This window comes from Pseudomonas sp. LBUM1647 (assembly GCF_059716175.1).
In genome coordinates, this window is record NZ_CP166809.1 from 2,748,854 (window position 1) to 2,864,196 (window position 115,343).

The 115,343-nt window shown below is 58.1% G+C and carries 103 protein-coding genes and 2 pseudogenes (2 of these 105 running past the window's edge); 46 read left to right on the forward strand and 59 right to left on the reverse strand.

Features of this window, described 5'->3' with window-relative positions; translation table 11 throughout:
- The 6 genes from lipA to ACA059_RS12525 form a co-directional block, all read right to left on the reverse strand.
- A protein-coding gene (gene lipA, locus ACA059_RS12500; RefSeq protein WP_497634037.1) for a lipoyl synthase crosses the window boundary here: on the reverse strand, positions 1–272 show its beginning. Its footprint begins 745 nt before the window's first position; 272 of the gene's 1,017 nt are visible here — the first part of the coding sequence; it begins with the start codon at positions 270–272; its stop codon lies beyond the left edge, outside the window.
- A gap of 156 nt (positions 273–428) precedes the next feature.
- On the reverse strand, positions 429–1,685 hold the full coding sequence (gene glyA / locus ACA059_RS12505) for a serine hydroxymethyltransferase (RefSeq protein WP_497634038.1): 1,257 nt from the start codon (positions 1,683–1,685) through the stop codon (positions 429–431).
- Positions 1,686–1,846: 161 nt separating this feature from the next.
- Positions 1,847–4,702: an aminomethyl-transferring glycine dehydrogenase gene (gcvP, locus tag ACA059_RS12510; RefSeq protein ID WP_497634039.1), complete on the reverse strand. Its 2,856-nt coding sequence runs from the start codon at positions 4,700–4,702 to the stop codon at positions 1,847–1,849.
- A 10-nt stretch (positions 4,703–4,712) separates the two neighbouring features.
- A complete protein-coding gene (gene gcvH, locus ACA059_RS12515) occupies positions 4,713–5,090 on the reverse strand; it encodes a glycine cleavage system protein GcvH (RefSeq protein ID WP_497634040.1) in 378 nt (125 codons plus the stop codon).
- 427 nt (positions 5,091–5,517) lie between these two features.
- Positions 5,518–7,026, reverse strand: a complete 1,509-nt coding sequence (gene gcsR, locus ACA059_RS12520) for a transcriptional regulator GcsR (protein WP_497634041.1) — start codon at positions 7,024–7,026, stop codon at positions 5,518–5,520.
- A 56-nt stretch (positions 7,027–7,082) separates the two neighbouring features.
- Positions 7,083–7,997 (reverse strand): LysR family transcriptional regulator, encoded by a 915-nt coding sequence (locus ACA059_RS12525; RefSeq protein WP_140894367.1) that lies wholly within the window; start codon positions 7,995–7,997, stop codon positions 7,083–7,085.
- A gap of 151 nt (positions 7,998–8,148) precedes the next feature.
- Here ACA059_RS12525 and speB point away from each other — a divergent pair, with 151 nt between their 5' ends.
- From speB to betA, 4 genes are all read left to right on the forward strand, one after another.
- Complete coding sequence (gene speB / locus ACA059_RS12530; RefSeq protein WP_497634664.1) at positions 8,149–9,153, forward strand: agmatinase; 1,005 nt, start codon at positions 8,149–8,151, stop codon at positions 9,151–9,153.
- 27 nt (positions 9,154–9,180) lie between these two features.
- On the forward strand, positions 9,181–10,689 hold the full coding sequence (locus tag ACA059_RS12535; RefSeq protein ID WP_008146745.1) for an aldehyde dehydrogenase family protein: 1,509 nt from the start codon (positions 9,181–9,183) through the stop codon (positions 10,687–10,689).
- A 110-nt stretch (positions 10,690–10,799) separates the two neighbouring features.
- Positions 10,800–12,368 (forward strand): purine-cytosine permease family protein, encoded by a 1,569-nt coding sequence (locus tag ACA059_RS12540; RefSeq protein ID WP_497634042.1) that lies wholly within the window; start codon positions 10,800–10,802, stop codon positions 12,366–12,368.
- Positions 12,369–12,370: 2 nt separating this feature from the next.
- Positions 12,371–14,059 (forward strand): choline dehydrogenase, encoded by a 1,689-nt coding sequence (betA, locus tag ACA059_RS12545; protein WP_497634043.1) that lies wholly within the window; start codon positions 12,371–12,373, stop codon positions 14,057–14,059.
- Positions 14,060–14,235: 176 nt separating this feature from the next.
- Here the strand turns inward: betA and ACA059_RS12550 are convergent, their stop codons facing one another.
- Both ACA059_RS12550 and potE read right to left on the reverse strand, forming a co-directional pair.
- Complete coding sequence (locus ACA059_RS12550) at positions 14,236–16,521, reverse strand: Orn/Lys/Arg family decarboxylase (RefSeq protein WP_497634044.1); 2,286 nt, start codon at positions 16,519–16,521, stop codon at positions 14,236–14,238.
- A 2-nt stretch (positions 16,522–16,523) separates the two neighbouring features.
- Positions 16,524–17,927, reverse strand: a complete 1,404-nt coding sequence (gene potE / locus ACA059_RS12555; RefSeq protein WP_497634045.1) for a putrescine-ornithine antiporter — start codon at positions 17,925–17,927, stop codon at positions 16,524–16,526.
- Positions 17,928–18,111: 184 nt separating this feature from the next.
- Here potE and ACA059_RS12560 point away from each other — a divergent pair, with 184 nt between their 5' ends.
- Positions 18,112–18,441: a hypothetical protein gene (locus ACA059_RS12560; RefSeq protein ID WP_497634665.1), complete on the forward strand. Its 330-nt coding sequence runs from the start codon at positions 18,112–18,114 to the stop codon at positions 18,439–18,441.
- A 101-nt stretch (positions 18,442–18,542) separates the two neighbouring features.
- Here the strand turns inward: ACA059_RS12560 and ACA059_RS12565 are convergent, their stop codons facing one another.
- Positions 18,543–19,259, reverse strand: a complete 717-nt coding sequence (locus tag ACA059_RS12565) for a glycosyltransferase family 25 protein (RefSeq protein ID WP_497634046.1) — start codon at positions 19,257–19,259, stop codon at positions 18,543–18,545.
- A gap of 525 nt (positions 19,260–19,784) precedes the next feature.
- On the opposite strand from ACA059_RS12565, the gene ACA059_RS12570 reads away from it, so the two are divergent.
- On the forward strand, positions 19,785–20,438 hold the full coding sequence (locus ACA059_RS12570; RefSeq protein ID WP_497634047.1) for a peroxiredoxin: 654 nt from the start codon (positions 19,785–19,787) through the stop codon (positions 20,436–20,438).
- Positions 20,439–20,441: 3 nt separating this feature from the next.
- On the opposite strand, the pseudogene ACA059_RS12575 reads toward ACA059_RS12570, so the two are convergent.
- Positions 20,442–20,710 (reverse strand): annotated as a pseudogene (locus tag ACA059_RS12575) (cytochrome C); the annotation flags it as partial.
- A gap of 279 nt (positions 20,711–20,989) precedes the next feature.
- On the opposite strand from ACA059_RS12575, the gene ACA059_RS12580 reads away from it, so the two are divergent.
- The 5 genes from ACA059_RS12580 to ACA059_RS12600 all read left to right on the forward strand — a co-directional run bounded on the left by ACA059_RS12580 (position 20,990) and on the right by ACA059_RS12600 (position 26,028).
- The gene (locus ACA059_RS12580) at positions 20,990–21,487 is read left to right on the forward strand and encodes a hypothetical protein (RefSeq protein ID WP_497634048.1); all 498 of its coding nucleotides are present in this window, start codon (positions 20,990–20,992) and stop codon (positions 21,485–21,487) included.
- A gap of 458 nt (positions 21,488–21,945) precedes the next feature.
- Positions 21,946–22,503 carry a polysaccharide biosynthesis/export family protein gene (locus tag ACA059_RS12585; protein WP_140681200.1) on the forward strand — a complete coding sequence of 186 codons (558 nt, stop codon included), beginning with the start codon at positions 21,946–21,948 and terminating at the stop codon, positions 22,501–22,503.
- 86 nt (positions 22,504–22,589) lie between these two features.
- Complete coding sequence (locus ACA059_RS12590; protein ID WP_497634666.1) at positions 22,590–23,645, forward strand: hypothetical protein; 1,056 nt, start codon at positions 22,590–22,592, stop codon at positions 23,643–23,645.
- 20 nt (positions 23,646–23,665) lie between these two features.
- Complete coding sequence (locus tag ACA059_RS12595; protein WP_497634049.1) at positions 23,666–25,228, forward strand: GumC family protein; 1,563 nt, start codon at positions 23,666–23,668, stop codon at positions 25,226–25,228.
- A gap of 68 nt (positions 25,229–25,296) precedes the next feature.
- Entirely contained in the window at positions 25,297–26,028 is a 732-nt protein-coding gene (locus ACA059_RS12600) for a CpsD/CapB family tyrosine-protein kinase (protein WP_497634667.1), read from the forward strand.
- A gap of 44 nt (positions 26,029–26,072) precedes the next feature.
- Here the strand turns inward: ACA059_RS12600 and galE are convergent, their stop codons facing one another.
- The gene (galE, locus tag ACA059_RS12605) at positions 26,073–27,050 is read right to left on the reverse strand and encodes a UDP-glucose 4-epimerase GalE (RefSeq protein ID WP_497634050.1); all 978 of its coding nucleotides are present in this window, start codon (positions 27,048–27,050) and stop codon (positions 26,073–26,075) included.
- Between the two features lie 255 nt (positions 27,051–27,305).
- Here galE and ACA059_RS12610 point away from each other — a divergent pair, with 255 nt between their 5' ends.
- Positions 27,306–28,952: a phosphoethanolamine transferase gene (locus ACA059_RS12610; protein WP_497634051.1), complete on the forward strand. Its 1,647-nt coding sequence runs from the start codon at positions 27,306–27,308 to the stop codon at positions 28,950–28,952.
- 64 nt (positions 28,953–29,016) lie between these two features.
- Here ACA059_RS12610 and ACA059_RS12615 read toward each other — a convergent pair whose 3' ends face one another.
- Positions 29,017–31,635 (reverse strand): glycoside hydrolase 5 family protein, encoded by a 2,619-nt coding sequence (locus ACA059_RS12615; protein WP_497634052.1) that lies wholly within the window; start codon positions 31,633–31,635, stop codon positions 29,017–29,019.
- Positions 31,636–31,640: 5 nt separating this feature from the next.
- Complete coding sequence (locus tag ACA059_RS12620; protein ID WP_497634053.1) at positions 31,641–33,164, reverse strand: O-antigen ligase family protein; 1,524 nt, start codon at positions 33,162–33,164, stop codon at positions 31,641–31,643.
- A 95-nt stretch (positions 33,165–33,259) separates the two neighbouring features.
- Here ACA059_RS12620 and ACA059_RS12625 point away from each other — a divergent pair, with 95 nt between their 5' ends.
- The 12 genes from ACA059_RS12625 to ACA059_RS12680 all read left to right on the forward strand — a co-directional run bounded on the left by ACA059_RS12625 (position 33,260) and on the right by ACA059_RS12680 (position 45,040).
- A complete protein-coding gene (locus ACA059_RS12625) occupies positions 33,260–34,636 on the forward strand; it encodes an oligosaccharide flippase family protein (protein ID WP_497634054.1) in 1,377 nt (458 codons plus the stop codon).
- A gap of 135 nt (positions 34,637–34,771) precedes the next feature.
- On the forward strand, positions 34,772–34,966 hold the full coding sequence (locus ACA059_RS12630; protein ID WP_497634055.1) for a hypothetical protein: 195 nt from the start codon (positions 34,772–34,774) through the stop codon (positions 34,964–34,966).
- Positions 34,963–36,432: an FAD-dependent oxidoreductase gene (locus ACA059_RS12635; protein WP_497634056.1), complete on the forward strand. Its 1,470-nt coding sequence runs from the start codon at positions 34,963–34,965 to the stop codon at positions 36,430–36,432. Before ACA059_RS12630 ends, ACA059_RS12635 begins: the two co-directional genes overlap by 4 nt.
- Positions 36,433–36,567: 135 nt before the next feature.
- On the forward strand, positions 36,568–37,185 hold the full coding sequence (locus tag ACA059_RS12640; RefSeq protein WP_497272859.1) for an acyltransferase: 618 nt from the start codon (positions 36,568–36,570) through the stop codon (positions 37,183–37,185).
- Complete coding sequence (locus ACA059_RS12645) at positions 37,178–38,134, forward strand: glycosyltransferase family 2 protein (RefSeq protein ID WP_497634057.1); 957 nt, start codon at positions 37,178–37,180, stop codon at positions 38,132–38,134. The genes ACA059_RS12640 and ACA059_RS12645 overlap by 8 nt, the downstream gene beginning before the upstream one ends.
- Positions 38,135–38,142: 8 nt before the next feature.
- Positions 38,143–38,667 carry a serine O-acetyltransferase gene (locus tag ACA059_RS12650; RefSeq protein ID WP_497634058.1) on the forward strand — a complete coding sequence of 175 codons (525 nt, stop codon included), beginning with the start codon at positions 38,143–38,145 and terminating at the stop codon, positions 38,665–38,667.
- A gap of 43 nt (positions 38,668–38,710) precedes the next feature.
- Entirely contained in the window at positions 38,711–39,688 is a 978-nt protein-coding gene (locus ACA059_RS12655) for a glycosyltransferase family 2 protein (RefSeq protein ID WP_497634059.1), read from the forward strand.
- A gap of 7 nt (positions 39,689–39,695) precedes the next feature.
- Positions 39,696–40,631, forward strand: a complete 936-nt coding sequence (locus tag ACA059_RS12660) for a DUF535 family protein (RefSeq protein ID WP_497634060.1) — start codon at positions 39,696–39,698, stop codon at positions 40,629–40,631.
- 75 nt (positions 40,632–40,706) lie between these two features.
- The gene (locus ACA059_RS12665; protein ID WP_497634061.1) at positions 40,707–41,909 is read left to right on the forward strand and encodes a glycosyltransferase; all 1,203 of its coding nucleotides are present in this window, start codon (positions 40,707–40,709) and stop codon (positions 41,907–41,909) included.
- Complete coding sequence (locus tag ACA059_RS12670) at positions 41,906–43,093, forward strand: glycosyltransferase family 2 protein (RefSeq protein ID WP_497634062.1); 1,188 nt, start codon at positions 41,906–41,908, stop codon at positions 43,091–43,093. Before ACA059_RS12665 ends, ACA059_RS12670 begins: the two co-directional genes overlap by 4 nt.
- A complete protein-coding gene (locus tag ACA059_RS12675; protein WP_497634063.1) occupies positions 43,093–43,848 on the forward strand; it encodes a WecB/TagA/CpsF family glycosyltransferase in 756 nt (251 codons plus the stop codon). Before ACA059_RS12670 ends, ACA059_RS12675 begins: the two co-directional genes overlap by 1 nt.
- 49 nt (positions 43,849–43,897) lie before the next feature.
- Positions 43,898–45,040 (forward strand): hypothetical protein, encoded by a 1,143-nt coding sequence (locus ACA059_RS12680; RefSeq protein ID WP_497634064.1) that lies wholly within the window; start codon positions 43,898–43,900, stop codon positions 45,038–45,040.
- Between the two features lie 87 nt (positions 45,041–45,127).
- On the opposite strand, the gene ACA059_RS12685 is transcribed toward ACA059_RS12680, so the two are convergent.
- The 6 genes from ACA059_RS12685 to ACA059_RS12710 form a co-directional block, all read right to left on the reverse strand.
- Positions 45,128–46,552: an undecaprenyl-phosphate glucose phosphotransferase gene (locus tag ACA059_RS12685; RefSeq protein WP_497634065.1), complete on the reverse strand. Its 1,425-nt coding sequence runs from the start codon at positions 46,550–46,552 to the stop codon at positions 45,128–45,130.
- A gap of 429 nt (positions 46,553–46,981) precedes the next feature.
- Positions 46,982–48,166: an acetyl-CoA C-acyltransferase family protein gene (locus tag ACA059_RS12690; RefSeq protein ID WP_497634066.1), complete on the reverse strand. Its 1,185-nt coding sequence runs from the start codon at positions 48,164–48,166 to the stop codon at positions 46,982–46,984.
- Positions 48,167–48,849: 683 nt separating this feature from the next.
- Positions 48,850–50,256, reverse strand: a complete 1,407-nt coding sequence (locus tag ACA059_RS12695) for a heavy metal sensor histidine kinase (RefSeq protein WP_497634067.1) — start codon at positions 50,254–50,256, stop codon at positions 48,850–48,852.
- Entirely contained in the window at positions 50,253–50,924 is a 672-nt protein-coding gene (locus ACA059_RS12700; protein WP_497634068.1) for a heavy metal response regulator transcription factor, read from the reverse strand. The genes ACA059_RS12695 and ACA059_RS12700 overlap by 4 nt, the downstream gene beginning before the upstream one ends.
- Positions 50,925–51,031: 107 nt before the next feature.
- A complete protein-coding gene (locus ACA059_RS12705; protein WP_497634069.1) occupies positions 51,032–51,289 on the reverse strand; it encodes a DUF2790 domain-containing protein in 258 nt (85 codons plus the stop codon).
- 129 nt (positions 51,290–51,418) lie between these two features.
- Positions 51,419–52,189, reverse strand: a complete 771-nt coding sequence (locus ACA059_RS12710) for an alpha/beta hydrolase (RefSeq protein WP_497634070.1) — start codon at positions 52,187–52,189, stop codon at positions 51,419–51,421.
- A 217-nt stretch (positions 52,190–52,406) separates the two neighbouring features.
- On the opposite strand from ACA059_RS12710, the gene ACA059_RS12715 reads away from it, so the two are divergent.
- Entirely contained in the window at positions 52,407–52,628 is a 222-nt protein-coding gene (locus ACA059_RS12715) for a hypothetical protein (RefSeq protein WP_140681231.1), read from the forward strand.
- A gap of 17 nt (positions 52,629–52,645) precedes the next feature.
- On the opposite strand, the gene ACA059_RS12720 is transcribed toward ACA059_RS12715, so the two are convergent.
- Positions 52,646–53,548 (reverse strand): LysR substrate-binding domain-containing protein, encoded by a 903-nt coding sequence (locus ACA059_RS12720; RefSeq protein WP_497634071.1) that lies wholly within the window; start codon positions 53,546–53,548, stop codon positions 52,646–52,648.
- Between the two features lie 148 nt (positions 53,549–53,696).
- Here ACA059_RS12720 and ACA059_RS12725 point away from each other — a divergent pair, with 148 nt between their 5' ends.
- Positions 53,697–54,998, forward strand: a complete 1,302-nt coding sequence (locus tag ACA059_RS12725; protein WP_497634072.1) for an NAD(P)/FAD-dependent oxidoreductase — start codon at positions 53,697–53,699, stop codon at positions 54,996–54,998.
- 54 nt (positions 54,999–55,052) lie between these two features.
- Positions 55,053–56,141: a polyamine ABC transporter substrate-binding protein gene (locus tag ACA059_RS12730; RefSeq protein WP_497634073.1), complete on the forward strand. Its 1,089-nt coding sequence runs from the start codon at positions 55,053–55,055 to the stop codon at positions 56,139–56,141.
- A 3-nt stretch (positions 56,142–56,144) separates the two neighbouring features.
- Here ACA059_RS12730 and ACA059_RS12735 read toward each other — a convergent pair whose 3' ends face one another.
- From ACA059_RS12735 to chrA, 3 genes are all read right to left on the reverse strand, one after another.
- A complete protein-coding gene (locus ACA059_RS12735; protein ID WP_497634074.1) occupies positions 56,145–56,657 on the reverse strand; it encodes a DUF6644 family protein in 513 nt (170 codons plus the stop codon).
- Complete coding sequence (locus ACA059_RS12740; protein WP_497634075.1) at positions 56,657–57,007, reverse strand: DUF6152 family protein; 351 nt, start codon at positions 57,005–57,007, stop codon at positions 56,657–56,659. The genes ACA059_RS12735 and ACA059_RS12740 overlap by 1 nt, the downstream gene beginning before the upstream one ends.
- Positions 57,008–57,175: 168 nt before the next feature.
- Complete coding sequence (gene chrA / locus ACA059_RS12745) at positions 57,176–58,384, reverse strand: chromate efflux transporter (protein WP_497634077.1); 1,209 nt, start codon at positions 58,382–58,384, stop codon at positions 57,176–57,178.
- A 185-nt stretch (positions 58,385–58,569) separates the two neighbouring features.
- On the opposite strand from chrA, the gene ACA059_RS12750 reads away from it, so the two are divergent.
- Genes ACA059_RS12750 through ACA059_RS12760 form a run of 3 tightly spaced genes read left to right on the forward strand, consistent with a single transcriptional unit; the run spans position 58,570 to position 61,565 of the window.
- Positions 58,570–59,541 (forward strand): tripartite tricarboxylate transporter substrate binding protein, encoded by a 972-nt coding sequence (locus tag ACA059_RS12750; protein WP_497634078.1) that lies wholly within the window; start codon positions 58,570–58,572, stop codon positions 59,539–59,541.
- Positions 59,538–60,032 (forward strand): tripartite tricarboxylate transporter TctB family protein, encoded by a 495-nt coding sequence (locus ACA059_RS12755; protein WP_497634080.1) that lies wholly within the window; start codon positions 59,538–59,540, stop codon positions 60,030–60,032. Before ACA059_RS12750 ends, ACA059_RS12755 begins: the two co-directional genes overlap by 4 nt.
- 24 nt (positions 60,033–60,056) lie before the next feature.
- A complete protein-coding gene (locus ACA059_RS12760; protein ID WP_497634081.1) occupies positions 60,057–61,565 on the forward strand; it encodes a tripartite tricarboxylate transporter permease in 1,509 nt (502 codons plus the stop codon).
- A gap of 759 nt (positions 61,566–62,324) precedes the next feature.
- On the opposite strand, the gene ACA059_RS12765 is transcribed toward ACA059_RS12760, so the two are convergent.
- The 3 genes from ACA059_RS12765 to ACA059_RS12775 all read right to left on the reverse strand — a co-directional run bounded on the left by ACA059_RS12765 (position 62,325) and on the right by ACA059_RS12775 (position 64,025).
- Complete coding sequence (locus tag ACA059_RS12765; protein WP_497634082.1) at positions 62,325–62,744, reverse strand: organic hydroperoxide resistance protein; 420 nt, start codon at positions 62,742–62,744, stop codon at positions 62,325–62,327.
- A gap of 293 nt (positions 62,745–63,037) precedes the next feature.
- A complete protein-coding gene (msrA, locus tag ACA059_RS12770; protein ID WP_497634083.1) occupies positions 63,038–63,544 on the reverse strand; it encodes a peptide-methionine (S)-S-oxide reductase MsrA in 507 nt (168 codons plus the stop codon).
- Positions 63,545–63,623: 79 nt separating this feature from the next.
- Entirely contained in the window at positions 63,624–64,025 is a 402-nt protein-coding gene (locus ACA059_RS12775; protein ID WP_497634084.1) for a GFA family protein, read from the reverse strand.
- A 137-nt stretch (positions 64,026–64,162) separates the two neighbouring features.
- Between ACA059_RS12775 and ACA059_RS12780 the strand changes: the two genes are divergently transcribed.
- The gene (locus ACA059_RS12780; protein WP_497634085.1) at positions 64,163–64,723 is read left to right on the forward strand and encodes a nucleotidyltransferase family protein; all 561 of its coding nucleotides are present in this window, start codon (positions 64,163–64,165) and stop codon (positions 64,721–64,723) included.
- A gap of 111 nt (positions 64,724–64,834) precedes the next feature.
- Here the strand turns inward: ACA059_RS12780 and ACA059_RS12785 are convergent, their stop codons facing one another.
- A complete protein-coding gene (locus ACA059_RS12785; RefSeq protein ID WP_497634087.1) occupies positions 64,835–65,266 on the reverse strand; it encodes a nuclear transport factor 2 family protein in 432 nt (143 codons plus the stop codon).
- A gap of 148 nt (positions 65,267–65,414) precedes the next feature.
- Between ACA059_RS12785 and ACA059_RS12790 the strand changes: the two genes are divergently transcribed.
- From ACA059_RS12790 to ACA059_RS12815, 6 genes and pseudogenes are all read left to right on the forward strand, one after another.
- Positions 65,415–66,182, forward strand: coding sequence for a DUF72 domain-containing protein (locus tag ACA059_RS12790; protein ID WP_497634668.1), 768 nt, complete (start codon positions 65,415–65,417; stop codon positions 66,180–66,182).
- Between the two features lie 132 nt (positions 66,183–66,314).
- The gene (locus tag ACA059_RS12795) at positions 66,315–66,947 is read left to right on the forward strand and encodes a CDP-alcohol phosphatidyltransferase family protein (RefSeq protein WP_497634089.1); all 633 of its coding nucleotides are present in this window, start codon (positions 66,315–66,317) and stop codon (positions 66,945–66,947) included.
- Positions 66,934–67,533, forward strand: coding sequence for a lysophospholipid acyltransferase family protein (locus tag ACA059_RS12800; protein ID WP_497634090.1), 600 nt, complete (start codon positions 66,934–66,936; stop codon positions 67,531–67,533). Before ACA059_RS12795 ends, ACA059_RS12800 begins: the two co-directional genes overlap by 14 nt.
- On the forward strand, positions 67,530–68,477 hold the full coding sequence (locus tag ACA059_RS12805; protein WP_056745391.1) for a phosphatidate cytidylyltransferase: 948 nt from the start codon (positions 67,530–67,532) through the stop codon (positions 68,475–68,477). The genes ACA059_RS12800 and ACA059_RS12805 overlap by 4 nt, the downstream gene beginning before the upstream one ends.
- Positions 68,478–68,642: 165 nt before the next feature.
- Positions 68,643–69,398, forward strand: a pseudogene (locus ACA059_RS12810) (MCP four helix bundle domain-containing protein); the annotation flags it as partial.
- A gap of 132 nt (positions 69,399–69,530) precedes the next feature.
- Positions 69,531–70,256: a methyl-accepting chemotaxis protein gene (locus tag ACA059_RS12815; protein ID WP_497634669.1), complete on the forward strand. Its 726-nt coding sequence runs from the start codon at positions 69,531–69,533 to the stop codon at positions 70,254–70,256.
- A gap of 105 nt (positions 70,257–70,361) precedes the next feature.
- Here ACA059_RS12815 and ilvD read toward each other — a convergent pair whose 3' ends face one another.
- Positions 70,362–72,044 carry a dihydroxy-acid dehydratase gene (gene ilvD / locus ACA059_RS12820; protein WP_497634092.1) on the reverse strand — a complete coding sequence of 561 codons (1,683 nt, stop codon included), beginning with the start codon at positions 72,042–72,044 and terminating at the stop codon, positions 70,362–70,364.
- A 384-nt stretch (positions 72,045–72,428) separates the two neighbouring features.
- On the opposite strand from ilvD, the gene mqo reads away from it, so the two are divergent.
- Positions 72,429–74,072, forward strand: coding sequence for a malate dehydrogenase (quinone) (gene mqo, locus ACA059_RS12825; protein WP_497634094.1), 1,644 nt, complete (start codon positions 72,429–72,431; stop codon positions 74,070–74,072).
- 123 nt (positions 74,073–74,195) lie between these two features.
- Here mqo and ACA059_RS12830 read toward each other — a convergent pair whose 3' ends face one another.
- Positions 74,196–74,471, reverse strand: coding sequence for a hypothetical protein (locus ACA059_RS12830; protein ID WP_497634095.1), 276 nt, complete (start codon positions 74,469–74,471; stop codon positions 74,196–74,198).
- Positions 74,472–74,671: 200 nt separating this feature from the next.
- Between ACA059_RS12830 and ACA059_RS12835 the strand changes: the two genes are divergently transcribed.
- Entirely contained in the window at positions 74,672–75,037 is a 366-nt protein-coding gene (locus ACA059_RS12835) for an avidin-fold protein (RefSeq protein ID WP_283180662.1), read from the forward strand.
- 187 nt (positions 75,038–75,224) lie between these two features.
- On the opposite strand, the gene ACA059_RS12840 is transcribed toward ACA059_RS12835, so the two are convergent.
- The 7 genes from ACA059_RS12840 to ACA059_RS12870 form a co-directional block, all read right to left on the reverse strand.
- Positions 75,225–75,848 (reverse strand): hypothetical protein, encoded by a 624-nt coding sequence (locus ACA059_RS12840; protein ID WP_140681273.1) that lies wholly within the window; start codon positions 75,846–75,848, stop codon positions 75,225–75,227.
- A 116-nt stretch (positions 75,849–75,964) separates the two neighbouring features.
- A complete protein-coding gene (gene dapF / locus ACA059_RS12845) occupies positions 75,965–76,783 on the reverse strand; it encodes a diaminopimelate epimerase (protein ID WP_497634097.1) in 819 nt (272 codons plus the stop codon).
- A gap of 272 nt (positions 76,784–77,055) precedes the next feature.
- Positions 77,056–78,075 (reverse strand): AbrB family transcriptional regulator, encoded by a 1,020-nt coding sequence (locus ACA059_RS12850; protein WP_497634099.1) that lies wholly within the window; start codon positions 78,073–78,075, stop codon positions 77,056–77,058.
- Positions 78,076–78,227: 152 nt separating this feature from the next.
- Positions 78,228–80,483 carry a catalase/peroxidase HPI gene (katG, locus tag ACA059_RS12855; protein ID WP_497634101.1) on the reverse strand — a complete coding sequence of 752 codons (2,256 nt, stop codon included), beginning with the start codon at positions 80,481–80,483 and terminating at the stop codon, positions 78,228–78,230.
- A 379-nt stretch (positions 80,484–80,862) separates the two neighbouring features.
- Positions 80,863–82,899 carry an LTA synthase family protein gene (locus ACA059_RS12860; protein ID WP_497634102.1) on the reverse strand — a complete coding sequence of 679 codons (2,037 nt, stop codon included), beginning with the start codon at positions 82,897–82,899 and terminating at the stop codon, positions 80,863–80,865.
- A 32-nt stretch (positions 82,900–82,931) separates the two neighbouring features.
- The gene (locus ACA059_RS12865) at positions 82,932–83,546 is read right to left on the reverse strand and encodes a hypothetical protein (RefSeq protein ID WP_497634104.1); all 615 of its coding nucleotides are present in this window, start codon (positions 83,544–83,546) and stop codon (positions 82,932–82,934) included.
- On the reverse strand, positions 83,543–84,841 hold the full coding sequence (locus ACA059_RS12870; protein ID WP_497634105.1) for a sialidase family protein: 1,299 nt from the start codon (positions 84,839–84,841) through the stop codon (positions 83,543–83,545). Before ACA059_RS12870 ends, ACA059_RS12865 begins: the two co-directional genes overlap by 4 nt.
- A gap of 313 nt (positions 84,842–85,154) precedes the next feature.
- Here ACA059_RS12870 and ACA059_RS12875 point away from each other — a divergent pair, with 313 nt between their 5' ends.
- Both ACA059_RS12875 and ACA059_RS12880 read left to right on the forward strand, forming a co-directional pair.
- On the forward strand, positions 85,155–85,661 hold the full coding sequence (locus ACA059_RS12875; RefSeq protein WP_497634107.1) for a GNAT family N-acetyltransferase: 507 nt from the start codon (positions 85,155–85,157) through the stop codon (positions 85,659–85,661).
- Positions 85,652–86,053, forward strand: a complete 402-nt coding sequence (locus tag ACA059_RS12880; protein WP_497634108.1) for an NUDIX hydrolase — start codon at positions 85,652–85,654, stop codon at positions 86,051–86,053. The genes ACA059_RS12875 and ACA059_RS12880 overlap by 10 nt, the downstream gene beginning before the upstream one ends.
- 45 nt (positions 86,054–86,098) lie before the next feature.
- On the opposite strand, the gene ACA059_RS12885 is transcribed toward ACA059_RS12880, so the two are convergent.
- From ACA059_RS12885 to ACA059_RS12990, 22 genes are all read right to left on the reverse strand, one after another.
- Positions 86,099–87,328, reverse strand: coding sequence for a putative porin (locus ACA059_RS12885; protein ID WP_497634110.1), 1,230 nt, complete (start codon positions 87,326–87,328; stop codon positions 86,099–86,101).
- Between the two features lie 1,215 nt (positions 87,329–88,543).
- Positions 88,544–89,503 (reverse strand): PDR/VanB family oxidoreductase, encoded by a 960-nt coding sequence (locus tag ACA059_RS12890; protein WP_497634111.1) that lies wholly within the window; start codon positions 89,501–89,503, stop codon positions 88,544–88,546.
- Positions 89,504–89,506: 3 nt separating this feature from the next.
- On the reverse strand, positions 89,507–89,944 hold the full coding sequence (locus tag ACA059_RS12895) for a Rid family hydrolase (protein WP_497634112.1): 438 nt from the start codon (positions 89,942–89,944) through the stop codon (positions 89,507–89,509).
- A complete protein-coding gene (locus ACA059_RS12900) occupies positions 89,941–90,975 on the reverse strand; it encodes a Rieske 2Fe-2S domain-containing protein (protein ID WP_123368845.1) in 1,035 nt (344 codons plus the stop codon). Before ACA059_RS12900 ends, ACA059_RS12895 begins: the two co-directional genes overlap by 4 nt.
- 21 nt (positions 90,976–90,996) lie before the next feature.
- Entirely contained in the window at positions 90,997–91,224 is a 228-nt protein-coding gene (locus ACA059_RS12905; RefSeq protein ID WP_140681286.1) for a recombinase-like helix-turn-helix domain-containing protein, read from the reverse strand.
- Between the two features lies 1 nt (position 91,225).
- Positions 91,226–91,543, reverse strand: a complete 318-nt coding sequence (locus ACA059_RS12910; RefSeq protein WP_497634115.1) for a hypothetical protein — start codon at positions 91,541–91,543, stop codon at positions 91,226–91,228.
- Positions 91,544–91,557: 14 nt separating this feature from the next.
- A complete protein-coding gene (locus tag ACA059_RS12915; RefSeq protein ID WP_497634116.1) occupies positions 91,558–92,700 on the reverse strand; it encodes an FAD-dependent monooxygenase in 1,143 nt (380 codons plus the stop codon).
- A gap of 13 nt (positions 92,701–92,713) precedes the next feature.
- Positions 92,714–93,679, reverse strand: a complete 966-nt coding sequence (locus ACA059_RS12920; protein ID WP_497634118.1) for a VOC family protein — start codon at positions 93,677–93,679, stop codon at positions 92,714–92,716.
- The gene (locus tag ACA059_RS12925; protein ID WP_497634119.1) at positions 93,676–95,172 is read right to left on the reverse strand and encodes an aldehyde dehydrogenase; all 1,497 of its coding nucleotides are present in this window, start codon (positions 95,170–95,172) and stop codon (positions 93,676–93,678) included. Before ACA059_RS12925 ends, ACA059_RS12920 begins: the two co-directional genes overlap by 4 nt.
- Before the next feature lie 10 nt (positions 95,173–95,182).
- Complete coding sequence (locus ACA059_RS12930) at positions 95,183–95,986, reverse strand: aspartate dehydrogenase (RefSeq protein ID WP_123368849.1); 804 nt, start codon at positions 95,984–95,986, stop codon at positions 95,183–95,185.
- Between the two features lie 10 nt (positions 95,987–95,996).
- Entirely contained in the window at positions 95,997–97,679 is a 1,683-nt protein-coding gene (locus ACA059_RS12935; RefSeq protein ID WP_497634121.1) for a thiamine pyrophosphate-binding protein, read from the reverse strand.
- Positions 97,672–98,469: an SDR family oxidoreductase gene (locus ACA059_RS12940; protein ID WP_497634123.1), complete on the reverse strand. Its 798-nt coding sequence runs from the start codon at positions 98,467–98,469 to the stop codon at positions 97,672–97,674. The genes ACA059_RS12935 and ACA059_RS12940 overlap by 8 nt, the downstream gene beginning before the upstream one ends.
- Before the next feature lies 1 nt (position 98,470).
- Complete coding sequence (locus ACA059_RS12945) at positions 98,471–99,307, reverse strand: IclR family transcriptional regulator (protein WP_080932644.1); 837 nt, start codon at positions 99,305–99,307, stop codon at positions 98,471–98,473.
- Positions 99,304–100,188, reverse strand: a complete 885-nt coding sequence (locus ACA059_RS12950; RefSeq protein WP_497634125.1) for an alpha/beta fold hydrolase — start codon at positions 100,186–100,188, stop codon at positions 99,304–99,306. The genes ACA059_RS12945 and ACA059_RS12950 overlap by 4 nt, the downstream gene beginning before the upstream one ends.
- A 4-nt stretch (positions 100,189–100,192) precedes the next feature.
- Positions 100,193–100,732, reverse strand: coding sequence for a cupin domain-containing protein (locus ACA059_RS12955; protein ID WP_497634126.1), 540 nt, complete (start codon positions 100,730–100,732; stop codon positions 100,193–100,195).
- Between the two features lie 13 nt (positions 100,733–100,745).
- Complete coding sequence (locus tag ACA059_RS12960) at positions 100,746–101,513, reverse strand: SDR family oxidoreductase (protein ID WP_497634127.1); 768 nt, start codon at positions 101,511–101,513, stop codon at positions 100,746–100,748.
- Positions 101,510–102,286 carry an ABC transporter permease gene (locus ACA059_RS12965; RefSeq protein WP_027923579.1) on the reverse strand — a complete coding sequence of 259 codons (777 nt, stop codon included), beginning with the start codon at positions 102,284–102,286 and terminating at the stop codon, positions 101,510–101,512. Before ACA059_RS12965 ends, ACA059_RS12960 begins: the two co-directional genes overlap by 4 nt.
- A gap of 28 nt (positions 102,287–102,314) precedes the next feature.
- Positions 102,315–103,316 (reverse strand): ABC transporter substrate-binding protein, encoded by a 1,002-nt coding sequence (locus ACA059_RS12970; protein WP_497634128.1) that lies wholly within the window; start codon positions 103,314–103,316, stop codon positions 102,315–102,317.
- A 39-nt stretch (positions 103,317–103,355) separates the two neighbouring features.
- Complete coding sequence (locus ACA059_RS12975; RefSeq protein WP_497634671.1) at positions 103,356–104,192, reverse strand: ABC transporter ATP-binding protein; 837 nt, start codon at positions 104,190–104,192, stop codon at positions 103,356–103,358.
- A gap of 436 nt (positions 104,193–104,628) precedes the next feature.
- Positions 104,629–105,423: a methylmalonyl-CoA decarboxylase gene (gene scpB, locus ACA059_RS12980; protein WP_497634129.1), complete on the reverse strand. Its 795-nt coding sequence runs from the start codon at positions 105,421–105,423 to the stop codon at positions 104,629–104,631.
- On the reverse strand, positions 105,420–106,646 hold the full coding sequence (locus tag ACA059_RS12985; RefSeq protein WP_497634131.1) for a CaiB/BaiF CoA transferase family protein: 1,227 nt from the start codon (positions 106,644–106,646) through the stop codon (positions 105,420–105,422). Before ACA059_RS12985 ends, scpB begins: the two co-directional genes overlap by 4 nt.
- Before the next feature lie 30 nt (positions 106,647–106,676).
- Positions 106,677–107,969, reverse strand: coding sequence for an MFS transporter (locus ACA059_RS12990; protein WP_497634132.1), 1,293 nt, complete (start codon positions 107,967–107,969; stop codon positions 106,677–106,679).
- A 199-nt stretch (positions 107,970–108,168) separates the two neighbouring features.
- Between ACA059_RS12990 and ACA059_RS12995 the strand changes: the two genes are divergently transcribed.
- The 5 genes from ACA059_RS12995 (at position 108,169) to ACA059_RS13015 (ending at position 114,012) form a co-directional block, all read left to right on the forward strand.
- On the forward strand, positions 108,169–109,086 hold the full coding sequence (locus ACA059_RS12995) for a LysR substrate-binding domain-containing protein (RefSeq protein WP_497634134.1): 918 nt from the start codon (positions 108,169–108,171) through the stop codon (positions 109,084–109,086).
- Between the two features lie 97 nt (positions 109,087–109,183).
- Positions 109,184–109,837: a DUF2238 domain-containing protein gene (locus ACA059_RS13000; protein WP_497634135.1), complete on the forward strand. Its 654-nt coding sequence runs from the start codon at positions 109,184–109,186 to the stop codon at positions 109,835–109,837.
- A 163-nt stretch (positions 109,838–110,000) separates the two neighbouring features.
- Positions 110,001–111,338, forward strand: a complete 1,338-nt coding sequence (locus ACA059_RS13005; protein WP_497634136.1) for an MFS transporter — start codon at positions 110,001–110,003, stop codon at positions 111,336–111,338.
- 25 nt (positions 111,339–111,363) lie between these two features.
- Positions 111,364–112,626 carry a gallate dioxygenase gene (locus ACA059_RS13010; protein ID WP_497634137.1) on the forward strand — a complete coding sequence of 421 codons (1,263 nt, stop codon included), beginning with the start codon at positions 111,364–111,366 and terminating at the stop codon, positions 112,624–112,626.
- A gap of 138 nt (positions 112,627–112,764) precedes the next feature.
- Entirely contained in the window at positions 112,765–114,012 is a 1,248-nt protein-coding gene (locus ACA059_RS13015; protein WP_497634138.1) for an OprD family porin, read from the forward strand.
- 184 nt (positions 114,013–114,196) lie between these two features.
- Here the strand turns inward: ACA059_RS13015 and ACA059_RS13020 are convergent, their stop codons facing one another.
- Positions 114,197–115,343: the 3' portion of a LysR family transcriptional regulator gene (locus tag ACA059_RS13020; RefSeq protein WP_497634672.1), read on the reverse strand. 62 nt of this gene lie beyond the right edge of the window; only the last 1,147 of its 1,209 coding nucleotides appear in the window; the start codon falls outside the window, past its right edge; the stop codon is at positions 114,197–114,199.

Below are 115,343 nucleotides of genomic sequence, written 5' to 3' on the forward strand. Positions count from 1 at the left end.
GTCGCCGTGCCACCGGAAAAACACTCGCCGAGGTTCGGGCAGGAGGCTTCTTCACAGACGCTGTGCAGCTTGTGTTTGCGCAGCAGCTGTTTGATCCGGTCGACCTCGGGGGAGATCGGAATGCGGATGCGAATCCAGTCGGGTTTGCGTGGGAACTCATCGGTCGGGATGATCTTGACCGGAATTCGCGCGACCTTTTCTGCACCGCGCAGTTTGATGCCGACTTGTATTTTTACCGGGCTTCTACCGGCTGACTCCACAATTATGCTCATGTGTATTTTTCTTTTGTTCTAGTGGTGGAGGCGAGATCGCATCGGAACCTGTGGGAGCGAGCCTGCTCGCGAAGGTGGAGTGTCAGTCGACATCAATGTTGAATGAGCAACCGCATTCGCGAGCAGGCTCGCTCCCACAGGGATAGTGCCGAGCAATCAGTCGCGGTAGACAGGGAAATCAGAGCACATCGCAGCGGCCTGCGTGGCGACTTGAGCCTCGACATCGGCATCGCCGAGGTGATCGAGAATGTCGCAGATCCAGCCCGCCAGCTCGATGCTCTGGGCTTCCTTGAAACCACGGCTGGTGATCGCCGGCGTGCCGATGCGCAGGCCGGAGGTCACGAACGGCGATTGTGGGTCGTTCGGCACAGCGTTCTTGTTCACGGTGATACCGGCACGGCCGAGGGCGGCGTCGGCGTCTTTGCCGGTCAGGCCCTGACGAATCAGGCTGACCAGGAACAGGTGGTTGTCGGTACCGCCCGACACGACGTCGTAGCCTCGATCAATGAAGACTTTAGCCATCGCCTGGGCGTTGCGGATCACTTGCGCCTGATAGGTCTTGAAGGCTGGCTCCAACGCTTCTTTGAAGCACACAGCCTTGGCCGCGATGACATGCATCAACGGACCACCCTGACCGCCGGGGAACACCGCTGAATTGAGTTTTTTCTCCAGTTCTGGATTGGCCTTGGCCAGGATCAGGCCGCCGCGCGGGCCGCGCAGGGTCTTGTGGGTCGTGGTGGTGACGACATCGGCAAAGGGAATCGGGTTCGGGTACAAACCGGTCGCTACCAGCCCCGCAACGTGGGCCATATCGACAAACAGATAAGCACCGACCTTGTCGGCAATCGCCCGGAAGCGTGGGAAGTCCAGGGTCTTCGAATAGGCGGAGAAGCCGGCGATGATCATCTTCGGCTGGTGCTCGACGGCCAGGCGCTCGACTTCGTCGTAATCGATCAGCCCGGTCGCGGTGTCGATGCCGTACTGAACGGCGTTATACAACTTGCCGGAAAAACTGACTTTGGCGCCGTGTGTCAGGTGTCCGCCGTGGGCCAGGCTCATGCCCAACACGGTGTCGCCGGCTTGCAGCAACGCCAGATAGACCGCTGCGTTGGCCTGGCTGCCGGAGTGCGGCTGGACGTTGGCGTAATCGGCGCCGAACAGCTGTTTGGCGCGGTCGATGGCCAATTGTTCGACTACGTCGACGTGTTCGCAGCCGCCGTAATAGCGCTTGCCCGGATAGCCTTCGGCGTACTTGTTGGTCAGGCCACTGCCTTGCGCTTCCATCACCCGTTGGCTGGTGTAGTTTTCCGAAGCGATCAGCTCGATGTGGTGCTCTTGACGTGCGTCTTCGGCGTTCATCGCCGCCAGCAGTTCGTCGTCGTAGCCTTTGATCTGGTCGTGCTTGCTGAACATGGTGGAGTCCTCTTTTTGTTCTCTGGATGAGCTGCCGTATTTCTGTAGGAGCTGTCGAGTGCAACGAGGCTGCGATCTTTTGATTTTTAGAATCCAAGATCAAAAGATCGTCCGAGCGCGGCCCGAACCTTCGGCAGCTCCTACAGGGTTATGAGGTGTTTTTAGGCGTCCTGGTAGTCAGCAATCGACGGGCAGGCACAGATCAGGTTGCGGTCGCCAAACACGTTGTCGACCCGACCGACGGGCGGCCAGTATTTCGCGTCGATCAAGGTTTCGAGTGGATACACCGCTTGCTCACGGCTGTACGGATGCGTCCACTCGCCGACGATTTCCGCCGCGGTGTGCGGGGCGTTTTTCAGCGGGTTGTCGTCCTTGTCCAGGGTGCCGTTTTCCACCGCGCGGATTTCTTCGCGGATGCGGATCATGGCGTCGCAGAAGCGGTCCAGTTCTTCCTTGGATTCGCTTTCGGTCGGCTCGATCATCAGCGTGCCGGCGACCGGGAACGACATGGTCGGGGCGTGGAAGCCGAAGTCGATCAGGCGCTTGGCGACGTCATCGACGCTGATGCCGCTGCTGTCTTTCAGCGGACGCAGGTCGAGGATGCATTCGTGCGCCACCAGGCCGTTGCTGCCGGTGTAGAGCACTGGGTAATGCTCTTCGAGGCGACGGGAGATGTAGTTGGCATTCAGGATCGCCAGTTGCGAAGCCCGTTTCAGACCGGCGCCGCCCATCATCCGAATGTACATCCAGGTGATCGGCAAAATGCTTGCGCTGCCGAACGGTGCCGCGCAGACCGCGCCTTCTTTACGCTCCATGGTGCCGTGACCCGGCAGGAACGGGGTCAGGTGCGACTTGACGCCAATCGGGCCGACGCCCGGGCCGCCACCGCCGTGGGGGATGCAGAAGGTTTTGTGCAGGTTCAGGTGCGACACGTCGCCGCCGAACTTGCCCGGGGCGCAGAGGCCGACCATCGCGTTCATGTTGGCGCCATCGATGTACACCTGGCCGCCATGGTCATGAATGATGCCGCAGATTTCGCGGATGCCTTCTTCAAACACGCCGTGGGTCGACGGGTAGGTGATCATCAGCGCGGCGAGGTGTTCGCGGTGCTCGATGGCCTTGGCGCGCAGGTCTTCGATGTCGACGTTGCCACGGGCATCGCACGCGGTCACGACCACACGCATGCCAGCCATGTTGGCAGTGGCCGGGTTGGTGCCGTGGGCGGACGAGGGGATCAGGCAGATGTCGCGACGGTCTTCGCCACGGCTCTGGTGATAGGCGCGGATCGCCAGCAGGCCGGCGTACTCACCCTGGGAACCGGCGTTTGGTTGCAGCGAGATCGCGTCGTACCCGGTGGCGGCGCAGAGCATCGCTTCCAGCTCGTCGGTCAGTTGCTGATAACCGGCGCTTTGCTCGGCCGGGGCGAACGGGTGCAGGGCACCGAATTCAGCCCAGGTCACCGGGATCATTTCGCTGGCAGCGTTGAGTTTCATGGTGCACGAACCCAGCGGGATCATGGTGCGATCCAGGGCCAGGTCCTTGTCGGCGAGCTTGCGCAGGTAGCGCATCAGCTCGGTTTCCGAGTGGTAACGGTTGAACACCGGGTGGCTGAGGATTGGCGACTGACGAACCAGGGCTGCCGGGATGGTGCTTTGAACGGAGGCGGCGAGGGCGGCGAAGTCTGGCAGCGCTTTGCCATCGGCCAGCAGGGCCCACAGCGTTTCGACGTCAGCTTGCGAAGTGGTTTCGTCGAGGGACAGGCCCAGACGTTCAGCATCGATCACGCGCAGGTTGATCTGCTGCGCACGCGCCTTGTCGTGCAGCTTGGCGGTGTTGGCGCCGGTCTTGATCGTCAGCGTGTCGAAGAAGCTTGCTTGCTCGACGCTCAGGCCCAGTGCATTCAGGCCTTTGGCCAGAATAGCGGTCAGGTGATGAATGCGGTTGGCGATCTGGGTCAGGCCTTTCGGGCCGTGGTACACGGCGTACATGCTGGCGATGTTGGCCAACAGCACTTGGGCGGTGCAGATGTTGCTGGTGGCCTTCTCGCGGCGGATATGTTGCTCGCGGGTCTGCATCGCCAGGCGTAGGGCCGGCTTGCCGAAACGGTCCACCGAGACACCGACCAGACGGCCCGGCATGTCGCGCTTGAACGCATCTTTCGTCGAGAAGTAAGCCGCGTGCGGGCCACCGAAGCCCAGCGGCACGCCGAAGCGTTGCGCGCTGCCGATGGCCACGTCAGCACCGAACTCGCCCGGTGGAGTCAGCACGGTCAGGGCCAGCAGATCAGCAGCCACCGCCACCAGGGCGTTGGCGGCGTGGAAGCGCTCGGTCAGTTCGCGGTAATCGAACACATCACCGTTGCTCGCCGGGTATTGCAGCAGGGCGCCGAAGAATGGCGTCACGTCAGTCAGTTCACGCTCATCGCCGACCACCACGTCGATGCCCAACGGCTCGGCCCGGGTGCGCAGCACGTCGAGGGTTTGCGGGTGGCAATGCACGGAAGCGAAGAACGCGTGGCTGCCCTTGTTCTTGCTCAGGCGTTTGCAGAAGGTCATGGCTTCGGCGGCGGCGGTGGCTTCATCGAGCAAGGAAGCGTTGGCGATCGGCAGGCCGGTGAGGTCGCTGATCAGGGTCTGGAAGTTCAGCAGCGCTTCGAGACGGCCCTGGGAGATTTCCGGTTGGTACGGGGTGTACGCGGTGTACCAGGCCGGGTTTTCCAGCAGGTTGCGCAGGATCGGCGACGGCGTGTGGGTGCCGTAGTAGCCCTGGCCGATGAAGGTCTTGAACAGCTGGTTTTTGCCGGCGATGGACTTGATCAAGGCCAGGGCATCGGCTTCACTCAGGCCGTCTTCGAGGCCGAGGACGCTGGTGCCCTTGATGCTGTCGGGGATGACGCTGGCGCTCAGGGCTTCCAGCGAGTCGAAGCCGAGGCTGTTGAGCATGGCTTGCTCGTCGCCGGTACGCGGGCCGATGTGGCGGGCGATGAATTCGTTGCGGGTGTCGAGGAGGGTGGTCATACGGAAATCCTCAAGCGTCGGCGTTGGTCAGGCGCTCGTAAGCGGTCTGGTCGAGCAGGGCGTCCATTGCACGCGTGTCGCTGGGGCGCATACGGAAGAACCAGCCCTCACCCAGTGCGTCTTCGTTGATCAATTCGGGAGAGCTTTCCAGCGTCGAATTCACCTCGACCACTTCGCCGTCCAGTGGCATGTACACGCTGCTGGCGGCTTTCACCGACTCCAGCACCGCCACTTCATCGCCAGCTCCGAAGGTGCGCAATTCAGGCACCTGAACGAAGACCACGTCGCCCAGCGCTTGCTGGGCATAAGCGGTGATCCCCACAGTGATCAGGCCATCGCTCTCAAGACGCAGCCATTCGTGATCGACGGTAAAACGCAATTCGCTCATATCAACTCCTCATTGTTCAGACTCATCCACTGCTGGTGGCGGATGGCGATGGACAGGCTCGTGTCGGGCAACGAGCGTGGCTTGAGGGTTGATAGCAAGGGTGGTGCCAATGTTAGTTATCAGTGTTAAATCAGTTAGTTAGGTTGGTTTTGATTAAATTGATGCGTTGCATCCGTATTGAAATCAATACAGGTATTCATGGGGGAGGGTGTGAAGCCCGGGCCAGACAGGTCGAGAGGGTTTTGTCTTGAATTCAATACACTGTATTGATTTGCAGACAAGTGAATGGCTCAACCTGTGGAGCTGCCGAAGGCTGCGATTTTTTGATTTTGATCTCGATCTTGATGTTTTCGATATCAACGCCGCTGAAGATCAAGATCAAAAGATCGCAGCCTTCGGCAGCTCCTACAGGGGATCGCGCGGGGGCTTACGGTTTTTTGGGAATGCCGTATTTGCGCAGGCGGATAGCGATGGCACTGTGCGAGGTTTGCAGGCGAGCGGCGAGTAAACGGCTGGAGGGATAGCTGCTGTAGAGCTGTTCCAGCAGGTTCTTTTCAAACCCTTCGACGGCATCCTCCAGGCTGCCGACCTCGCCGTCGTTTTTGCGCTCGACGGCGGTGCGGGCAATGTCGAGGTCGTCGATGTCCACCAACGGGTTTTCGCAAATAGCGGCGGCGCGAAAAATCACGTTTTGCAGTTGCCGCACATTGCCCGGCCAGCGGTTACCGAGCAGCGCCGGATAGGTCCCGGGCGCCAGTCGACAGACCGGACGCTGGATCTGCGCGCACGCCTGCTGCATGAAGTGGTTGGCCATCAACAGGATGTCGTGGCCCCGTTCGCGTAACGGTGGTACTTGCAGATTAAGCACATTCAGGCGGTAAAACAGATCCTCGCGAAAACTGCCTTCGCTGACCATTTTTTCCAGATCACGGTGAGTCGCGCTGAGGACCCGCACGTTGACCCTGACCTCACGATCGCCACCCACCCGACGGAAGCAGCCATCGCTTAAAAAGCGCAGCAATTTGGCCTGCAAGTAGGGCGACATTTCGCCGACTTCGTCGAGGAACACCGTGCCCTGGTCGGCCAGTTCCAGCAGGCCGAGTTTGCCGCCGCGCTGGGCACCGGTGAAGGCGCCCGCGGCGTAGCCGAACAGCTCGCTTTCGGCGAGGCTCTCCGGCAGTGCCGCGCAGTTCAGCGCCAGGAAGGGCGAGTCATGTCGTGCGCTGATCGCGTGGCAGGCACGCGCCACCAACTCTTTGCCGGTGCCGGTTTCGCCCTGAATCAGCAGCGGTGCATCGAGCGTTGCAACGCGCTGGGCGCGGGCCTTGAGGGTCCGAATCGCCGGGGACTCGCCGAGCAGCGCGTCGAAACCTTCGGCATGGTCGTGATGCAGCGCCGACAGGCGTTCACCGATGCGGTTCGGTTGGTACAGGGTCAGCAGGGCGCCGGCATCGGTGATCGGCATGGCGTCCAGAAGCAGGGTCTGGCCACCGAGGCTGACCTCATGCATGGGCAGGCGGTAACCGTGTTCGATCAACGTCTGTTGCAAAGAGGGATCATCGAAGAGCGCCGTCAACGGCTCACCGGCCGGTTCACGGCCACAGAGTGCGATCAGCGCCGGATTGGCCAGCAGCACATGACCGCGCTCATCCACCGCCAACACCGGGTCGGTGCTGGCCGCCAGCAAGGCATCGAGTTGCAAGCGTCGGCGCTGCCCCGGGAGGATGTCGACCATCGTCACGGCTTGTACGCCGCGCACCCCAAGAAAAGCCTCGTGCAACTCTTCCAGCACATCGGCGCCGAGGGTCGGGGCATCGATGTAAACGTTGGGCGGCACCATCTCGACGGCATCCAGATTGAAACGGCGCCCACCGAGCAGGGCCAGCACTTCCTGGGTGATGCCGACGCGGTCGATGAAGGTGACGTGGATGCGCATAGGTGGCCTGCAAGGGTTGCGAACAGAATGAGTATGACCGGCACCAGCAGTGTCTGTCAGGTGGTGCCGGTGGTGCGTGAACAGGCGGCCAGATCTTCAAGAAAGGCCTGAAGGATCGGCGGCGGGGCAGTGCCGCGTCGGGTGATCACGTCGAACGGCGACATCAGTTGCAAGCTGGTGGGCGCCAGTTGGTGCATCTCGCCGGTCTTGATCCACTGGGCTGCGAAGTGCATCGGCAGAAAGCCCAGATAGGCGCCGGAGATCAGCAGAATCGCCAGCGCTTCGATGTTGTCCACCGTGGCCGCAGCCTTGCTGACGCCCAAGTGTTCCAGGTCGTATTGCTGCATGTAACCCCTGACGACAATCCGGCTCGCGGCAATCTCTTCGAGCAGTTCGTCGCCCTCGGCCTTGCTGCCATACAGCGGATGCCGCCGCCCGCAATACAACCCCAGTGCTTCCTGATACAGCGGCGAGTGCAACAGCCCCGGAACGTAGATCGGAAAGTGCCCGATGGCCAGGTGCAGTCGGCCGTCGAGCACGCGTTCTTCCAGTTCGGCGGGGGTGCCGACGTACACGTTCAGATGGACGTCGTGCCCCCTCGACACGAAGCGTTGGGTGGTGCGCGGCAGTGGAGAATCGGGATCGGTAATGGTGGTGTCGATGATCCCCAGATTGAGCTTGCCGCTGATGTGCTGCTTGAGCACGTCGGCGTCCATGCAGAAGTTTTCCACCGCCGAGAGCAGACGCTGAGTGGCTTCGTGGATCGCCACGCCTTGCTCGGTCAGACGAAAGCCGCTGCGCCCGCGTTGACAGAGCTTGACCCCCAGCCGGGTTTCCAGATGGGTCATCTGTTCGCTGATGGTTGACTGGCCGGCGTTCAACGCCGCCTGCGCGGCGGAAAAGCCCCCGCACCTGACAATCGTGGCAAACACCCTGAGCAGTTTCAGATCGACATCGTGCAGCTGGATCACCTTGAACCTCCCGCGTGTGGATGCATCGGTAATGCCGATATGAGTATCTGATGTTTAGCATTTTTTCCACGAAAACCTGCACCCATAGTCATTCCAACGGCGGTCGCCTTCCAAGTCCGCCAGCTGATAACAAGAATTGGAGATGCCTGAAATGTCGAACAACGGTTATGAATCCGGTCGCCTGAACCTGCCATTCGTGGGTCACTGCACCTTTGGCAAATCCCCGGTGTGCACCGATTGGGATGCATTGGATGCGGACGTGGCGGTCCTCGGCGTGCCCAACGACATGGGTACCCAGTGGCGTTCCGGTGCACGCTTCGGACCACGTGGCATTCGTGAGGCATCGACCCTGTTTTCCTTCGGCCATGCCGGCGCCTATGACCACGAAGATGACGTCATGTACCTGACCGCATCGGACGTGCGCATGGTCGATGTGGGTGACGCCGATATCGTGCACACCGACATGGTCACCAGTAACGAGAACACCGAATACGCCGTGCGCAAGATTCTGGATGCCGGTGTCATGCCGGTTGTACTCGGTGGCGATCACTCGGTCCACGCACCGGTGATCAAGGCGTTCGAGGGCCGCGGCCCGATCCATATCATCCACTTCGATGCACACCTGGACTTCGTCGACGAGCGTCATGGCGTTCGCTACGGCCATGGCAACCCGCTGCGCCGCGCGTCCGAAATGAACCACATCGTCGGCATGACCCAGATGGGTATCCGCAACGTGTCGTCGTCCAATCGTGATGACTACGAAGCAGCCCACGCGGCCGGCTCGAAGATCCTTTCGGTCCGCGATGTGCGCCGCCTCGGCGTCGAAGGTGTGCTGGCGTTGATCCCGCAGAACATCAACTACTACATCACCATCGACATCGACGGTTTCGACCCGTCCATCGCCCCTGGCACCGGCACCCCAAGTCACGGCGGCTTTCTTTATTACGAAGTGCTGGAAATCATCCAGGCCCTGGCCAAACGCAGCCAAGGCAACATCGTTGGCATGGATCTGGTGGAGGTTGCACCGGTCTATGACCCTTCCGGCATGACCTCGATTCTGGCGGCGCAACTGCTGCTCAACAGCATCGGTTTCATCTTCCATGAGCGGGCTAAAGCTCGGCAAGTCACGAGCGAAACCACCACGGCCACGGCGTGATCTGACCGCCGCACAGAGGGAATAAAAATGGACACGATCGTTAAGCAGTATCTCCAGAAATTTGGTGTATCCGAAGCCACCCAGACCTTCCTCAGCAAGGTGCAGAAGATGTTCATCGGTGGCGCCTTTGTCGAGGCCAGCGACGGGCAGACGTCCGATGTTATTGAACCGTCGACCGAGGGCCTGATCACGCGTATTCCGATGGGCACTACCGAGGATCTGGACCGCGCGGTGCAAGCAGCCCGGGCACAGTTTGACGGTGGCGCCTGGCGTCAGGCCAAACCGGCGGAACGCGAACGGCTGATGCAACGCCTGGCGGACCTGATTGAAAGCAACGCCGCCGAACTGGCGGAAATCGAATCGATCGACATGGGCAAGTCAGTCGCCTTCGCGCGGGATGTCGATATCCAGGGCACGGTCGATACGCTGCGTTATTTCGCCGGTTGGGCGACGAAGCTGCATGGCCGAACCGTTGAACCGTCGCTGCCGGGCAATTACCTGGCTTATACCCGCAAGGAAGCGGTAGGTGTGGTCGGCGCCATCGTGCCCTGGAACTTCCCGCTGCAAACCATGGCCTGGAAGCTCGGCGCCGCCCTGGCAACCGGTTGCACCGTGGTGGTCAAACCCGCCGAACTGACCTCGTTGTCGGCCTTGCGCTTTGCCGAACTGGTGCAGGAAGCCGGCATCCCGGACGGGGTGATCAATATCGTGACCGGACGCGGCAGCGTGGTCGGTGCGGCCATGGCCACGCACCCCGGAATCGACAAACTCACCTTTACCGGCTCGACCCCGGTCGGCCGTACCGTAGGCCGCGCCGCGCTGGACGAAATGAAGCGACTAACCCTCGAACTCGGAGGAAAATCACCGGTAATCGTATTGGCCGATGCCGACGTGCCAGCCGCCGCCCAGGCCATCGCCAACGGCGTGTTTTTCAACTCGGGTCAGGTATGCGATGCCGGTACGCGGGCCTATATTCATCGCAGCGTCTACGACGAATTCCTGCGCGAACTGATCGCCTACACCCGCACGCTGAAAATCGCACCGGGTCTGGATCCAGACTGCTTCATCAGCCCGTTGGTCTCGGCGTTGCAGAAGGAGCGAGTGACCGACTACATCGAAACCGGCAAGCAAGAAGGTGCCGAACTGGTCTACGGCGGTCAGCCTGTCGAAGGCCCCGGTTTCTTCGTCGAGCCGACCATTTTTGCCCATTGCCGCAACGACATGCGCATCGTCCAGGAAGAGATTTTTGGGCCGGTGTTGGTCACCGCGCCGTTCGACGATGAAGAAGAGGCCTTGGCCCTGGCCAATGACTCGCCTTACGGCCTGGCGGCGGCACTGTATTCCAATGACCTTGGAAAGGTGCACAGCCTGATCCCGCGGTTGAAAGCGGGTTCGGTCTACGTCAACGCCCACGGCACCCTCGACCCGTCGATGCCGTTCGGTGGCTACAAGCAGTCCGGATTCGGCAAGGACCTGGGCGCAGAGCAGCTCGATTATCTGCTTGAGACCAAGGCGGTCTGGATCACACTTCCCTGAGTCAAGGCTGACTCAAACCCTGTGGGAGCGAGCCTGCTCGCTCCCACAGGGGCGTTCACCCAAAAGAATGCAGTTATCTCGTCATGATCTTCCAACAATAAGAGACCATCATGAACACTAACGCCAAGTCAGCCCCGAGCGTGTCGGTCCTGGACGACAAACCCGTCGTCGAAAGCCATTCGATTGACTTCATCCCGGAGAGCGAGCGCACCGACAAACTGTCGAGCCAGGGCCCGTTCTGGTTCCTCGGCAATTTCACCTTCTTTACCATGACCATCGGTTTCGTCGGCCCGAGCGTCGGCCTGACCGCGCTCTGGACCACACTGGCCGGCACGCTGGGCATCATGTTCGGCACGTTGTTCATGGCCTTTCACGGCTCGCAAGGCCCGCACCTTGGCTTGCCGCAGATGATCCAGTCGCGTGCGCAGTTCGGCTATCGCGGTGTGATCCTGGTGCTGCTGGCGACGCTGTTTGTGTTTGCCGGTTTCAACATCGTCAACCTGGTGTTGATGATGCAGGGGCTGCACACGCTATTCGGCTTCAACCCCGCAGTGATCGCGGTGGCAGTGACGATACCGGCGGCGGTGTTGGCGATCCTCGGGCATGACTGGATGCACCGCAGTTTCAAATGGGCGTTGTACCTGTCGCTTCCGCTTTACGGCCTGGTGACGTTGGCCGTGCTGATGGGCTGGGTTCCTGATGCAGTTGCGCCGGCACTTGCGGCCGGTGAAGTGGCCCCGCCGCCATTGGGCTTCAACTGGACCGGTTTCATCGCTCAGTTCGCGGCAGCGGCGAGTTACAACATCGCTTACGCCCCGTATGTGTCCGACTATTCGCGTTACCTGCCGAAGAACACCTCCAGCGGCAAACTGATCGCGGTGGTGTTCCTGGGTGCCTCGTTGTCCGGAGCATGGATGATCTCTGTCGGTGGCTGGTTGGCCGATCACCTGCATTCCACGGACGTGCTGGTGGCCCTTGGGCAAGTGGGCAACACGGTGTCGCCGCTGATGGGGACCGTGGTAGTGGTCGTCACGATCCTGGCGTTCCTGCCGGTCATCGCCATGAACATCTACAGCGCGAAGTTGACGACGCTGACCTGCGTCGACTCGATCAAACACATTGAGCCGACCCGCAAGGCGCGCATTCTGGCGATTGGTTTTGTGATCCTGCTGCAACTGGGCGTGGCCCTGAGCATTCAGAGTTCGGGCAAAGGACTGTCAGTGTTGGGCATCTACCTGGTGGTGATGCTGTACTTCCTGGTGCCCTGGACCTCGGTCAACCTGACCGACTACTTCTTCGTCCGCAAGGGTCGCTACGCCATCCCGCACTTCTTCATGCCCCACGGCAACATCTACGGCAGCTGGGGCCTGCGCGGCATTGCGGCGTATGCCATCGGCTTCATTTCGATGATTCCGTTCTTCTACATCTACGATGGCGTTGAACAGCGTGAAGTGTATGTCGGCCCGCTCGCCAAAGCGCTCGGCAGCATCGATATCGCCTGGCTCGTCGGGCTGATCGTGTCAGGGCTGGTCTACTACTGGTTCAGCCGCTCGATCGACCTCAAGCGCGAAGAAGCCGTCATCCAGCACATCGAAAAAACATCCCCGCAATACACCACCGGCGACAAGTTGACCCTGCCTTCGTTGCACGGTTTTAACGAATCGACGGTCCGGAGATAATCATGGCTACGCAAAAATACGACTACATCATCATCGGTGCCGGCTCGGCAGGTTGTGTGTTGGCCAACCGCTTGAGCGAAGACCCGGCCACCTCGGTCCTGGTGCTGGAATTCGGCGGCAGCGATCGCAGTGTGGTGATCCAGATGCCGAGTGCCTTCTCGATCCCGATGAACACCAAGAAGTACAACTGGCGCTACGAGACCGAGCCGGAGCCTTTTCTTAACGGACGTCGCATTCACTGCCCAAGGGGCAAGGTGCTGGGTGGCTCATCGTCGATCAATGGCCTGGTGTACATCCGTGGCCACGCTTATGACTTTGACGAGTGGGAGTCCCTCGGTGCAGAGGGTTGGGGCTATCGCAATTGCCTGCCTTACTTCAAACGGGCCGAGCATTACGAGGAGGGCGGTGACGGCTATCGCGGCGGCACCGGCCCGTTGCACACCACCAATGGCAATCACATGAAAAACCCGTTGTACGGGGCCTGGGTCGAGGCTGGCGCAGAAGCGGGCTACATCAAGACCGAAGACTGCAACGGCTACATGCAGGAAGGTTTCGGCGCGATGCACATGACGGTGAAAAACGGCGTGCGCTGCTCCACGGCTAACGCTTACCTGCGCCCGGCGATGGGACGTCCGAACCTGACCGTGGTCACCCATGCAATGACCCGTCAGATCATCCTTGAAGGCAAGCGAGCCGTCGGCGTCATGTATGACCACGAAGGCCAGACTCATCAGGTTTATTGCAACCGGGAAGTGCTTGTATCGTCCGGGCCCATCGGCTCTCCACACTTGTTGCAACGCTCCGGTATCGGCCCGGCCGAGGTCCTGCGCAAAGCCGGGATAGGCGTCCGTCATGACCTGCCGGGAGTAGGGGAGAACCTGCAGGATCACGCCGAGGTGTACATCCAGTTCGGCTGCAAGGAGCCGGTGACGCTGAACTGCAAAATGGATCCTTTGAGCAAGCTGTTGATCGGCCTGCGCTGGCTGTTGTTCAAGGACGGGCTCGGCGCCACCAACCATTTCGAGGCCGGTGGTTTCATCCGCTCAGACAAGGGCCTGCGCTGGCCGGACATTCAGTTCCACTTTCTGCCCGCGGCCATGCGTTATGACGGCAATAAACCGATCAAGGGCCACGGCTTCATGGTGCTCACCGGGCCGAACAAACCGAAGAGTCGCGGTTATGTTCGGGTGCGTTCCGCTGACCCTTACGAACATCCGCAGATTCAATTCAACTATCTGCAACGCGAAGAGGACCGCGAAGGTTTCCGCCGCTGCATCCGCCTGACTCGCGAGATCATCGGCCAACCGGCGATGGACCGCTTCCGCGACGGCGAGATCGCGCCCGGGCCACAGGTGAACACCGACGAAGAAATCGACGCCTTCGTGCGTGAAAACCTCGAAAGCACCTACCATCCCTGCGGCTCGTGCCGCATGGGCGAGGACGAGATGGCCGTGGTTGACTCCGAGCTGCGTGTGCGGGGCATCGCGGGTTTGCGGGTGATTGACTCGTCGGTGTTCCCGACCGAGCCAAATGGCAACCTCAACGCGCCGACCATCATGCTGGCCGAGCGGGCCTCCGATCTGGTTCGTGGGCGCACCATGCTGCCGGCGTCCGATGCGCCCGTCGGGCTTGTTCAGGATTGGGAAACCAGCCAGCGATCATCGTTGCCGGGACGCAATGTCAGGGTTTAAACCCGACTCTGTGGGAGCGAGCTTGCTCGCGATAGCGGCAGGTCAGTCAGCATTGATGTTGAATGTTGCGCCGCCATCGCGAGCAAGCTCGCTCCCACAGGTTTTGCGCCTTAACTGACCAGTATTAGCCCTCAAGGCGCCCGTTTTTTTACTTCGCAGTACGTACAGGCGCTAGCTCATTTCAACACCAGCAAGCTATAAACTCCGCCCTCGCTTTCGATCCCATGGGTGTCATGGGTGAAACCCGGGAAGGATTTGTCGAAGGCTTCCAGCGCCTTGAGATAGGCCAGCAACGGCCCGTCCGCAGGTCCGGCGTTTTCACCCGGCATCAACAGTGGAATGCCGGGTGGGTAGGGCACGATCCCGGTTGCGGCGATGCGTCCAGCGGCTTCTTCGAGTGTCACCCGTTCGATGTCGTTTCTGACCAGTTTTTCGTAGGCCTCCACCGGGCTGAATTCGGCTTTCGGCAGTGTGCCGAACGCCTGGGCCATGTTGGCGGTGGTTTTGTGTTTCTTCATGGCGGCAAAGATTTCGTCGGCCAGATCCTTGAGGCCCATGCCGGCGTAACGAGTCTGGTTGGCGGCCAGCAGATCCGGCAGGCACAGTTCCAGTTCGACGTTGTCGTCATAGTCGCGTTTGAAGTCGAGCAGGGCATTGAGCAAGGTGCCCCATTTGCCTTTGGTGATGCCGATGGAGAACAGGAACAGGATGGTGAAGTCGGTGGTTTTCTCGACCACGATGCCCTGACGTCCCAGGTAGGCCGTGAGCACACAGGCCGGGATGCCCGAGTCGAGCAGGTTGCCGTCGTCGCCCATGCCGGGGCTGAGCACCGAGACCTTGATCGGGTCGAGCATGCAGTAGCCTTCTTCGATGTCACCGAAGCCGTGCCATACCGCGTTGGGATGCAGTACCCAGCAGTTCGGCTCGGTTTTCAAAAGCACCGGGTCGACTTCATGGAACGGCACGGTGGCGGCGCCAACCTGCACGGTAGGCGGCTGCCAGCAGGTAAAGAACCAGTCATCCTTGCTCAGCATCTCGTTGTGCATGCGCGAGACGACCTGGCGGAAACTGATGGCTTCTTCGATCGATTCGGTGGTGAGGATTTGCCCGCTGGGCGCTTCCATCATTGCCGAGCTGACGTCGCAGGAAGCCATGATCGCGTAGTTCGGCGAAGTCGAGGCATGCATCATGTACGACTCGTTGAAGCGCCCGTGTTCGATTGGGTTGCGGCCGTTACGCACGTGAATCATCGAGGCCTGGGACAGGGCGGCCAGCAACTTGTGGGTCGACTGGGTGGCGAACACAGTCGGCTTCGAGTCGTCGTGATCGTCCGGGCTGCCGTGCATGGCGTGGCGCTCGCGGTACAGCGGGTTGAAACGCGCATAACCGTACCAGGCTTCATCGAAATGCAGGCGATCGACGCTTTGCCCCAGCAACTCTTCGACGCGGGTGACGTTGTAGGTCAGGCCGTCGTAGGTGGAGTTGGTGATGATCGCGTGGACAGGTGTCGGATCGATGCCATGCTTGACTAGCGGGTTGCTGGCGATAGCGGCTTTCACGCCTTCGGCGCTCAGGGTTTGCGGCAGGATCGGGCCGATGATGCCGTAGCGGTTACGGGTCGGCACCAGATAGGTCGGAATGGCGCCGGACAGGGTCATCGCATGCTCGGCGGACTTGTGGCAGTTGCGGTCACACAGGGCGATCTGATTGCGCGTGACGCTGGCCATGAGGATGACGCGGTTGGACATCGACGAGCCGTTGGTGACGTAGTAGGTGCGGTGGGCGCCGAACACCTTGGCGGCGTAGCGCTCGCCCTGGCCGATGGGGCCGCTGTGATCGAGCAGCGAGCCGAGTTCACCGACCGAAATCGACAGGTCCGAACGCAGCAGGTTCTCGCCAAAAAACTCGTAGAAGGCGCGCCCCGCGGTGCTCTTCAAAAACGCTGTGCCGCCGGCATGTCCAGGGGTGTGCCACGAGTATTCATAAGTCCGGGCAAACTTCACCAGCGCACCGAACATGGGAGGGAGTGCGGCTTGGCGATAACGTTCGATGGCCGCCAGGATGCGTCCACTGAGGAAGCGACTGGTGTCCTCGGGCAACCAGATGAAGTCGTCGGCGTGCTGCATGACCACCAGCGGAATGCTCGACGCGGTGCTGCGGTCGCTAATCAAGAAAACCGGCACCCGGGTATTGCGCTCACGCAGGCTGACCAGCAGTTGGATGCATTCCTCGTGGCCTTCGCTTTTGTCCATTTCCCAGCTGAGCAGCACGCATTGAATGGCCGGGTCCGAACGCAGGATCGACGTGGCGTCGCTCAAGGTTTCCGACGCCAGCACGTGAACGGCGCGTTCTTCTACATCATTGACCAGCTGAGTCAGGGCGCGACCGAAGACGGTGCGCTTGTCTGGCGGGCTACTGACCAACAGCGTCAGCATCCCCAACGTGTGTCTATATTCCGTCATGATTAAACCTCCAGGGTGACTTTATTCAAGCTATTCACCGGCACCGGCTCGCCAGTGAGGTGCTGTGCGCTGACGGTCTGCGTCGGTACGCTGTTGTTGTACGCTTCGAGTGCAATCAGGCGGTTGTTGACGAAACCGAACAGCGTGTAGCCGAAGATGGTCGCCACGCCGCCGAGCATCAGAGCTTGCTCGCCCGAACTGTAGAGCGCCAGGTAGCTGTAGGCCGCCGCCACCCAGGCAATGATGTTGGTGGCCAAGGCCTTGCCCGCCGGTACGTTGGACACTTTCTGCATGGTCATCAGTGCGGCCATGGACAGGATGTACGGCACCAGGTTGGTGACCACCGCGAGGTTGACGAGGGTGTCGAACTGCTTGCTCAGGTCCGGGCTGATGGTGAGCAGAGCCAGCACCGTCTGCGCGGCGAGCAGTACCAGCATGCCGACAATCGGCGTTCCGGCCTTGTTGGCCTTGGCGAAGATCGACAGGAAGTACCCGGTGTCCGCCGAGCTTTTGTACACCTGGGCAATGGTGAATTGCCAACCCAGCAACGAGCCAACGCAGGCGAGCACCATCGCTGCCATCACAATATCGCCGACCAGCGGGGTGAACATTTTGGCAAAGACCAGCCCGAACGGCGCGGTGGAGGAGGCCAGTTCCGGGTTATCGACAATGCCGGCGATGACGTTGGTGGAGACGATGTAGATCACCGCCGCGCCGAGGGTGCCGCCGAGTACCGCAATCGGTACGTTCTTCTCTGGATTTTCCACCGCGTCGGTGTTGGCGCACGCCGACTCCAGACCGAGGAAGGCCCACAAGGTGATCGCCACCGATGCACCTGCAGCGTCGAACCAGCCCATGTTGTGCGGGTTCCAGCCGGCGGCGTAGACACTGCTGTCGAACCAGAACCAGCCAATGGTGGACACCAGCACCACCGGCGCAATCACACCCCAGACAGTGACCGCACCGATCCGCCCGGTAATCCGCGCGCCACCGAAGTTGGCGAAAGTGGTGATCCACAACAGAGCGATGGTCGCCAGACCCACTTGCAGTGAATCCAGTTCAACATGGAACAGCTCCTGGATGTAGCCGACCGCCGTAATACTGATCGCCACGTTGGCAATCAACAGCGAGAGGCCATAGGTATAGTTTGTGATGTAGTTGCCCGCTTTGCCGAAGGTGTATTCGGCATAGCCGCCCATGCCCCCGGTCTTTCGGCTGAGCATCCCGCAGCGCGCAAAGGCATAGGCCAGCGCCAGGGAGCCGGTGGCCGTGATCAGCCAGGAAAGGATGGAAATACCGCCGACTTCGGCAAGCTTTGTGGGGAGTAGCACAATGCCTGAGCCCAACATGTTGACGGCCGTCAACATCGTCAGTTGCCCAACCGTCATTTTTTTTGCGACTGACATTCCGTTGCCTCACTGGGTTGCATTGAGAAGGGTTAGCTATAGCAAAGGATTGAAATGCCGCAAGAAATGTCCGTAAGACACAGAGAAAACAAGCTATAGCGCATTTAAGGCATTTTGCTGGCCCCGAAGTCTGAAGATTTTGACCAAAATCAATTTATTTTCAGTTAGTTGGGATCGAATGCAAATGCGGAATGTGATGGTTGCGCTGATTTCGTTATGCCTGGCGAGCGTTGCTGCTTCTGTCCAGGCCAAAGAACTGGCATCGAATGATCGTTACCTTTGCAGCTGGGGCGCAGGTACCGCGGCGAGGGCCCAGGAACTCAAGCTGTCCGGGGTTTCACTGTATGCAGCGCGGCAAAAGTTACATACCTACAAGTTCAGTAAGCCGTGGATGCACATGATGGCGATGGGCATTACCGAGCAGACCTATGACAGTAATTCGCGGATGAAGCCCGCAGCCCTGCGCGAGAGCTTTTATGAGGAGTGCGTCCGGTACAAGTTGGCGCGCAAATGAGGAGGGCGGTCCGCCACAATCACCCGGACACGGCTCCTGCGCCGTGCCGGGTTGGTTACGTCAGACATTGAGTACTTCAGACCTTCCCTAAAGAGAGAGGACTATCGAGTTCTTCTCAGGTTTTTTGCCTTTAACCTCCTGAGCATACCCATTACCGGCCGCAGGAGAGGCACCCTGTCAAAGATGGAAAGCTCATGCAGGTCCGTCCGCGAGGGCCTTTGATAGCCACAATTCCAGGTGAAATAGTAAGCCGAAACTTCTTTATTTTTATGAATAAGCGTATTGAGAGCAGCGTCATAATGCATCGGACCTCCGTCAGGATGTCCCGGTGGCCGCTCCAGAACCTGGAATAAAAAATCCCTCAATTTCCCAAAGCATTTCCCGTTTACAGCATAGAAATGGGCCAAATGTATTGGCCGGTCGACTGCTTTCCAAGCGGGCAAGTTTGAATTTTCTTCAAACGGATGCCCAAAATAGACGATGTCCCACTCCATACCTTCCAGAGACTCGATCGCCTCTCTCCCATATTGAGAAATATGTCTGGAAAACTGTATGTCGTCCTCCATGATCAAGATATTTTTCAAATTCAGGCGCATTGCCTCTTCCAGCACCCCCAGATGACTCAAAAAGCAGCCTCTGACCCCGACGCTCGGGAAGCCATTTCCCTCACTGGGCGTAACAGCCTCAAAAAAGCCTATTTTTTCATCATCAATGTGAAAGCCATTGCGAGTGAATTCTTCGACTGTTTCTAAACGGCGATCCTTTCTTGACGAGATATTGATGATTCTTACTCGATCAAAATACTCGATCACATTCATCTGTCAGGTCCTTAGCGCAGACAATCAGGGCAGTTGTATTGGGGAACCCGCAGAATTCGGAAAAAATCGTACGCAAGCACTGCCGACAGGAGGCAATCCCTTACGTCTTCTGGGTTGTGTCCGATTGAAGTACACCTCATCAACCAGGCGTCCGGCGGTTCACTCGCGCAGCGTCAGAGTTGGGCCACTTTCTGTATTTCCTGACGGCTCGGCGTCAACTTCCATGACCTCAACCTGACAGGCTGAATGCTTGGCGATTTTGTCCGTTTTCTCTATCGACCCCGGATTGCAGTATAGGCAGCATTTCCGGATGAAGTTTTAGTCTCGTAAATCGGCGTGCAGCCCGTTCGGGAAGACACGCCAGATAGGTGCTCAGTGAATGGGCACCGGGCGTAAATCCCCGATAGGTCCGGGCATTTACCGCTGACGCCAGCCCTTCGGCGGGGTGCAAAGCGAAGTCTTCAAGGTCTCCTATACTGGATCGTTCCGAGAGTTTCCCTACCCTTCACAGCGAGGAGAACGCACATGACCATTCGTATTGGCGACGAAGCACCGGATTTCACCGCCGAAACCACCGAAGGCACGCTCCATTTCCACGAATGGATTGGCGACAAGTGGGCCATCCTGTTCTCACATCCGAAGGACTTCACCCCGGTCTGCACCACTGAGCTCGGTTATATGGCCGGGCTCAAGCCGGAGTTCGACAAACGCAACACCAAGATTGTCGGCCTCAGCGTCGACCCGGTCGGTAACCATCAGACCTGGGCCAAAGACATCGAAGAAACCCAGGGCCATGCGGTCAACTACCCTATGATCGGCGACGACAATCTGGTGGTGGCCAAGCTCTACGACATGATTCACCCGAACGCCAGTGGCGGCGCTCGTACTGCCGTGGACAACGCCACGGTGCGTTCAGTATTCATTGTCGGCCCGGATAAAAAGATCAAGGCGATGCTGGTCTACCCGATGAGTGCCGGGCGCAATTTCGATGAAGTGTTACGGCTGCTCGATGCTATCCAGTTAAACGCTAAACACACGGTTGCCACGCCGGTGAACTGGCGTCCGGGTGAGGACGTGATCATTCCTACGTCGGTATCCGACGACGACGCAAGGAAGAAGTACCCGGATGGCTTCAAGACGGTGAAACCTTATTTGCGTACGGTGGCGCAACCGAAGTAATGGTCAGTCATTCATCCTGTCTTCAATCGCGATGCCTTTTACGCGCATTGCATTGATCTGCTCGGTGCGGGTGCCAGGGAGGTTGAGCATGGTTCCCTGGCGCAGCGTCTAGACTTCTACAGTGTTCCAGGGCTGAGAATGCACGGGGAGCCTTTACCTGCCATGCCGTCTTCATGCGTCAAAAACTCTCGGCCGCCGGGTACTTTCAGAAAGTTGCCGACAAACCCGCCTTTACAGGCGTCGTCAGTGGTCGAGCCCATGCCATTGCCAAGGCGCTTCGTTGCCCGGTGCAGGGCGCTACGCCGGGCCTTTGGCGAGCGTCCAGATACGGGCGAATGCCCACGGATGAAGCTATTTCAGATGGATAGAATTCACTGGGCTGACGTGCTCGCCGTGTCGTTATTTTGACGCCATCCACCGTGGATTGTTATTTAAATTTATTATGGTGACGAGCTATTGACGTAATGGCGATGTGCTTATAGGCTCAATTCAGCCGATAACGATTCCTTCACCCGACAAAAGAATAACCCCCTACGCAAGGAGGCGGTGTTATGCGCTCGACACTTGTCATGAAATTCGTGTTGTTTTCTGTGATGCTGAATGGTGCTGCCGTTGCTGGCGCTCAGGCGACAAGTTTGGCCAATGAAATTAGTCGCATAAGCAACACATGCGAGGAGTTAGGACCTCAACTTTGCAGGGCTCTCGAAGAGCACGCGGGTGACGCGCTGATTACTTTTGGAAAGAGCCTTGACTTGCCTTCGATGATCGCCGATTTTTACTTCGATAATGTGCCTTCCGGTAAATCCGGCAGCGTCACTCGTAACATTGGCTTGGGCGCAGGTGTATCCGTCAACTCTTCTTCGGGTGACGGATTAATGGCGGCGGTTGACAATAAGCAGTTCAAGATTGATTCGTCTGTCCAGGATAAAAGTCTGGTTGGGGCATCTGATATCAATCAACCGAATGCGGTTCCGCTTTCTGCGGCAGCATGGTTATTTTCTTCCGCGTTGTTTGGTTTTATTGTGGTTGCCAACCGACGGAAGATATAGGGGTTGTTAACGTTTTTGGCAATAATGGTTATTTAGACAGTCACTCTGGTGCCTGGGTAGATACACAGCTTTATTTGTTGTTTTTGCGGATGATGTCTGTCTTGCAATGATACTTGGTTGGTAATTGTGGATGTCAGTTAGTTGCGCTGGCAAACGTAGTCATAGTCAGGTTGACAGTGTCGCAGTTGAGCCGATTCAAGCGGACACGGTGTAGTTAATATTGGCGCGAAATACATCGGAGGTGGTTTGCTTGCTCCAACCTTTTGTTAAATAACACTATTTTGCTGTTTTGCACTAACGTTCCGGTTTCGGGTGTGTTGCATTGGCGGAATTGACCGCCCAGAAGCTCAAGGTGATTGCTGTTTAGTAGTTTCTTTGGCGTGAAATAGGCTAGAGTGATTTGACTAGGTTTTTTTGTTCTAAACTCCTTGCATGGCTACTTAGACGGAGGGATCCCGATGTTCCGTTCATTGATACCTGTGCTCTGCGCGCTGGCTGTTTGGCCCAGCATTTCCAGTGCCGTCGAAAATGACCCGACTTACCGGCTGAGTCCGGGAGATAACCTTTCTGTTTCCGTGTGGGGCGAAGACAAGCTCAAACAGGATGTACGCGTACTCCCCGATGGCAGCATTACCTTCCCGCTGGCAGGGCAAGTCAATGTTGCGGGGCTTGATGCCACCGCTGTTGCGAAGCAAATCGCTGCCAAGCTTGAGGCTTTCATACCTGATCCGCAGGTGAGCGTTGTCGTCACCGGCACCGAAGGTAATCTCGTCTACGTTCAGGGCAAAGTGCTGAAGCCTGGCACCGTGCATATGTCAGGCCAAACGTCAGTGCTGCAGGTAATAAGCATGGCGGGTGGGCTCGACAAATTCGCCGATAAGGACGACATTAAGGTCGTGCGACTCAATGGGGCTAGACAAGAGATCCTGCGCGTCAACTACAGCAAGTTGATGTCGGGGGATGACATGTCCACCAATTTTCTACTTAAAGCCGGCGATACGCTGGTCGTGCCTTAGCCTTGCGCGAGGCACTAGGGATTATCTTGCTTGAATTTCGAACGACCGGGATTGCGACGGCAATCCTGGCTTTGTCGTGTTCGGACATGGCCTATGCTGCTACTTGGCAATCAGCTATAGCAGTGCCTTCGACGGTCGAGTACGACAGCAATCCACTGCTGCTCACGAGTGATGAGAAGGGGGTGACCCGTACCATCATCGCCCCCGATTACAGCCTCGTGGGTACTTCCGGACGGGATGAGTTCCAGTTCGGTCTCGGGTTAAATATCGTGCGTTCGTCGGATACGTCCATCGTTTCGGACCGTGAAGATCCCAGATTAAGGTTTGGGTGGCAGCGCGAGACCGAAACGGGTGCTTTTGGACTCACGGCGAGATATGAAGAAAACTCGACGCTTTCCACGGTGGTTCAGGAAACCGGCGTAGTTGCCTCTGATGGCACGCAAAAGATGTATTTGGTGGGCGGCAACTGGAGCACTGCTCTCAGCGAGCGAAGTACCCTGGTTAACGAGACTGACTACACTCATGTCACTTACGATGTCGATACACTGACCGACTATGACGAGCTGGCGACCCGCTTCAGCTGGAACTATGCATGGAGTGAGCAGGTCGAGTTGTTCACCCGCCTTGGCGTGAGGCGCTATGAGCCGGCGGAGGGGTCTGCGGTGGCTTCCTCAAACAGCTACACCCCCACGGTCGGCTTGAATGTCCAATTCTCCGAGCGGCTCAAGGGGACGGCCTACGCGGGTCTCAACCAAGTATCCGGCACAGGTAGCGGCCCCAAAGGCCAGGGCGGTTTAATGTTGCAATATGCCGGTGAGCGTATTGATACCAGCATCGACGCCAGTCGTAGCACTCTCGCCAGCGGGGACGGTGGTTTCGTCGAGGTTGATGCCCTGAGGGGTTCATGGAGCTATGCCGTCGATGAGACCCGGCGCACCGGTTTCGATGCCTCCTGGCAAGACGCCAAAGGCCGGACGCCTAATACCCTGCAAAATTACAGTGCCTGGTTTAGCCAAGAACTCTCGCCTTTTTGGATTGCACGCCTATCCTACACATACAAACAACGCCAGCAAGATGGCTTGCCGGATGCCACTGCAAACGTCGTCGGGCTGACGCTGACTTATAGTTATCCCGGTCTCTGACATTCAGCTGTGTGAGAAATATGGCCTCTGAATACGAAATGTCGTTCAACGACTACCTAGCTATCATCAAGCACCACGCCCTGCTGTTGATCCTGAGTTTCGTGGTCATACTCGGCGTGTGCATAGCGGTAGCGATCTCTCTCCCGCCGACCTTTGAGTCATCCGGCACGATTCTGGTGGAGTCTCAGCAGATTTCGCCAGACCTGGTGGCGGCCAACAACAATACCTTTGCCGATGAGCGCATCGAAGTCATTCGCCAGCGCGTGATGACCCGTGAGCATCTGGAAGGGATCATCAACAAATACAATCTTTTTGCTTCGCAAAGTCGGCAACTGAGCGTTAGCGAGAAGATCGAAGAAATGCGCAATGCGATTGTGGTCTCCCTTGTCAGTGCTGCCGTCAAGGGGCGCGGAGAGGTGACGATTGCTTTCCGTCTTTCCTTTGAACACCGGCAGCCAGAGATTGCGAACAAAGTTGCCAATGAGCTGGTGACGCTGTTTCTGGATGAAAACATCAAGCAGCGCACCGAGCGCGCCAGTGAAACGACAGAGTTCCTGACGCAGGAGGCGGACAAACTCAGGGTGGAACTGGAAACCCTGGAGAACCGGTTGGCGGACTTCAAGCAGGCACACAGCAACGCGCTGCCCGAGCATCAAGAGCTGCGCATGAATATGTTGACGCGCGCCGAAACCGAGCTTAAAGAGGTCGACCGTGACTACAAAACTGCCCGTGAGGAGTTGCGCTTCAATGAGCTGGAGCTTTCCGCCGCGAATGCCGGACTAGCGACCAAGCCTGGAGCACCCGGTGCGGCAGTTGATAAACCACAGGATCTGGCTAGCCTCAAGGCGGAGTACATCCGGTTGCAGTCGCTGTATACGCTAGCCCACCCCGACGTGCGTGCCGTCAAACGCAAAATTGCTGCACTTGAGGCTGGCAAAGGTGCTAATGGTGCAGCGGCTTCGGTCAATCTGGACGTTGCCAAGGCTCAGGCGCGGATCTCCGCAGCAGAAGCACGTATCAAGTCGCTGGCCGATCAAAAGCAGCAAATACTCGGAAAAATAGCCGAATACGAGGCACAAATTATTGAGACGCCGCAAGTCGAGCGCGGCTTGGTCACGGTGATGCGTGACCATGATAACGCTCGTAAAAAATATGAGGAGATTCGCACGAAGGAAATGAGTGCGAAAATTTCCGAAAGCCTGGAGCAGGAAAATAAAGCCGAGCGTTTTGTTCTTCTGGAGTCACCGCTGATGCCCGAAAAGCCGGTACGGCCGAACCGTAAAAAAGTGGTTGCCATGGGTTTCTTGCTTGCCCCGGTGGGTGCTGGCGCACTGGTGATGCTCCTCGAGATGATGAGTCAGCGTGTGCGCGGTGCCCAGGCCTTGGCCAGCTTACTGGGTAGACGCGTATTGGTTTCCATTCCCTACATTCATACCAAGGCTGAACTGGCACGCCGCAGGAAGTGGCGAATGCTATTGATCGTCTGTGGAGTCGTGACAATCGCGATCTTTCTGGTGCTCCTGCACTTCCTCTACATGCCTCTGGATCTTCTGATGTTTAAAGCTCTGGGCCGGTTTGCATAAGGAATATAGCCATGGAAATGTTCAATCCCGATACCGAAAAAGCCGAGCAACAGACCTCGTCAAAAGCCATGACGCCGACCGCGCAGTCCACAGGTCTGAATGCACTCAGTTATGTGCAAACCAAGGTTGTACCTTTGCGACCAGATCACCTTGAGCGCAACCGCATTGTGGCTTACAACAAAAATTCGAATATGGGCGGGGCATTCGATCTACTGCGTACACAAGTGCTAAAAATCATGGAAGAAAATGGCTGGCGCACGCTCGCCATCACCTCGCCGACTCCAGAGGCAGGCAAGACGGTGTTGGCAATAAACCTGGCGATGAGTATCGCGCATCACACGACCAAGACGGCGTTACTGGTGGACTTCGACTTGCGTCGTCCGAAGGTGGGTCAGTATCTGGGTCTGCCGATGGATAAATCGCTCAATGAATTGTTGGCAGATGAAGCTGAACTGCAAGAAGTACTGGTCAATCCGACCTTGCCGCGCTTTGTGGTCCTGCCGACGCGTGAGCCGATTCCTCTTTCCACCGAGGTGCTGTCATCGCCTGCAGTGAGTCATTTGATTGCTGATCTGCGCGAGCGCTACAACTCACGCATCGTGATTTTCGACTTGCCGCCGTTGTTGAGTTCGGATGATGTGATTAACGTCCTGCCCAGGTTCGACTGCGTCCTGCTCGTTGTCGCTAATGGATTGAACAGCAAGAAAGAGATCGAGGAAAGCCTGCATCATCTTGGGACAGCCAATCTGATTGGCACGGTGTTGAACAAAGCCGAGCCCGAAAACCGCTCTTACTACTAGAGCATCACCCGCAGGAGGTCGGCGCTATTGGCTAGCGCCGACGGTCAGTGCCAAGGGTACTTCTGCTCCCAGCTCCAGGCGTGCGCCACTATCTGTTCAAGTGAGCCAAATTGCGGTTGCCAGCCAAGTAATGTGTTGGCCCTGCAGGGATCGGCCACAAGGCGTGGTGGATCGCCCGCGCGACGTGGCGCTTCGCTGATAGAGATAGCCTGGCCGGTCACGTAGCGCGCGGTATCTATCACTTGCTGTACTGAGAAACCTTGACCGTTACCGAGGTTGAACGCCGTGCTTGCACCCCCTGCCAGCAGATAATCCACGGCAAGTGCATGAGCTGCAACGAGATCGACAACGTGGACGTAGTCGCGAATGCAAGTGCCGTCAGGTGTGTCGTAATCACGGCCATAGACGGTGATGGTTGCGCGCCGTCCGGAGGCTGCTTGCAGGATCAGGGGCAGCAGGTGGGTTTCCGGTTCATGGCGTTCACCTAACTGTCCTTCAGGGTCTGCTCCGGCGGCGTTGAAGTAGCGTAGGCAGACCGATTTCAGCCCGTATGCGCGGTCGAAATCTTCAAGCATCTGCTCAACCATCCACTTGCTGCGTCCATAAGGGTTGATCGCGGCCTTGGGATGCTCCTCGTCGATGGGTACATACACCGGGTCACCGTAGACGGCGGCGGTCGAGGAAAAAATGAAGTTTTTAACCCCCGCGCGAACCATGGCTTGTAGCAGGGTCAGGGTGGCGGCCAAATTGTTTTGGTAATACTTGGCAGGTTCAGTCACGGATTCACCCACCTGTATAAAGGAGGCGAAATGGAACACGGCGTCAAAGTGATGTGAGGCAAACAGGACGTCCAGGGCTTGCGCGTCGGCTATGTCCAGTTCGACCAGTTTTCCGCCCGCCAAGGCGCTGCGATGGCCTGTGGAAAAGTTGTCTGCCACCACCACTTCGTGACCTGCACGCAGTAGCTGTTTAACCATGTGCGAGCCGATATAACCCGCGCCACCCACCACCAAAAATTTCATCCTGATCTCCGATTTCCTGGGCACTATCGCTGTGCAAGCTACTGCCAGCCGAACTTGATTGTATAACGGCCATCAAGGCAGGTCGCGGGCAGCTTCTGCTTTTGCTCCCGAATGCCAAGGGTGAACAGTGTCAAGCCTTGCGACTCGCTACGTTTGGAACGCCAAGGAGAGAATGTTTCGAACATGATACAGAGCGCGCCAATTGGAGCTACCCTCTGAGGAGGCATATGGGTAACCTATGAGAATAATTATCAAATGAAAAACTCTGCCAAAACTATCGATTACTCATTAAAAATATTTAAAGCAGAATGGCCAAATTTAGTATTGTGGTCATTTCTGCTATCACCGTTGATTGTGAGGACGCTAACAAACAATCAATACTCTAAAATTGATTTATTGGTCGTTTACACCCTTGGCATGTCGGTGTTGTGGCTTTTGGCAATTCGATTTATTTCATCCAATCAATTCAAGGTTCACATTATTCTGCTGCCGTTCTATTTGGTAGCAGCTATTGATCTTTTTTTGGTTTTGAATTTCCACTCGAGATTAACAGCTGCCTATATATTTATTGGCATGACAAACTATCAGGAGGCAAGCGAGTTTCTGCCGACCTATTGGCAGCCCATCAGTATCGTTTTGGTGATTTTCATATTGTGCTATGGGGTTGGATTAATAGGCCTGCACAAGCGCGAATTGTATAAAAACAAAAGTATTTTTGTTTTGATGGTTAGCGCCTTGCTAGTGGGTTATGGGGCGTATTTTTATAAAACCGTCAAACTTAATTCTTTCGGGAAATCTGCAGTCATGGATCTCCTTGCAAAAGATCAAAGCACGCCAGTAGGTTATTTGTCGCAAATTGCCCTGACTGCAAATTTGTACTTGGGGACGGAGGAACTTATCAAGCGCCGTCGGGAAACTGATGTAAAAATAACCAGCCTGTCGAATCAATCAAATATAGAAACTATTGTTTTTGTGATCGGTGAGTCATCACGGCCGCAGAACTGGTCCCTCTACGGTTATAACAAGGAAACAACCCCGAATCTCGGTAAGCAGGCGGGGCTTTTCAAGTTTAATCAGATCTGCACGACAGCCCCATATACCTCGTTTGCGGTTCCTTCAATGCTGAGCCTTGAGCCTATATCGGATTGGGACGCCATTGCGTCAACAAAATCATTGGTGAGTATATATCGCGCAGCCGGGTACATGACCTATTGGTTGTCTGTACAGGAGGTAGATAGTTTTGGCGGAATAATTCCACAAATAGCCGCAGAGGCACAATACCGTCAATATTTTGAGAGAAGCTATGATGGAGCGTTGATTTCAGAATATGAAAAAATACTGAATAAAAGCGATACAGAAAAGAAAGCCATATTCATTCATGTCAAGGGTAGTCATTTCGAGTATGCACGCCGATACCCGGAAAATTTCGATAAATTCAAGCCGTCAACAGACAGCTTCAAAGACAAAATTACCGCGGAATATGACAATAGTATTTTGTATACGGACTGGCTGTTGAGCACAATTATTGATCAATTGAAGTCCAGCAAAAAACCATCTGTATTGTTTTATTCATCGGATCATGGCGAGAACATGATGGATGACAGTCGAGGGCTCTTGGGTCATGGCATTGGCAATAAATATGATCTCCCGGTTTCGGCATTTATCTGGGCATCCGATAATGTTTCAAGCTCGCAATCGCTCAAGCTTTTAAAGTTGAAGGAAAGAGAGAGTCAGAAAATCAGCGTCTCCTCCTTGCCACATACGCTTTTAAATATCACAGGGGTTTTCACGAACAAGTATAAAAGTTCGGATGATTTATTAAGCGATGATTTTGTATCGTCGAAATGTCCACATCTGCTCGGCGCAGGCTATGTTCCAACGTTTGATTTTGACGCCCTTTAAATAGCCCTCGCGAAACAACGCCGCAAGGCGTTGTTCCATCAGGTTGAGGTCGGCTGAACGTCGCCTAAGGTTGTGCTTGCGTGACGTCTTTTTTCAAAAACAACCAGTTCGACGCCTGCAAGCCGTCGAACTTGATGGTATAGCGGCCATCAAGGTAGGTCGCGGGCAGCTTCTTCATTTGCCTCAGAATGCCGTGGGTGAACAGTGTCAAGCCTTGCGGTGCCTGGATGGTTAGCGTGCCCTCGAGGGGCTCAACGTAAAAAGGTATTTTGTCGCCGTCCTGGGGGACGGCACGGGTGCCTAACGAAATCAGTAAATCCTGCGATCGGCCCAAAGGCGCGTCGTCCAGACTTTGCACCACCACACTGGCGTTGGCGGTCTTCACTTGAACCTTAATGTTGCCAAGGCTGATCGACTCGTCGCCGATCCAGCCGGTAGCGGCCTGGGTACGCGGTGTATTGATGGTGTAGACGCCTTGTTTCCAGTTGCGCTTTAACTCACCCGTGTCGGTCGTGGACTCGATGGCATTGGCGTCCAGTAGCGACTGGTCAGGGTCATGAAATTCCTGTGCATTGCTTGGGATAACGCTCTGTTGCAACCAAGGCAACTCTGGCGTTTGTGGCATCGCGATTTCCAGCTTGCCTTTCTCCATGGCTGTGCGCAGTAGAGCAGAGTTGGCCGGTGTGATCATTTGGTTGAACAGGGTGGCTGACGTCGGCGCGAAGACGTAGGTCGTTGTTGCTTCGCGAACGTCTGCACGGCGATAAAGCAAGGCGGCGGCGGGCAGGGTGGCCAGCATTGCAGGGTCGTTATAGGCGTGCCAGTTGTTGGCACTCATTCCTACGCCCCCCATTGGCTCCTGGCTGTAGGCATATTGCATCAGTGCATCCCAGCCTTGGTGGCTGGCGGTGCCAGCGATATAGAGTGGCAGCGAGTGACGGTCTGGTATCGGGAAGGGCTCATTGTTCCACTCGGTGACGGTCAAGGGTTTGCCGATGACCTGGCCGGCGGCAATCCAATTCACTATGCCGTCGCTATAGAGCGGGTTTTTCTCGACCTGTCCCGAGCCACCGTAGCTATGGACGTCTATTACGTCGCCGGAAGTAAGTGCCGGGAGGGAGTTCAGGCCATTGCGGCCCCAGCTACTGGTCGTGGCGATGGGGACCTTCACGCCTATTCCACGCAGGTGTTGAATCATGTCGATGTTGAAACGTCGCTCCAGATCGTTAAGGAACATCTTGGAGGGGCCTGGCTCCCAGGAGCGCCAGGTCTGGTCTGCAGACAGATTGTGCTGTTTGGCAAAAGCCTCGGCCTCCGCCATGTAGACGCGGTTGTGCTTCGGCAAATTCTTGTCTGGCAGCAGGGCGTTGCCAAAGTGGTTGGTGACGTCGTTTTCGTTGGTAATCAGTACGGCGGCAATCGCCGGGTCGTCTTTGTAAGCGAGGCCGGTATAGCTGTTTACATGGGTCAGGTAGGCTTCGGCAAAGCGCTTCATGGCTTGCTGAATGGTGAGGTTTACATAGGAATAGCCCTTGAGATAGGTGAAATTCTGTTCTTCTTTGGGCAATTCATCGAAGCCATAAATGTTGTCCTTTTCAGTAAAGACTCGCTGGACGTGCAGATCGAGCCACACATAAATGCCTTCGTCTTTCAGGCATTTGATCCACCAGTCGATTTTTTTCAGCGATTCCGGGCTCAGTTGCTGGGTGCTGCGCGTGACCCTGCCGTCGCCAAAGATGTTCGGGAAGACCCATGGCGAGTCATGGTGGTGCAGTCGTACAAGATTGAAGCCCAGTGCCGACAGGCGTTTGGCCTGGAGCTTGATTGCATCGTCTGAGGTTTGGAACAACGCGTAGGCCGAAAGGTTGGTGCCCCAGAAACGCGCCGTAGTGTTGTCGGCAAACTGCAATTGCTCGCCGGAGGCTTTGACGAAGCCGCGCTTGCCTGCAGGTTTTTCCTGAGCGTTGAGAAAGGACAGGTCGACCGGCGAGGTTTTCCAGTCGAGCTTGTCAGTCGGCCAGCTCTTTGGGTCCGACAAGCCGAAGCGCTCGGTAACGGTTGGGCCGACCGCCACATCGCCAGAAACGCTCAAGGTCGCTGTGAAATCCAGGCGGCCAGGTTTGATCGTGTTCTTGTAGAAAAAAGCACGCACCTCGGATTTACTGCCCGGTTCCAAGTACACACTCGCCAGTGCGGGCTCGAAGCGCATTTCGATGCGTCGCCCTTGCGCGTTGCCCCAGGTCCAGCCGCGGTTGTCGGGCAGCAACGTGGGCTCGCCCATTTCTCCAGCGAAAAGAGCGGGGTCGAATTCGAAGACCATGCCCCCCCCTGAAATGCCCGACTTGCCGCTGTGCGCATCCACGGCAAAATTCCAGGTCAGCTTTTGCTCGTCTTGTTTCTGAATCTGCGCAGCCAAGTCGAAATCCAGTGCTTTGTTTTTGCCTGCAAGGGAGTATCGATAAGGGGTGTTTACCTTGAATTCGGTCTGCAAATACGTCCAGTCCCAGTTGCGCCCAAAGAACGAGAATGTCGTAGCAAATGCCGGGCTGCCGCCACGCTCCAGCATTGGCAGGCCGTTGCGCTCATCCACACTGACGACCCAGTCCGACGCCCAGGTACGAAACGGCCAAATAGCAAAAACCAGCAGGAGCAGTATCAGGGGGCGGCGAGACAATTGGATCATGGGTTCTACCTGAGTTGGAGATGGGCACTCGCCGAGACGGCCGTCGAAGTGTGCTTGAGCCTGCGTGCCATCTGAGCGTAGGCCACGCACAGTCCAGCCACCGACCAATACACCACGGGGATGACGGTGATACTGCTAACGGTAACGATGGTGATCAGGATCCCGGCCAGTGTCGCCAGAAGTGCACGTCCGAGTCGGCGCGCCTCATCGTCTTCTTTGGGGAACGAACGCATCCCCTTGCGGATGCCCAGCAGAACACTGGCGAAAAAAACCACGAAAAGCGTCAAACCAATCAAACCGAACGACAGCGCTATGCCGATATAGGTGTTCACGATATCGATAATCCCCTGGCCCTGGATCATGGACTGCATTTCCGGGGTGCTGCGGAAATTGAAAGAACCCAGCCAAGGGTTGCGCTGGATAACGATCACGGCGTTATCAATCAAGCGCTGCCGGTAGGTGATATTTTCGACTTCCACCGTGCCGATAAACGGTAGCAGATCAATCACCTTTTGCCCGCCCGGCACGATGGCCAGCAAGGGCAGGGCGAGCGCCCCGGCGGCGGCCAGCAGCATCAGGCGTTTGATCGCTTTACGGCCAGTGCCGATGAACACGACGATCATGACGGCTGCACCGATCCAGGGGCCACGCGACAGCGGTGCGTACAAACCACCGGCGAGCAACAGTGCGCCGAGGCTGCGCTGCAATTTGCTGCGTACATCCTCCTGCAAGTACAGGTAAAAGCCGATGGCCACGCTGATGACGAAGCCCAGCGCAATGGCCTGGCCGGTAGTGGCGCTGGCGCGTAATGAGCCACCACGACTCAAGTAGCCGGGATCCCATTGCATGCCCATGGCGTAGACAACCGCGCTGTACAGCTGCCAGTGCTTGGCATATTCGAAGAGACCTATAAGCGACAGCACCATGGCGGCGAGTACAAAACCGAACAGAGCGTCCTTGAAGTCGCTGAGGTTCTTCAGCGCCCGGCTGGCAACGTAGTAAGGCAAAAAAACTTCGATGAACAAGTAGAGCATTTGGCGCAAGGTGTCGGTAACCGTGGTTTCGCGCAGGAAAAGCAGACTCGTCAGCAGGAGGTAGGCGGCTAACAGTTTGTCAGGCCAGGTGCGCCCGAAAGGGACCGTGTCGGCGCGCTTGCGCAGAACCAAAAAAGCCGGAAGCAACACACACAATGCCAGCACACGAATATGGTTAAGGGCAAAAAAATAGTTGACCAGGCCGAAGCCCGGAATCTCCGCCGTGGCCGGCGGGATGAGAAACAGCAGAAGGAAAAATAGCGCCACGGGATTGCGTTCGCGATTTCGTGCGAAGGTCAAAACGATCGCGGCAATGCCCGCGTACACCCAGAAGCTGTGCGACACAAATGCCAGAAGCGTCAAAACGAACCACAGATTGCGCCGACGAGTGAAATTTCGGTCGGGAATCAGGTCTGCTGCTGGTCGACGTGCCATGGCAAATACGATGCCAGTAAGGACCAGAATGACGATTAACGCTCGGAAGTGCTCAGGCATGGATGATTGGACTTATTGATTGATGAGCGACGGCTAGTGGAATGGCCAAACGCGACTATAGTTCCTTTTGAGCCATTGAGTCCGGGGATGATGCTATGTCGTTAGTTGATTTGTCGCCAACGTTGGGCCTTCGTAAGCGAGCGATCTCTGCTGGGGCATGGAATCTCGGGGCGCTGGTTACGTCTCAAGCCTTTCGCTTGGGCGGCAACCTGATAATGGCCCGTCTGCTGATGCCGGAGATGTTCGGCATCATGATGATCGCCATCACCGTTTCTCTGGTTCTGCACATGCTTTCCGATGTCGGCTTGCGCCAGAACATCATCCAGAGCCCGCGTGGCGACGATCCGGTGTTTCTCAATACCATCTGGACCGTGCAGATCGTGCGCGGCTTTATCCTTTTTGCTTCGACACTTCTCCTTGCGGCCCTCGCCTGGTATGCACAGACCATTAATCTGTGGTCGCCCAATTCCACCTACGGCGCACCCGAGTTGCCGCTGGTGTTGGCCGTGACCGGTTTCTCGGCAATCATCGTTGGTTTTCAGTCGACCAAAATCGACCTGGCAGTGCGCTCTTTCCAGCAAAAGAAAGTGGTACTCACCGAGTTTGCATCCCAGATCGTCGGGCTGTTGATCATGCTGGGCGTCGGTTACTACACCAGGTCCATCTGGTCGCTGGTGATTGCAGGTCTGGTCCAATCGATGGTCAGCACGCTGCTGGGGCATTTCTGGTTTGAGGGCCCTTCTAACCGTCTACAGTGGGAGCGTTCTGCGCTCGATGAATTAGTCGGCTTCGGCCGTTGGATACTGTTGTCGTCGGCAGTGGGCGTATTGGCCATGTACGGTGATCGTGTCTGGTTCGGCGGCAGCATGACAGCCGGCGAACTGGGCGTTTACTCCATTGCCGTGCTGATTTTGGGAGCTGTTCAGCTTGCGTTGCAGAAGGTAGTCGGGGCCGTGGCCTTGCCGGCCTTCAGTGAGGCCTCAAGAACCAATGACACCGTACGGCTCCACGCTTTGTATTACCGCTTGAAGTTGATGCTCGATCTTGCCTGCCTGTTTCTCTGCGGACTGTTCCTGACCGGCAGTCCACTGCTCATCAGCATCTTGTACGATGAGCGTTACGCTCAGGCCGGCAACATGATGGCCATTCTTTCACTCTCTTTTTTCACAATGCGCTACATGCTGGCGAATCAGGTCTGGATTGCCTTGGGACACACCAAGTACCAGGCCATGGATAACATTATTCGCGTGGTCTCGTTGTGGGTGCTGCTGCCTCTGCTGTTGGCGATTGGCGGGGTCAAATATGCGATTTGGGGCGCTGCCCTGTACACGTTTCCTACGCTTATCCTGGTTTTTTACGTCAATTGTCGTCTGGGGATGTTCAGTCTCAAGCGTGAATTGGTGGTGCTGCCTATGCTGGCGGTGGGGGCATTGTGTGGGGAGTTATTGACGGATTTTGTTAAATGGCTTTGATCTATTTCTCGTGATGTTTCCAAAGCTGTGGCACAGCGTCGCCATTGAGGTATTGATGGCCGTCGCCAAAAAAATGTGGCCTTGATGTGTAGTTGAAATTTCCAACGTTATCTCGGTGTCGTGGAGCTTTGAATCATGAGAGAAACTGATTTGAATACCTCTGTGATGGGGCGCAGAAGCTTCCTCCAGGCTTCTGCTCTATTGAGTCTTGGGGGACTCATGTTCGGATTTTCCAAAGCGGTTGCCCGGCCTTCTGCTGCTAAATCCGAGTTTGTTGTGATCAACGGATGGGTGCTGCCTGCCCAGCATTTTCGGCAAACACACGCATGATCAAAGACTACCAATCGCAGAAAGAACTCCGCGACCACTATGACGTCTGCATCATAGGTGGGGGGCCAGCCGGCATTACCCTGGCCTTGCGTTTAGCCGGTAATGGTCGGCGTGTGGTGCTTGTCGAGGGCGGCGGGCACGAGTATTCGTCGGCCTCGCAGAACCTCTACACGGTCTCATCGTCAGGCCTCGAGATGTACGCTCATGAAACACGCCTGCGTTATCTTGGCGGGACCTCCAATCACTGGGCCGGGCGATGCCGTCCATTCGAAAAGTCGGACTTTACCGTGGGCCCTCCAGTGCCCGTGCCGGGTTGGCCCATCGCGTTTTCCGAGATCGAGCGCAATCTGTCGGCGGCCATGGATATTGTCGATCTTCCGCCGCACTCCGGATTCAAGGCTATCAATGCGACTTTGGACGGCACCGACTTTGACGCCGATCGTTTCCTGTTAAGCCCACCGACGCGATTTGCACAAAAATATGCCAGGGAACTGAATGAGACCGAGGGGCTGGATGTCTTCATCCATTGCAATTGCGTCGATATTGAGTTCGACAGCAAGACCGGCCGCATAGCAACGATAGTCGTCTCGGACTACGAGTTGCATCGAGAGCGAGTCAAGGCAGAACAATTCATCCTGGCGACAGGCGCGATCGAGAATGCCCGGCACCTGCTCAACAGCGAGTCCCTGGCAGCTGGCGGTATCGTAAGCAAGGATGGTTTCGTCGGTAGATGCTTCATGGAGCACCTGAACGTCGAAATGGGAACCTTCATCCTGAACGACGGGCAGGGTACCGATGCTCGGCAGGAGTACTTCACGACCGATGCGTTCGTGATGGAGCACAAGTCAGGTAAAGGAAACGTGACGGCCACGCTTGTAGCTGAAGTGAAATCCTATGGGCGAATGGCTGCCATCAAGAGCTTTTTCGAGAACCTCGTTTGCGAAGTGGGTGCGGAGCGCAAGGTTGAATTTATTGCCAAGTTCGATTGCCCTGGAGATGGGGTACTCGGCACGCTGATCGAGCAGTTTCCCAACCCTGATAGCCGAATCTCATTGCTCGACGAGCGAGATGCGTTGGGGATGAGGAAGGCAAATGTTCATTGGGAACTGACCCCGGCAGACAGAAATACCGTCAAGTCCATAGGGCTCGAAGTGGCAAAGTGTTTTGCCGAGACAGGGTTGGGCTTTGTCAAGTTGGAAGAATACGTTTATGACGTCGATTTGCCACTGAAGCTCAATCCCCATGCTCATCATATGGGGACCACACGCATGGCGACGTCGCCTGAGTTTGGCGTTGTCGACGAGAACTGCAAAGTGTTCGGTGTCGAGAATCTATACGTTGCGGGCAGCAGTGTTTTCGCTACAGGCGGTGCCTGTAACCCCACGATGCCTCTTTTGCAAATTGTTCTAAGGCTGGCGGAACATCTTAACCATCAGATGGGGCCCGGGGTGGGCCGATACTCATGAAAGGGGGAGCATGTGTGGATTATTTGAGTGTTGGATTTTAGGGAAGCGTCTACTCTTAGGGTAGTGGTAATGAAGAATCAGGGTGTATCTAACCTTGGCACAGGTGTCTATCGCTAAATTATTGAGGCTGACAGGATGATTGGTCTACTGAAACGTACGATTGCTTATATTGCAAAAACAACGGGGTATGGGACTCCGCTCTATAAAAAATTCTGTAAACCGGACGGGTATGAATGGGCTAAACATATGGTTCGGTGGGGGGGGCTGCACTCCATCGGTCAAGGCGTATGGATCAATCCTGCTGCCAACATACCTGACCCTTCACTAGTACGACTCGGAAATAATGTAGGTTTATCTTGTTGCACGCTGTTCGGCCACGATGGAGTAGTCGGCATGCTCGAGGTGGTCTTTGATAGAAAACTTGATTCTGTCGGTCCTGTCGACATTCTTGATAATTGTTTTATCGGCTATGGCGCTATGATCTTGCCGCGTGTGACTGTTGGCCCTAATTCGATTGTCGCAGCCGGTGCTGTAGTCGTAAAAGATGTTCCGCCTGGGGTGGTGGTTGCGGGTAATCCAGCCAAGGTTATTTGTACGCTGGAAGAGGTGTTGGCGAAAGTCGAAGAGCGTAGTGCCACTTATCCGTGGATTGACCTTATCAGGCAGCGCAATGGTGTATACGACCCGGCATTTGAGCCGATGCTTATAAAAATGAGAGCGGAATACTTTTTTGGCGTGCAACCCAATGGTTAGTGCTCCCCTTGATGTGTTGGTGGTTAATTACAATACAGCGGAGTTGTTGCAACCGATGTTTAATGCGTTACGCCAGTCAAATAGCGTGGATCGCACGCGCTATTTGGTGGTGGATAATGCCTCTGTCGATAATTCGCTGGAGTGTCTGGCAACTATTTGTCCAGAGGCGTTGCAACTGGCCAATGAAAATAATGTTGGCTTTGGGCGTGCCAATAATCAATTGGTTGAGCACCTGGAGGGCAAGTATGCGTTGCTCCTCAATACCGATGCCTTTGTTGCTGCGGATACGCTGAGCAAGACGCTCGACTACATGGAGACTCATCCTGATTGCGGTGTCCTCGGCGTTCGATTGGTGGGACGAGAGGGTGATTTACAGCCCTCCTGTCGCTATTTTCCAACGCCGTTGAATGCCTTCCTTTCGCATACAGGGCTTGACCGCTTTTTCCCTGTAGTGAAAAGAGTCGACGACATGGCCTGGGATCATGCGTCGGTGCGTGAGTGCGACTGGGTGCCCGGGTGCTATTACCTGATCCGTCGTGAAGTCATCGACCAGGTTGGCTTGTTCGATCCACGCTACTTCCTTTATTTCGAGGAGATAGATCACTGCAAACGCGTTAAACAGGCAGGTTGGAAGGTCGTCTACTACCCGCATACCACGGTGGTGCATATCGGCGGTGAAAGTGCCAAGTCTGTTGACAAACTCAATGCGGCTAGTCGTCAGCTACCCAAGTTACAAATCGAAAGTGAGCTTTTGTACTTCCGCAAGCACCACGGTCTGCCTGGTTTGGCCTCACATATGCTACTGGTGAGCCTGGGTGATCTGATTGTGGCGCTCAAGGCGCTATTGAAAGGCCGCGGTCGGGCCGCTTTAGGGGCGTGTTGGCAGCATACTCGTGTGACCTGGGCGTTGCTGCGTGATACCAAATTCGCTAGCCAACCAACACGGTAGAGCCAGTTATGTTCGAAAACATACGTGCGGATTTACGTGCATACGCCGGAGATTGGGGGGCTCAGGGGTTTTGGGTGATGGTGGTTTATCGCTTTGGGCGCTGGCGTTACGGTGTGCGACCGGCACTGCTACGCAAGCTGTTCTCCTTTATATACAAAGTGCTCTTCAAACTGGTGCAGATCGTCACGGGTATCGAACTGCCGTGCGAGGTGGTGGTCGGGCACAACTTCGTCATCGATCATTTCGGCGGAATCGTGATCAGTGGCTATGCGCAGTTCGGCGATGATTGTCGTATTCGCAATGGCGTCGTCGTGGGCCTCAAGAATGTGAGTGAACCGATTGCTCCGGTGATGGGTAACAATGTTGATATCGGTGCAGGGGCCAAGGTGCTGGGCAATATCCGCATTGGTAACAATGTCGTGATTGGTGCCAATGCTGTGGTGCTGACCGATGTACCGGACGACTCGGTGGCAGTGGGCGTGCCTGCGACTATCAAGAAAAGGAAGTATGCAGAATCGAGGGAATTTTCATGAACCACCCGATGGATTACTTCAATCGCGTCGCTGAGTGAACGCCATGGCTATGGGTATGGGTGTCGTTGTTATCGGTCGCAACGAAGGCCTACGGCTTGAGCGTTGTCTGACTTCCCTCGTCGGTTCGGCGGAGAAGGTCGTTTATGTCGACTCTGGATCAACGGACGGTTCAGTGCAGATGGCACTGAGGCTTGGGGTCGAGGTGGTCGAGTTGGACATGACGATTCCCTTTACGGCTGCGCGTGCGCGCAATGAAGGATTTGCCTGCATACAACGCTTATTGCCGGCGATGCGTTATGTGCAGTTCGTCGACGGTGATTGTGAGGTTGTCGGGGGTTGGCTGCCCCGGGCGCAGGCCTTTCTTGATACGCATCCTGACGTCGCGGTGGTCTGTGGACGGCGCCGTGAACGTTTTCCGCAGCACTCGGTTTACAACTTACTGTGTGATTTCGAATGGGATACGCCGCTAGGTGAGGCCAAGGCATGTGGTGGCGATGCGCTGATGCGGGTTGACGCATTCGCCGAAGCGTCCGGGTTTCGACCGGGCCTTATTGCCGGGGAAGAGCCTGAATTGTGCGTGCGTCTGCGTGGGAATGGTTGGAAGGTCTGGCGTCTGGGTGAGGAAATGACCTTGCACGATGCAACCATGACCCGGTTCGGCCAATGGTGGCAGCGTACCCTGCGCGGTGGTTATGCCTTTGCCGAGGGCGCATTTTTACATGGGGCCGCACCGGAGCAACATTGGTTGCGTGAGTCGCGCCGTGCCTGGTTCTGGGGATTGGGTGTCCCGCTGGCGACTGTAATCGCGAGTTTGATGTTTGGATGGTTTGGGCTGCTTGTGCTGCTGGTCTATCCATTGCAGGTCGTGCGCCTCGCCCGCGGGGGCGATAGATCCACGCGCGAAAACTGGCTGCGGGCTTTCTTTCTCGTGCTGGGGAAATTTCCCGAAATGCTCGGGCAAGTCAAGTTTCTACTGAACAGATTCGGCGCCGGCAAGACGGCGTTGATCGAATACAAGTGAGACTTATATGAATAATTGGGTGATATTAAAGAGCGTGTTTTTTTTACATGCCGGGTATTCTTTAAGGGCATTGAATAATAAGTTTAAAATGCTGGTTTTGGTTGCAAAAAACTGGTCTGAGCTAAAGTTGTTTTGCGGGCGGATGTCGAACGCCTTGGGTAAATCCGGTATTAAGAAATTAGGCGGGGATTGTGTAGGCGTTGTTCATTGGCCATACATCAGTAAAAGCTGGAGCCCCGAGAATAAACTTAGTGTGTTGGCCTCGCATTACGAAGTGGTGACCAAAAGCTGTCCGCAGCTATTGCTGTTGGGGCGAAGTGACAGTTTGCTGCTGAGTGATTTGTCGGAGTTTGCTGCTGGCTGTTCCCTGGTGCTGGATCGTCCCTTCTGGTTTATGCGTGAAGGGGAGTTGGTGCTGAACTTGTTTCAGGGTGATCTGCGCATTGCATCAATAGCCTTCACCTTGTGTCGCACGGACACTGAGTTATGTATTTTTATCGGCGCCGTTCAAGGGATACATAAAGGCGTCGAGAGTGAGTTGTCGTTGAGTATCTACAGAGACCTGACAAAAGACTTTGAAGGCCTTCGGCCAAGAAGCTTTTTGATCGAGGTTATTAAATACATTGCCATCAATATCGGTGTTGAAAAAATTTATGCGGTAGGGGATGGGTATCGCCACCACCGTCATCCGTATTTTGGCGCTCACAAAGCTCTAGAACTGGCGGCAAATTATGATGTGATCTGGTTAGAGCATGGAGCGACTCCGTCAGAGCGCGAAGATTTTTTTGAGATTCCCATGATTCTGTCCAGGAAACCGCTCGACAGTATTGCTTCAAAAAAACGTGCCATGTATCGCAGGCGCTATGAGCTGCTGGATGACACCTTTAAAAAGATAGACAGCGTGTTGATAGGCAGTTATAGCAGCAGTCGTGTGGCTAGTTGACGTTCCTGATACCTGTACTACTGTGGGATTACTTGCAGTAATAATCCACCGCAACGACAACTAAGTCTGGTTCCTATGCGTATCGCTTATTTCATCAATCAATACCCTAAAGTCAGCCATAGCTTCATTCGTCGCGAGATTTTGGCGTTGGAACGTCAGGGGTTTGTGGTGCAGCGCATTGCTCTGCGTGGCTGGGATGCCGAATTGGTGGATGCCGAGGACGTGTCCGAGCGCGAAAAAACCCAGTATGTGCTGCAGGGTGGAGTCAAAGAGCTGTTAGTGCCTGTGCTGCAGGTGCTGCGCGCCCAGCCGCGACGCTTTTTTTCGGCGCTGTGGCTGGCGCTACGCATGGGCCGGCGTGCCGATCGCCCCTGGCCATACCATTTGGTTTACTTGTCCGAGGCGTGTCGCGTGCTGACCTGGTTGCAGGCGTTCGGCGCCGAGCATGTGCATGCGCATTTCGGCACCAACTCAACCGAGGTGGTGATGCTGGCCAATGTGCTCGGTGGGCCGGCGTACAGTTTTACCGTGCACGGGCCGGAAGAGTTCGACAAACCGCAGTTTATTCACTTGGGCGAGAAAGTCCGGCGCGCTGCCTTTGTCGCTGCTATCAGTTCTTATGGGCGCAGCCAGCTGTTTCGCTGGGTGGCTCATGCGCACTGGCCAAGGGTAAAGGTGGTGCACTGTGGGCTGGAACGGGCGTTTCACGATGTGCCGGCCGTTGCCGTGCCATCCGCGCCGCGGTTGGTTTGCGTAGGTCGTTTGTGTGAGCAGAAGGGGCAGCTTTTGCTGCTTGAGGCCGCCCGCATCCTGGCAGCTCAAGGTGTGGAGTTCGAAATAGTACTGGCCGGCGATGGGGAAATGCGCGCGGAAATCGAAACCCTGATTGCACGGCATGGCTTGCAGGCGCGGGTGCGAATTACCGGCTGGATCAGCAGCGATCAGGTGCGGGCGGAGATTCTTGCGGCGCGGGCCTTGGTGTTGCCGAGCTTCGCCGAGGGGTTGCCGGTGGTCATCATGGAAGCCATGGCGTTGCGCCGACCCGTACTGACGAGCTATGTGGCGGGCATTCCCGAGTTAGTGCGCCAGGGTGAGAACGGTTGGTTGTTTCCCGCTGGAGCTGTGGATGAGTTGGCGGCGGCGCTGGCGGACTGCCTCGCGCAACCTGTCGAGGTGTTGCAGCGGATGGGCGAGGCGGCTTATCAGAGAGTGCTGGAGCGCCACGACATCGATATCGAAGCGGCCAAGTTGGCTAATTTGTTTAGGGCGCAAGCATGATCACATTACTTAGTTGGCTGTTCAGCTCACTGCTGATACTCATCCTCCTGCCGGTGTTGGTGCTGTTTGTGCAGGTGCTGATGGCCTGCCTGCCTGCACGGTCGCGCTCGTCGGCGCCAGGATCGCGACCGCGGGTGGCGGTGCTGATACCGGCACACAATGAATCCTCGATCATCGTCGCGACGTTAAACAGCATTCGGCCGCAGTTGCTTTTGGGTGATCGTCTGTTAGTGGTGGCGGATAACTGTTCTGACGACACGGCCGCGCAGGCCCGCACGGCGGGCGCCGAAGTGGTGGAGCGCAGCAATGATCAGCAGCGTGGCAAGGGTTATGCGCTGGACTGCGGGGTGCGTCATTTGGCGAGTGATGCGCCGGACGTCATGATTGTTGTCGATGCGGATTGCCAGGTGGCTGAGGGTTCTATTGAGCGTTTGGCAATCTGTTGCACCGACTCAGGGCGGCCAGCGCAAGCACTTAATTTAATGCGTGCTCCAGCAGGTTCCGGGCTAAAAGTGCGGCTTGCCGAGTTTGCCTGGTGTGTGAAGAATCGGGTACGGCCGCAGGGTTGGACCCGGCTTGGTTTGCCCTGTCAGTTAATGGGCACGGGAATGGCTTTCGTCTGGCGGGATATGACGTTGATCAATTTGGCCAGTGGCCACATCGTTGAAGATTTGAAGATGGGCCTGGATTTATGCCGAAGCGGCAAGCCGCCTATGTTCTGCCCCGATGCTCTGGTGACCAGTTATTTTCCGCGCAGCGATGAAGGCTTAACTACCCAGCGTACGCGCTGGGAGCATGGTCATCTAGGAGTAATCCTTGGGGATACGCCAAAGTTGCTGGTGGAGTCGATTGGCCAGCGTAACTGGTGTCTGCTGGCGATGACGCTGGATTTGCTGGTCCCTCCGTTGGCCTTATTGACGTTGGCCTTGGCGGCGGCATTTGGTCTGTCCTGGTTGGTATTTATGCTGTCCGGAGCTTTGGCGCCAGCCTTGATAGCTTCTTCCGGGGTGGCAATATTGGGGGTGACTATCTTGCTGGCATGGAGCCAATTTGGTCGCGGGATTATTTCTTTTTCAGCCTTGTTGTATGCGCCGTTCTACGCAATGAAGAAAATCCCTCTGTATCTCGGATTTTTGCTTAAGCGCCAGGTTGAATGGGTGCGTTCGAAGCGAGATGACACCTGATGCGTCCTTTATCCTGGCAGCACAGCTGGCAAACGATTACCCGGAAACTCAGGGTGGTCAGCGATGTTGATGACGAGCAAGCATTGATTGATGCGTTATCCAGACCTGACGTGACGAAAGTGCTCGGGTTCGCGAATGCCCATGCCATGAATCTGGTGGCGGCCAATACCGACTACTTCAACGCGCTGCTGGCTGCGGACGTGTTATTACGGGATGGCTCCGGCATGGCCATCCTGTTTCGTCGCCTCGGCCTGGAGCCGGGGTTAAATATGAATGGCACCGATTTCATTCCCAAATTGCTGGCCGCGTTCAAGGGCCGGCGCGTGGCTTTCTGGGGGACTGAAGAGCCCTTTCTAGCCAATGCGGTGCAGCGGAGCGAAGCGCTATTTGCGGTCAATGTAGTCTCTGCCCACCATGGTTTCGCGCCGGTGGATGCTTACATAAACCTTGCCCGGCAGTTTCAGCCGGAACTGGTTGTGTTGGGTATGGGCATGCCCAAGCAAGAAGCCGTTGCCGCCAGGTTAGCCGTCAGTGGCGTGCCCTGTCTGGTCGTGTGCGGAGGGGCGATTCTGGATTTTCTCGGCGGCAAGGTCACTCGTGCTCCGCAGTGGGTGCGTCGTCTCGGTTGTGAGTGGGTGTTCAGGCTACTAGGTGAGCCAAAGCGATTATTCAGACGCTATGTGGTGGGTAATCCGATGTTCTTGTTACGCACACTGATCTACAGGGATAAAGAAAAGGTGACGTGTTCGAAATAGATGGCGGATTAACTCAAATACCCCTTCCTTGAATTGTGCTGATAACCAAATGAAAGAATACATAGCAGAGTTGATGCGTAAGTTCATATCTCCTTCGATGCGATTTGAGCTAAGGAAAGCGGCTGCCTGGCTGCGGGATATTCTTGGGCGAGCCTGTTTTTGGCGTTGGGAAATTGTCAGGTTCAGACTGCGGGAAGACAGCCTTCACGACATTCTCTATGTGGGCAGGAAAACACAGCGGGAGTTTGTGAAGGTTCTATTGGGCGCTGAGCCTCAAGCGGTTGATGGTCAGTTGAAGTTGAGCACGTCAGACCGGACGGTGCGGGTCAGTGAAATGCCGACCTTGGGTGCCTTGTATGTGCCTCAATATTTGAGTGCGGTCGTTCCGCTGAGCAGGTCAATTGAGGATATTACGGCCAGGTACAATACCGAGTTACGTCGAAATCTGCGCAAAAACCGGCTGCGTTATCGTATGAAACAGGCCTTGAACGATGACGAAATTGAAATCGCAGATCGGGAAATGCTTAAGCCCTATGCCAGAGCTAGGCATGGAGCAGCCGCCTCTCAAATTGAATCGCATGAGGTTCAAAGGGTGGCAAAAAATGCCGGGCGGCTCGATCTGGTACTGCTGGAGGATGAAATTGTTGCATGCCATCTTGGGTGCGTCATTACCCGGGCAGGAAAACGCTACTGGAGCACGATTCGTTTCGGCTATCCCGATGTTGTATTTTCAGATGCCAAGAAGTTGCGTGAAATCAACTCGATTACCACGTTCATGGCGCTTGAATGGGCGATAGAAAATGGTTTTGACTATTATGATATCGGCACTTGCCTGGCACGCCCGGACGATGGACTTCTTGAGTGGAAGAGAAGGCGTGGCGGTGATGTTGATACGCTGGGCAATCACGGCTATTTGTTCGTTCGACTGCCCAAGGCGGGCGCAGCGCAATTTCTTTGGGAGACGCCTCTATTTGCTGTCGAAGGCAAGAGGTTGACACTTCATCTTGGGTTGCCGGACGGTCCGAGAGATGAGGAAGTCGCTAATCGATATCGAGAAATGGGTTTTGGCGGTCTTTTCAAAATATACCTCCATTGTTCCAGGGAGCCGGGTGAAGCGCTTCTCGACACCTTGCGTAGTCGCTACGCTCATCTGAAGTCACCGCCGGTCCTGGAAAGTATCGTATCCATCTGAACGGGTTGCTGATTTTAAAGCGATGCAGCTTTTGCCCGTATGAACACATCCGGATGGCCTTGAGATCGTCCAGGCACTCAGGAATGGCTAGTAGGCATGCTTGCCGGAGAAGGCAAACACGGTTCGTACAAGGATGATGAAATCGAGCCATAGCGACCAGTTGTTGATGTACTCGATGTCCGAGTCAACACGCCGAATCATCTGATCTATATCCTTCGTTTCACCACGATAGCCACGTACCTGAGCCAGGCCTGTGATACCCGGTTTAATGTTGTGACGCGCAAAGTAGCCCGAGACATCGGGCGAGTACTGCACATCGTGTTGAATAGCGTGCGGGCGAGGGCCCACCAGAGACATTTCCCCCATCAAAACGTTGAACAACTGCGGTAGTTCATCGAGGCTGGTCCGCCGAATAAAGGCGCCAACCCTGGTCATGCGCGGGTCATTCTTTTGCGCCTGCTTGACGACGCCGTCTTCCGGCTGATGGACGACCATGCTTCTGAACTTCCAGATCCGAAAAGCTTCTCCACTCCACCCCATGCGCTGCTGGCGAAAGAATATGGGGCCGGGGCTATCGAGCTTGATGGCAATGGCGACGGCTACCAGGACTGGCGCTGCAAGCACCAAAATGAGAAAGGCCAGGACTTTGTCTTCAAGGTTCTTCAGAAACAGACGCATGCCCATCAGCGGAGTTTCAGACAAGGTCAGCACGGGAATGCCGGCAATTTCGCGAACACTGTGGTTGATCAGGCGCAACGAGAAAATATCAGGCACCCAGTTAACAGAGATGTGTTTATCGAACAGCCTTAAATAAACATCCTGGATGACCTCTGAGCCACCCAGAGGGGTCACGAAATAGACGGTACGAATGGCATGTTTAACAACTAACTCATCTAGGTCGGAGATATCGCCCAGTATCGACAGACGTTGCGCGCCTTCCAGACTTTCCTTTCCCCGATCATCGTCCGCGCCAATCAACACACAGCCGACTATGCGTTCACCGAGCCAGGGGTTATTGCTGATTTTCTTGTGAAGATAGCTGGCCAGCTCGCCCGAGCCAATGATGAGCGAATTTTCCAATTGAGTCGGGTGGGCCAAAAACTTCTTCTGCATCTCGCGTGTCGCGAGGTGCAAAAGCAACTGAGCAAAATATCCAACAACAAATAACTGCCCGACCAATAAGCGCGAGTACTGTTCGCTTTGCTTGGTAAGAAAGGCCATGGCAACGAGAAAGCCAAACGTGGCAGTCCACGCTTTCAAAAGCTTGAAGGCTTTGACGTTAAAACCAACATTGCTGCGGTAAATAGCATAGTGGTCGTACACGACGGCCAGCGCCCCCAGCAGCAACAGGAGCAGGATGACGTAGTCCTGCGTTATGAAACCGATATGATAATTGATCAAAAACCACGCAACACCGGTCACCGCAACACAATCGAGACCAGCCTGAATAACGATACTGGTACTGCTTCTTCGCTGGAGAACGGAACGGGTACTGTTGGGCTCAAATATCATATTTAGACCTCATGTCTGCTGCCCCTCGCGCTCGATGATGACGCGATTCAGTTCATGCTGCCCTCGCTGAGAGCGTTGGCGTCACCGTGATTAGCCTCCCACCTTCGGAAATTACAGGCTTTGGGAGCATGTGGCGACGCGTGCTATCACTTTAGCAGTACTGTGAAATCATTCACTGAATCTGCGTAGTTCTGCGTAGTTTAGTAGAACCTTCGGGCCTGAAAAAATGAAGCCCATCGAGATACTGACCGGCCTGCCGCAGGGTCGTCCGCGGCGCGGGTGCCGGGGAGGTTGAGCATGGGCCGCGCGAGTTTGGGCGTGCGGTCATTGAGGCTTACACCGAGTTGAAATCGATGTGCCTTGCGCACTGATTCCATCGCGGTAAAACGAGACGGCGCCCACAATGGGCGCCGTCTTCGTTTGGGCCGATCAGACGCGTTCGAACAACACGGCGATACCCTGGCCGCCGCCGATGCACATGGTTGCCAGGGCATAACGACCCTGAACACGGTGCAGTTCGTGAATTGCCTTGGTGGCGATAATCGCACCGGTCGCGCCCACCGGGTGGCCCAGAGAAATCCCCGAACCGTTCGGGTTGACCTTCTCCGGGTCGAAGCCCAGTTCCTGCGCCACGGCACACGCTTGGGCCGCGAATGCTTCGTTGGACTCGATGACATCCAGGTCGGCAACGGTCAGGCCGGCGCGTTTGAGGACCAGGCGGGTGGCGGGAATCGGTCCCAACCCCATCAGCTCTGGCTCCACACCGGCATGGGCGTAACCGACCAGTCGGGCGATGGGCTTGAGGCCTTGGTCGAGAACCATCTGACCCGTGGCCATGATCAGTGCTCCGGCACCATCATTGAGGCCCGACGCGTTGCCGGCGGTGACGCTGCCGTCTTTTTTGAAGGCCGGTTTCATCTTGCCCAATTGCTCGGCATTGACCTCGGCGCGGACATGCTCGTCCGTCGCAAACGTCACGGTACCTTTGCGGGACGCCACTTCGATCGGCACGATCTGGTCGGTGAATCGACCTTCGGCAATCGCCCGGGCCGCCCGTTGCTGGCTGAGCAGCGCCAACTCATCCTGAGCCTGACGAGTGATGCCATAGCGCTCGGCGATGTTTTCCGCAGTAATGCCCATGTGGAAACCGCCAAACGGGTCTTGCAGAGCACCGAGCACGTAGTCGATGGCTTGCATATCACCCATGCGTGCGCCCCAGCGCGCCTGCGGCAACAAATAGGCCCCGCGGCTCATGGACTCGACGCCGCCCGCCAGCGCAGCCCCTGCATCCCCCAACATCAAACTTTGAGCTGCACTGACAATGGCCTGTAAACCAGAACCGCAGAGGCGGTTGACGTTGAAGGCGGGCGTCTCTTTCGGCAGGCCGGCATTCATCGCCACGGCACGAGAGATGTAGGCGTCACGTGCTTCCGTCGGGATCACATGCCCCATCACCGCGTGACCGATGTGTTCAGGTGCCAGCCCCGAACGTTCAATGGCGGCGCGGCAAACGTCAGTGGCCAGTTGGATAGGTGGCACATCTTTGAGCGAACCGCCAAAGCTGCCGATAGCCGAGCGGACGGCGCTGATAACAAAAATGTCGGATGGGTTCATGCGGGTTCCCCTGGAACAGTCCTGGACTCAAGTGTGCTTTCGCACTGTTATATGGGGGTGAGTCTAGACACAGCGGTGATTTTGGCCTATGCCAAAACTGCTCAAGGGGGGTGGCGTTTTTGGCCATTTCAATTGAAGTCGCTTTTTGACCCGTCTGATCCGGTCAAAAGCGCAGAAAAGAAAATAAAAAAGCCCGGTACACGTCCGTAATGCTGTTCACTTAAGCTCGGTGTTTCCAGGTACACACATGCGTAGCGATGGGGCGGTGGATCAGGGGCCGACCTGCGTTTTGTTTTTTGTGTACATATCCGTTTCTGCGGTCACGACGGCTTATGGTTCCGCCCTTACGGCGGGTCACTTGGAAGAGCCCCAAGTAACCAAGGACTCTTGCCCCTTTCGTTCGGTGCCTCGCTGTGGCTCGGCATGCCCTCGCTCCGGTCCCGCTCTGTGGGCCCGCCGCCATCGGCCATCCATGGCCGGGGGCGGCTAACCCGGCATCCATGCCGGGTTGCCCACTGCGCAGAACCTCCACTCGGCCTCTCGAGGGGGCGTGCACCGCAAGAGCAACAGCGAGGCGGCCTACCGGCCGGCCTATTTTCTCAACGCCTGCGCGTACACCTGATCGTTCCCCACGCGGACAGTTCGACACCTCGACGTTGGAACGATCAGTGGGTGCCGGGACCTTATTCATCCAATTGCCGCGCCGGAAAAAACAGCTCGAAGCAGGTGATACCGTCAGCACTGCTAACGCTGTAAGCCCCATTGTGCAGCTGCATGATCGTCGCCACGATCGACAGGCCCAGGCCGTTGGAGTGCGCCGAGCGTTCGCGGGATTCGTCGACCCGGTAGAAGCGCTCGAACAGTCTGGGCAAGTGTTCGGTGGGGATGGTCTGGCCGTGGTTGCGCACTTGCAGACGGATGCCGTCGGCCGCGGGCGTGGCGTGGATGAACAGCTCGGAGTCAGGCGCGCCGTATTTGATGGCGTTGGCGCAAAGGTTAGCCAGCGCGCGGCGCAGCAACATCGGTTCGGCCCAGATCACTCCGCTGCCCTGTGCATCAATGCTGATCCCGACATCCGCCGCCAGCCCTTCGAAATAGTCGGCCATGCGTTCCATTTCATCGGCAGCATCCAGCTCCTGCCGTTGGCGCAAAGCACTGGCCGGGTCGGTGCGGGCCAGAAACAGCATGTTGTCGAGCATCCGCGCGAGACGCTCCAGCTCTTCGACATTAGAGGCGAGCAGTTGCTGATAGGCCTCAATGCTGCGGTTTTGCTGCAGGGCAACCTGGGTTTCGCCGAGCAGGTTGTTGATCGGCGTGCGCAGTTCGTGGGCCATGTCGGTCGACACCTGACCCAGTTGCACGAAGCCCTTGCCGAGACGGTCGAGCATTGAGTTGAATGCTTCGATCATCGGCAGCAGTTCCCGCGGTGCGCCCTGGCTGTCGAGGCGCTCGGTGAGGTTGCCGACGCCGATACCTTGGGCATGTCGGGCCAGGCGTCGCACGGGCAAGAGCCCGCGATGTACCAGCAGATAGCCGGACAGGGCCAGTAGAATCGCCGCCACGCTGGCGAAGAGGTACACGTTGAGGCGGTAGCGGGCGAGGACCGCGGTGCGCTCGGTCATCAGGCGCCCGGTGACCACTTGCAGGCTGCCCAAGTCGCCGGAGTCGATGGTCGCCGCCAGCGCCGCGAAGGGCACGCCGTCCACACTCGGGTAGTGCTGCACGTCGGCCAGCGCCAACGGATGGTCCATGGCCACCGGTGCCAGCGACGGCACGGCGAGGTTTCCGGGGTTGACCACCAGCAACGGTTTTTGTCCGGGGGCGCCGATGGTCAGCAGCGCCTCGCGGTTGCCGAGCATGTTCTGGAACAGTGCCGGTTTGGTCTTGATCAGATCCAGCGTGTTGCTGTCGTTGAGGAAGGTGCGCAGTTGATCGATGCGGTTCACCAGGGCGGCGTCGTCGCGACGAATCAGCTCGCGTTCCAGATCCCGGTACAACGCCACACCCAGGAGGGTCAGCGAGACAAAGGCGAGCAAGGCAAACACCAGTGCCAGGCGCAGCGTCAATGAGTGGCGAAGGCGGGAGGTCATGCTTGCGTATCGAAGCGGTAGCCGATACCGCGCACGCTGTGAATCAATTTGAGTTGGAACGGGTCGTCGATTTTCAGCCGCAGACGCCGCACCGCGACATCCACGACGTTGGTGTCACTGTCGAAATTCATGTCCCAGACCCGCGAAGCGATCATCGAGCGCGACAGAACCTGGCCCTGGTGAGTGGCGAACAGATGCAGCAGGGCGAACTCCTTGTTGGTCAAGGTGATTCGCACGCCGGCACGGGTGACGCGGCGTTTGAGCACGTCGATTTGCAGGTCGGCGACTTGCAACTGTTCTTCTTCCCGGGTGGGACCGCGCCGGGTCAGGGTGCGCAGGCGCGCCACCAGTTCGGCGAAGGAAAACGGTTTGATCAGGTAATCGTCGGCGCCCAGTTCCAGGCCCTTGATGCGGTCGGCGATGTCATCGCGGGCCGTGAGAAACAGCACCGGGGTGTCGGCGTCCTTGCGCAAGCGGCGCAAGACTTCCCAGCCATCCATTTTCGGCATCATGACGTCCAGCACAATGACGTCGAAATCGTTCTCCAGAGCCAGGTGCAAGCCATCGACGCCATCGCGGGCCAGGCTGACGGAGTAGCCGAGTTCCTGCAGGCCGTTGAGCAGGTAACTGCCTGCTTTGGGTTCGTCTTCGACTACGAGGATGTTCATGGGATCTGCCTGGTTCGGTGTCTGCAACATACCTGTCGCGGCGCGGGCTACAGAGGTCAGCCAGTGGCGCCAGTGTAGCCCGATCCTTTGTGAGTACAGGGGTGTGATCAATTATCACCAATGCAACCCATGCCCTGGACCTGGTAATCCAGCACGTGCTTGCGACCCTGATGGTCGAGATAAATCAGCTGCGCGGGGACGATGCCGCATTCTTGCGTGATGATATTGCTGGACAGGTCTTTGGCGATATCCAGGTGGACGAAGAAACCGGTCCTGTCGTGGATGACAGGTTCGGTGGTCTGGGTATCGGCAAACGCCGAACCGGTGGCGAGCAGAGCAGCAAAACCGAGGATTAACATTTTCATGATGATTCCCTCTATTCAGGGGCGGGTTGGCTGCCGATGGGCTGCCTGGCAGTGAATTCAGGTTAACCAGGCGATCCGCACAGCCGACCCACAGTTGAATGACAATTTTGTAATGAAACGGCGCCGACGTTACGGTTGGCGACCAGCGGCTTCGAGGATCAGGTCAGCGATTTCTTTGGAGTGGGAGACCAAAGACAGATGGCTCGACGGCAGCTCGATGGTGGTCGCGTTCATGCGTTTGGCGAGGAAGCGTTCCAGGTCTGGGTTGATGGTTTGATCGAGGCTGGAGACCGCGTACCAGGACGGTTTTGTGTGCCAGGCGGCAGCGGTGGTGCGGTCGGTGAACAGGGTTTTGGCGATCGGTTGCTGGACGGCAAACAATTCCATCGCCTTGTTGTGGGGCACATCGCTGGCGAAGTACTTGAGGAAGGCGTCTTGCTTCAGGCTGATGAAACCATCGTGTTCCTCGGTGCCGGCGCGCACGGGCATGGTCGGGTACTTGGCCGACAACGCAACGAAGTCCTCGCCCGCGTCCGGTGCTCGGGCTGCAACGTAAACCAGCGAGCTGACGTTCGGATTGACCCCGGCTTCACTGACCACGGTGCCAGCGTAGGAATGGCCGACCAGTACGGTCGGGCCGTCTTGTTGAGCGAGCACGCGTTGGGTGGCGGCAACGTCGTCAGAGACTGAGGTCAACGGGTTTTGCACCGCCGTCACGTGCAAGCCGGCGGCCTGCAACCGGGTGATCACGTCCGACCAGCTCGAGCCATCGGCCCAGGAACCGTGCACCAGCACGACGTTGTTGGCCTTGACCGGCGCGATGTCGCTGGCCATGGCGGAACCGGTGCCCAGCATCAACAGGCTGGCGGCGATCAGGCAGAGTTTGCTCAATGGTTTCATGGTGTCGACCCTTGTCATCAGTGGTAGGTGGGTCACCCACGGTGGGTGACTGACGACGCCACTGTATGAAGCGAGGGTGCTGGCTACGCTGACAACTCAATGACAAGTTTGTAATGCACGGCGCGCCTGTCCTTATGCCTGCCTGCCGTATGTCGGGAGTGAGGAACGCCACCCATGAAAAAACTTCAAAACCAAGACTGTCTTTGGGAGTTTGAGCATGAGTGATGATCAAAAGAGCGAAGCCCTGGCGGCCTGGTATCAGCTCCTGAAAGTGCCCGAAATCCGGATGGATGCCGAAGAGCAATATGACGAGTTGCTCAAGGCTGCCGATGAGATGGAGCGCACCGGACTCATCAACAGTGCTGAATGGCGCAGGCTGGTTCAAGAGGCGAGCGCTGCTTTTGCCAATGCGACAGAAGGGTTGGGGCGCGGAACGTAGTGGTCAATCCCTGGTGGTCAAACTTCGCCTGCTGGCTGTTCGGCCTGTTGGGTGAACCACTGCATGATCAACGCACAGGCGGGGTGAGCGGCGGCGGAAGGTTGCAGGTTCAAGGCGTAAATGCCGCGGGTCTTCAAGGGGTGGCCGAACGGAACGACGAGCACGCCTCGTTCGAGTGATTCGCCTGCCAGGGTCAGGTCAGTCATGGCGACGCCCAGCCCTCGCGCCGCTGCATCAAGCGCCAACTCGTCGAGGTTGAAGGGGATATGCCGGTAGTCCTCGAGTGACTGGCCGCCATTGGCTTGCAGCCATCGGAACCAGTCATGTTTGTCCGCCGAGCGATGCAACAGCGGGAAACGCACGAGATCGGCCACAGATTCCAACGGCTGGGTCGTGCTGCCCAGGCCTGGGGCGCACACCGGCACCAGCGCCTCTTCGAACAAGGTCAGGCAGTCAGGGTCGCGGGACGGCTCGGGCAGATAGAGGATGTAGGCGTCGCTGTCGATGGCCGGCTCCACCACTTCAGTGGCCACGGTTTCGATCGACAGCGAAACCTGCGGATGACTTCGATAGAACTCGCTCAACTTTGGCAGCAACCATCGAACCGCCAGCGACACATGCATGCGGATGCGAAAGGGTCGTTTTTGCGGTGTCAGCCGATCTTCAAGGGTTTTCAGTTGCGCCAGGATACTTCGAGCGGTTGCAAGCACCTGCTCGCCTTCCGGTGTCAGTCGAACACTGCGGCTATTCCTTACGAACATCGGCAAGTCGAAGTGGCTCTCCAACTGCTGGATTTTTCGGCTCACTGCGCTTTGGGTCAGGCACAGCTTTTGCGCCGCTTGCGTGAAGCTGCCCGAGCCTGCGACCTCGACCAGCGCCTGCAAGGCCTGGAGAGAAGGAACGTGGTGAATTTTATCCATGCGTTTTCGGAATAGCTCGATGATTTTATAACGTTGGTTGTATCACTACAGGCCTTATAGATTCTAGCTCTAGCCAGCGCCAGCCGGAAATACTCATGCGATGACGTCATGTGCGGTGCTGCAGAACGACAGGCAGATGAGGTGACGCATGACCAATGTATGTGGCTGGATTGCGCAGGCGGGGAGTTCACCCGCTCGCGATGCTCTCAAAGGCACGCAAAAAGCTGATTGGCTGATTATCGGTGCCGGTATCACCGGGCTGTGCGCCGCTCACACACTCGCTGAAATGCACCCTCAGGCGCGGATCGTGATTGTCGACAGACAACGGGCCGCACAGGGCGCCTCGGCGCGCAATTCAGGTTTCGTGGTGGGTCACGAACATCCGGCCAAGGATGAGCTGATCGGCAACCCGGGTTTTGCCGGTTTTGAAGTCGATACCTCGATTTCCCGTGCCGCCAGTGACGAAGTGCGCCAGCGCATTGCTCGCCTGGGCATCGAATGTGAATTCAGGGAGTCGGGCTACTACTTCGCCGTCAACGATCCCGGCAAGTTGACCGATGTCGCAGCCAAACTGACAACGCTACGCGCTGTCGGCGCCTCTGCGCATTTTCTGGAAGGTGAGCCGCTGAGCAAACAACTGGGCACCGCGCATTACCGGGCCGCGATCTGGTGCGGCAATGGCAACGCACTGCTGCAACCCGCCAAATATGTGAAGGGCCTGCTGGATACGCTGCCGGCCAACGTGACCCTGTTTGAGAACACCGATATCACTGGCCTGGAGCGCTTGGGCAAAGGGCGTATTCGCGCCAATGGCACCGATGGAAGCATCGAGGCCGGGCAAGTCCTGGTGTGCCTGAACGCGTTCATTCCGCGCTCCGGAATAGAGGACAGCGGGACATTCCCGATGGAACTCAGCGCCAGCCTGACACGACCACTCAGCGACGCCGAGTTCAAGTCCATCGGCGCGGTTGAGCCTTGGGGCGTGCTGTCCACCCGACCCTTGGGCGCTACGGTGCGACTGACCCCGGACCGCCGCGTGATGATCCGCAACACAGCGGAATACCGTTCTCGGGATTTATCCGACAGTGAGCTGCTGCACCGTCGCAAACACCATGTACTCGGCTTGCAACGACGCTTCCCGTTTTTGAACGAGCAGGACATTCAATACACCTGGACCGGACACTTGAGCGCTTCACGCACCGGGCAACCGTATTTCGCCAAGGTCGACGAAGGTGTGTTTGCGGTGGCCGGCTGCAATGGTTCGGGCGTCGCACGAGGCACCCTTTGGGGACGCTTGCTCGCCGAACTGGCATCGGGTGCCAGCTCGCCCATCCTCGAATCGGTGATGCGCAGAGCTCAGCCGGGCTGGCTGCCACCGCGGCCCTTGCTCGATATCGGTGCCATGCTTCGAATGCGCGTGGAGGCGGTCAGGGCCAAAACAGAAATCTAGAAAACCCGGCGATCAAAAAACAATAAAAACTCATCAAACACACGGTGATTGAACATGCGCGTCAATAACATTTCCCTGATGGTCATGCTGGCAACCTTCTCGGCAGCCACTTACGCCGACGAAGTCGTCAATATTTCGAACTGGAACGGCTACATCGCCGACGACACCCTGCCCACGTTCACCAAGGAAACGGGGATCAAGGCAACGTACGACATTCACGACAGCAACGAAGTGCTGGAATCCAAGCTGATGACCGGCAACACCGGCTATGACGTAGTGAGCCCTTCGAACCATTTTCTGTCCCGATTGATAAAAGCCGGGGCCATTCAAAAGCTCGATAAAAGCCAGCTGCCCAACTGGAAAAACCTTGACCCGGCGCTGATGAAAAAACTCGAGGTCAATGATCCGGGCAACCAGTACGGTTATCCGTACATGTGGGGCACGGCGGGTATTGGCTACAACGTCGAGAAGATCAAGGCGATCTTCGGCAACACCGATGTCACCCATTCGTGGAATCTGTTTTTTGATGAAAACAACATTAAAAAGCTGAGCCAGTGCGGCGTGGCGATTATCGATAACCCTACGCAGATCCTGCCAATCACCCTGAATTACCTGGGGCTGCGGCCCCATAGCCATGAGCCGGCGGACTACAAGAAAGCCGAGCAGGCACTGCTCAAAATCAGACCTTACGTCCAGTATTTCCACGCCTCCAAGTACATCAGCGACCTGGCGAACGGCAATGTCTGCGCGGTGATCGGTTTCAATGGCGACATCGTGCAGGCGGCCGCGAGCGCCAAGGAAGCCAACAACGGCATCGACATCGCCTATTCGATCCCTGACGAAGGATCCACCTTGTGGTTCGACATGGTGGTCATGCCCAAGAGCGCGCCGCACGAGAAGAATGGCTACGCCTACATGAACTACCTGCTGACACCGCAGGTCATTGCCAACATCAGCAACAGCATCCATTACGCCAACCCCAACCTTGCGGCGGATGAATATGTGACTCCGGTAGTGAAGCAGGACCTGGCGATCTACCCGCCGAAAAGCGTGCTGGACAAGTTGTTCACCGTCGAGGAACTACCTGCGGCCATTGCACGGTTGACGACCCGCCTGTGGACCAAGTTGAAAACCAATACCTGATGATCAGGTGTACGCCAGTAGCCGACCGCACATCACCACGCTGACCCATAACCCAATCGAAAGCAGCGCCTGGATTTTTGCGATTCCAGGCGCCGCCGTGCCCGTGTTCCACTGGGTGACCGAGCGGTAAATCCCGACGTGGAAAAGAGCAGCGTTGAGCCCGGCAGTAGCGATCAGGCATAGCTTCAAGATGAAGATGTCATTCGATGCGAAGTCATGGGGATGGGCTGAAAACATCATCAGCCCGGCGGGCACGATCAACAGCAGGGCCAGGATGGACCAGGTCAGGAGGTGGCGAGCCAGGGCCGTCACCGCAATCTCTTTCGACAGCCCGAGCACCCGCAGATCGAACATCACGACAGAGCCGACCAGCACCGCAAATCCAATAATGTGAACCACCTCAACCATCGGATACAGCCACAGGTCGCCCCGCATGGCCGCGCCAAGCTGCGAGTCTCCCACCCAGTCCAGCCAGCTGTCCGGACTCGATCCTGCGCTGGCATCGATGGCCTGCATCACCGCAACTCTGTGGTTTTGTCACCGACGGTGATGCGTTCGGCGCGCATTTCATCGGGCTTGTTTCGGTTCTGATAGCCGACCACGGTGGCCGTGTTCCCCACATTCAGCATGTCCCGGGAAAGGCCGCGGTTCTCCATGCGCGAGGGCGGTGCCAGGACGACGTTCCAGGTTTTGTCTTGTGTTTTGAGACGCACGAAACCGTGCGGATGGGAGTAACCGGATTCTTCTATCGTGCCGTTCAACTGCAGGGGGTTGCTGGAATCGTATTCACTCCAGCCGTGATGCGCGAACGCCGCCGTTGCAGCCAGTAACAGTGACAATCCAATGCTGCCGAGCATGCCTTTCATGACAAGTCTCCTGTTGCAGATCATTGATCAACGTGAGTCCTGACGTGTTTTCACCACAGAGGGTTTTTAGAATAGCCCGACATTTTTCAGCACTGCGCCGAGCAAATGTTTCTGAAGAAGTAGATGTTTGAATATCAATAGCTTGCTTGTCGGCTATTTTCTTGTTCCTCACAACAGGACACTCAACAGCCACCCCGCGACCCCGCAGCCGACCACCACCAGCCACGGTGGGAGTTTCCAGAACATCAGTGCAACCAGGGCGACCAGTGCCAAACCGAAGTCTTGCGGCTTGAAAATGGCACTGGTCCAGACAGGCTGATACAGCGCGGCCAACAGCAGGCCAACCACCGCTGCATTGACGCCGGCCAGCGCGGCCTGTGTGCGCAAACTGCGGCGCAAGCGTTCCCAAAAAGGCAGGGCTCCCACGATCAACAGAAAGGACGGCGCGAAGATCGCCAGCAAGCAAATCATGCCGCCGATCCAGCCCGACGGGGCGAGGTTCATCGAGGCGCCGAGGAACGCGGCGAACGTGAACAAGGGACCGGGTACGGCCTGCGCGGCGCCATATCCGGCAAGAAAGGTTTCGTTGTCGACCCAGCCATTGGGCACTACCTCGGCTTGCAGCAGTGGCAAAACGACGTGCCCGCCACCGAACACCAGCGAACCGGAGCGGTAGAAGGCATCCACCATCGCCATGGTTTGACTGGGCAGCAGCTGGGTCAAGAGCGGCAGGCCAACCAGTAATGCCAGGAACAGCGACAGGCAGAACACCCCGGCCCGGGGGCTGATCGTGATCGGCAATGGATCGTGCTCGACACTCTGGCTGGGTTTGAACAACAAGACGCCGGTTAATCCCGCAGCGGCAATCACGCTGACCTGTCCCCAGGCGGACGGCTCAAGCAGGGCGACGCAGGCCGCAATCACCATGAGGGTGACTCGCAGCACGTCCGTGCACAGGTTGCGTGCCATGCCCCAGACCGCTTGCGCAACCACCGAGACGGCCACCACTTTGAGGCCATGCAGTGCGCCGGGCGCGAGAGCCGTGCCGTAATGGGAAATGCCCAGTGCAAACAGGATCAGCGCAATGGCCGAAGGCAGCGTGAAGCCTGTCCAGGCAGCCAGCGCCCCGCGGTATCCCGCCCGAGACAGACCCAGCGCAATGCCGACCTGGCTGCTGGCCGGCCCCGGCAGGAATTGGCAGAGCGCGACCAGATCCGCATAGCTGCGCTCGGTCAGCCAGCGTCGTCGTGTGACGAACTCATCGCGGAAGTAACCCAGGTGCGCAATGGGCCCACCGAAAGAGGTCAGCCCGAGGCGCAGGAAGATCAGAAACACCGACCACGCGCTGCTGCGGTCATCGGCGTGAGGGTCGGTCATATGTTCACCTTCCTGGTTCGAGCGGGTCCGGTTCAATCGTCGCGTGACGATAGCGAATTCGTTAAATGCTGTCTCTCTAACCATGGCCTACGCTTATCCGCAGGCCAATGTTCATTGAGCAGGGTTCGCTTCCTGATCGATTTTCACCCGGCACCTATAAAAACAATGCAATCGGGAGACAACTTATGTCCGCTTTGTTCCGTCGATTCAGCCGCTGCATCGCAACGGCCGTTACCGCTGCTGCGCTCGCGACACCGGCTTTTGCGCTGGACACCGTCAAGTTCATGGCCCCGGGTTCTGTGGGGGGCGGCTATGACCAGACCGCGAGAGTTCTGGGCAAAGCTTTGATCGAGGCCAACACGGCCAAATCCACCACCTTCGAGAACAAGGGCGGAGCAGGGGGGACGTTGGGGCTAGCGCAGTTCGCCAACAGCACCAAGGGCGATCCGAATGCGCAGCTCGTGGTCGGCGCGATCATGGTCACTGCCATTGAACAGAACAAGCCGCAAATCACCTTGAAGGACGTGACGCCGATTGCCCGGCTGTTCACCGAGTACAACGTGATTGCCGTCCGCAAGGAGTCCGAGTTCAAAACCCTGGAGGACTTGCTGAAAGTCTTCAAGGACAAGCCGACCAGTATTTCCTGGGGCGGTGGCTCCAAGGGGTCGATCGATCACATCGGCATTGCCGAGTTGGCCGCGAAAATGGGTGTGCCGGTCAACAAGGTGAATTACGTCGCCTTCGCGGGTGGGGGTGAAGTCGTTGCTCAGGCATTGGGCGGGCAGATCAAGGTGATCACCGGTGGTTATGCCGAGCTGGGCCAATACATCAGGAACGGCCAGTTCCGAGTACTCGCCATCGGCGCGCCAGAACGCATTGAAGGCATCGATGCGCCGACCCTCAAGGAGAAAGGCTACGACGTGACCATCGGCAATTGGCGCGGTGTTTACGGTGCCGCGAACCTCACGCCCGAGCAGCGCAAAGAAGTGATCGACGCTGTCGTGGCCGCCACCAACAGCAAAGTCTGGAAAGACAATATCGACACCAACAAATGGTCACCCAACGTCCTGACCGGCGATGAATTCGGCAAATTCGTCGACGAAGAGCATGTGCGGCTGCGTGCGATGCTGGTCGAGGTCGGGCTGGTTTCGAAATGACTCAGCCTCGCGCAATAGTCCCGGTACAACTGGCGATCGGCGCCGGAGTGATTGCCATCAGCGCCGTGTTGGCGGTGGGCGCATTCCGGTTTCCGCCCGAGATGGGGTTCGTCATCCTGGGGGCCCACGTCTATCCGTACGCCGTTGCGGTGTTCCTGGGCGTCGTCGGTCTGTTGCTGTGTTATCAGGCCGTTACCGGTGGTTTTCGCGAGCTGGCAGACCACAGCGACGAAGCTGCCCAAGCGCTGCCCGGCGGAAAATCCGGCGCAGCCTGGGTGACGGCGGGGCTTGTGGGGGTGGCCGTGCTGATTAACCTCATCGGCTTCGTATTGGCCGCAGGGCTGCTGTTTGCCTGTTCGGCACGGGGTTTTGGCAGTCGCCGTCCGGTGCGTGACCTCGCCATCGGCATTGCCTTGACCCTGCCGATTTACTGGCTGTTCAACGCCGGGCTAGGGGTTTCCCTGCCGCCCCTTGTCAACGCCTGGATCTGACCGGGGCCGAAGGAGGTAAACAAGGTGGAAACTCTCGCAAACCTGGCCATTGGTTTTTCCGCTGCGCTGACACCGATCAATTTGATGTGGGGCTTTATCGGCTGTTTGCTCGGCACCGCCATTGGTGTCTTGCCGGGTATTGGGCCGGCGCTGACCGTTGCGCTGCTGCTGCCGATCACCGCCAAGGTCGATCCTACGGGCGCCTTGATCATGTTCGCCGGTATCTATTACGGCGCGCAGTTCGGCGGCTCGACCACCTCTATCCTGCTCAATACGCCCGGTGAATCGTCCTCCATGGTCACGGCCCTGGAAGGCAATCTCATGGCGCGCAACGGTCGTGCAGGACCGGCCCTGGCAACGGCCGCGATAGGATCATTTGTTGCCGGCACCATCGCGACGGTGTTGCTGACGTTGTTTGCCCCTATTGTCGCCACGCTGGCGCTCAAGTTTGGTCCTGCCGAGTATTTCGCGATTCTGGTGTTGTCCTTCACGACGGTGTCTGCGGTACTCGGCGCTTCGATGCTGCGCGGTTTTGTCTCGCTCGGGATTGGGCTGACCGTCGGCTTGATCGGCCTGGACTCGACCTCGGGCATTGCCCGTTACACCTTGGCGGTGCCGGAGTTGGTTGATGGCATCGAAGTCGTGCTCGTTGCGGTCGGTTTGTTTGCCGTGGGTGAAGCGTTGTATAGCTTGCTGTATCAAAAAGAAGAAGCGTCCGGCCGGCATCGCTTGACCTCGTTGTGGATGACGCGCTCTGACTGGAAACGCTCGGTCCCCGCCTGGCTACGGGGCACGTTGATCGGTTTTCCATTCGGGTCGATTCCGGCCGGTGGCGCTGAAATTCCGACGTTCCTGTCCTATTCGGCGGAACGCAAACTGAGCAAGTACCCGAAAGAGTTTGCGGGTAGCAAGGGCGAGGGGGCGATCGAGGGAGTTGCCGGTCCCGAGGCGGCCAACAACGCGAGCGCGACGGGTTCTTTGGTGCCCCTGCTGACGCTTGGCATACCGACATCCGCCACCGCGGCGATTCTGTTGGCCGCGTTCCAGAACTACAACCTGCAGCCGGGGCCGATGCTCTTCCAGACGTCGGGAGAGTTGGTCTGGACCCTGGTGGCCTCGCTGTATGTCGGCAACGTGATCCTATTGGTGTTGAATCTCCCGCTGGTTGGCCTCTGGGTCAAGCTCCTGCAGATTCCCCGGCCGTACCTGAACGCCGGCATTCTGGTGTTTGCCACCATCGGCGTGTACGGCATGCGTCACTCTTCCTTCGATCTTTTGCTGATGTTGGCGATTGGTTGGGGCGGGGTCTTGATGCGCCGTTTCGATTTTCCCGTCGCACCGGTGATCGTCGGCATGCTGCTGGGGCCGATGGCTGAAAAGCAGTTGCGCAACGCCTTGTCCATCAGCGAAGGAGACTGGCTGGTGTTTGTGACGCAACCGATATCGGCCGCGTTCCTCGCACTGACGCTGCTGGTGCTGGTGGTTCCGCACCTGCTTCACGCCCGCGGTATCAAGTTGCATGAGGACGACTGAGGGCAGTGGCCAGTGCAGCCTGCCGGGTAGGCAGGCTGCACGGGTAATGTTGTTCACTCAAGGTCGGGGTACATATCCGTTTTTGCGGTCATGGCGGCTATCGGTTTCGCTTTTACAGCGAGTCACTTTCGAAAAGCGCGAAAGTAACCAAAGCGCTCTTGCCCCTGACGTACGGTGCCTCGCTTAGGCTCGGCATGCCCTCGTTCCGGTCCTGCTCCGTGGGCCCGCCGCCATCGGCCATCCATGGCCGGGGGCGGCTAACCCGGCATCCATGCCGGGTTGCCCACTACGCAGAACCTCCACTCGGCCTCCCGAGGGGGCGTGCACCGCAAACGCGAGGCGGCCTACCGGCCGGCCTGTCTCTTCATGCGTACGCATTCCCCCTGTGGGAGCGAGCCTGCTCGCGAAAGACGTGAACGATAACGCGTGCTGTCTGAATGAACGCGGTGTCCGGACGTTTTTTTCGAGCAGGCTCGCTCCCACAGGTACCGCGCCAGGCTTTTGATCTTGCTTCTGATCTTGATCTGCCCCGTCGGCATGCCCTCGCTCCGGGCCCACGGAGCAGGACCGGAGCGAGGGCATGCCGAGCCTAGGCGAGGCACCGTACGTCAGGGGCAAAAGCGTTTGGTTACTTGGGGTTGGGCGGCATTCCGTATTTCCAAGTGACTCGCTGTAAAAGCGAAACCGCCAGCCGCCATCACCGCAGAAACGGATATGTACCCCGATCTTAAGTGAACGGCGCGGCACGAGGTGCTTCGATCAAACCAGATTAATCGTGACGTCGATGTTGCCACGGGTCGCCTTGGAGTACGGGCACCGCTGGTGGGCGCCATCCACCACCGCCCGTGCGACAGCAGGGTCCAGGCCCGGAAGGCTGACATTGAGGCGAGCCTGGAGGAAAAAGGCGTCTTCGGTCTTGCCCAGGTCCACTTCGGCATCGACGGCAACGTCGCTCGGCAGGGTCACCTTCAATGCGACAGCCGCCTTACCCATTGCACCGATGAAACAGGCCGACCAACCTGCAGCCAGCAGTTGTTCGGGATTGGTGCCACTCCCTGACGAGCCAGGCGCGGAAAGCTTGACGTCCAAATGTCCATCGTCGCTTCGCGCCTCGCCGTTACGGCCTCCCGTCGTGTGGGTCTTGCCGGTGTAAAGCACGGTATCGATTTTATTGATCATGAGGTGGCTCCTGCTGGGGTGTTGGACTCTTTAGCCTGGGTTCATCGGAGAACGCCAGGTATGCGACGCCACCCACTTTTTCACCTTCATGTACTGCGTATGTGTCCTGATTCAGTGGTTGTGTAACGCTGTGTAAGATCTCCAGCGAAAATACAGGGCGATACAAATCACCCGGTCACCTGATACTTCGCCGATATCCGTGAAGCCGTCATTTGCCACGGACTGTTCATCACCGGGGCGGGAAATGACGGCCAAACGTTGGTCCTCCACGACAGGCTGGATCGGCCAAGACATCACCCTCGTTTAGGCAGTTTCCAGTCTGGCCGAATGAAATGGCAGGTGTAACCGTTGGGGTAGTGTTCGAGGTAGTCCTGATGTTCCGGCTCTGCCTCCCAGAACGGGCCTGCGGGCACGATTTCAGTGACGACCTTGTCGGGCCAGAGGCCGGATGCATCAGCGTCGGCCACCGTATCCTCGGCTACCTGCTTCTGCTCATCGTCGAGATAGAAGAGTGCCGAGCGGTAGCTCATACCCACATCGTTGCCCTGACGATTCTTCGTTGTCGGGTCGTGGATCTGGAAGAAAAACTCGAGGATCTGGCGATAGCTGATCTGGTCCGGATTGAACACGATCTCGATCGCTTCCGCGTGCGTGCCATGGTTGCGGTAAGTCGCATTGGGCACATCGCCGCCCGAGTAGCCTACCCGCGTTGACACTACGCCGGGGTAGCGTCTTAGCAAATCCTGCATGCCCCAGAAGCAGCCACCTGCCAGGATGGCAGTTTCAGTTCGCGTCGTCATAGTACGGTCCCTCCCATCAGTGAATTTGGGATCAGGTATCAATGTACCTTATGTGGTTTCGCCTTTTTGGCCGAGAAGCTCACTCAATTCGTGGCCAGCGATCCTCAATTTCATACCACGGCGCTTTCGATGCAACACACACGTGTTTCTGTTTTTCACTCAGAAACGGCGTATCCAGCGTGCCTATCGCCACGGACATCCAATCTGAAAACTCGCCTTTGGAATCAGACCAGAACAGCGAAGAGCCACAGTCGCCACAGAACTGTCGGGCGACGCCTTCAGACGAGTTAAAGGTTTTCAGCGTCTCGACACCCGCAATGATCGTAATCGCCGACCTGAGGGCGCTTGCATACGTCGCGAATGCTGCCCCGTGGCCCTTGCGGCATTTGCTGCAATGGCAATGGGTAACCGCTTTCAGCTCGGCGGCCACTCGATATTTCACTGCGCCGCACAGGCAACTTCCTTGGTGAAGTGCATCCATGTTCATCGTTTCTCAGGTGTCGGTCGCGCCACTCTAGCGGCCTACCGAGTTGAGTGAAACCCTGGTGTCCGGTCTTTCGTCAGGCGGTTTTAAGGTATCGTCAGCCCTCAGGATGTGATGCACCCCATGGAGATAGCATGACGTTAACCGCTGAAACGTTGATTGAGATCGCGATGGCCAATCCTGCAAACGCCGAGATTGCCCGGCGCCTGGCTTCACTCGGCCTGAACCAATGCATGTTGACGGCGGGCTGCCTTTTTCAGGCGGTCTGGAATCATCAGTCCGGGCTTCCCACCGCGTGGGGCATCAAGGATTACGACGTTTTTTACTTTGATGAAGACGTGTCGTGGGAGGCCGAGAATGAAGTCATCGTTGCCGCCCGCAAGCTCTTCCACGACCTCGACGTGAACATCGAAATCAAGAACCAGGCACGGGTTCACCTTTGGTACGGTCAGCGATTTGGCAGGGCTTTTCCCAAGCTTCAGTCGGCAAAGGATGGCATCGATCGGTATCTGATTGCCGGGACGTGTATCGGTCTGGATGTGGTGACCGGCGAGGTGTATGCGCCTTACGGTTTGAGCGATGTCGAAGAAGGGCTTTTACGGATCAATCCGGTGAATCATCAGCCCGATCTGTTCGATCAGAAGGCCCGGAGTTATCAGGCTCGCTGGCCTTTTCTACGACTGTTCGCAGTTTGAATCGACAGACATTCCCGCCGCGCACTCGCGGATCAACGGTCGTCTTGCAGGTAAAAGGAGAGGGTAGGGGACCGTAGCCTGGCTGACAGGTGCCCCTTCGTTACGCAAAAATCAGAACTTGAACGCTTGTCGGCCTACCAGCAACCACTGGCCTTTCTGTTTTTGCCAAATCTGGAAGTTCTCGATTTCGGTCGGAACCACTTCGGTGCCTTTGAGCGCTTGTGCCGAGAAGTGATGACGGACCAACGCTACGTCACCCGATACGGTGATGGTCTGGTTCTGCATCTCCAGGGTTTTGAACGCGCTTTTCCCGGTTTCGATATCGGCGATGAATTCCTTCTTGTCCTGAATCTTCCCGCTGGAATGCCCGTAGGTCAGGTTCTCGGCGGTTAGCGCTTTCAGTTCGGCAATGTTCTTGTGCAACATGGCTTGCGTCAGATGATCGACGGCTTGCGCAACATCCTTGTCCGCGGAAGCAGGGGTGGCGGCTACGTAGCCACTGAAGAGGCACAGGAATCCAATCAGCAGTTTCACTTTTTTCATGGGTGTTTCCTTGTTGTTGTGGGTAGTCAGAGCGAGCTTGAAAAATATCACTTATCGGTCATCGTACAACCTAGCATGCGGCCGAGAAAAAAACGAACTTGCGTTGGGTGCTTTTCTCGAAGTTAAGGTCGGAACGCTATTTCGAAAAATGAAGGTGAAACTCTTGGCTGGAGCGAAGCAGGATTCGTTGTGTTACATCGGTTGTGCGGGGTGGAATCTGCCTCGTGAGCACTGGCCGATGTTTCCTGCCCACGGCACGCATTTGCAGCGGTATGCGTCGCACCTGACGGCGGTAGAAATCAACAGTTCGTTTTATCGACCGCATCGACCACAAACGTATTTACGTTGGGCACAATCGGTACAGGTGCCGTTTCGTTTTTCGGTCAAGGTGCCCAAACTCATCACTCATGTTCAGCGATTGCAGGGTTGTGAGCAGCTGCTGGACGAGTTTCTTTCCCAGTGCACGGCGCTTGGCGATTCGTTGGGTTGTCTTCTGGTTCAGTTGCCGCCGTCATTCGCCTACGACGAGAGCACCGCCACACAGTTCTTCTTGGCTTTACGGCAGCGATATTCAGGGGCTTTGGTACTCGAGCCTCGGCATGAAACCTGGCTGAACGCAGATGCTTTATTGGTTGAGCAGAGAGTCGGCCGGGTCGCGGCTGATCCGTCGCCGATCACAGGTGGTGGAACACCGGGCGGCTGGCCTGGAATCCATTACTGGCGGTTGCATGGTTCGCCACGTATTTATCACAGTGACTATGATTCAGATCGATTGCAGGCGTTGGCGCAACAAATGCAAAAAGCGGCACAGGCGAGGATCCCCACCTGGTGCATCTTCGATAACACCGCCAGCGGTTTTGCACTGGGCAATGCCCTGACTTTGCAGGCGTGCATCGACAAGTTCGGTATTGGCTAGGGTTCCTGATCACTCATGAAAAACCCAAAAACCACAACCGAAGCAAAGTCTTCGTATTGCTGGATGTAGTCAGCGCGACTCGCCATTACAATGCAACACGTAGTAACTCATCATTTATAGGGATATTGGCTAGTGGATGACAACAGAAGGCCCATCAAGACGCGCTCTGCGGGCTGGGCAAAACGCATCACCGACATTCTGGTGAAAAGAGACATTTCCCCCAATCAGATATCCGTCGCCAGCATCGCCTTCGCGTTTGCCGGCGTCGTGGCGCTCAATATTGATAGCGGTGTCATTGGATCGATCTGCTGCGCGATCGGCATTCAGTTGCGTCTGCTGTGCAACCTCTTCGATGGGATGGTGGCGATAGAGGGCGGCAAGAAGTCCGACATCGGCAGTCTCTACAACGAATTCCCGGACCGGATTGCCGACAGCCTGCTGATCGTAGGGTTGGGGTATGCCATTGGGCAATCCGACCTCGGATGGTTTGCTGCCCTAGCGGCGGCACTTACTGCTTATGTCAGGGTGTTCGGCGGCTCGATCGGTCTCAAGCAGACCTTCATCGGCCCTATGGCCAAGCAGCATCGAATGGCCGTGATGACCGCAGGACTGCTGCTGAATGCCATCGAAGCAAGCGTTTATGGCACTCACTACGTACTGTTGATCGCGCTGGCTGTCATCGCCATTGGCTCAGTCGCAACCTGCGTCACGCGAACGCTGGCGATCGCCAGGCAGCTAAAAGGGGCCGACCATGTGGATCAGTAATGCGCTGATTTCTGTTCTTCGACTGCTGATTGGCGTCACGGCCAGATGGGAGAGCCCGCCGGATCTCACGCGTCAGCGAATCTATTTCGCCAATCACACCAGCCATATGGACACCTTGGCCATCATTGCGGCCCTGCCGCCCGAGGCCAGGTTAAATGTGAAGCCGATCGCCGCTGCCGACTATTGGGGAAAGAACCGGTTTCTGTCGTACATCTCCCAGAAAGGCCTGAATGCTGTGCTGATTGACCGTAAACCGGCGCCCGGCAAAAACGCGCTGGAGCCCATTTTCGATGTGGTACAGGCGGGTCATTCGATCATCTTCTTTCCGGAAGGCACTCGCTCATCCGAGGCACTGCCCGGGGAATTCAAATCAGGTCTTTTCCGGCTGAGCGAAACCTTCCCCGATGTCGACCTGGTGCCTATCTACCTGGAAAACCTTCATCGCTCCATGCCCAAAGGCAAACACGTCCCTCTGCCGATCATCTGCACGATCCGTATCGGCAATCCGATGGAAAGGATTGCTGGCGAGGATAAACAGGTGTTTCTGGAACGCGCGCGTAACGCCATTGTGGGGCTGTCGAAATGAGTCTTGAAGCAAAGTTTTTGTGGTTCTTTTTTGGATTGGCGTGCTTGCTGGCGATTGCTTCGCTCGCTGGTCGACTGCTGGCCCGGCGGGCCAAAACGGAAGGCGCTGTCTCGACCATCGAAAACCTCAATCAGCGCGTGAATGCCTGGTGGGGGATGGTCATCATCTTCTTCGTGTCCTACCTGCTTGGCGGCAATGCAACGGTCGTCCTGTTCGGATTCATCTCACTGTTCGCGCTCAGGGAGTTCATCACCCTGACACCGACCAGGCGGGGTGACCATAACGCCCTGTTTTCGGCGTTTTTCATCCTGATCCCGCTGCAATACATTCTGATCGGTACGCACTGGTATTCGATGTTTACGCTGCTGATTCCGGTGTATTCATTCCTGCTGTTGCCGGCGATTGCGGTGCTGAGTCAGGACACTGACGGCTTCCTGGAAAGGACGGCAAAAATCCAGTGGGGCGTGATGATCTGCATTTATTGCATCAGCCATGCGCCCGCGCTATTGCTCCTGGATCTGGAAGGGTTTACCGGCCAAAACGCGCTGCTGCTGTTCTATCTGGTGTTCGTCGTTCAGTTGAGTGACGTGTTGCAGTACGTGTTCGGCAAGCTCTTCGGCAAGCACAAAGTTGCGCCGCTGGTGAGTCCGTCAAAAACGGTGGAAGGTCTGGTCGGTGGAGGCCTGTCTGCAACGCTGATTGGCGGCTGCATGTTCTGGATGACCCCCTTCAGCTTCTGGCAGTCACTGATGATGTCGTTCGTCATCGTGGTGATGGGCTTCCTCGGTGGTCTGGTCATGTCGGCGATCAAACGCAGTTTGAGCGCCAAGGACTGGGGAACCATGATCAAAGGTCACGGCGGCATGCTCGACCGGATGGACTCGATTTGCTTCGCAGCGCCGATCTTCTTTCACCTGACGCGATACTTCTTCTCTGCGGCCTGATTCGGGCGCCCTCAAAACCGAAAAAACATACCGCATGTCGCAAAGACATGCGCGTATGGATACTTCGCTTCATTAACCACTCGTGCCAGCCGATAACCCTTTCAGCAAACCAATCCGCAGTTGGCTTTACGCCACTGACAAACGTGCTGAGAGAGGATCCACAGAGTGTCCATAAAATTACGTTTGATTCTGCTGATTGGCACCGGGCTGATTACCGCGCTGATCATGAGTCTGGTCAGTTACCTGGGAAACACCCAGATGGCTGAGGCGGTGAATGACAACGAGGTCAGTATGGCCGTGCTGCGCAATCACCTCGAAGCCGACATGATGCACGACGCGTTACGCGCAGACGTGCTGTCGGCGATGCTGGTCGGGTTGGGTAAAAGCACCAGCAGCAAAGCCGAGGTGCGCAGTTCCACCGAGGAACATGCGGCGCATTTTCGTGAAATGCTCGGTGAAAACCTCAAGCTGCCGGTCAACGACACCCTTAAAGCGGGCCTGAACAAGATCAAGCCCAGCCTCGATACCTACATCAGCGCAGCCGAACGCATCGTCGCGCTGGCGCTGGAAAATCCGGAAGCCGCGCAGCAACAACTGGGCGGTTTCAGTAGCGTATTCAGCCAGCTGGAAGATCAGATGGCCGCGCTCAGCGAACTGATCGAAACCAACACCCAACAGACCAGTGCCGGCACTCAGAAAGTCATCAGCAACGCCAACTTCACCCTTGGCGGCGTCCTCATCGCCAGCCTGTTATTGCTGCTGGCCCAGGGGCGCTGGGTGATGCTGAGCATCATGGGGCCGTTGCAGACCGCCAGCCGCATCGCCGACAGCATCGCCCATGGCAACCTGAGCGAACCGATTGTCGAGCCCACTCACAACGACGAAGCCAGCGCCCTGATTCGCAGCCTCGCGACCATGCAGCGCGACCTGCGCGGCATGATCGAAGTCGTGCGCAGCAACGCCCATGGCGTGAGCGGCATGAGTGAACAATTGAGCAGCGGCTGCCACGAAGTCGCCGGCAGCAGCCAGCAGCAAAGCGTAGCGGCCAGCACCATGGCGGCGGCCGCCAGCGAAATGACCGCGAGCATCGAGGAAATCACCCGGCATGCCGAACGTGCGTTGAATATGGCCAATCAGGCCGAGGCACTGGCCAAGGATGGCGGTCGTGTGATCCATCAGGTGGTTAGCGACATGGACGGTATTGCGCGTTCGGCGCAGCAGTCGGCCCAGGTGATCCGCACGCTGGACAAGGAGTCCGAAGGGATTTTCAGCATCATCCAGGTGATCAAGGGCATCGCCGATCAAACCAATTTGCTGGCGCTCAACGCCGCGATCGAAGCCGCTCGTGCCGGTGAGCAAGGGCGTGGGTTTGCCGTGGTGGCCGACGAAGTGCGCAGCCTGGCGGGACGCACCAGCGCCTCCACCCAGGAAATTGCCACGATGGTGTCACGCATCCAGCAAAGCACCCGCGAGGCGGTGACCAGCATGGAGGCGGGCGTGGCGCAGGTCGACAAAGGCATGGCCGTGACCGCCGACGTCGAGCGTGCCATCCGCGAAATCCTCGACGCCACGTTGAACACCACGCAACTGGTCAATGACATCACCCGCACCATCGGTGAGCAGAGCTTGGCCAGCAACGAAATCGCCCATCAGGTCGAAATGATTGCCGGCATGTCCGAAGGCAACAGCAAGGTCATTGGCCGGACTGCTAACACCACCGACGAGTTGTCCGCCCTGGCAGGCAAGCTCTCGCAGTCGGTGGATCGGTTTCGGCTTTGATGCGGGGCTAAAAGATCGCAGCCTTCGGCAGCTCCTACGGGGTTTGCGTACATCCGGGACGTACGCGATCGATGTAGGAGCTGGCGCAGCCTGCGATCTTTTGATCTAGAGGTACTTATCCGTCACAGCCCCTTCCGAGGCGCTGGACACCGTCTTCGCGTACTTGGCCAACACACCGCGTTTGTACTTGGATTCCGGGCGCACCCATCGGGTCTTGCGCTCGGCCAGTTCGGCGTCGGAAACATCGACCGTAATCTGCCGTGTTTCGGCGTCGATGGTGATCTTGTCGCCGTCTTCAATCAGCGCGATCGGCCCGCCATCAAAGGCTTCGGGCGTGATATGGCCCACCACAAACCCATGTGAACCACCGGAGAAGCGGCCGTCGGTGATCAGCGCAACGTCCTTGCCCAGCCCCTTGCCCATCACCGCCGAAGTCGGCGAGAGCATTTCGCGCATGCCCGGGCCGCCTTTTGGGCCTTCGTAGCGGATCACGATCACGTCGCCGGCCTTGACTTCACCGTTGAGGATACCGGTCAACGCACCTTCCTCACCGTGGTAGACCCGCGCCGTGCCTTCAAAGCGCAAGCCTTCCTTACCGGTGATTTTGGCCACGGCGCCGGTGGGCGAAAGGTTGCCGCGCAGCACCACTAAATGGGAGTCCTTTTTGATCGGTTGGTCGAAGGGCAGGATCACGTCCTGACCTTCGGGGTAATCGGGTACGTTTTCCAGGTTTTCGGCCAGGGTTTTGCCGGTGACCGTTAGCGCATCGCCGTGCAGCATGCCGGCGGCGAGCATGCGCTTCATCAGCGGCTGAATGCCGCCGATGGCCACCAGTTCACTCATCATGTATTGACCGCTGGGGCGCAGGTCGGCCACCACCGGGGACACCTTGCCTAGCTCGACGAAATCATCCAGCGTCAGCTCGACATCCACCGCATGCGCCATGGCCAGAAGATGCAGCACGGCATTGGTCGAGCCGGCGAGGGCGATCACCACCCGAATCGCGTTTTCAAAGGCCTTGCGGGTCATGATGTCGCGCGGTTTGATGTCTTGCTTGAGCAGCTCCATGACCTGCTGACCGGCGCGGAAACTGTCCGACGCCTTGTCGCTGCCGACGGCGTCCTGAGAGCTGGAACCGGGCAGGCTCATGCCCAGCGCCTCAATCGCGGAAGCCATGGTGTTGGCGGTGTACATGCCGCCGCAGGAGCCGGGGCCTGGAATCGCCACTTCTTCGATTTGCTTGACCTGAATCTCGCTGATATCCCCCCGCGCGTGCTGACCCACGGCCTCGAACACGGAGATGATATCGGTGTGGCCGGCGCCCGGCCGGATGGTACCGCCATAGACGAAGATGGAAGGGCGATTCAGTCGCGCCATGCCGATCAGGCAGCCCGGCATGTTCTTGTCACAACCGCCCACGGTCACCAGGCCGTCAAAGCCTTCGCAGCCGGCCACCACTTCAATGGAATCGGCGATCACTTCCCGCGACACCAGCGAATATTTCATGCCTTCGGTGCCGTTGGCGATGCCGTCGGAAATGGTGATCGTGTTGAAAATGACGCCCTTGGCACCGGCGGCATTCGCGCCTTTTTCGGCTTCTATCGCCAGCTTGTCGATGTGCATGTTGCAGGGCGTGACCATCGCCCACGTGGAGGCGATGCCGATCTGCGGTTTCTTGAAGTCCTCGTCCGTGAAACCCACTGCGCGCAGCATGGATCGTCCCGGCGCGCGTTCCACGCCGTCGACCACTTGGGAGGAATATTTGCGCAAATCGTTTTTGTCGCTCATGACTGCTCCTCACAGGCTCGTCGAGAAAATCACGATGAGTATAGTGGGCTCAGCGCTTGTGCCCGGACTATCAAGTCGGGAACAGACGCGCGGGTTTGCCGTGTCGTGATATTCTTCGCCTAACTTGCTTTGACCTATTCAGTTTGCGCGTCCTTGAGACGCGCCAACAGAATCACTGTCGCTCAAGTAGCTGAAGCCAATAAAGATAAAAAGTCAGTTCAGTAGGGACATATAAACTGAGGTCGATGGAGACACGTCGGCCTTGTGCCCACCCTCCAATCCTTATGAGTGCGGAACCCACAGCATGCTGCCTGCATGCCGTGAACCAGGGGCCTCAAGCGTGGGGATGGAAGGGCGGATGGCGTTTTATCATAGGTGCTACACATGTTTAAAAAAATGAACACGGCCCTGCTGGGGCTGGCTTTGTCGATGGGGATCGCGTCCGCGCAAGCGGAAGAGGCAAAGAAAGTCGATGTGCTGCTGATTGGCGGCGGCATCATGAGCGCGACCCTGGGTGTCTGGCTCAATGAGCTGGAACCGGGTATGTCGATGGAAATGGTCGAGCGCCTCGACGGCGTCGCCCTGGAAAGCTCCAACGGCTGGAACAACGCCGGTACCGGTCACTCCGCCCTGGCCGAGTTGAACTACACCCCGGAAGACGATAAAGGCAACGTTCAGATCCCGAAAGCCGTTGAAATCAACGAAGCCTTCCAGATCTCCCGTCAGTTCTGGGCCTGGCAGGTTCAGCAAGGCGTGCTGAAAAACCCGCGTTCGTTCATCAACTCCACGCCACACATGAGCTTTGTGTGGGGCGATGACAACATCAAGTTCTTGAAAAAGCGCTACGAAGCCCTGCAAGCGAGCCCGCTGTTCGCCGGCATGCAGTACTCCGAAGACCCGGCTGTGATCAAGAAGTGGGTTCCGCTGATGATGGAAGGGCGTGACCCGAACCAGAAAGTCGCGGCTACCTGGACCCCGATCGGTACCGACGTCAACTTCGGCGAGATCACCCGCCAATTCGTTGCGCACCTGCAAACCACGCCAAAGTTCGACTTGAAACTGTCTAGCGAAGTGCAAGACATCACCAAGAACGAAGACGGCAGCTGGCGCGTCAGCTACAAAAACCTGAAAGACGGCACCAAAACCGAAACCGACGCCAAGTTCGTGTTCATCGGCGCGGGCGGCGGTGCACTGCACCTGTTGCAGAAGTCCGGCATTCCTGAAGCCAAGGAATACGCAGGCTTCCCGGTAGGCGGCTCGTTCCTGGTCACCGAAAACCCGACCATCGCCGAGCAACACCTGGCCAAGGCCTACGGCAAAGCCTCCGTTGGCGCACCGCCGATGTCGGTTCCGCACCTGGACACCCGTGTCCTGGACGGCAAGCGCGTCATCCTGTTTGGCCCATTCGCGACCTTCAGCACCAAGTTCCTGAAAGAAGGCTCGTACCTGGACCTGCTGACCACCACCACCACGCACAACGTGTGGCCAATGACGAAAGTCGGCATCAAGGAATACCCGCTGGTCGAGTACCTTGCTGGCCAACTGATGCTTTCTGACGAAGACCGCCTCAATGCCCTGAAAGAATACTTTCCGAACGCCAAAGCCGAAGACTGGCGCCTGTGGCAAGCCGGCCAGCGCGTGCAGATCATCAAGCGTGATGAAGCCGCTGGTGGCGTGCTGAAGTTAGGTACCGAGATTGTTGCCTCGCAAGACGGCACCATCGCTGGTTTGCTGGGTGCATCGCCGGGTGCTTCGACTGCTGCGCCGATCATGCTGACCGTGCTGCAGAAAGTGTTCAAGGACAAGGTGGCTTCCCCAGCCTGGCAGGAAAAGCTGCACCAGATCGTGCCTAGTTATGGCACTCAGTTGAATGGTAGCCCTGAGAAAGTGGCTGAGGAGTGGGCTTACACCGCCAAGGTGTTGCAACTGACTCCGCCGCCGGCGATTGGTCAGATGGTGGCTCCGGCTGCTCCGGCTGCTCCTGCCAAGGCGCCAAAAGCTAATGCTGCTACTGATATGGCTCTGTAACTAGAAGCCAAATCAAAAGCCCACTGAACCGGTGACGGTCAGTGGGTTTTTTTTGTGGGCCGAATTCAGTTCTTGCAGGTTACGCAACACTAAGGCCGATGCAGGCGGACCGCTAACTCACTACTACTGCGTTGGTTTTTTCTCAACGTCCTTCGAACCGCTAGAGGTGGCCGCATCTTTGTCCGTCTCTTCCGACTCCGCACCGGAGTTTGAACCCGCAGCTTCCTCACCTTTTTTGTCGGCCTTGTCCTCCTTGGATTCAGAGCCCTGAGCCTGGTTGATTCCGGGAAGCGCGGCAGGTGGCACCGCAGATTCTCCAGTCGTCTTTTCGGCAGCAAGTGCGAAAAGCGAGCAGGCGAACAGGCCCGCGATCGTGAGAGCAGCAATTGTCCTGTTCATCATTTAGGCCTGCCATGTGAGGGGTGTACAGCGTTGGAAAAGCCGGGAAGGGGAAGGTGCTGAGAGGCTGACAAACGGTGGTGGCTCCTGAGTTCGTAGCTCCAGAGATGGCTGAAGCCGTGCCTTCATCCGTCGCGACAGAATGGCTTAAGATTATCGAAGGCTGGAATGGAACATCTCAACTAAAGGACGCGACATTTATGGAAATCCCCTTTTCTCAAATCAGCGAGCGTTTGAACAATCGCCGATTTTCGGTAGCAGACAACGCCCACGGGCTATCCGATGCACGCACAGTATTTCACTACCATGTCGAGGAAGATGCTATTTGGGGTACTTACCAGGGCGGCCATATCCGTATGGGTAATCAAGTCGGACGCGTGACAGGCCCCGATACCATTGAGCTTCTTTATCAGTGCTTGACTACGGATGGTGAGATTCTTGCCGGCTGGTCTCGTGGCACGGTAGGCGTTGATCACGCAGGACGTACCACGCTGACCTTCGTATGGGGTTGGTTGTCGGGCGCGACGGGGGGTGGGGAGTCGAGCTACGTCGAGCTTGCCGCGTAGCGGTTAAGGAGAATAATGGGTCGGATGTATTTGTAAGAAAAGCCCACTGAACCGGTGACGGTCAGTGGGCTTTTTTGTGTCTGGAATTCGATCTTGCAGATTACGAATTGCTAAGACTGACGAGTTATTTTGTGGCGAGGGGGCTTGCCCCCGTTGGGCTGCGAAGCAGCCCCAGAAAGGTGAACGATCATTCAATGTCGTACATCAATTCCAAGCTTTTTATCCATTCATTCGGCGCATTGTATCTTGCGTAATAAATCTCCCTTTCTGCTCCGCTTAAATCAGTAAAAAACGGCGAGAAGTAGCTGTCGTTATAGTAGCCCTGAGCGCCTTGCATATTTCCTCCCCACCACAAAGGGTTGTACCCCTCAAACGCTATCCAGGGTGGCGGAACGGCCAATTTCTCAAGCTGAATAATGTTTAGAAATTCGGCGCTGTTCGTAACCATCCGCATCGTTGTGGCGTTAAATTCTCCGTCGGATCTGAAATAGATCAGGTGGTTGTATTCTCGGATGTCTGAATAACGTTTTACGGGAAGGTCGTTGAATAGTTTTTCAGTCTTGAACCTGAAATTCGATTCGACAAGTGCCGAAAACTTATGAACGTCTTCATTGCCGATTAAGAAAGCAGAGTAATAGGCCGAGATACCGATATCGTCCAAAGATACCACTTGCGGATAGTCGGTCAGAGACCGAGGGAGACGTGATAGAGGCTCAGCAAAAACCGACTTCAACTCTGGTATGGAGTAGCCGGCAACTTGCTCTTCCTGGCCACGTCTTACGAAAGATTTTATCCGACTGAAAATACTCATTCCCTATCCTCGATCCATTTTTGAGCGCTGACAGACAGGCGTGCTGCTCTGCTATCCAAGCATTCGGGTAGGGTTCCGAGTCCTCTGGACCGCCTCTGTTTATCACGATATAGCAGCTATAAAGCTTGCAATAAGCTATCCGTAATTATTCCCGAAAAAGCTGCCTCTACCGGTCCAATGAGAAAGACAGGTCCCACGCCATCCCATTGAACCGTTACGGTTCCGCCATCACATTCAACCTCAACGGAATTGTCTAACAAGCCACGACGAATTCCGTTAACAGCGGCGCCACAAGAGCAGGAACCTGAACCGAGCGGAATACCACCCCAGCGCTCCCAAATGCGCAACCGAATGTGCTTTCGGTTAATGATCTGGACGAAATGCACGTTCGTCCTGAGGGGGAATAGGGGGTTGGTTTCAATTGTCGGGCCGATGGTCGCTACATCAATGGCTGTTAGATCATCCACAAAATAGGTGCAGTGCGGATTTCCCATGCTGCAAGCTGTTGGGCCACCAGCAAGTGGCAAAACAGTTGTATCCAGTTCCAGAGACAAGGGAATATCCGACCAGTCGAAAAGCGGCTTTCCCATGTTGACGGAAATTTCGCCGGTCGAAGTTCGTTCGCAAGTGAGTAGACCACGGTTGGTTCGGAGCGCTATAGAAGTGGTATTTGATTCGCGCATCAGCATATCCGCGGCGCCCCGCGTTGCACTGCCGCAAACATCCAGCGTAGAGCCATCTGCATTCCAAAACATCAAACGCGCATCTGCATCATCGCAATCGAGCACCACCGCGAGTTGATTGAATCCGACTCCTCGGTTCCGATCACCCATTCGCCGAGCCAGGGTACTTGTCATTGGATTGGCCGCGTTTCGCGAGTCCACAATGATGAAGTCATCGCCATTGGCGTGCATTTTATGAAAACTCAGCGGCATAAATAGACCCTGGCGGAATTGACGTTTAAAGGCGATCTAACCTCAATTCGGTGTTCTGATCCGTATTTTCCTGCGCCATCTGCATCTGTAATGCACACAGCCGCCGGCTCACAATACCGGCACGCTCCGCAGTCGCGGCAACCGCTGCACCGCAAACTCATAATGTAGGAGGCCCAATGGGCAAGATGGCGATTTTCCTGGGTGGATTTCTGGTGTTGACCATTTTGATTGGTGCCCTGGCCACGATATCTCCCAATTAGTCCTTCCAGCGATCAGACATCCTCCCGCCAGCGCCGCGCCTGAACGACCAACGCCGGGGCAAAGTGCAGCACGACCATTCGCACCAGGTGATGGGTCAGGATGAACACCACGTTCAGCCCGCCACTGAAGGCGACGAGGGCGATGGTTTCGATGGCGCCCGGCATGTACGCCAGCCACAACGACAAGGGATCGCTGCCCAGAACCCGTCCGGCCACGCCGGCAAACGCCGCTGCGATCAGCAACATCAAGGCGACGGCCATCAGCCCGGCCCGGCCGTGACGGACAAGTTCTGCGAGGCTGATGTCTTTGAATTTCGAGCCAATCAGCACACCGAGGAGGACCACGGCGGTGTCGACACTCCATGACGGCAGGTGGGAGGCCTGGAGATAGCCCAGCTTGATGTAGACGCCGGTGACGACGATCGCGGTGAGCATGAACGGTGCCGGAACGCCAACGCGCAACAGCAGGCGGCCGAGCAATATGCACAAGGCGATCAGCGACAGCAGGGTTAGCACCGTGCTCATGAGCAGCGGGCTGCTCTCGGCAAGTGCCACCTCGGTCTGCCCGGGAATGCAGAAACTGACCAGCACGGTGATCGACAGCAGTCGCACCAGGTGCACGACGATCACCTTGCTGGACGCGCGCTCGGACTCGAGTAAATCGAATACGGCGGCGAGTGCGCCCGGATACACGGCTAACAGGGAGTCCTTCGGGTTCCATCCCGAGACCTTAAGCAGCCACAAACCGGCCACGGTGCTCTGGACCATCAAGCCCAGCAGCATGAAGCCCAGGCTCGGCAACATGGCGGCCGCCGTTTGGCTGTTCCACGACGTGAACATCAGGCCGGTCGCGATCCCCAACACGATTTGCACGTAGCCAAGGCCGAAGGGCAGCGTGGGGGAAAAACGCAAATTGCTGGCGATCAACGCGGTGGCGAGTATCGAGCCGAGCAACAGGCCATGGGGGAGGCCGGCATACTGCAGCGCGGTGCCGACGCCGGTGGCGATCAGCAAACACAGTAGGGTTTTCATGGTGTTGATGAGTCTTCCTTGATTCTTGTTGAACCCAACGCTTGCATCCGGGCCACGCACGTTTTCCCATCTAACGGCGTGAAGCGTCAAGTGACAAAAAGCACAACGCCTCCACAGTGGGAGGCGTTGCAGTTTCAGCGATACAGCTCGTGTTACTTGAGATCGAAGCGATCCAGGTCCATCACTTTGGCCCAGGCTGCTACGAAGTCTTTAACGAACTTCTCCTGCGCATCAGCGGTTGCATAGACTTCCGCCAACGCTCGCAGCTGCGCATTCGAGCCAAAGACGAGGTCGACACGGCTGCCGGTCCACTTCACTTCGCCGGTTTTGCGATCGCGCCCTTCAAACTCCTCATTAGCCTCCGACACCGGTTTCCATTCCACGCCCATATCCAGCAGGTTTTTGAAGAAGTCGTTGGTCAACGCCTCCGGCTGCTTGGTGAATACACCGTGCTTGGTTTGTCCGACGTTGGTGTTCAGCACGCGCATGCCGCCAACGAGCGCGGTCATTTCTGGCGCGGTAAGTGTCAGCAGTTGCGCCTTGTCGATCAACAGCTGCTCGGCCGCTACGCTGTATCTGCCTTTGAGGTAGTTGCGGAAGCCATCGGCGAAGGGTTCGAGGAAGCCGAAAGACTCCACGTCCGTTTGCTCTTGGGAGGCGTCCATCCGTCCTGGTGTAAACGGCACTGTCACGGTTTGACCGGCATTTTTTGCCGCCTGTTCGACGCCCGCGTTACCAGCCAGCACGATCAGGTCTGCCAGCGAGATCTTCTTGCCGCCGCTGTTGAACTCGCTTTGGATACCCTCGAGTTTCGCCAGCACGTTCGCCAATTGCTCAGGCTGGTTGGCCTGCCAGAACTTCTGCGGGGCCAGACGCAAGCGCCCACCGTTGGCGCCACCGCGTTTGTCGGAGCCACGGAAGGTCGAAGCCGCCGCCCAAGCCGTTGATACAAGCTGCGAAACGGTCAGGCCCGAGGCGAGGAGTTTGCTCTTGAGCGCGGCGACGTCACTGTCGTTGACCAAGGCATGGTCGACCGCTGGAATCGGGTCTTGCCACAGCAGCTCTTCGCTCGGCATTTCCGGGCCGAGGTAGCGGGTGAGGGGACCCATGTCGCGGTGGATCAGCTTGAACCAGGCGCGGGCGAATGCGTCGGCCAACTGGTCTGGATTGGCCAGGAAGCGCCGCGAAATCGGCTCATAGATCGGATCGAATCGCAGCGACAGGTCAGTGGTCAGCATGGTCGGATTACGACGCTTGGACGGATCGTGAGCATCCGGAATGATGCCGGCGCCGGCGCCGTTTTTCGGTATCCACTGGTTCGCACCGGCCGGGCTTTTGCTCAGCTCCCACTCGAAGCCGAACAGGTTTTCCAGATAGTTGTTGCTCCACCGGGTGGGCGTGGTGGTCCAGGTTACTTCCAGGCCGCTGGTGATAGTGTCCGGACCTTTGCCGGTGCCGAAGCTGTTCTTCCAGCCAAAGCCCTGTGCTTCGAGGCCAGCGGCTTCGGGCTCGGCGCCGACATTGTCGGCCGGTCCGGCGCCGTGGGTCTTGCCGAAGGCGTGGCCGCCGGCGATCAGTGCCACGGTTTCTTCGTCATTCATCGCCATGCGCGCGAAGGTTTCGCGGATGTCCTTCCCGGCCGCGACCGGGTCCGGGTTGCCTTCCGGGCCTTCCGGGTTCACGTAGATCAAGCCCATTTGCACGGCGGCGAGCGGGTTCTCCAGGAAGCGCCCTTGGTCGGTACGGCTCTCCTCGTTTTCCCCCGGCTCAGCAACGAGTGGTCCTTCGCCGGGCTCTTGCATGGGTTCCTTGTCTTTGCCGTAGCGGGTGTCGCCGCCCAGCCATTTGTTTTCGGAGCCCCAGTAGACGTCCTCATCCGGTTCCCAAATGTCCGGACGACCGCCGGAAAAGCCGAAGGTCTTGAAGCCCATGGACTCCAGCGCGACGTTGCCGGTGAGGACGATCAGATCTGCCCAGGAAATTTTACGACCATATTTTTGCTTGATCGGCCAGAGCAGCCGGCGTGCCTTGTCGAGGCTGACGTTGTCCGGCCAACTGTTGAGCGGCGCAAAGCGTTGCTGACCGGAGCCGGCGCCACCACGACCGTCACCGGTGCGGTACGTACCGGCAGAGTGCCAAGCCATGCGAATGAAAAGTGGCCCGTAGTGACCGAAGTCCGCCGGCCACCAGTCCTGGGAATCGGTCATCAACGCAGTCAGGTCTCTTTTGACCGCTTCAAAGTCCAGGCTTTTGAATGCTTCGGCGTAGTTGAAGTCCTCGTCCATGGGGTCGGACAGGGACGAGTGCTGATGGAGGATCTTCAGATTCAGTTGGTTCGGCCACCAGTCGCGGTTTGTCGTGCCACCGCCAGCGGCGCTAAGGAACGGGCATTTCGATTCGTTTGCCATGTGTGAGCTACCTTTGGTCGTATTCATCCGGCTATCCGGCCCAACGTGGGCGTTAAATAGCAACGGGCGAAACCAATGACACAGGCTGCAGGGCCAGCAGTTTGATCAACTGATTGTTTTGATCACACGGGAATTCTGAACAGCGGCAATCGAGTTGCCTGCACGGTGGCCTACGGCAGGTTTAGTCAGGCTTCTGACCCATTCCTATCTCCTTATCAGCTCTTGACCGGCCGGCTTATGGTGCCGGCGCTCGAGTAAGGTTAGACCCCCGTTGGGAAGTCAGCTAATAGGGGGAGTATTGGGTCGTGATAGGCAGAGTCTTTTACTGGTGTCACGGGGAGGCCCCGCGTCTATTTGAAGCATAGACGCGGGAAAGCCGTTACTTACGCACGTTCTGGTACAGCATCAACCTTGAGGTTTCGTGCATGGCGCGGGTCAGCTGCGACAGGCGTTTGAACTCTTCTGGGTTCTGCTCGGCGATGTTGTCCAGCGGTGTTGGTGAGGCCAGGTCATGGAGACTTGGCGAGCTGCCGTCATGCTCCATCTGCACCATGTAGTGTTGAGTCACGCCAGCAATCAGCGGGAATGTTCCCTCACGCAGTACCAGCGGTACCACGCGTTCACCCTCAGGCGCAGGCTGCTGAATGTCACGGCCCATGCCGCTGTTGCGAAACTCAAGGCCGGCCATGCCCGCCACGGTGGGCAGCAAGTCCACCAGGCCGACCGCTTCCTTGACCTTACGCGTCCCCAGCAAACCCGGTGCGTGGATGATCATCGGCACCGCGTTGCTTTCCAGACCCAGTTGCTCATAAGCCGGTGCCAGGAACGGGATCTGCGCGATTCGGGTGTTGTGGTCACCAAACAGCACGAAAATGGTGTTGTCGTACCAGCCGCCTGCTTTGGCGATTTCCATCAAGCGTCCGATGTTGAAGTCCAGCAAACGCACGGCGTTGTACTGCTCGACACTGCGCGACCCTGCGGCCTGTACTTCGGCCAGGGTAGGGTGCTTGACCTCGAATCCATCATTGGTCTTGGGAATCGTGAAGGGGCGGTGATTCCCGGCCGTCTGTACATAGGCGAAGAATGGTTTGTCCTTGGGCAGTGCTTGCAGGATCTGGTCGGTTTCCTTGAACAGATCCAGATCGGAGATCCCCCAGACATCCACCACCGGGGACTTCCAGTCCCGCTCTTCGAACAAGCGAACGCCGTCGATGCTTTGTCGAATCAAGGCATTCATGTTGGCCCAGCCGGAGTTGCCGCCGATGGTATAGATCTTGTCGTAACCGGTGAAGGCGTTGATCAGTGTGTTTTGTTTGGTGATCAACGGATTACGCGTCGCGGTTTCCTGACGGGTGACGTCGGGCACTCCGCTAATGCTGGCCCAGACGGTTTTTGCGGTCCCCGTCACCGGCACATAGAAGTGCTCGAAGAACCAGCTCTGCGTGGCCAGGCGATCGATGTTCGGCGTCGGATTGATCGGGTTGCCGTAGGCCCCGACGGCGCTGGTGCCCAGCGATTCCAGCATGACGAACATCACATTCGGCGGCCGGGAGCCCGGTACTTTGTAGGGTTGTGGTGCCTGGTGACGGACGAAATCAAGGGTTTGCGGATCGGGCTTGTCCACGCCCAGGTAGTTGGCCATCACCGCGTAGTGTTCGCGCACCTGCGCTTCGTCATAGCGCGACTGGCCGACTTTGACCGTGTCGTAGAGGAACAACACCGGGTTCAAGCCCAACGCTGCGATCTGGTTATTGCCCGAGAAGAACGCATCGCTCCAGCGCAACGGGACCGGGTTTTCAAGGTTCATGTTTTCGACACGACCTAAAATGCCCAGCAGCACCGCCACGACCATCAACGCGCCACCCAATGTCGCGGCGAGCCGGCGAATGGCTTTGCTAGGGCGGTCCAGCGTCACGCGTTCCAGACGCACCAAGGCCAGTGTCACCAGCGCGACCGTTGCCAGCCAACCCAGTGAAATCCAGATCACCGGGTAGGTCTGCCAGACCATGTCACGGGATATTTGCGCATCCTCGATGAAGCGCAGCACGGTGGCGTTGATCCTCACGCCCAGGTAGGCGTAATGACCAAAATCGATGATGTAAATCAGCAGCAGGACGCTCAGGGCCGCGACCAGATACACACGGGCGATCCGGCGAAGCAGACGGCTGCCGATCAGGTTCCAGCGAGGAATCCAGGCCAGTAACGCCAACGGCAACATCGCCAGGATGGCCAGGCGCAGATCGAAACGAAAGCCGATCCCCAAAGTTTCCATGACGGCATTTTGGTCAATCAGCGCTCGGGCGTCGAAACCCGAATAGCCGAAAAAGAACATGACCCGAAGCACAGCAAACAGCGCGAACGTAATCGCTGTCGCGCCCAGCCAGTAATGTAAACGTCTCGAGTGCAGCCAACCCATCCCTGTTCCCCTGTTAATAAAGTCGTTAAATCTCAAACGGAACTGGACACATCGCCCACTGCACCGCGGCGCTTGGTTGCCCGGCGATACGTCCAGCGCACGGCAAGCATCAGCAGTGCCACGCAGCAATACAGACCCAGCAGCGGATCAACCAGGTAATCCCAATAGTTTTGCGAAGGTTTGATCCCGGCAATGAAGGCCAGGGTCGCGCTGGCCAGCATCACGACGGCCAGGCCGTTGCGCAGGTAAAACAGGCCCAGTGTCAGCACGGCGAGGACAATCAGCATAGGGCGCGGGCTGTAGCCAAACCGATAGGGGTCCAGATCACTCATGCCCAAGGTTGCCGGGTACAGCACCAGGGCCATCGCGGTGAAGAGGATCAATACGCCGGTTTTATCCCGCGCAGGTGGCACGAGGTCCAGCCGACGCAAGCAGCCCCACGCCATGAACACCATGGAGGTGATCGCCAGGTCATCAATGTAGCTGCGCAAATAGGCGGCCAACGATAACCCGTCCAGCGGTATGAAGCTGACTGCCAGCAATGCGGCCAACAGTGCGATCCGCCAGGTCCTGGGCAAGCCGAAAGAAGGCAGCACCAGGAAGATGATCATTGCGAAGCTGACATGGGCTTGCCACAGGCTGATCATTTGCGACGCTCGTTGAGCCAGGCATCGTTGAAGGTGACGTGCTTGATGAAGGTGTTGTTCCAGGAATAAACCAAGTGATACATACCGTCGGGACTGCGGATGAAGTACGGGTATTCATATTCAAATTCACACCCTTGGCTTTTACAGACACGGTTGTCGAGGTTATCCAGGAACTGTGCCTCCAGCGGTTGACGAAGCGCGCCGCTGGAACCGCGGAACTCTTTACCGATGATTTCCTTGTAGGCCTCGGGTGAAAACGGAGCGCCCGCTGGATCAGGTGACTTGTCCAGGTCCCGCAACGAGCGCCAATCGTCCATTTTTGCGTCGGTCCCATACAGACTCAGCTTGAAGCGCCCCTCCTGCAGGTCGTTGAGCGCCACCAGCAACCCATGTTCGGGCGTCGCGACGGCGGCCAACGATGAGTTCGGATTCGAGGGGTCGAGCGGATAAGGTTCGCTCCAGGTTTGACCGGCGTCTTCGGTGCGGGTCGCCAGGACACGGTGGTGGGTGTCGCCAGCATAGCGTAGCAAGGCGATGCCGCGCTGGCCGTCCAGCGGGACCACCGTGGGTTGCAATGAATTATTGCCGTGGCTGATGCGGAATTTGTCGATCACATCGCCGTCTGCGCTCAAGTAGAGGTACTCGGCAAACTTGCCCAGAAACTCGTGGTAGACCGGTAAGCCGATGGAGCCGTCGGCATGAAACACCGGTGCCGACCGAACCAGGGTGCTGATGTTCAGAAAGGGTGAAGTGATCAGCTGGCGCGGAGCGGACCAGCTTTCACCGAAGTCATCTGACACCATCACATTGACCGCGCTGCCGGCCCAGCCGCCCATGGACACCGACACGTAGAACAACCACACGCGATTATCCGGCGCGAGGGCAACCACCGGATTGCCCAGCTTGCGAATGTATTTCCGAGTGCCCTGTTGGGTCGAATCCCGCGTCGCCAATACCTTTTCAGCCCCCCATTCGCTGGTTTTCGGGTCGAAACGGGCGGAACGCACCTGCACATCGGCCGCGCCTTCGCGGGAGCCGGCGAACCAGACCGTCATCAGACTGCCGTCGGGCAAGGCGGTCACCGCCGAGGAATGCACGAAATCCACCAGCCCGGAGGAGGCAAAACGGCTGGTATAGATGGGCTTGGCCACTTGTCCGGCCACTGCCATCACTGGACTGATCAGGGCAAAGGAGGAGTGCGTATTGGCAGGATTGACGAACCATGCGGCCGCAAACAGGCAAGAAAGTGCAAGGTAAGCACCGAGGGCAGGAAGGCTGGGAAGTTTGATGCGCATAATTAAGACTTTGGCATCTCATGGCCCGATAAAGCGCTCAAGCTAACACTCGCTAGTACATGATCGGGTTTAATGAGTTTCTATTTTGTAAGCAATTGTTTGTAGCGTGCTGGGTTGTCGACGATCCACGTCTGATTGAGAGGCTGAGACTACCGGATTAGAGGTTTTTACTTCAGCCCAACGGGACTTGCCGAGCATTTCCGCCGTTGGTCGCAAAAGCCGGACCTAAGCCGTGGTGAACCAGAAAAGGAAACTTCTATCCTTCCCCTGCAAAAAGTAATCTGTCACCTCGACACTTGGATGGATCCAAACCATGCACCTCACCTACCGCCCCGTCAGCGCTGAAGATGTCCTGACGATTTGCGCCTTTCCTCAAAATCCCCAAGAGCTGTTTTTTATGTTCCCGAAGGCGCAGTACCCGCTGACGGAAGATCAACTGCAGGCATCGATTGCTCAACGTTCCGACTCAACGGTGGTTGAGGCGGACGGTTTTGTGATGGGCTTTGCTAACTTTTACAAGTTTGAGCGCGATGGCGTTTGTGCGATCGGCAATGTGATCGTGTCGCCCAAGGCTCGGGGGAAAGGGATCGCAAAGTTTTTGGTGCAGACGATGGTGGGGTTGGCGTTTGAACGTCATCGGGCACGTGAGGTGCAGCTGTCGTGCTTCAACGAGAATACGGCGGGGCTGCTTCTGTATCCGCAGCTCGGGTTTGTGCCGTATGGGGTTGAGGAGCGGTTGGCGCCGGACGGGCGTCGTGTGGCGCTGATAAACATGCGGCTGCTCACCGAAGTCAAAAGCATGGAAATCCCATGCGCATAGATAAAGCTTGCCCCGTCGTGCTGCGAAAAAAAGAGGGGCTGGAGATATTAGCGTTCCGGCATCCGTTGGCAGGTCTGCAACTGGTCAAGGGCAGCGTCGAACCCGGAGAGCCAACTGACGCGGCGGCTATTCGGGAGTTGTTCGAAGAGGCGGGCGTCAGGGGCGAGGTGATACGGGATCTGGGAACTTGGGATTCGGCAATAACGGGGCACACGTGGGCGTTTCACGAGTGCCGCGTGATGCAAAACCTTCCGGATACCTGGAGCCATTTTGCAGAAGACGATGGAGGACACGAGTTCCAGTTCTTTTGGCATCCACTGGCGAACGAGCCCAGTGAAGAATGGCATCAGCTTTTTCAGGACGTTTTGGCCTTTCTACGACCGCGCGCCTAGCGTTATGGCGCATCCCGAGTATCGATACGCCACGATTTCAAGGGGTCAGAAGTAGTACCCGATATTGACGTTGGTCCGGTAATACCACTGATTGCTGCCAACCGAACTGGTATTGGTAAAGCCCGTGCCGTTTTCCGCACCGCCATACGGGTTGGCGTTTTTTGCCCAGGTCAGGTCGACCCACGCCATGATCGGCATGGCCAGGAACTGCGCACCGACGGTGTACATCTGCGAGTCGTCCCAACCGCTCTTGTCTTTCATCATGCGGCTGTAGTCGTTGTACAGTTTGATCTTCTTCAATTGCCCCAGTTTCGGCGTAGGGATGTCATAGCCGACGTTCAGCGAGGCAATGGTGGCCTTGGAGGCTATCAAGTACGCCGGGGTCAGGCCGTTGCCGCCCATCAGTACCGAGTCGTTGCTGACACCGGCAGGGTTTTTGGGGTCGTACTCGTAGCGAATGCCTTGGGTGGAGACGGTCCACGCGCCGGCGTTGATGATGGCGTGGATACCGCCGGCCCAGTAATCGCCGTCGTCTTTGGTGGTGGCGTTGTACAACTGGGCGGTGGCCACGGATGCGCCGATTTCGGTTTTCCAGCCGTCATTGATAAAGGTCCGCGCGACCCGGGCGTTGATCTGGTTGTGTTTCTCGTTGTCCTGGCGCGACTGGGTGAAGGGGATCGCATTGTCCTTGAGGTCGGCGTAACGCCCGACTTCCGGCGAGTAGCGAATGTCGGAAGGCAACATGCGCGGGAAATACCCCAGTTGCAGATCCCAGTCCTGATCCTTGTAGCTGTACTTCAAGCCTGTGCCGGCGCTGACGCCATAACCCATGAAGAAGGGCAGGTGATAGCTCCAGCCAAATTGCGGATAGGGTTCCAGGCCAAACGGTTTGAACGGCGCGCCCAGTTGCAGGTTTGAGTTGCTGTTGAGGCGGTAGCCGACGAAGCCGCGGTCGATGGAGCGCTTGCCGTCATCCTGAAACCAGTAGCCGACATCGCTATAGAGATTTTTGTAGGTCGCCTGTACGTCGATGCGGAAAGTGTCGAAGAGAAAACGCCCGTTGTTTTCGGTGGTGTCCCAATGCTCGTCGCGGTAGTTGGTTCGCAGGGCACCGCCGATGTCCAGGCTGCTTTCGCCATCGTCGCTGCGCCAGGCGATATGCGGAAACGGCTTTTTACCGGTCGTCGATGTCACGGGCGCAGCGGGACCGGGTTCACCGGCGAAGCTCACGCAACTGCTCATCATCAGTCCCATACATATAACGTAATGCTTCATGTTGACTTCCCCTGCAATGTTGAGCGCTACAAAGTGACCGGCAACACTTTTCCGCTTGCCTTTAAAGTGGCAATTGGCAGATGACTTCAAGTGTTGCTGTATTGGTGTGCGGTTTTGTTTTTACTGTTTCGTAGGTAATACGGCGTCTGACCCATGAACTTATTATGGATAGAGCAGAAACTATGCCAACTGCTGGCGGTCACTTGTCGCTAACAATAAATTGAGTAAAAACAATTGTTTATATAGGAAACATGTTTTCTTGTGTTGCCCGTGAAACGTGGGCCTCGGGGGGTAACGAAACTGCACATTAACTGTGCGGCTTTACTTCACGCGTATAAAAAAAGGCCTACAAAAATGGCGCAATTGCTGTTCATTTAAGAAAGGTTTTTTTGGGGGGGGATGGGGTGCATATCCATTTCTGCGGTAGCGGCTTCTGGCGGTTTCGCTCTTACAGCGAGTCACTTTCGAAAAGCCTGCGCGGCCCGGCGGAAAGTAACCAAAGCGCTTCTGCCCCTTTCGTTCGGTGCCTCGCCTAGGCTCGGCATGCCCTCGCTCCGGTCCTGCTCCGTGGGCCCGCCGCCATCGGCCATCCATGGCCGGGGGCGGCTAACCCGGCATCCATGCCGGGTTGCCCACTGCGCAGAACCGGAACGAAGCCTCTCGAGGGGGCGGTGCGTCAAGATCAAGAGCTGAAGGCGAGCTAACGCTCGGCCTGATGAGTGGTGAGAAGCAAAAGTTGTACGCCGATTCATTGTGGAAGCTGGCTTGCCTGCGATTGCGGCCTGGTAGCCGACCAATCTCTTGCGGGTGTACCCCATCCAAATGTGGGAGCGGGCTTGCTCGCGATGCTGTTGATCTTGCCGTTGCTTTGCTTTGCTTTGCTTTGCTTTGCTTTGGCTTCGGATCTGCCGCCCCTTTCCCAGAGGCCGAACGCAGGCGTTGCGCAGGGGGCACCGCGGCAAGGATGCCGCGGTAGCCGCCCCCGGCCAGGGATGGCCGATGGCGGCGGGCCCCCGGAGCAATGCCGGAGTGAGGGCATGCCGAGCCTAGGCGAGGCACCGAATGGCGGGGCAAAAGCCCTTGGTTACTTGGGGCTCTTCCAAGTGACTCGCTGTAAGAGCGAAACCGCCAGCAGCCACAACCAAAAAAACGGATATTCACCCAAGCAAAGCCCCCGGTCAGCCCCCTCCACCAATCTGTGGGGGCCGCCTGAAACTAAAGGTCGAGTACCAACCGCCGACTCTTGCAACCCGACACACACACCATCATGGAGTTATTCGCCGCACGCTCCGCTTTAGTCAACACGCCATCACGATGATCAACATCACCCTCCAGCACACGCGTCTCGCACGAACCGCAAACCCCTTCGCGACAGCTGTACTCAATATCGCAGCCAGCCTCGAGCAACACGTCAAGCAAACTCAAGCCCGGCTCGATCGACAGCGTCTTGCCGGTTTTTTTCAGTTCGACGCTGTAGCTGCTCTGCGCGCCTTCGGATGGCGGCAGTTCGGCCGCCGCGAATCGCTCGATATGCGCATGGGGGTAACCGAGGCCTTCGCAGGTGCTTTCGAAAGCATCGAGCATCGGCGTCGGACCGCAGCAATAGAAGTGCGTATCACTGGGCTGATCGGCCAGGTAGGCGCTCAGGTCTGGCGGCATGCCTTTTTCATCGTTGAAGTGATAGACGACTTTGGCACTCAAGCCGCTGAGTTCTTCAACCAGCGCGGCTTCCTGTCGCGAGCGGGCGCAGTAGATCAGCTCGGCGGATTTTCCCAACGCCAGCAGTTGGCGGAACATGCAGTAAATCGGTGTGATACCGATACCGCCGGCCACCAGCACACTGTGTCTGGCACTCAAATCGAGCTGGAAATTATTGCGCGGCGACGAGATCGGCAGTTGCATGCCGACCCGCAGTTGCGCGTGCACAAATTCCGAGCCGCCGCGGCTGTTGCGATCACGCAGGATGCCGATCACGTAACGGCCTCGATCGCTCGGCGAGTTAAGCAATGAATAACTGCGTACCAGCCCGTTGGGTAAATGCAGATCGATGTGCGAGCCGGCTTCAAACGGGGCGAACACCGTGTCGCCAAACGGCCGCAACTCGACGCTGATGATGCCTTCGGCTTCATAGCGCAGCGTGTGCACGCGAGCGGTGAGGGGGGAGGAATGGGACATCGGTCACCTCTTTTCGACAGTACGCAAATCGAGATCGAGACGCGCACTGGCCTCGATCTCCACCCGCAATTCGGGAAACACCAGTGCGCTGACTTCGACCAGCGTGGAGGTCGGGAAAACCGCCTGACCTTCGAAGAAGTCACGGCGCGCGCGGCCCACTTCATCCTTGTCGGCGATGTCGGTGACATACACCGTCAGCCGGTAAATGTTGCCGACATGCCCACCCGCCGCTTCAACCATCGCCCGGACTTTGTTCAGCACGACAAGTGTCTGGGCGTAGGCATCGAGCGGCGCGTCAGCCACAACAGCCAGGCGTGTAGCGGGATGGCCGGTCATGCCGGACATCACCACTTCATTGCCGATCAGCAAGGCATTCGACCAGGTGGCGCTGGCCGGCTCGATCAACGAGCCGGCCTGAACACGTTGCACGGCTGCGTTCATGGCAACTGCTTCGCGTCGATCAGCTCCAGTTGGGCCTTGGCCGCGTTTTTCAGGTAGCGACGCAGGCGCACCACACCGAGGTCATGCTGGTAGAGGTTTTCCCGCTGGTTGGCGTCCGGCTCCATGAATTCGAGCAGCACCCGATCCTGTTCCAGCACCGCCCAGTGCCGTGCTTCCAGGCGATTTTTGTAGAGGAAACGCCAGGTGTCGCGCTGCCAGCCGGTCAGTGGGCGGCAACGCCAGTGGAACACCGCCGACAAGGAGCGGCTGCTCGGTGTGTAGCTGCCGATGATGGTGAAGTTGCCGCCTGGGCCACCGGTTTTCGGATAGGGGATTTCCAGGCGCAGCCAGTGGCAGCCGTTATCCATGAACTCGGTCCAATCGAAATTCACCCCGCGCTGGCCTTCTTTCTCGAAGAAGAAACCGTTGTCGGTGTCGCGGGTGACGAACTTGGCGGTGGCTTCGCCTTCGCTCATGGAGTGCGACATCTTGTGCAGGTAGGTGCCGTGCATCGGGTCCATCACGTTGTCGATGACGTAGCGATAATCACCTTTCCACTCGGTGTAGCAGAGGAAGCTGCTCCATTCGGGGGAGGTCAGTTGCTCTGGCAGGACCAGCTCCGGCGGGGTGTCCACGTGCGGATCTGCGGCGTTGTACAGAAAGATGGCGCCAGCGGCTTCACGGGTGTGGAACATGCGGGTCGGGCGGCTGCCTTCGAGCTTGCAACCGGGGCTGCCGGGGACTTTGGTGACGGTGCCGTCGCAGCGCACTTCGACGCCGTGATAAGGGCATTGCAGACGGTCACCCAGCACCGGCCCCTGGGACAGCGGCGCGCCGCGATGAGGGCAGTGATCTTCCAGGGCGTGGACGCTGCCGTCATTGTCGCGCCACAGGGCGATCTTGTAGCCCAGACGGCGAATCGATAGCGGTTTTTCGCCCAATTGATCGGAGGGCAGGACCGGGAACCAAAGGTTTTTCAACCCGTTGGCCAAGAGGTTTTCAGCGGGATCGACGGTTGTATTCATGTTCATTTCTTATTGTCCTCCGGCGGGTCATTCGCCCAGCCGAGCCATCAGGGTTTTATAGGCGTCTGGTGTCCACTCTCCGGTGGTCAGCGGGCAGGGCGGCCCGGCCAGATTCAGGTGCGCGAGCAGGTCGGGCAACTCGGTCACCCCGTTGCCAAAGGCGCGTTCGATGGAGTCGCCGAGCAACTCTTCGAATTGAGTGTTGGGACGTTTGCGGGCCTGATGGGGCTCCAAGTAGGGTTCGGTATTGCTCATCTCATTGACCTCCGTTACGTACCCGTTCGCGGATCATTTCGCGCACGGGAATAAAGTCATACGTCGGGAAAACTTCGGTGCTGAACACGCCCCAGGCCGAGCGTTCGAGCTCGACGTTGAGGGTCGGCAGCAGGCTCGGCGGCAACCGCAGGGTGACGATCTGGCCCAGGCCCATGGCCACGGTCCAGGTCACCACCTCGACGCCTTGCGGGGGAAACCGTTCCCACCAGTCCTGCTGCTTCATGTGCCGCTGAATCTCTTCCAGGTTCTTTGATTGGTCGTGCTTGAGCAGCACGGTCACCAGCAAGGTCTCGCTCATGGCTACGGTCCTGCTCACGCCACGTTCGGCATCGGCACGGCCCAGGCGTCATAGCCATAAACCCAGTCGGCGTTGCCGCCGTCCTTGAGCCATTGGTTGCCACGCGAGCCGATCTGGATCTGGCTGGTGCGTTGCAGCCGCGCCTGCTGATAAGCCTGCAGGGCATCGGCGATCTGCACGGTGCTGGTCAGGTCTTGCAAATGGCGAGCGAGCACAACTGCGTCTTCGATCGCCTGGCCGGCGCCCTGAGCCATGAACGGCATCATCGGATGGCAGGCATCGCCCAGCAGGGTCATCGCGCCCTTGGACCAGAACGGCAGCGGATCGCGTTCGTACAGCGCGGTCTTGAGCACCTCGTTGCACGCATCGAGCAGGGCCCGAGCATCCGGGTGGAAGTTCTGATAGTGACTGCGCAACTCGTCGGCATCGCCGGCGCTGGTCCAGGACTCTTCATGCCAGCTGTCCTGAGCGGTGGTGGCGAAGATGAAAATGTCCCGACCCTGATTCAGCGGAAACGTCACGATCTGGCTTTGCGGGGTAGGCCCCCACCATTTGGTGAACGCCTGAATGTTCGGCACATGGGCCACGCTTTCGGCAGGCACGACGGCGCGGTAAGCGACCACTCCGGTAAAGCGCGGTTGCTCATCACCGAACAGCGCATTACGCACCACTGAATGGATGCCATCCGCACCGATCAACAGATCGGTGACGTGACGGCTGCCATCCTTGAAGCGCAACTCGATACCGTCGGCGGTTTGCACGACGTGCTCGGCGCGTTTGCCAAACTGCACCTGTTCTGGTGGAAAGACGTCCGCCAGTGCAGCCAGTAGATCGGCGCGGTGAATGGTCAGTTGCGGTGCACCGTATTTCTGTTCGGCGGCATCGGACATTTCCAGGCGCGAGGTTTCCTCGCCGCTGTCCCACAGACGGCTGATCCGATGCGTTGGACGAGCGGCCGGGATGCGCACGGCGGCGCCAACCCCTAGACCATCCAGAGCGCGCACGGCATTAGGCGTCAGGTTGATATCGGCACCGACCCGCAAAAAGGCTTTCGACTGTTCGAATACGGTGACGTTATGGCCAGCGCGATGCAGGGCGATAGCGGCGGTCAGGCCACCGATTCCGGCACCGGCAATCGCGATATTCAGTGAGGACATGAGTAACTCCTGCTCAGGGTTTCGGTTTGTCGGTGAGGAACTTGCCTTGCGGCGCTTCGACATGCTGCTGGCGTCGGGTATTGCCATCGATGCCGCCGGCAATCGCCCATTCAGCGAACATCGTCGGGCCCGGCTCGAAGTCCCGCGGCTGCCATTCGCCAGTCAGTTGGTCTTCGTCGGCGTAGTACTCGACCAGCGCGCCGGCCGGGTTCTTGAAGTACCAGAAGAACGCCGAAGACACAGGGTGCCGACCCGGACCGATTTCCGTTGCCCAGCCGCGGCGGGAAATGTGCATGCCGCCACCGAACACTTCGTGCACATCGCGCACGGTGAAGGCGACGTGGTTCAGGCCGGCGCGAGGGGCGGGCAGTTGCAGCATGAACAGGTCGTGGTGGCCGCCTTCTTCGGCGGTGCGCAGGAACGCCCCGCGATCCGGATAACGGTCAGAGGCCTGGAAACCGAAGCGCTCGTGGTAGAAGGCTTCGCAGGCGTTCACGTCCTTGACGAAAAACACCACATGGCCGACTTCGATCGGCGTGGCGCGGTCGTAGATCGGCGCGGCTTTGTTAATCCGGCCTTTGGTCTGCCAGGTGTTATGGCCGCTGCACTCGATCTCCAGTTCACGCTTGCGGGTCACTTGCAGGCGGATCGCCAGGCCGTTGGGGTCGGTGCAACCGATGCGCCCATCCGCTACGATGAAGCCCGGATCGTTGGCGATTCGTTCGCTATAAAGCTTCAAGTCAGCGTCGCTTTCGACGCCCCAGACCACTTCGCGCACGGTCGACCCGGCTTCGATGGCGGGCGGCAACCCCGCCTTGTTGATGTCGGCGAGCACCACGCGGCAACCGTTGAGGGTTTCGAAGATCACTTCGTCAGGCTGCTCGCTGATTTTCGTCAGGCCCCAGTCGCTGAAAAAACGCACGCTGGTGTCGAGGTCCTCGACGCCGTAGGTGACTTCATCAATGCCTAAAACGCTCATAACCCAACCTCTCGTTGCACACCGGCCCAGGCCAGTGGCTGTTCATTCATGCCCCAATAAAGGCTTTTCTGTTCCATGTACTGCAGGATGCCGAGGCGACCTTTTTCACGGCCCAGACCGCTGTCGCGCCAGCCGCCGAACGGTGTGGAAATCGAGAACTGTTTGTAGGTGTTGATCCACACCGTACCGGCCTGAATTTTTCGGCCCAGCGCCCAGGCGCGTTTGTAGTCGCGCGTCCAGATGCCGGCGGCGAGGGCGTACAGGCTGTCGTTGGCCTGCTCGAGCAATTGCGCTTCGTCATCGAAGGGCATCGCCACCAGAACCGGTCCGAAGATCTCTTCCTGACAGACCTGTTGGCTGTTGTTCAAGCCTTCGAGGATGGTCGGCGGGTAGTAATAACCCTGGTCGTACACGCCGCCGCTCGGACGCTTGCCGCCCAGCAGCAAACGCCCACCTTCGGCCAGTCCTAAAGCAACATAACGCTCCACGGATTCGCGGTGTCCGGCGCTGATCAACGGGCCCATCTGGGTACGTTCATCGGCCGGATCACCGACGCGCAGTTCGGCCGCAGCGGCCACCAGGCGAGACATGAACGGCTCATACAACGCGCGGGCGACGAACAACCGCGAGCCGGCAATGCAGGCTTCGCCCGAAGAACTGAAGATGCCGTACAACACACCCGCCACCGCGTGGTCGAGGTCCGCGTCGTCAAGAACGATGGTCGGCGATTTGCCGCCCAGTTCCAGCGACACCGGCATCATTTTGTCAGCGGCGATGTGGGCAATGTGTTTGCCGGTTTTGGTGCCGCCGGTGAACGATACGCGCTTGACCAGCGGGTGACGCGTCAGCGCATCACCGAGCAGCGAACCCTTGCCTGGCAGCACACTGAGCAGGCCTTTAGGCAAACCGGCGTCCTCGCAGATGCGTGCCAGTTGCAAAGCCATCAACGGGGTGATTTCTGCCGGTTTGATCACCACCGCGTTGCCGGCGGCCAGCGCCGGAGCAACCTTCTGCGCTTCGCTGGCAATCGGCGAGTTCCACGGGGTGATCGCGGCGATCACGCCCATTGGCTCGTACACACTCATGCTGACGAAATCACCACGGGACGGTGTGATGGTTTCTTCGAGGGTTTCACAGGCCGCAGCGAAGAACTGGAAAGTCCCGGCGGCGCTGGCCACCAGGGCACGGGTTTCGTTGATCGGTTTGCCGTTGTCCTGGCGCTGCAATTGCGCCAGTTCTTCGCTGCGCTCACGGATCAGCTCGGCGATGCGGTACAGCACGCTGGCCCGTTCGTGAGGTTTGCGCTGCGCCCAGCCGCTGTGCAAAAACGCCTGATGGGCGCCTTGCACGGCGTCTTCAACGTCGTCGACACTGGCGGCATTCAGCCAGGCGACGGCTTCGCCCGTGGCGGGGTAGCACGTGGCATAACGCTCGCCGCGACCGAGACGCCAGTCGCCGGCAATGCAGATCGGTAAAGTCTGTTCGAGAGTCATCGACTGTCCCCTAAATCGAAATCGCATGGGCGTGGTTGCCCAAGGCGCGGACAACGCTGTAAACGGTCAGCGCCGAGGTCTTCGGGTTGGCCAGCAGCGGCTTGCCACGCAAGCTCAGTTCGAAACCGCCGAAGGCACCGCGGGCTTCGAAGTGATGAACGTTCTCCTCACTCAGCGGGTCGGCGATCAGCGTCACGTGGGTGCGGTCCAGGCCAAGACCGGCCAGCGACAAGGTCGCCGCAACGTTGGCGTTTTTTGGATAGAGCCGTGCCGCTTCCCGGGCGCTGCCCTGAAAAATCACCGTGGCTTCGGTAATGCTGTCCAGATCACAGGCCTGTTCAGCGGGGGTGTTTTTCCAGGCTTTAGCCGGTTTGCGGCCGGTGTAATTGACCGAATCCAGCCCACCGACCTTGGCGGCGGACAAGGCGTCGATGCCGCCGATGGCGCCGGGCAGCAACTCGATGCGGGTCTGACCGCGTTCGGCCGCTGCTTCCAGGCGTTCAACCAGGCCGACTTCGGACAGCGCGCCGACCGAGACGATCAGGCAGGCGATGCCACGTTCCAGCGCGGGCAACACATGTTCTTCGATGGCGCGGTGGCCGGCGCACTCGACCAACAGGTCGGGACGGGCATCGGCCGGCAACGCGGTCAGCACCTGCGGCGGTTGCTTGAAACTAGCCAGCCGCTGGCGGACCAGTTCTTCAGACCCGGCCGAAGCGATGACGTAATCAACGCACAGCTGCGGATCCTTCTCCAACAGTTCGAGCACGCCGACGCCAATGGCGCCGCAGCCGATCATGGTGATATGCAACATGACGAAGTCCTCAGGCCGTGGCTTTTTGCGCTTTGGTTTCGCTGTTGGGCGGACCGGCGAACTGGGTGGCGAAGCTGCCGACGGCGAGCATGTCGACTTCCAGCAGGAACGGGCCGGGTTGAGCCAGCGCGCCGTCGACCACACGACCGAAATCCTTCAGGTCGGTGACCAGGCCGTGGCGCAGGTTCAGGGATTCCGCCAGCTTGGAATAATCCGGCGTGTGCAGGTCGACGTAGCAGTGACGGCTGCCGTAGACCGCGTCCTGAATGTTACGGATCACGCCGTAACGCTGGTCGTTCATGAGCAGAATCACCACGTTGGCCTTCTCTTGCACCAGCGTCGCCAGCTCGCCGAGGTTGAGGATGAAACCGCCGTCACCGGCCAGGGCGAAGACCTTGCGCTCAGGGTCGGTTTCCGCTGCGGCCACGGCGGCGCCGATGCCCATCGACAGGCCCTGGCCAATGCCGCCGCCGAGGGCATGCACGCCGGCGCGCGGGTGGAACAGGGTCAGCAGGCGGTTGCCCCAGATGCTGTTGGACAGCGTGACGTCGCGCACCCAGGAGAAATTGCGGCCGGTGATGGCTTGCAGCTGTTCGACCATGGCCGAGTACGGGCCGAGGTCGGCGATCAATTGGGTGCGGGATTTTTCGCGGACATCCTTGAGTTCGGCGAGGAACGTCGGGTCGATCTGCAGGCGACCTTCCAGACGATCCGCCAGGCCTTCAAGGGCCAGCGCCGAGTCGCCACAGATGAACAGCTCGCTGTTATAGCTGCGACCTTCGATGGCCGGATTGGCGTCGATACGCAAGGTGTTGCGTGGCAATTTCAACGCGTACTTGAAGGTTTCGTTGCTGCGCAGACGGGAACCGGCGATCAGCAAGGCATCGCAGCTTTGCAGGAACTGCTCGACCAATTTGTTTTGCGAGAACGCGCCGAGGCAGCGTTCGTCATCTTCGTTGACCACGCCGCGACCCTGGGTCGAGGTGATCACGCCGACGCCCATGTCCAGCAGGCGTTTGACTTGCGGCCCGGCATGCCGCGCGCCGCCGCCGAGCCACAACAGTGGACGGGTGGTCGTGGCCAGACGCTCGGCCACCAGGTCCAGCGCTTCGGGTGCGGGTACGGCCACTGGAATCGGCAGCGGTGAAAGGTCGGTCGGCATCGTGATAAACGTCGACTGGATGTCGATCGGGATTTCCACGCTGACCGGCCCGGTGGGGGCGGTCAGGGCGGTTTGCACGGCCAGTTTCAGGGTGCTGATCGCGGTTTCAACGCTGCGCACACGGAACGCAGCCTTCGACACCGCCTTGAGCATGGTCAGTTGGTCACGGGCTTCGTGGATGTAGGCGAATTCCTGGTCCAGGTACGGCGTCTCGATCTGCCCGGTGATGTGCAGCAGCGGTGTGCCGGCGGTCAACGCTTCGACCAGGGCGCCAGCGGCGTTGCCGGCTGCGGTGCCGGTGGACGTCAGGCAGACACCGAGGCCGCCGGTGGTGCGGGCATAAGCGTCGGCCATGTTGGTGGCGCCGGCTTCACCGCGAGCCATGACGAAGCGGATGTTTCCGCGAACGGCGAAGGCATCGAGGATCGGCATGTTGTGGATCGAGATCACGCCGAACGCGGCCTTGACGTCGCACTGCTCGAGGAACGCGGTGATGGCAGCGCCAACGGTGACAGTATTTTCATTACGCATGGCGGGACAGGCCTCCAGAAACATCGATATGGCTGCCTGTGGTGTAAGCCGACAGAGGCGAGGCCAGAAACAGGATCGCGCGGGCCGCTTCAATCGGCAGGCCCAGGCGCCCTAAGGGAATGTGTTTTTGTTGAGCAAGCCGGGCGGTCCATTGGGTCCAGTCCAGGTCCCGCTCGTCGCGGGCCTCGAAACGTCGGCGCCATTGCCCGGACTCAACCAAGCCAATGAGGATGCCGTTGACCCTAATGCCCTGACCGGCAAATTCGGTGGCCATCGAGCGCACCAGGTTCATGACCCCGGCGCGAGCGGCCGAGGTGGCGACCATGTGCGGTTCCGGCTGACTGGCCAGCAGCGAGTTGACGCAGACGATGGCCGCGTTCGGCTGGCGTTGCAGCTGTACCATGAAGGCGTGGACCGGGTTGATCACCGAGAAGAATTTCAGGTTCAACTCTTCGGTCCAGGCGCTGTCGGTGGTGTCGGCGAAGGTCGAGACCCTACCTTGCCCGGCGTTGTTGATCAGCACGCTGGCCGGGCCCAATGCAGCCAGACTAGCCGCGGCAAACGCCTTGACCGAGTCCGCATCGAGTACGTTGCAAACATGCGCGAGCAGCCGTGCTTCGGGGAAGCGTTGACGCAACTCGGCTTCGGCGCTGCGCAAGCGGTTTTCGTCCCGGCCGCAAAAGGCCACGGCCGCGCCGGCTTCGAGCAACAACTCGACGCAGGCCAGGCCAATGCCCGAAGAGCCTCCGGTGACAATCGCGGTGCTGTCTTGCAGTTGATAAAGGCTCATTTCAATCCCTCATCAATGCAGTGACGCGGTTCTGACCGTCATGGGCAGCAGCGCTGTTGTAGTTGAGCAGCCGCGACAGTTCGTCGGCGCTACGGCGCACTTGCAGCAGCAACTCGTTGAAGTTGACGTGAGCGATCTGTGCGGTCGGGATCGTGACGCCCAGCGCGGCGACGATCCTGCTCGTCTCATCGCGCACCGGGGCGGCGACGGTCGAGATCGTTGACTCGAAAAAACCTTCGCTGCTGACGAAACCGCGCTGCCGGTCAGCCTGAACCAGGTCGAACAGTTCCATCACGGTTTTCGGCGTGCACGGCGAGAACTGCTCCAGGTGTTCTTCCGGGTACAGCTCACGCAACTCGGCCAGCGACAGGTCTTCGAGCAGAATGCGACCCAGGACAGTGGCGTGGGCGGGCAGGCGAGTGCCGACGTTGACCGCGCTGGAGAACACTGACGGCGGCGAGACCTTGGCCACGTAAACGATCGAACGACCATCGCGCACCACCAGGTTGCTCGGGTAGTTGAGGCGGTCGCACAAACGAGCCAGCAGCGGCTGACCCAGTTCGGTCAGTTCCAGTGAAGCCAGGTATTCAAAGCCCAGGCGCAGCACCGACATGCCCAAGCGGTATTCATTGCCGCTGCGGGTGACGAAACCCATGGTTTCCAGGGTCGTCAGCAGACGGAATATGGTCGAGCGTGGCAGCGCCAGACGCCGGGCCAGTTCCGGCGCGGTCAGCGTGCGATTGCGCCGGCTGAATTCGCAGAGCAGCAGCAGGCCGCGCTCCAGGCCCGGCACGATGTATTTGTCCTGAGCGTCCTTCAGCAGATCTGAATCGTTCATAGAGATGCACCTGTCAGGGATTCTTTAATGGCAAAGGCCAGACGGCCCGCCACGACATAAGGTTGTTCAATAGGGCTGGCATGCCCGGCATCGGCAATCAGGTTGAACGTGGCGCCCAACGCCTTGGCCAGGGTCAGGCAGCTTTCGGGCGCCGTGATGCCGTCGGCTTCGCCGCAATGCACTTCGCAAGGCATCGACAGCGGTGGGTGCCGCAGCAGGTCATCGCTGCACAGCAGTTCAATGGCCTGGCGATAGCCATCGGGATTGAGCCGCGCCATGTTCCACCGCACCCAGGCCAGTGCTTTCGGGCTGGCGGCGGGTGAAAGCATGTAGGGACTGCGTTGCTCGGCCATCTGCTCAATGCTCAGTTGTTCCAGGGCACGCAGGCGTTTGTTGCGCACTTCCTGACGTTGCAAGGCACGTGATGGATGGCCATAGCCTTGGGCAGGGCTGATCAAGACCAGCCGGCTGATCCGTTGCTGCTGCACGCCGCTGGCGAACGCGGTGGCGGTAATCGCGCCCAGGGAGTGACCCACCAGCACACAGCGCTGGATGCCCAGTGCGTCGAGCATCTGCAGCAGCCGTTCGGCGTAGTCCGAAGCGTCGGGGGCCAGCGATCTCAGCGGCGAGGAATCACCGTAGCCGGGAGCGTCCCAGGCAATCACCCGGGAGCTCTGGCCAAGCTCTTGCGCCACCTCTAACCACGACGCCGAGCCCGAGCCGATCCCGTGCAACAACACAATGGCCGGCCCGGCCCCGCATTCGCGAAAGGCCTGGCGAGCGCCTGCGATCTCCAGCGTGCGCACTGGAAAGTTCAGGGCCAGTTGTGCCTGGAGGTCAGCCGTGAGCGGCGGGACGAGATTATCGATGGCGTACGACATGGGTTTATCCGCGCTTGATCGAGGCCAGAGGGTGTTCTGGCGGGTAGGTCGGGGTCAGCGGTTTTTTCGCGCCGAGCATCACGCACATCAGCGCGTCTTCATCGCCGATGTTGATTTCTTCGCGGTACACGCCGGGCGGCACGGAAATCACGTCGCGGTCGGTGAGGATGGTTTCGAAACGCTCACCGTCCTTCTCGATCACCACTTTGAGTTTGCCGCGCAGCACAAAGAACACTTCTTCAACGTCGGTGTGCAGGTGTGGCGGGCCTTCGTGACCGGCCGGAATCACCATGGTGGAGAACGTGAAGTTCTCCGACGGGATGGTGTTCATGTCGGTGCTCACACCCGTGCCGCCGGTGCCGATGTAGCGCATTTGCGCACGACGGAATTTCGGGTCGTAGTCGGCCTGGAACTTCAGCGCGTTCCAGTCGTACTTGCGCGTGTCGTAGCGGGCGATGCGGGTTTTCATCCAGCTTTCGAGATCGCTGCCGGCTGGCTGTTCCCAGCTTTTCGTGGACGTTTGTTGTGCGGATAGATCGGTCATGGCTGTCTCCTGATCAAGGCATGACGAACCCGCCGTTGACCGGCAAGGTTTGTCCAGTGATGAAACGGGCGAGGTCGGACAGCGCGAACAGCACGGCGCCGCTGACGTCTTCGGGAAGTTGCGGGCGTTGAATGGCCCGGTGGTCGTTGTACAAACGGTGACGTGCTTCGGGCACGTAGGCGGTCGCTTCGACCAGCACCAGGCCGGGCGCGATGGCGTTGACCGTGATGTTGTCGGTGCCCAGTTCGCGGGCCAGGCTGCGGGTCATCGCGATGATTGCGCCCTTGCTGGCGACATAGGCCAGCAGGTTGGGCGCACCCCACAGCGGCGTGTCCGACGCCAGGTTGACGATGGCGCCACGACCACTGGCGCGCAGGGCCGGCAGACACGCCTTGGTCATCAACCAGGTGCCGCGCACGTTGACCTGCATGACCTGATCCCAAGTCTCGAGGCTCAGCTCTTCGCAGGTCTTGCCGCCGGAATTGGTGATTGACGCGTTGTTCACCAGGCCGTCGAGCCCGCCGAGCAAGCGGGTGGCTTCAGCCACGCAGGCATCGATCGAATCGGGTTGCGCCAGATCAACCGTCACGCCATGCACGGTCAGGCCTTCGGCGACGAGTTCAGTGGCCGATTGCTGGACGCGTTCGGCAAGAATGTCAGCGATCACCACGTGGGCACCGGCGCGGCCGATGGCCTGGGCAAAGGCATAACCCAATCCGCGGGCGCCCCCGGTGACCAGCACGCGGCGGCCTTCGAGCAAACGATTGAGGGCCGTCATCATTGCGTACTCAGCATGGCTTTGGGCATGTAATGCAGAACGCGTTTCTCGGCCCAGACCACCGCGCCATAGGAGAGCACACCGATCAGCGTGAGCATGACAATGGCGACGAATACGCCCGCGGTGTTGCCCTGACCTTCGGCATCGACCAGCAGGAAGCCCAGGCCCTGGTTACCGCCGACCAGCTCACCGACAGTGACGCCGATCACGGCCAGGGTCGAGGCGATGCGCAAGCCCGAGAACAGCGCAGCCATGGCCGAGGGGAACTCCACCAGGCGGAAGATCTGCCAGCGGCTGGCGTTCATGGTCCGGACCAGGTTGATCATGTCCGGGTCAACGGTGCGGATGGCCGACAGCACGTTGATCATCACCGGGAAGAACACAATCAGGATGGCGATCAGGATCTTCGGGTAGATGGTGTAGCCCAGCCACATCACGAACAGCGGGGCAAAGGCAACTTTGGGGGCGATTTGCAGGGCCAGAATGTAAGGCGACAGCATGGCTTCGGCAGCGGGTGAGAGGCCGAGCGAAACACCGATAGCCACACCGAGCAGAGCACCCAGGCCGAAGCCGACGATGATCTCGAATGCGGTGATCAAGGTGTGTTGCAGCAGGCCGCCGGTTTGCCACATCACCACACTTTCCTGGGCCACGCGGCTCAGGTGCGGCATGACGAATTCAGGCATGCCGAGCAATCCCGGGCCCCATTGCCAGAGCACCAGGAACAGGATCAGCAGGGCAACGCTGCCGAGCATGGAGTTATTGAGGTTTTTCATCGTGTCGTTACCTTGTTGTCACTCGCCGTTATTGCGCAGCTGTTTGGGTGTCGATGAACTGGTTGGTGTACAGGTCGTCGAGCTTCGGTTCCTGGGTGACGATGCCTTCGCTGACATAGAACTTGCGCACTGCTTCCAGCCGCGCCGGATCGATGCGGCCCAGTACGGTTTGATTGGCGTAGACGTGTTCGACGTAGAGCTTGAAGACCTTCTCCAGCGAATCTTCCTTGCCGGCGTAGGCGGGCACGGCTTTGGCGAAGGTGACCGCGGCGGCGCGCGGGTCCTGGATGATGTCGTGCATACCTTGCAGGGTGGCCTGGACCACGCCGCGAACAATCTCCGGGTGCGTCTTGATGGCGTCGTCCGAAGCGAGGATCGCCTGAGCCATGCTCTCGAAAATTTGCGATTGCGGGATCAGTTTGATCTTCACACCGGCTTCTTCGGCGTTGACCACCCAGTCCGGTACGCCCGCCATCGCCTGGGCTTTGTCAGCCGAGAACAACTGCCAGACGCCCGACGGGCCGGCCGCCTGGATACTCACGTCAGTCTTGCTCAGGCCTGCTTTGCGAAGGGAGGCGAGCAAGGCGTAGTAGGTGGTGTCCGAGTAGGACATCACCGTCATGGTTTTGCCCTTGAGGTCCGTGATCGAGTTGATATTTTCGGCGGCGTTGGTGGCAATCATGGTCACACCGCCGGCGCCCAGCACGGCGACGGAGCGCACCGGAATACCGTTGGCCCGCACCACAATCGGGGTATCACCCAGGGCACCGCCGAGCATGGCGTTACCGGCACCGATCTGTTTCGCCACGTCCACACCGCCCTTGGCCGCGATGAAGGTCATGTTCAGGTTCTGGGCGGCGTAGTAACCCTTTTCCTGGGCGATGATCCACGGGGCGAACGCCGGCGAGTTCGGCGGCGCCGGCAACAAGTAGGTCACGTCGGTTGGCTGCGCCTGTGCAGCGAAGGCCATACCCAGACCGAGCGCAATGCCGGTGGCCTGGCTGAAGCGTTGAAACAGAGACTTGAACATGCGTACTCCTGAATCGGTTGATGGCCGCAAGGGCGTTGATCAATGCAGTTCGGTGTCTTCGCCGACTTTCAGCAACTCCATCAGGCGACCGGCCAGCGGACCGATCTCCGGCAGCTTGCGGCGCTCCAGCGGGTTGTCGCGAAACGGCAGGTCGACGTTGATTTCTTCGATGATGGTGCCCGGGCGGGCACTCATGACCAGCAGCCGGTCGGACATGGCGATGGCTTCGATCAGGTCATGGGTAATGAACAGGGCGGTTTTCTTTTCGTCGAACAGCATCCGCGCCATGTCTTGCTGCAGGATCATCTTGGTCTGCGCATCCAGGGCCGAGAACGGCTCGTCGAGGAACAGCACTTGCGGGTCGATGGCCAAGGTCCGAGCCAGGGCCGCACGCTGACGCATGCCGCCCGACAGCTGGAACGGGTAGTGGTCGGCAAAGCCTTGCAGGTGGCAACGATCGAGCAGATCTTTGGCCAAGGCCTGACGCTTGGCGGCCGGTACACCTTGAATTTCCAGACCCAGTTCGACATTGCGACGAATGCTGCGCCATGGCATCAGCAGGTCTTTTTGCAACATGAAAGCGACCTGGCGAACCGGCCCTGTGACCGCTTCACCGCCGACGAACACTTCTCCTTCGGAAGGTCGATACAGGCCGGAGCCCATGTTGAGGATGGTGCTTTTGCCGCAACCGGAAGGGCCGATGATCGACACCACTTCACCGCGGCGAATCTTGAAATTGACGTCGCGAATGGCAAACGGCGCTTCGGATTTTCCTTTGGCCGGGAAATATTTGCCGACATTGCGAAATTCAATTTCGATGGGCTCCAGATCTTCCTTGGGAGCGGGTTTATTCCATTGAGGGGCGATGGCGTACATCTCGTTCACAGCCATTGGGAAGGGTCTCTGGTCTGTTTTATAGGTGATACGGTGTTTAGTGCATGAACAATGCCAGCCGAATGCCAGGTTGAGTTTTTGTTTAAAAAACCTTGTTTATTAATGGGTTGTGATGTTTTTGAGGTTTTTGGCGTGTTTCATATACGAAACGTGGTTTCTTGTATGGCACGAAATTTCACATCGAATGTGCATGCCATGGGAAACGACGAGGAAGAAGGGGTTGTGGAGGTAACGCGGAGAGGGGAGAAATAGAGGATTTTGTTTTACATGTGAAACGAGGGGGCGGCTTTTTGCATTCTGGGTCGGGATTATTGTTGTACTTTCGGGCCTCATCGTCGGATCGCCGCCCGGAGCAAGCTCGCTCCGGGCGGCGTTCCGACGAAGGCGGCAGCACAAGCACAGACATTTTCAGATCAGTCTATCGCCCGCTAAACACCGCCGGCCGTCGCTCGGCGAAGGCCGCCAGCCCTTCAGTGAAATCGGCGCTCTCACAGGCCTGTCGCCGCAGTTCCGCAATCTGCTCCATCGCCTGCACGGGCATCGGTTGCAGGTCTTCCAGAATGCGCAATTGCTCCTTCACCGCCGCAATGGCCAGGGGCGCTTTGGCGGCGATGCCTTGGGCTATTCCGAGCGCAGTCGATTCCAGCGAGTCGCTGTCGACCAGCCTGTTCACCAAACCAAATCTTTCAGCGCGTTCGGCATCAAGTTTCTGCGCCGTGAAGAACATTTCCTTCAGCACATGAATCGGCAAATTGTTGAAGAACCGCAGCAACCCGCTGGTGGTGTAGGGCAGGCCGATGTTGGCCGGGGTCATCGCGAAGCTGACGCTGTGATCGGCAACGACCAGGTCGCAGCTCATGGCCAGGTCGACCGCTCCGCCCCATACCGAACCGGAAATCAGGGCGATCACCACGCCGGGGTAGGCGCGGATGCGGCGCAATACCTGTTCGAGGGGTTTGCCGTAGGCAATCGGGTCGCGGTCGTGTTGCAGTTCGCGTATGTCGTGGCCGGCGCTCCACACCGGCTGGCCCACTTCGCTGCCGAGTATCACCACGGGGACGCGTTGGGAGGCGAGGGCGGCGAGGCTTTCGTCGAGGGATGCCAGCAACTGCGCGCTGAGGGCGTTGCGGTGGGTGGAGTTGCTGAACACCACCCGCGCGATGCGTTCATCGACGATGTTGACGGTCACGGTGGCGGAGGAAGTTGGGTTCATTGTGCGGTTCCTGTTGATTGTGCGGGCGAGTCGTCGGTGTCCTGGAACACGACCTTGGCGGTGAGCAGCGCGTTGATCGATGCGGCATCGAAACCGGCTTCGCGCAGGACTTCGACGGTGTGTTCGCCCAGCAGCGGCGGGGGACGGCTGGCGGCGCCGTCGGTGGCGCTGAACACCGGTGTCACTACCTGACGCAATGCGCCAAGTGTCGGGTGTGTGAGTGTCTCGGTCAGTTGGCTGTGCAGCACTTGCGGGTCGTCGAACACTTCGTCGAGCGTGTTGATCGGACCGGCGGGCAATCCTGCCTCGACGAACAGCGTGGTCCATTCGAGTTTGCTGCGGGTTTTCAAGCGGCTTTCCAGAATCTCCCGCAACTCGTCACGCCGTTCGACGCGTGCTTCGTTGGTAGCAAATCGCGGGTCATCCGGCAACTCGGGTAAATCGAGCAGCACGCACAAACGCCCCCACATGGCCGAGGTGATCGGCGCCAGATTCAGCGGACCGTCCAGCGTCTGGAACACGCCATAAGGCGCAATCACCGAATGCGCATTGCCGGTACGACGCGGCACATCACCCAGGCTGAGATAGCGCTGGCCGTGCACACTCAACAGCCCGACCAGACTGGCTAGCAACGACGTGCTGACGTGCTGGCCTTGCCCGGTCGACGAGCGTTCCAGCAGGGCCGCCAACACCGCCGTCACCAGCCACATGCCCGAGGTCAAATCGCCGATGGCGGTGCCGGTACGCGTCGGGTCGCCATCGACGAAACCGGTCAGGCTCATCAGCCCCGAATAACCTTGGGCAATCTGGTCGAAACCCGGCCAGCTGCTCATCGGCCCGTCCGCGCCAAAGGCGTTGATGCTGCCCATGATCAGTCGCGGGTTGCGGGCTCTGAGTACGTCATAACCGAGCCCCATACTCTCCAGCGTGCCGGGTTTGAAGTTCTCGATGACGACGTCGGCGTCATCGATCAGCCGCTGGATCGTGGCCAATCCCTGGGGATTGCGGAAGTCGATGCACAGGCCGCGCTTGTTGCGGTTACACGACAGGTAGTAAGTGCTCACGCCCCGGTCGAACGGACCCCAGGTGCGGCTCATGTCGCCGGTCGGGCCGGGCTCGACCTTGATCACATCAGCCCCGAGGTCTGCCAGCACCATGGTGCAGAACGGCCCCGACAGCGCGCGACTCAGATCAACAATCTTCACGCCTTGCAACGCTTGCATAGGGTTCTCCAGTGAATGGTCAGGTGCGTGTTATTGCGGCAAGGTTTGATCACGGGTTTCGACGGCAAACGGCAGGATCAGAATGCCGACCACAAAGGCCGCGGCCGTCCAGGCGATGGGCGCGCCGAGCGAGCCGTACCAGTGAATCGCCGCGGCCAGCAGGAAGTTGACGCCGGCGCCGATGAAGCGGCCGACCGAGGCATTGAAGGCGAAGGCCGTGGCGCGGATCCGGGTCGGATACTGCTCGGGCAGCCAGAGGGAGAAAATCGCGAAGTTGCCGCCGAAGAAACCGAGGAACACCAGCGACACCATGAACAGGTGAAGGCCATCGTCCATATAGAACACCCAGCCGAACGCGACGATGATCGATGCCGCCATGCCGGCGAAATAGATGCCCAGCGCAACCCGCCGGCCCAGTCGTTCGGCCAGCCAGGGCGCCACGAGGCAACCCAGAATCGTGCTGAGCGACAGCACCGCCGCGCCGATGGAGGCAAGGTGCACCGCGCCGACGTGATCGATACCCGCCTGGGTAGCCAGCGTGACGACGGCCGTCGCTTCGTACACCGAGCCGGCCCACAAGCCGACGATGGCGACCCCGACCAATAAAGAGCTGGTCAGCGTGCGACGCCGAAAGGCCGGTGCAAAGATTTCCCACCACGACGCGCGGGTTGCAGGCTTCAACTCGGGCGTTTTGATGTTGAGCGCAGGCTTGCGCACCTGGCCCGGCTCTTTCACTTTCAGCGCGGTATAGATCGCAATGAACGCCGGGAACAGACCGCAGAGAAACATCACGCGCCAGCCATAGGTAGCGCCGACGGTGTAGTTCAGCAGCGCGGCAATGAAGAAGCCAAAGTAGTAGCCGGTTTGCAGATAACCCGCGCCCATCTTGCGCCGGTCTTCCGGCCAGCTCTCGGCGACATAGGTGCCGGCGAGTGCCCACTCGCCGCCGACGCCGATCCCGGCGATCAGCCGGAACGCCGCCAACTGCCAGATGTTCTCCGAGAACGCTGCCGCGCCGGTAAACAGGGAGTAGACCAGGATGCTGGCGGCGAGCATTTTCACCCGGCCAAAGCGGTCGGCGAGCGGCCCCCAGATGAACGACATCCCCCAGCCGATCAGAAACAACCCGAACGTGATCGACCCGTACATGGCGATGTTGGTGGCGGTGGGCTCAATGCCCGAGGCGGGCAGCAGCTCGGTCAGGGCAGGAATCAGAACCAGGGCGAAGATCACCGAATCCACCCCATCCAGAACCCATCCCACGTAGACCGTCCAGAAGCCACGAATCTGCTCGCGGGTCAGGGGCGTCTTGATGGGCTTCACGCTCGTTGCTGATGCTGTTAATGCTCTAGACATTAAGATCTCCCATTGACCTTGATCAGGCCTATAGAAGCGCTGCTTGCCGGTGACGGCCGTTGGCGCTTCGTTTGTTGTGAGACGAGTCTAGGCGTCGTATCTCATAAGCTTCAAATATGATATTCCTCTGCTTCCATCGGAAAGTTATATGGCTTTGGAGGGATGCATGGACCTGCGCCAGCTGCGGTATTTCATCAAAGTGGTCGAGTGCGGCAACATCACCCGCGCCAGCGAAGCGCTGCATATTGCGCAGCCTGCGATCAGCCAGCAGATGCGCAATCTGGAACTGGACATGGACATGCAACTGCTCGAGCGCAGCGTGCATGGCGTGGTTCCTACGGCGGCGGGGCAGACGCTGTATCGGCATGCCATCGAACTGGTGCGTCAGGCCGACGGCACCCAGGAACTGCTGCGTCAGGACGCCGAATTCCCGCAAGGCAAAGTGTCGGTCGGCATGCCGTCGAGTACCGCACGCATGCTGGCGATTCCGCTTGCGCGCACGATTCGCAGTCGCTATCCGGGCATCAAGCTGGAGTTGATCGATGCACCGAGCGCCGACCTTGGACGCCTGATCACGGTGGGGCGGGTGGCGTTGGCGGTGAATGTCGATGCGGTGGAAACCCGTGGCATGGCCATGCAGCGGCTGTTCACCGAAACGCTGTACCTGGTGGCGTGGCCCGAATTTTCATTACCGGATGGACCGGTGTCGATCGAGGCGTTGGCGAAGATGCCGCTGGTGCTGCCCTGTGCGCCGAACACGATTCGCAGCCGGGTCGAGTCGGCGTTCCAGGAGGCTGGCCTGCACTGTGAGGTTGAGTTCGAGGCCAACTCCACGGACCTGCTGTTCTCGGCCGTCCTGGCCAAACTGGGCGTGACGATCCTGCCGTGGGCGGCCGCCCACGTTGAACTTGAGCAACACAGGCTCAAGCTGGCCAGGATTGATCATCGACTGTTTACCCGTGATCTTTCGCTGTGCTGGCATGACACGGTCGTCGAGAGCAACGCCGTGCAAAAGGTCAAAGCGACTATTTTTGAACTGTTCAAAGACTTCGGGCGGCAGCCGGGGTGGGCGGCTGGACGATGACGTTGTGAGGGCTGCCTTTTGTCGGTGTGCCTGAACCGGACTCGCGATCGGTTGATCCATGTAGAAGGACTCATTCACCGATTGAGGAACTCAAACCATGCAGCCCAAGGCACACCAGCGATACGACCTGATGCTGCTGATGCTGTTTGTGTTGATCGTCGTGGTGTCGGGTTATTCACCCCGCAGCCGAGTGGATTGGACACTGGAAAACCTGTTGGTGCTGTTTTTGGTGGGCGCGCTGGTGGCTGTCTCCGGCCGGTTTCGCCTGTCGGCTGTTTCCATCAGCCTGGTATTCGTTTTCCTGTGCATTCACGAGCTGGGTTCTCACTACACCTATGCCAAGGTGCCGTATGACCAATGGTGTTCAGCCTTGACTGGGGTCAGCTTCGATACAACGCTGGGGTTTCATCGCAATCATTTTGATCGGCTGGTCCATTTGAGTTACGGGCTGTTGATGGTCTATCCCATTCGAGAAGTGTTGGTGCGACTGACGCCGTTACGGGGTTTCTGGTTGGTGTTTATGGCGTTGAACATCATTCTGTCGACGTCGGCCATTTACGAACTGGTGGAATGGTTCGGTGGCGCCTACCTGGGCGACGACACCTCGCGTGCCTTCGTCGGCGCGCAGAACGATCCTTGGGATTCACAGAAAGACATGGCGCTGGCGGTGGCAGGCGCCTTCGTCAGCGAGTGCGTGGTTTTGCTGTGCCAGCAAAAGCGCGCCGTTCCTCAGGCCGAGCAACCGTTTTAAATCACCCGATAAGAAAAACCGATACCCGCTTAAGGATTTCCCAGAGGCGGGGCAGGCACCTGCGGCTTTAGAGTCACGCCCAACATTCGAATGTCGGGTGGCCTCCTGGTCGGCAACCCTTCCAAGCCTGTCGGAATTTCTACAAAAATAAGAAGGTGAAAGCATGAGTAACGAAACGGTCGATATCAAAGCGTGGATCGACAACCGGCCGGTTGCCCGATACCAGTGGCTCATCATGAGCCTGTGCTTTTTCATTGTTCTGTTCGATGGCTTCGACGTCGCGGTCATGGGGTTTATCGCCCCTTCGCTGATTCAGGAGTGGGGGCTGTCCAAAGCGGCGTTTGGCCCGGTGATGAGCGCTGGAATGGTCGGTCTGGCCATCGGTGCCTTGACGGCCGGCCCGTACGCCGATCGTTTGGGACGCAAGAAGGTGCTGTTGTTTGCCGTGACCGGTTTCAGCGTACTGAGCCTGGCGTGTGCGTTTGCCCGCAATCCCTATGAACTGGCGGCCTTGCGCTTGTTGACTGGCGTGGCGCTGGGCGCCGCGTTGCCCAATACCACCACGCTGCTGTCCGAATACCTGCCTGAGCGCAATCGTTCGCTGTTCATCACCATTATGTTCACCGGATTCAACATGGGCTCGGGGATGGGCGGTTTGCTCGCGGCCTGGCTGATTCCGAGCCACGGCTGGCAATCGGTGCTGCTCGCCGGGGGGATTCTGCCGCTGATGCTGCTGCCATTTCTCTGGCTGCTGTTGCCTGAGTCGGCACGATTTCTGGCCGCTCGCAATGCGCCGGCCAGCCAGATCGCCAAGGTGCTGAACAAGTTGGGCGGGACTTTCACGGCAACCACTGCGTTTACGATTGCCGAACCCCAGGTTCAGCACAAAGCGCCAGTGCGCATGCTGTTCACTGAGCCTTATCGCTTCGGCACCCTCGCACTCTGGTTGACCTACTTCATGGGGCTATTGGTGATTTACCTGACCATGGGCTGGATGCCGACGCTGTTGCGCGAAGGCGGTCTCTCCATCGAACGGGCGGCCACCATCACCGGCCTGTTCCAGATCGGCGGCACCGTCGGGGCGATCGTGGTCGGCTGGGCCATGGACCGGCGCAATCCGAACACGGTTATTGCCACCTCTTATGCCCTGGGCGGCGCGTTTATTCTGCTGCTGGGGGCGTTCAGCCTGGAGTCGAGCCTGTTGGCGTTTGGCGTGATTGCCGCGGGTTTCTGCATGAGCGGTGCACAGACCGGTCTCAACGCGTTCGCCCCCGGTTACTACCCGACCGATTTCCGCGCCACCGGTGTGAGCTGGATGCTCGGCATCGGCCGCTTCGGGGCTATCTTTGGTTCTCTCATCGGCGGCGCGGTGCTCAGCCTCGGTCTGGGCCTGCCGTTGCTCTTCGCTATGTTGGGCTTGCCGGCCTTCATCGCGGCACTGGCGATCCTGGCCAACGGTCATGCGCGGCGCCGGGTCAGTCAGACATTGCTGACGCAATAATCTTTTTCGTACAAAGGAACTCGTCATGGCACGCATCATTGGTGGCCTCGCTGTATCTCACACTCCCACGATAGGCTTCGCGGTCGATCACGATAAACAGAATGAGGCGGCCTGGGCGCCGATTTTCGAAGGCTTCGAACCGATCAAGGTCTGGTTGAAGGAGCAGCAACCGGATGTGTTGTTCTACATCTTCAATGACCATGTGACGTCGTTTTTCTTCGACCACTACGGCGCGTTTTCCCTTGGGGTCGACGAGCGTTACGAGGTCGCCGACGAGGGCGGCAATCCACGCTCGCTGCCTTCGATCGGCGGGCATGCGGCGCTGTCGCGGCACATCGGCGAAAGCCTGATGGCCGACGAATTCGACATGAGCTTCTTCCGCGACAAGCCGCTGGACCACGGCTTCTTCTCGCCGATGTCTGCGCTGTTGCCTTGCACACCTGACTGGCCGGTGGAGATCGTGCCGCTTCAAGTCGGCGTGCTGCAATTCCCGGTGCCCAGCGCGTTGCGTTGCTACAAGTTGGGGCTGGCCTTGCGGCGGGCGATTGAAAGCTACCCCGAGGACCTGAAGGTGGCCATCGTCGCCACCGGTGGCGTGTCCCATCAGGTGCATGGCGAGCGGTGCGGTTTCAACAACCCGCAGTGGGATGAGCAATTCATTGATCTGCTGGTCAACGACCCGGTGCGCCTGACTGAAATGACCCTGGCTGAGTTCGCCACCCTCGGCGGCCTGGAGGGCTCAGAGGTGATCACCTGGCTGATCATGCGCGGTGCGTTGTCGGCCACGGTGAAAAACCTGCATCAGGACTACTACTTGCCGTCGATGACCGGCATTGCAACTTTGCTGCTGGAGAACCAGGACCGGCCCGTTCCTGCCGAGGTCAACGCACGGCACTTGCAGCATATGCAGCACCAGTTGGCCGGCATCGAGAAACTCGAGGGGACGTATCCGTTCACTCTGGAGCGCAGCGCCAAAGGTTATCGCCTCAACAAGTTTCTGCACCGCATGATCGAACCCGAGTGGCGTCAGCGCTTTCTTGAGGCGCCCGAAGCGCTGTTCGATGAAGGCGGGCTGAGCGACGAGGAACGCGATCTGCTGCGACGTCGCGACTGGCGCGGGTTGATCCATTACGGAGCGATCTTCTTCGTTCTGGAAAAACTCGCTGCGGTCCTCGGGATTCCCAATCTGCAGGTCTACGCGGCGATGCGTGGGCAGAGCCTGGAAGAGTTCATGAAAACCAGAAACCAGCAGGTGCTGTATTCGGTGGCGGGCAAAGCCCCTCGCTGATCATTCGGGGCTCAACGCTCCAACAGTCTTGGGCGGCTCATTCTGAGCCGCCATCGCAACGAATTTGATTGACCTCACTGTGCTCGGCACTTCCGGGCGCAGGGCATTTCTTTACCCAAAAATCGGAAAACAATAACAATGAAAATCACCGTTAATCATCGAATCCTCTTCACGCTGGCCGTCGTATCCGCGCTGCCTGTGGAGGGCTCGGCTGCAGGTTTTCTGGACGATGCCAGCGCGAACCTGAACCTGCGCAACTTCTACATCAACCGCAACTTCACCAACCCGGCCTACCCACAGGGCAAGGCCGAGGAGTGGACCCAGAGCTTCATCCTCGACATGAGGTCCGGTTTCACTCAAGGCCCGGTTGGCTTCGGGGTGGATGCGTTGGGGCTGTACTCGGTCAAGCTCGATGGCGGTAAAGGCACGGGCGGTACGCAATTGTTGCCGATCGATGGTGACGGGCGTCCTGCCGACGACTTTGGCCGACTGGCGGTGGCCGGGAAAATGAAAGTAGGGAAAACCGAATTGAAGGTCGGTGAATGGATGCCGGTGTTGCCGATCCTGCGTTCCGACGATGGCCGCTCACTGCCGCAAACCTTCCAGGGTGGGCAGATCACCTCGCAGGATATCGACGGCCTGACCCTGTACGGCGGTCAGTTCCGCCAGAACAGCCCGCGCAACGATTCGAGCATGGAAGACATGTTCATGCAGGGTAAAACCGCGTTCACCTCTGATCGTTTCAACTTCGTCGGCGGCGAATATAGCTTCAATGAAAAACGCACGATGATCGGTGTGTGGAATGCCGAGCTCAAAGACATTTACCAGCAGCAGTACCTGCAACTCGTCCACAGTCAGCCGCTCGGCGCCTGGACCCTGGGCGCGAATCTGGGTTACTTCTGGGGCCGCGAGGACGGCAGCGCCCGCGCCGGCGACCTGGACAACCGCACCTTTTCGGCGCTGCTGTCGGCCCGTTATGGCGGCAACACGTTCTACGTCGGCCTGCAGAAACTCAGCGGCGATGATGCGTGGATGCGGGTCAACGGCACCAGCGGCGGCACCCTGGCCAACGACAGCTACAACAACAGCTACGACAACGCCCGGGAGAAATCCTGGCAGCTGCGCCATGACTACAACTTCGTCGCCCTTGGCGTGCCCGGTCTGACTTTGATGAACCGCTACATCAGCGGTGACAACGTGCACGTGGGGGCGGTCAGCGATGGCAAGGAATGGGGTCGTGAATCGGAACTGGCTTACACGGTGCAGAGCGGCACCTTCAAGAACCTCAACATGCGCCTGCGCAACTCCAGCATTCGCCGCGATTACAGCACCAACGAGTTCGACGAAAACCGCTTGATCGTCAGCTATCCCATCAATCTGTTCTAAAGCCAAGCTAAACGGCGTGCCTTAACACGAACTTTGTAGCAGCTGGCGAAGCCTGCGTTCGGCTGCGAAGCAGTCGTAAAACCTGAATGCACGGTCTTCCTGAAACACCGCATTGTCTGATTTCACGACTGCTGCGCAGCCGAACGCAGGCTTCGGCAGCTGCTACAGGTCGCGTGTGCCTTGGCTACATGGCTGCCTGCTCGCGGATCACCCGACGAATCATGTCCATCAGGGCTTGAGCCACCGGTGAATGCAGGCAGCCGTTGCGGTAGGTCAGGCCGATGGCCCGGGTGGTCTGTTTCAGCACCAGCGGCAGGATGCACAGCTCGCCGGAGGCAATCTCCTGTTCCAGCTGGTGAGCGGAGACTGCCGCGAGCATGTCCGAGCGCAGCAACAGGCCACGAATGATTGCCATATCGCCGCTTTCCACCACGGGTCGCGGCGCAGCGATGCCGAACCCGGTGAAACAGTCATCGAGCATTTGACGGGCCGGTGAACCGGCGCGGGGCAGCACCCATTGGGCGCCGCTGAGTTCATCGTGCAGGTCGGTTTTCGAATAAAGCGGATGACCCCGTCGTGCCAGCACCACCATTTCTTCCGTGAGCAGTGACTCGCCGACGAGGTCGCTGGCATAAGCCGCCGAGCGCAATGCACCGAAAATGAAATCTACATCGCCAGCGCGCAATTCGGTCGCGAGCAGATCGAAAGGGCTTTCGTTGGTGATCACCTGGATACCCGAATGCTCGGCCATCAGACGCACGATGGCTTCGGGCAATATCCGCGTGCGGCCCAAGGGCAGGGCGCCGACATGCACTACGCCTTGCAGGGCGCCGCGGATGGCGGTGATGTCGGTCTCGATGTGACGCAATTCGTTCAGTGCCCGGCGGATCGGGAACAGGATTTCATGGCTGGCACGGGTCGGCTGCAACCCGCGAGGCGTGCGCTCGAAGAGGCTTTGACCGCAGCCACTTTCCAGCACCTTTAGGGTCGAGCTGACGGCGGGTTGGCTCAGGCCGAGGAGGCTGGCCACGGTCTGCATGTGGTGGGTTTCACAGAGTTTGACGAACACTTGCAGGCGCCTGGCCTGGAACAGATAAAGCGGCTCGACCGCCTGTTTTTCCCCTGAGCCCAACAGCTTCGGCACGGTGTCCAGTTCTGCCAGCACGCGCCGTGCCCGGGGCAACAATCGCTCGCCAAAGTCGGTCAATCGCATGCCGTTGGCGTGCCGTTCGAACAAGGGCACGTCAAGCCGGGTCTCCAGTTCGGAAATCGACCGGGTCACCACCGACTGAGCGCGAAACAGGGCGACAGAAGCTTTGGAAACGCTCCCG

Bases quoted from the DNA above. Each gene is read 5' to 3' on its own strand.
- glyA (WP_497634038.1), bottom strand. From the start codon at position 1,685: ATGTTCAGCAAGCACGACCAGATCAAAGGCTACGACGACGAACTGCTG.
- gcvP (WP_497634039.1), bottom strand. From the start codon at position 4,702: ATGACCACCCTCCTCGACACCCGCAACGAATTCATCGCCCGCCACATC.
- gcvH (WP_497634040.1), bottom strand. From the start codon at position 5,090: ATGAGCGAATTGCGTTTTACCGTCGATCACGAATGGCTGCGTCTTGAG.
- gcsR (WP_497634041.1), bottom strand. From the start codon at position 7,026: ATGCGCATCCACGTCACCTTCATCGACCGCGTCGGCATCACCCAGGAA.
- speB (WP_497634664.1), top strand. From the start codon at position 8,149: ATGTCGAACAACGGTTATGAATCCGGTCGCCTGAACCTGCCATTCGTG.
- ACA059_RS12535 (WP_008146745.1), top strand. From the start codon at position 9,181: ATGGACACGATCGTTAAGCAGTATCTCCAGAAATTTGGTGTATCCGAA.
- ACA059_RS12540 (WP_497634042.1), top strand. From the start codon at position 10,800: ATGAACACTAACGCCAAGTCAGCCCCGAGCGTGTCGGTCCTGGACGAC.
- betA (WP_497634043.1), top strand. From the start codon at position 12,371: ATGGCTACGCAAAAATACGACTACATCATCATCGGTGCCGGCTCGGCA.
- ACA059_RS12550 (WP_497634044.1), bottom strand. From the start codon at position 16,521: ATGACGGAATATAGACACACGTTGGGGATGCTGACGCTGTTGGTCAGT.
- potE (WP_497634045.1), bottom strand. From the start codon at position 17,927: ATGTCAGTCGCAAAAAAAATGACGGTTGGGCAACTGACGATGTTGACG.
- ACA059_RS12560 (WP_497634665.1), top strand. From the start codon at position 18,112: ATGCGGAATGTGATGGTTGCGCTGATTTCGTTATGCCTGGCGAGCGTT.
- ACA059_RS12565 (WP_497634046.1), bottom strand. From the start codon at position 19,259: ATGAATGTGATCGAGTATTTTGATCGAGTAAGAATCATCAATATCTCG.
- ACA059_RS12570 (WP_497634047.1), top strand. From the start codon at position 19,785: ATGACCATTCGTATTGGCGACGAAGCACCGGATTTCACCGCCGAAACC.
- ACA059_RS12580 (WP_497634048.1), top strand. From the start codon at position 20,990: ATGCGCTCGACACTTGTCATGAAATTCGTGTTGTTTTCTGTGATGCTG.
- ACA059_RS12585 (WP_140681200.1), top strand. From the start codon at position 21,946: ATGTTCCGTTCATTGATACCTGTGCTCTGCGCGCTGGCTGTTTGGCCC.
- ACA059_RS12590 (WP_497634666.1), top strand. From the start codon at position 22,590: ATGGCCTATGCTGCTACTTGGCAATCAGCTATAGCAGTGCCTTCGACG.
- ACA059_RS12595 (WP_497634049.1), top strand. From the start codon at position 23,666: ATGGCCTCTGAATACGAAATGTCGTTCAACGACTACCTAGCTATCATC.
- ACA059_RS12600 (WP_497634667.1), top strand. From the start codon at position 25,297: ATGACGCCGACCGCGCAGTCCACAGGTCTGAATGCACTCAGTTATGTG.
- galE (WP_497634050.1), bottom strand. From the start codon at position 27,050: ATGAAATTTTTGGTGGTGGGTGGCGCGGGTTATATCGGCTCGCACATG.
- ACA059_RS12610 (WP_497634051.1), top strand. From the start codon at position 27,306: ATGAAAAACTCTGCCAAAACTATCGATTACTCATTAAAAATATTTAAA.
- ACA059_RS12615 (WP_497634052.1), bottom strand. From the start codon at position 31,635: ATGATCCAATTGTCTCGCCGCCCCCTGATACTGCTCCTGCTGGTTTTT.
- ACA059_RS12620 (WP_497634053.1), bottom strand. From the start codon at position 33,164: ATGCCTGAGCACTTCCGAGCGTTAATCGTCATTCTGGTCCTTACTGGC.
- ACA059_RS12625 (WP_497634054.1), top strand. From the start codon at position 33,260: ATGTCGTTAGTTGATTTGTCGCCAACGTTGGGCCTTCGTAAGCGAGCG.
- ACA059_RS12630 (WP_497634055.1), top strand. From the start codon at position 34,772: ATGAGAGAAACTGATTTGAATACCTCTGTGATGGGGCGCAGAAGCTTC.
- ACA059_RS12635 (WP_497634056.1), top strand. From the start codon at position 34,963: ATGATCAAAGACTACCAATCGCAGAAAGAACTCCGCGACCACTATGAC.
- ACA059_RS12640 (WP_497272859.1), top strand. From the start codon at position 36,568: ATGATTGGTCTACTGAAACGTACGATTGCTTATATTGCAAAAACAACG.
- ACA059_RS12645 (WP_497634057.1), top strand. From the start codon at position 37,178: ATGGTTAGTGCTCCCCTTGATGTGTTGGTGGTTAATTACAATACAGCG.
- ACA059_RS12650 (WP_497634058.1), top strand. From the start codon at position 38,143: ATGTTCGAAAACATACGTGCGGATTTACGTGCATACGCCGGAGATTGG.
- ACA059_RS12655 (WP_497634059.1), top strand. From the start codon at position 38,711: ATGGCTATGGGTATGGGTGTCGTTGTTATCGGTCGCAACGAAGGCCTA.
- ACA059_RS12660 (WP_497634060.1), top strand. From the start codon at position 39,696: ATGAATAATTGGGTGATATTAAAGAGCGTGTTTTTTTTACATGCCGGG.
- ACA059_RS12665 (WP_497634061.1), top strand. From the start codon at position 40,707: ATGCGTATCGCTTATTTCATCAATCAATACCCTAAAGTCAGCCATAGC.
- ACA059_RS12670 (WP_497634062.1), top strand. From the start codon at position 41,906: ATGATCACATTACTTAGTTGGCTGTTCAGCTCACTGCTGATACTCATC.
- ACA059_RS12675 (WP_497634063.1), top strand. From the start codon at position 43,093: ATGCGTCCTTTATCCTGGCAGCACAGCTGGCAAACGATTACCCGGAAA.
- ACA059_RS12680 (WP_497634064.1), top strand. From the start codon at position 43,898: ATGAAAGAATACATAGCAGAGTTGATGCGTAAGTTCATATCTCCTTCG.
- ACA059_RS12685 (WP_497634065.1), bottom strand. From the start codon at position 46,552: ATGATATTTGAGCCCAACAGTACCCGTTCCGTTCTCCAGCGAAGAAGC.
- ACA059_RS12690 (WP_497634066.1), bottom strand. From the start codon at position 48,166: ATGAACCCATCCGACATTTTTGTTATCAGCGCCGTCCGCTCGGCTATC.
- ACA059_RS12695 (WP_497634067.1), bottom strand. From the start codon at position 50,256: ATGACCTCCCGCCTTCGCCACTCATTGACGCTGCGCCTGGCACTGGTG.
- ACA059_RS12700 (WP_497634068.1), bottom strand. From the start codon at position 50,924: ATGAACATCCTCGTAGTCGAAGACGAACCCAAAGCAGGCAGTTACCTG.
- ACA059_RS12705 (WP_497634069.1), bottom strand. From the start codon at position 51,289: ATGAAAATGTTAATCCTCGGTTTTGCTGCTCTGCTCGCCACCGGTTCG.
- ACA059_RS12710 (WP_497634070.1), bottom strand. From the start codon at position 52,189: ATGAAACCATTGAGCAAACTCTGCCTGATCGCCGCCAGCCTGTTGATG.
- ACA059_RS12715 (WP_140681231.1), top strand. From the start codon at position 52,407: ATGAGTGATGATCAAAAGAGCGAAGCCCTGGCGGCCTGGTATCAGCTC.
- ACA059_RS12720 (WP_497634071.1), bottom strand. From the start codon at position 53,548: ATGGATAAAATTCACCACGTTCCTTCTCTCCAGGCCTTGCAGGCGCTG.
- ACA059_RS12725 (WP_497634072.1), top strand. From the start codon at position 53,697: ATGACCAATGTATGTGGCTGGATTGCGCAGGCGGGGAGTTCACCCGCT.
- ACA059_RS12730 (WP_497634073.1), top strand. From the start codon at position 55,053: ATGCGCGTCAATAACATTTCCCTGATGGTCATGCTGGCAACCTTCTCG.
- ACA059_RS12735 (WP_497634074.1), bottom strand. From the start codon at position 56,657: ATGCAGGCCATCGATGCCAGCGCAGGATCGAGTCCGGACAGCTGGCTG.
- ACA059_RS12740 (WP_497634075.1), bottom strand. From the start codon at position 57,007: ATGAAAGGCATGCTCGGCAGCATTGGATTGTCACTGTTACTGGCTGCA.
- chrA (WP_497634077.1), bottom strand. From the start codon at position 58,384: ATGACCGACCCTCACGCCGATGACCGCAGCAGCGCGTGGTCGGTGTTT.
- ACA059_RS12750 (WP_497634078.1), top strand. From the start codon at position 58,570: ATGTCCGCTTTGTTCCGTCGATTCAGCCGCTGCATCGCAACGGCCGTT.
- ACA059_RS12755 (WP_497634080.1), top strand. From the start codon at position 59,538: ATGACTCAGCCTCGCGCAATAGTCCCGGTACAACTGGCGATCGGCGCC.
- ACA059_RS12765 (WP_497634082.1), bottom strand. From the start codon at position 62,744: ATGATCAATAAAATCGATACCGTGCTTTACACCGGCAAGACCCACACG.
- msrA (WP_497634083.1), bottom strand. From the start codon at position 63,544: ATGACGACGCGAACTGAAACTGCCATCCTGGCAGGTGGCTGCTTCTGG.
- ACA059_RS12775 (WP_497634084.1), bottom strand. From the start codon at position 64,025: ATGGATGCACTTCACCAAGGAAGTTGCCTGTGCGGCGCAGTGAAATAT.
- ACA059_RS12780 (WP_497634085.1), top strand. From the start codon at position 64,163: ATGACGTTAACCGCTGAAACGTTGATTGAGATCGCGATGGCCAATCCT.
- ACA059_RS12785 (WP_497634087.1), bottom strand. From the start codon at position 65,266: ATGAAAAAAGTGAAACTGCTGATTGGATTCCTGTGCCTCTTCAGTGGC.
- ACA059_RS12790 (WP_497634668.1), top strand. From the start codon at position 65,415: ATGAAGGTGAAACTCTTGGCTGGAGCGAAGCAGGATTCGTTGTGTTAC.
- ACA059_RS12800 (WP_497634090.1), top strand. From the start codon at position 66,934: ATGTGGATCAGTAATGCGCTGATTTCTGTTCTTCGACTGCTGATTGGC.
- ACA059_RS12805 (WP_056745391.1), top strand. From the start codon at position 67,530: ATGAGTCTTGAAGCAAAGTTTTTGTGGTTCTTTTTTGGATTGGCGTGC.
- ACA059_RS12815 (WP_497634669.1), top strand. From the start codon at position 69,531: ATGGCGGCGGCCGCCAGCGAAATGACCGCGAGCATCGAGGAAATCACC.
- ilvD (WP_497634092.1), bottom strand. From the start codon at position 72,044: ATGAGCGACAAAAACGATTTGCGCAAATATTCCTCCCAAGTGGTCGAC.
- mqo (WP_497634094.1), top strand. From the start codon at position 72,429: ATGTTTAAAAAAATGAACACGGCCCTGCTGGGGCTGGCTTTGTCGATG.
- ACA059_RS12830 (WP_497634095.1), bottom strand. From the start codon at position 74,471: ATGAACAGGACAATTGCTGCTCTCACGATCGCGGGCCTGTTCGCCTGC.
- ACA059_RS12835 (WP_283180662.1), top strand. From the start codon at position 74,672: ATGGAAATCCCCTTTTCTCAAATCAGCGAGCGTTTGAACAATCGCCGA.
- ACA059_RS12840 (WP_140681273.1), bottom strand. From the start codon at position 75,848: ATGAGTATTTTCAGTCGGATAAAATCTTTCGTAAGACGTGGCCAGGAA.
- dapF (WP_497634097.1), bottom strand. From the start codon at position 76,783: ATGCCGCTGAGTTTTCATAAAATGCACGCCAATGGCGATGACTTCATC.
- ACA059_RS12850 (WP_497634099.1), bottom strand. From the start codon at position 78,075: ATGAAAACCCTACTGTGTTTGCTGATCGCCACCGGCGTCGGCACCGCG.
- katG (WP_497634101.1), bottom strand. From the start codon at position 80,483: ATGGCAAACGAATCGAAATGCCCGTTCCTTAGCGCCGCTGGCGGTGGC.
- ACA059_RS12860 (WP_497634102.1), bottom strand. From the start codon at position 82,899: ATGGGTTGGCTGCACTCGAGACGTTTACATTACTGGCTGGGCGCGACA.
- ACA059_RS12865 (WP_497634104.1), bottom strand. From the start codon at position 83,546: ATGATCAGCCTGTGGCAAGCCCATGTCAGCTTCGCAATGATCATCTTC.
- ACA059_RS12870 (WP_497634105.1), bottom strand. From the start codon at position 84,841: ATGCGCATCAAACTTCCCAGCCTTCCTGCCCTCGGTGCTTACCTTGCA.
- ACA059_RS12875 (WP_497634107.1), top strand. From the start codon at position 85,155: ATGCACCTCACCTACCGCCCCGTCAGCGCTGAAGATGTCCTGACGATT.
- ACA059_RS12880 (WP_497634108.1), top strand. From the start codon at position 85,652: ATGCGCATAGATAAAGCTTGCCCCGTCGTGCTGCGAAAAAAAGAGGGG.
- ACA059_RS12885 (WP_497634110.1), bottom strand. From the start codon at position 87,328: ATGAAGCATTACGTTATATGTATGGGACTGATGATGAGCAGTTGCGTG.
- ACA059_RS12890 (WP_497634111.1), bottom strand. From the start codon at position 89,503: ATGTCCCATTCCTCCCCCCTCACCGCTCGCGTGCACACGCTGCGCTAT.
- ACA059_RS12895 (WP_497634112.1), bottom strand. From the start codon at position 89,944: ATGAACGCAGCCGTGCAACGTGTTCAGGCCGGCTCGTTGATCGAGCCG.
- ACA059_RS12900 (WP_123368845.1), bottom strand. From the start codon at position 90,975: ATGAACATGAATACAACCGTCGATCCCGCTGAAAACCTCTTGGCCAAC.
- ACA059_RS12905 (WP_140681286.1), bottom strand. From the start codon at position 91,224: ATGAGCAATACCGAACCCTACTTGGAGCCCCATCAGGCCCGCAAACGT.
- ACA059_RS12910 (WP_497634115.1), bottom strand. From the start codon at position 91,543: ATGAGCGAGACCTTGCTGGTGACCGTGCTGCTCAAGCACGACCAATCA.
- ACA059_RS12915 (WP_497634116.1), bottom strand. From the start codon at position 92,700: ATGTCCTCACTGAATATCGCGATTGCCGGTGCCGGAATCGGTGGCCTG.
- ACA059_RS12920 (WP_497634118.1), bottom strand. From the start codon at position 93,679: ATGAGCGTTTTAGGCATTGATGAAGTCACCTACGGCGTCGAGGACCTC.
- ACA059_RS12925 (WP_497634119.1), bottom strand. From the start codon at position 95,172: ATGACTCTCGAACAGACTTTACCGATCTGCATTGCCGGCGACTGGCGT.
- ACA059_RS12930 (WP_123368849.1), bottom strand. From the start codon at position 95,986: ATGTTGCATATCACCATGATCGGCTGCGGCGCCATTGGCGTCGGCGTG.
- ACA059_RS12935 (WP_497634121.1), bottom strand. From the start codon at position 97,679: ATGCGTAATGAAAATACTGTCACCGTTGGCGCTGCCATCACCGCGTTC.
- ACA059_RS12940 (WP_497634123.1), bottom strand. From the start codon at position 98,469: ATGAGCCTTTATCAACTGCAAGACAGCACCGCGATTGTCACCGGAGGC.
- ACA059_RS12945 (WP_080932644.1), bottom strand. From the start codon at position 99,307: ATGAACGATTCAGATCTGCTGAAGGACGCTCAGGACAAATACATCGTG.
- ACA059_RS12950 (WP_497634125.1), bottom strand. From the start codon at position 100,188: ATGTCGTACGCCATCGATAATCTCGTCCCGCCGCTCACGGCTGACCTC.
- ACA059_RS12955 (WP_497634126.1), bottom strand. From the start codon at position 100,732: ATGACCGATCTATCCGCACAACAAACGTCCACGAAAAGCTGGGAACAG.
- ACA059_RS12960 (WP_497634127.1), bottom strand. From the start codon at position 101,513: ATGATGACGGCCCTCAATCGTTTGCTCGAAGGCCGCCGCGTGCTGGTC.
- ACA059_RS12965 (WP_027923579.1), bottom strand. From the start codon at position 102,286: ATGAAAAACCTCAATAACTCCATGCTCGGCAGCGTTGCCCTGCTGATC.
- ACA059_RS12970 (WP_497634128.1), bottom strand. From the start codon at position 103,316: ATGTTCAAGTCTCTGTTTCAACGCTTCAGCCAGGCCACCGGCATTGCG.
- ACA059_RS12975 (WP_497634671.1), bottom strand. From the start codon at position 104,192: ATGTACGCCATCGCCCCTCAATGGAATAAACCCGCTCCCAAGGAAGAT.
- scpB (WP_497634129.1), bottom strand. From the start codon at position 105,423: ATGAACCCAACTTCCTCCGCCACCGTGACCGTCAACATCGTCGATGAA.
- ACA059_RS12985 (WP_497634131.1), bottom strand. From the start codon at position 106,646: ATGCAAGCGTTGCAAGGCGTGAAGATTGTTGATCTGAGTCGCGCGCTG.
- ACA059_RS12995 (WP_497634134.1), top strand. From the start codon at position 108,169: ATGGACCTGCGCCAGCTGCGGTATTTCATCAAAGTGGTCGAGTGCGGC.
- ACA059_RS13000 (WP_497634135.1), top strand. From the start codon at position 109,184: ATGCAGCCCAAGGCACACCAGCGATACGACCTGATGCTGCTGATGCTG.
- ACA059_RS13005 (WP_497634136.1), top strand. From the start codon at position 110,001: ATGAGTAACGAAACGGTCGATATCAAAGCGTGGATCGACAACCGGCCG.
- ACA059_RS13010 (WP_497634137.1), top strand. From the start codon at position 111,364: ATGGCACGCATCATTGGTGGCCTCGCTGTATCTCACACTCCCACGATA.
- ACA059_RS13015 (WP_497634138.1), top strand. From the start codon at position 112,765: ATGAAAATCACCGTTAATCATCGAATCCTCTTCACGCTGGCCGTCGTA.